This window comes from Nostoc sp. FACHB-888, assembly GCF_014696655.1.
Classification (GTDB): domain Bacteria; phylum Cyanobacteriota; class Cyanobacteriia; order Cyanobacteriales; family Nostocaceae; genus Nostoc.
Map to the genome: position 1 here is coordinate 115,343 of NZ_JACJQM010000001.1, position 115,343 is coordinate 230,685.

General features: G+C 41.4%; 94 protein-coding genes and 5 pseudogenes (2 of these 99 running past the window's edge). 60 read left to right on the forward strand and 39 right to left on the reverse strand.

The window, feature by feature from the left end:
• The 4 genes from H6G26_RS00460 to egtC form a co-directional block, all read right to left on the reverse strand.
• Positions 1–983, reverse strand: the 5' portion of a protein-coding gene (locus tag H6G26_RS00460) for a PAS domain S-box protein (RefSeq protein WP_190727387.1). It extends 187 nt beyond the left edge of the window; only the first 983 of its 1,170 coding nucleotides appear in the window; it begins with the start codon at positions 981–983; the stop codon falls past the left edge of the window.
• Between the two features lie 1,704 nt (positions 984–2,687).
• Complete coding sequence (locus H6G26_RS00465) at positions 2,688–3,023, reverse strand: hypothetical protein (RefSeq protein ID WP_190727388.1); 336 nt, start codon at positions 3,021–3,023, stop codon at positions 2,688–2,690.
• Positions 3,024–3,245: 222 nt separating this feature from the next.
• A complete protein-coding gene (gene egtD / locus H6G26_RS00470; RefSeq protein ID WP_190727389.1) occupies positions 3,246–4,280 on the reverse strand; it encodes an L-histidine N(alpha)-methyltransferase in 1,035 nt (344 codons plus the stop codon).
• Positions 4,281–4,569: 289 nt separating this feature from the next.
• Positions 4,570–5,358 carry an ergothioneine biosynthesis protein EgtC gene (gene egtC / locus H6G26_RS00475; protein WP_190727390.1) on the reverse strand — a complete coding sequence of 263 codons (789 nt, stop codon included), beginning with the start codon at positions 5,356–5,358 and terminating at the stop codon, positions 4,570–4,572.
• Here egtC and H6G26_RS00480 point away from each other — a divergent pair.
• Complete coding sequence (locus tag H6G26_RS00480; RefSeq protein ID WP_199326577.1) at positions 5,357–6,121, forward strand: nucleotidyltransferase domain-containing protein; 765 nt, start codon at positions 5,357–5,359, stop codon at positions 6,119–6,121. The two genes, egtC and H6G26_RS00480, sit on opposite strands and share 2 nt — an antisense overlap.
• A 26-nt stretch (positions 6,122–6,147) precedes the next feature.
• On the opposite strand, the gene H6G26_RS00485 is transcribed toward H6G26_RS00480, so the two are convergent.
• The 5 genes from H6G26_RS00485 to bchM form a co-directional block, all read right to left on the reverse strand.
• A complete protein-coding gene (locus H6G26_RS00485; protein ID WP_190727391.1) occupies positions 6,148–6,645 on the reverse strand; it encodes an ATP-binding protein in 498 nt (165 codons plus the stop codon).
• A 109-nt stretch (positions 6,646–6,754) separates the two neighbouring features.
• Positions 6,755–7,645 carry a phosphate/phosphite/phosphonate ABC transporter substrate-binding protein gene (gene phnD, locus H6G26_RS00490; protein WP_190727392.1) on the reverse strand — a complete coding sequence of 297 codons (891 nt, stop codon included), beginning with the start codon at positions 7,643–7,645 and terminating at the stop codon, positions 6,755–6,757.
• A 322-nt stretch (positions 7,646–7,967) separates the two neighbouring features.
• Positions 7,968–8,348, reverse strand: a complete 381-nt coding sequence (locus H6G26_RS00495) for a DUF423 domain-containing protein (RefSeq protein ID WP_190727393.1) — start codon at positions 8,346–8,348, stop codon at positions 7,968–7,970.
• 99 nt (positions 8,349–8,447) lie between these two features.
• Complete coding sequence (locus H6G26_RS00500) at positions 8,448–8,927, reverse strand: hypothetical protein (protein ID WP_190727394.1); 480 nt, start codon at positions 8,925–8,927, stop codon at positions 8,448–8,450.
• 429 nt (positions 8,928–9,356) lie between these two features.
• On the reverse strand, positions 9,357–10,043 hold the full coding sequence (bchM, locus tag H6G26_RS00505; RefSeq protein WP_190727395.1) for a magnesium protoporphyrin IX methyltransferase: 687 nt from the start codon (positions 10,041–10,043) through the stop codon (positions 9,357–9,359).
• A gap of 414 nt (positions 10,044–10,457) precedes the next feature.
• On the opposite strand from bchM, the gene H6G26_RS00510 reads away from it, so the two are divergent.
• The 4 genes from H6G26_RS00510 (at position 10,458) to gshB (ending at position 15,491) form a co-directional block, all read left to right on the forward strand.
• Positions 10,458–12,539 (forward strand): cation:proton antiporter, encoded by a 2,082-nt coding sequence (locus tag H6G26_RS00510; RefSeq protein WP_190727396.1) that lies wholly within the window; start codon positions 10,458–10,460, stop codon positions 12,537–12,539.
• Positions 12,540–12,940: 401 nt separating this feature from the next.
• Positions 12,941–13,675, forward strand: coding sequence for a PEP-CTERM sorting domain-containing protein (locus H6G26_RS00515; protein WP_190727397.1), 735 nt, complete (start codon positions 12,941–12,943; stop codon positions 13,673–13,675).
• A 323-nt stretch (positions 13,676–13,998) separates the two neighbouring features.
• Positions 13,999–14,262 (forward strand): glutaredoxin 3, encoded by a 264-nt coding sequence (gene grxC, locus H6G26_RS00520; protein WP_190727398.1) that lies wholly within the window; start codon positions 13,999–14,001, stop codon positions 14,260–14,262.
• A gap of 254 nt (positions 14,263–14,516) precedes the next feature.
• Positions 14,517–15,491 carry a glutathione synthase gene (gene gshB, locus H6G26_RS00525; protein WP_190727399.1) on the forward strand — a complete coding sequence of 325 codons (975 nt, stop codon included), beginning with the start codon at positions 14,517–14,519 and terminating at the stop codon, positions 15,489–15,491.
• Positions 15,492–15,934: 443 nt separating this feature from the next.
• Here gshB and ftsZ read toward each other — a convergent pair whose 3' ends face one another.
• The 3 genes from ftsZ to H6G26_RS00540 all read right to left on the reverse strand — a co-directional run bounded on the left by ftsZ (position 15,935) and on the right by H6G26_RS00540 (position 19,278).
• Entirely contained in the window at positions 15,935–17,251 is a 1,317-nt protein-coding gene (ftsZ, locus tag H6G26_RS00530; protein WP_190727400.1) for a cell division protein FtsZ, read from the reverse strand.
• Between the two features lie 54 nt (positions 17,252–17,305).
• Positions 17,306–17,596: a hypothetical protein gene (locus H6G26_RS00535; RefSeq protein ID WP_229561209.1), complete on the reverse strand. Its 291-nt coding sequence runs from the start codon at positions 17,594–17,596 to the stop codon at positions 17,306–17,308.
• Between the two features lie 827 nt (positions 17,597–18,423).
• On the reverse strand, positions 18,424–19,278 hold the full coding sequence (locus H6G26_RS00540) for an FtsQ-type POTRA domain-containing protein (protein ID WP_190727401.1): 855 nt from the start codon (positions 19,276–19,278) through the stop codon (positions 18,424–18,426).
• 690 nt (positions 19,279–19,968) lie between these two features.
• Here H6G26_RS00540 and H6G26_RS00545 point away from each other — a divergent pair.
• From H6G26_RS00545 to H6G26_RS00555, 3 genes and pseudogenes are all read left to right on the forward strand, one after another.
• The gene (locus H6G26_RS00545; RefSeq protein WP_190727540.1) at positions 19,969–21,300 is read left to right on the forward strand and encodes a P-loop NTPase fold protein; all 1,332 of its coding nucleotides are present in this window, start codon (positions 19,969–19,971) and stop codon (positions 21,298–21,300) included.
• Positions 21,301–21,462: 162 nt separating this feature from the next.
• Positions 21,463–23,931 (forward strand): annotated as a pseudogene (locus H6G26_RS00550) (hypothetical protein); the annotation flags it as partial.
• A 134-nt stretch (positions 23,932–24,065) separates the two neighbouring features.
• Positions 24,066–26,240: pseudogene (locus H6G26_RS00555) on the forward strand (WD40 repeat domain-containing protein); the annotation flags it as partial.
• Positions 26,241–26,350: 110 nt separating this feature from the next.
• Here H6G26_RS00555 and H6G26_RS00560 read toward each other — a convergent pair.
• Positions 26,351–26,698, reverse strand: a complete 348-nt coding sequence (locus H6G26_RS00560) for a hypothetical protein (RefSeq protein WP_190727402.1) — start codon at positions 26,696–26,698, stop codon at positions 26,351–26,353.
• An 830-nt stretch (positions 26,699–27,528) separates the two neighbouring features.
• Here H6G26_RS00560 and H6G26_RS00565 point away from each other — a divergent pair.
• The 7 genes from H6G26_RS00565 to H6G26_RS00595 all read left to right on the forward strand — a co-directional run bounded on the left by H6G26_RS00565 (position 27,529) and on the right by H6G26_RS00595 (position 37,181).
• Complete coding sequence (locus H6G26_RS00565; protein WP_190727403.1) at positions 27,529–28,362, forward strand: photosystem II manganese-stabilizing polypeptide; 834 nt, start codon at positions 27,529–27,531, stop codon at positions 28,360–28,362.
• Between the two features lie 789 nt (positions 28,363–29,151).
• Positions 29,152–29,928, forward strand: coding sequence for an RNA polymerase sigma factor SigF (locus tag H6G26_RS00570; RefSeq protein ID WP_190727404.1), 777 nt, complete (start codon positions 29,152–29,154; stop codon positions 29,926–29,928).
• A 166-nt stretch (positions 29,929–30,094) separates the two neighbouring features.
• Positions 30,095–30,946 (forward strand): hypothetical protein, encoded by an 852-nt coding sequence (locus tag H6G26_RS00575; RefSeq protein WP_190727405.1) that lies wholly within the window; start codon positions 30,095–30,097, stop codon positions 30,944–30,946.
• A 2-nt stretch (positions 30,947–30,948) separates the two neighbouring features.
• Positions 30,949–31,200 carry a hypothetical protein gene (locus tag H6G26_RS00580; RefSeq protein ID WP_190727406.1) on the forward strand — a complete coding sequence of 84 codons (252 nt, stop codon included), beginning with the start codon at positions 30,949–30,951 and terminating at the stop codon, positions 31,198–31,200.
• A 169-nt stretch (positions 31,201–31,369) separates the two neighbouring features.
• The gene (locus H6G26_RS00585; RefSeq protein ID WP_190727407.1) at positions 31,370–31,609 is read left to right on the forward strand and encodes a helix-turn-helix transcriptional regulator; all 240 of its coding nucleotides are present in this window, start codon (positions 31,370–31,372) and stop codon (positions 31,607–31,609) included.
• Positions 31,610–31,614: 5 nt separating this feature from the next.
• Positions 31,615–36,165: an ATP-binding protein gene (locus H6G26_RS00590; protein ID WP_190727408.1), complete on the forward strand. Its 4,551-nt coding sequence runs from the start codon at positions 31,615–31,617 to the stop codon at positions 36,163–36,165.
• Between the two features lie 113 nt (positions 36,166–36,278).
• Positions 36,279–37,181, forward strand: a complete 903-nt coding sequence (locus H6G26_RS00595; RefSeq protein ID WP_190727409.1) for an ABC transporter ATP-binding protein — start codon at positions 36,279–36,281, stop codon at positions 37,179–37,181.
• Positions 37,182–37,183: 2 nt separating this feature from the next.
• Here H6G26_RS00595 and H6G26_RS00600 read toward each other — a convergent pair whose 3' ends face one another.
• Entirely contained in the window at positions 37,184–37,864 is a 681-nt protein-coding gene (locus H6G26_RS00600) for a tetratricopeptide repeat protein (protein ID WP_190727410.1), read from the reverse strand.
• A 647-nt stretch (positions 37,865–38,511) separates the two neighbouring features.
• On the opposite strand from H6G26_RS00600, the gene H6G26_RS00605 reads away from it, so the two are divergent.
• The 3 genes from H6G26_RS00605 to H6G26_RS00615 all read left to right on the forward strand — a co-directional run bounded on the left by H6G26_RS00605 (position 38,512) and on the right by H6G26_RS00615 (position 40,323).
• Entirely contained in the window at positions 38,512–38,838 is a 327-nt protein-coding gene (locus H6G26_RS00605) for a YbjQ family protein (RefSeq protein ID WP_190727411.1), read from the forward strand.
• 366 nt (positions 38,839–39,204) lie between these two features.
• Positions 39,205–39,837, forward strand: coding sequence for a hypothetical protein (locus H6G26_RS00610; protein WP_190727412.1), 633 nt, complete (start codon positions 39,205–39,207; stop codon positions 39,835–39,837).
• Between the two features lie 222 nt (positions 39,838–40,059).
• Positions 40,060–40,323, forward strand: coding sequence for a PQ-loop domain-containing transporter (locus H6G26_RS00615; RefSeq protein ID WP_190727413.1), 264 nt, complete (start codon positions 40,060–40,062; stop codon positions 40,321–40,323).
• A gap of 127 nt (positions 40,324–40,450) precedes the next feature.
• Here the strand turns inward: H6G26_RS00615 and H6G26_RS00620 are convergent, their stop codons facing one another.
• Positions 40,451–40,711 (reverse strand): hypothetical protein, encoded by a 261-nt coding sequence (locus tag H6G26_RS00620; protein WP_190727414.1) that lies wholly within the window; start codon positions 40,709–40,711, stop codon positions 40,451–40,453.
• An 82-nt stretch (positions 40,712–40,793) separates the two neighbouring features.
• On the reverse strand, positions 40,794–41,477 hold the full coding sequence (gene sufR / locus H6G26_RS00625) for an iron-sulfur cluster biosynthesis transcriptional regulator SufR (RefSeq protein ID WP_190727415.1): 684 nt from the start codon (positions 41,475–41,477) through the stop codon (positions 40,794–40,796).
• Between the two features lie 254 nt (positions 41,478–41,731).
• Here sufR and sufB point away from each other — a divergent pair, with 254 nt between their 5' ends.
• The 7 genes from sufB to H6G26_RS00655 all read left to right on the forward strand — a co-directional run bounded on the left by sufB (position 41,732) and on the right by H6G26_RS00655 (position 48,208).
• Entirely contained in the window at positions 41,732–43,171 is a 1,440-nt protein-coding gene (gene sufB, locus H6G26_RS00630; protein ID WP_190727416.1) for a Fe-S cluster assembly protein SufB, read from the forward strand.
• Between the two features lie 131 nt (positions 43,172–43,302).
• Complete coding sequence (sufC, locus tag H6G26_RS00635; protein WP_190727417.1) at positions 43,303–44,094, forward strand: Fe-S cluster assembly ATPase SufC; 792 nt, start codon at positions 43,303–43,305, stop codon at positions 44,092–44,094.
• On the forward strand, positions 44,094–45,464 hold the full coding sequence (gene sufD / locus H6G26_RS00640; protein WP_190727418.1) for a Fe-S cluster assembly protein SufD: 1,371 nt from the start codon (positions 44,094–44,096) through the stop codon (positions 45,462–45,464). Before sufC ends, sufD begins: the two co-directional genes overlap by 1 nt.
• A 14-nt stretch (positions 45,465–45,478) precedes the next feature.
• Positions 45,479–46,741: a cysteine desulfurase gene (locus tag H6G26_RS00645; RefSeq protein WP_190727419.1), complete on the forward strand. Its 1,263-nt coding sequence runs from the start codon at positions 45,479–45,481 to the stop codon at positions 46,739–46,741.
• A gap of 103 nt (positions 46,742–46,844) precedes the next feature.
• Positions 46,845–47,165, forward strand: coding sequence for a hypothetical protein (locus H6G26_RS44160; protein WP_347242411.1), 321 nt, complete (start codon positions 46,845–46,847; stop codon positions 47,163–47,165).
• A 102-nt stretch (positions 47,166–47,267) separates the two neighbouring features.
• Complete coding sequence (locus H6G26_RS44165) at positions 47,268–47,474, forward strand: hypothetical protein (RefSeq protein WP_347242412.1); 207 nt, start codon at positions 47,268–47,270, stop codon at positions 47,472–47,474.
• A 101-nt stretch (positions 47,475–47,575) separates the two neighbouring features.
• Positions 47,576–48,208 (forward strand): Uma2 family endonuclease, encoded by a 633-nt coding sequence (locus H6G26_RS00655; protein ID WP_190727420.1) that lies wholly within the window; start codon positions 47,576–47,578, stop codon positions 48,206–48,208.
• Between the two features lie 59 nt (positions 48,209–48,267).
• Here the strand turns inward: H6G26_RS00655 and H6G26_RS42270 are convergent.
• Positions 48,268–48,388, reverse strand: a pseudogene (locus H6G26_RS42270) (helix-turn-helix domain-containing protein); the annotation flags it as partial.
• A 275-nt stretch (positions 48,389–48,663) separates the two neighbouring features.
• Here H6G26_RS42270 and H6G26_RS00665 point away from each other — a divergent pair.
• Positions 48,664–50,139, forward strand: a complete 1,476-nt coding sequence (locus tag H6G26_RS00665; RefSeq protein ID WP_190727421.1) for a pentapeptide repeat-containing protein — start codon at positions 48,664–48,666, stop codon at positions 50,137–50,139.
• Between the two features lie 315 nt (positions 50,140–50,454).
• On the opposite strand, the gene H6G26_RS00670 is transcribed toward H6G26_RS00665, so the two are convergent.
• Positions 50,455–50,943, reverse strand: coding sequence for a hypothetical protein (locus H6G26_RS00670; protein WP_190727422.1), 489 nt, complete (start codon positions 50,941–50,943; stop codon positions 50,455–50,457).
• Between the two features lie 610 nt (positions 50,944–51,553).
• Here H6G26_RS00670 and H6G26_RS00675 point away from each other — a divergent pair.
• From H6G26_RS00675 to H6G26_RS00720, 10 genes are all read left to right on the forward strand, one after another.
• Positions 51,554–51,793: a transcriptional regulator gene (locus H6G26_RS00675; protein WP_190727423.1), complete on the forward strand. Its 240-nt coding sequence runs from the start codon at positions 51,554–51,556 to the stop codon at positions 51,791–51,793.
• 4 nt (positions 51,794–51,797) lie between these two features.
• A complete protein-coding gene (locus tag H6G26_RS00680) occupies positions 51,798–54,908 on the forward strand; it encodes a PAS domain S-box protein (RefSeq protein ID WP_190727424.1) in 3,111 nt (1,036 codons plus the stop codon).
• A complete protein-coding gene (locus H6G26_RS00685) occupies positions 54,895–55,371 on the forward strand; it encodes a response regulator (protein WP_190727425.1) in 477 nt (158 codons plus the stop codon). The genes H6G26_RS00680 and H6G26_RS00685 overlap by 14 nt, the downstream gene beginning before the upstream one ends.
• Positions 55,371–57,335: a response regulator gene (locus H6G26_RS00690; RefSeq protein WP_190727426.1), complete on the forward strand. Its 1,965-nt coding sequence runs from the start codon at positions 55,371–55,373 to the stop codon at positions 57,333–57,335. Before H6G26_RS00685 ends, H6G26_RS00690 begins: the two co-directional genes overlap by 1 nt.
• A gap of 318 nt (positions 57,336–57,653) precedes the next feature.
• On the forward strand, positions 57,654–58,895 hold the full coding sequence (locus H6G26_RS00695; protein WP_190727427.1) for a pentapeptide repeat-containing protein: 1,242 nt from the start codon (positions 57,654–57,656) through the stop codon (positions 58,893–58,895).
• Between the two features lie 761 nt (positions 58,896–59,656).
• Positions 59,657–60,874: an ABC exporter membrane fusion protein gene (locus H6G26_RS00700; RefSeq protein ID WP_190727428.1), complete on the forward strand. Its 1,218-nt coding sequence runs from the start codon at positions 59,657–59,659 to the stop codon at positions 60,872–60,874.
• Positions 60,875–60,979: 105 nt separating this feature from the next.
• The gene (devC, locus tag H6G26_RS00705; protein WP_190727429.1) at positions 60,980–62,152 is read left to right on the forward strand and encodes an ABC transporter permease DevC; all 1,173 of its coding nucleotides are present in this window, start codon (positions 60,980–60,982) and stop codon (positions 62,150–62,152) included.
• Between the two features lie 168 nt (positions 62,153–62,320).
• Positions 62,321–63,013 (forward strand): DevA family ABC transporter ATP-binding protein, encoded by a 693-nt coding sequence (locus H6G26_RS00710; protein WP_190727541.1) that lies wholly within the window; start codon positions 62,321–62,323, stop codon positions 63,011–63,013.
• 665 nt (positions 63,014–63,678) lie between these two features.
• Positions 63,679–64,614, forward strand: coding sequence for a M23 family metallopeptidase (locus H6G26_RS00715; protein ID WP_190727430.1), 936 nt, complete (start codon positions 63,679–63,681; stop codon positions 64,612–64,614).
• Positions 64,615–64,732: 118 nt separating this feature from the next.
• Positions 64,733–65,272: a late competence development ComFB family protein gene (locus H6G26_RS00720; protein WP_190727431.1), complete on the forward strand. Its 540-nt coding sequence runs from the start codon at positions 64,733–64,735 to the stop codon at positions 65,270–65,272.
• Positions 65,273–65,339: 67 nt separating this feature from the next.
• Here the strand turns inward: H6G26_RS00720 and H6G26_RS44170 are convergent, their stop codons facing one another.
• Complete coding sequence (locus H6G26_RS44170; protein ID WP_229561220.1) at positions 65,340–65,969, reverse strand: L,D-transpeptidase; 630 nt, start codon at positions 65,967–65,969, stop codon at positions 65,340–65,342.
• A 699-nt stretch (positions 65,970–66,668) separates the two neighbouring features.
• On the opposite strand from H6G26_RS44170, the gene H6G26_RS00730 reads away from it, so the two are divergent.
• The 3 genes from H6G26_RS00730 to H6G26_RS00740 all read left to right on the forward strand — a co-directional run bounded on the left by H6G26_RS00730 (position 66,669) and on the right by H6G26_RS00740 (position 68,610).
• On the forward strand, positions 66,669–66,818 hold the full coding sequence (locus tag H6G26_RS00730; protein WP_190727432.1) for a hypothetical protein: 150 nt from the start codon (positions 66,669–66,671) through the stop codon (positions 66,816–66,818).
• 367 nt (positions 66,819–67,185) lie between these two features.
• Positions 67,186–67,842 (forward strand): sigma-70 family RNA polymerase sigma factor, encoded by a 657-nt coding sequence (locus tag H6G26_RS00735; protein WP_190727433.1) that lies wholly within the window; start codon positions 67,186–67,188, stop codon positions 67,840–67,842.
• Positions 67,843–67,995: 153 nt separating this feature from the next.
• Positions 67,996–68,610 (forward strand): zf-HC2 domain-containing protein, encoded by a 615-nt coding sequence (locus tag H6G26_RS00740; RefSeq protein WP_190727434.1) that lies wholly within the window; start codon positions 67,996–67,998, stop codon positions 68,608–68,610.
• 13 nt (positions 68,611–68,623) lie between these two features.
• Here H6G26_RS00740 and H6G26_RS00745 read toward each other — a convergent pair whose 3' ends face one another.
• On the reverse strand, positions 68,624–69,079 hold the full coding sequence (locus H6G26_RS00745; RefSeq protein ID WP_190727435.1) for a gamma-glutamylcyclotransferase: 456 nt from the start codon (positions 69,077–69,079) through the stop codon (positions 68,624–68,626).
• 196 nt (positions 69,080–69,275) lie between these two features.
• Here H6G26_RS00745 and leuS point away from each other — a divergent pair, with 196 nt between their 5' ends.
• The 3 genes and pseudogenes from leuS (at position 69,276) to H6G26_RS00760 (ending at position 74,799) form a co-directional block, all read left to right on the forward strand.
• A complete protein-coding gene (leuS, locus tag H6G26_RS00750) occupies positions 69,276–71,900 on the forward strand; it encodes a leucine--tRNA ligase (RefSeq protein WP_190727542.1) in 2,625 nt (874 codons plus the stop codon).
• 173 nt (positions 71,901–72,073) lie between these two features.
• Positions 72,074–72,401, forward strand: a pseudogene (locus H6G26_RS00755) (DUF433 domain-containing protein).
• 1,243 nt (positions 72,402–73,644) lie between these two features.
• The gene (locus H6G26_RS00760; protein ID WP_190727436.1) at positions 73,645–74,799 is read left to right on the forward strand and encodes an alanine--glyoxylate aminotransferase family protein; all 1,155 of its coding nucleotides are present in this window, start codon (positions 73,645–73,647) and stop codon (positions 74,797–74,799) included.
• A 306-nt stretch (positions 74,800–75,105) separates the two neighbouring features.
• On the opposite strand, the gene H6G26_RS00765 is transcribed toward H6G26_RS00760, so the two are convergent.
• The 6 genes from H6G26_RS00765 to H6G26_RS00790 form a co-directional block, all read right to left on the reverse strand.
• Positions 75,106–75,333 (reverse strand): DUF2949 domain-containing protein, encoded by a 228-nt coding sequence (locus H6G26_RS00765; protein ID WP_190727543.1) that lies wholly within the window; start codon positions 75,331–75,333, stop codon positions 75,106–75,108.
• 509 nt (positions 75,334–75,842) lie between these two features.
• Entirely contained in the window at positions 75,843–76,349 is a 507-nt protein-coding gene (locus H6G26_RS00770; RefSeq protein WP_190727437.1) for a DUF192 domain-containing protein, read from the reverse strand.
• Positions 76,350–76,514: 165 nt separating this feature from the next.
• Positions 76,515–77,201 carry a response regulator transcription factor NblR gene (gene nblR, locus H6G26_RS00775; RefSeq protein WP_190727438.1) on the reverse strand — a complete coding sequence of 229 codons (687 nt, stop codon included), beginning with the start codon at positions 77,199–77,201 and terminating at the stop codon, positions 76,515–76,517.
• A gap of 315 nt (positions 77,202–77,516) precedes the next feature.
• Complete coding sequence (locus tag H6G26_RS00780; protein ID WP_190727439.1) at positions 77,517–78,434, reverse strand: NAD(+) kinase; 918 nt, start codon at positions 78,432–78,434, stop codon at positions 77,517–77,519.
• Positions 78,435–78,563: 129 nt separating this feature from the next.
• Positions 78,564–79,562, reverse strand: coding sequence for an SDR family oxidoreductase (locus H6G26_RS00785; protein ID WP_190727440.1), 999 nt, complete (start codon positions 79,560–79,562; stop codon positions 78,564–78,566).
• Between the two features lie 246 nt (positions 79,563–79,808).
• A complete protein-coding gene (locus tag H6G26_RS00790) occupies positions 79,809–79,913 on the reverse strand; it encodes a PetM family cytochrome b6-f complex subunit 7 (RefSeq protein WP_190727441.1) in 105 nt (34 codons plus the stop codon).
• A 206-nt stretch (positions 79,914–80,119) separates the two neighbouring features.
• Here H6G26_RS00790 and pdxA point away from each other — a divergent pair, with 206 nt between their 5' ends.
• Complete coding sequence (gene pdxA / locus H6G26_RS00795; protein ID WP_190727442.1) at positions 80,120–81,211, forward strand: 4-hydroxythreonine-4-phosphate dehydrogenase PdxA; 1,092 nt, start codon at positions 80,120–80,122, stop codon at positions 81,209–81,211.
• Here pdxA and H6G26_RS44175 read toward each other — a convergent pair.
• Entirely contained in the window at positions 81,184–81,711 is a 528-nt protein-coding gene (locus tag H6G26_RS44175) for a protein rep (RefSeq protein ID WP_190727443.1), read from the reverse strand. The genes pdxA and H6G26_RS44175 overlap by 28 nt on opposite strands.
• A 238-nt stretch (positions 81,712–81,949) precedes the next feature.
• On the opposite strand from H6G26_RS44175, the gene H6G26_RS00805 reads away from it, so the two are divergent.
• The 3 genes from H6G26_RS00805 (at position 81,950) to H6G26_RS00815 (ending at position 83,272) form a co-directional block, all read left to right on the forward strand.
• A complete protein-coding gene (locus H6G26_RS00805) occupies positions 81,950–82,486 on the forward strand; it encodes a hypothetical protein (protein WP_190727444.1) in 537 nt (178 codons plus the stop codon).
• A gap of 113 nt (positions 82,487–82,599) precedes the next feature.
• Positions 82,600–82,914, forward strand: a complete 315-nt coding sequence (locus tag H6G26_RS00810; RefSeq protein ID WP_190727445.1) for a hypothetical protein — start codon at positions 82,600–82,602, stop codon at positions 82,912–82,914.
• Complete coding sequence (locus H6G26_RS00815; protein ID WP_190727446.1) at positions 82,904–83,272, forward strand: pentapeptide repeat-containing protein; 369 nt, start codon at positions 82,904–82,906, stop codon at positions 83,270–83,272. The genes H6G26_RS00810 and H6G26_RS00815 overlap by 11 nt, the downstream gene beginning before the upstream one ends.
• A 160-nt stretch (positions 83,273–83,432) precedes the next feature.
• On the opposite strand, the gene H6G26_RS00820 is transcribed toward H6G26_RS00815, so the two are convergent.
• On the reverse strand, positions 83,433–84,416 hold the full coding sequence (locus H6G26_RS00820) for a LysR substrate-binding domain-containing protein (protein WP_190727447.1): 984 nt from the start codon (positions 84,414–84,416) through the stop codon (positions 83,433–83,435).
• A 221-nt stretch (positions 84,417–84,637) separates the two neighbouring features.
• Here H6G26_RS00820 and H6G26_RS00825 point away from each other — a divergent pair, with 221 nt between their 5' ends.
• The 3 genes from H6G26_RS00825 to H6G26_RS00835 all read left to right on the forward strand — a co-directional run bounded on the left by H6G26_RS00825 (position 84,638) and on the right by H6G26_RS00835 (position 86,850).
• Positions 84,638–85,348, forward strand: a complete 711-nt coding sequence (locus H6G26_RS00825; RefSeq protein WP_190727448.1) for a cadmium resistance transporter — start codon at positions 84,638–84,640, stop codon at positions 85,346–85,348.
• 80 nt (positions 85,349–85,428) lie between these two features.
• Positions 85,429–86,094, forward strand: a complete 666-nt coding sequence (locus H6G26_RS00830) for a hypothetical protein (RefSeq protein ID WP_190727449.1) — start codon at positions 85,429–85,431, stop codon at positions 86,092–86,094.
• Between the two features lie 195 nt (positions 86,095–86,289).
• Positions 86,290–86,850 carry a DUF202 domain-containing protein gene (locus H6G26_RS00835; RefSeq protein WP_347242413.1) on the forward strand — a complete coding sequence of 187 codons (561 nt, stop codon included), beginning with the start codon at positions 86,290–86,292 and terminating at the stop codon, positions 86,848–86,850.
• 8 nt (positions 86,851–86,858) lie between these two features.
• Here H6G26_RS00835 and H6G26_RS00840 read toward each other — a convergent pair whose 3' ends face one another.
• The 6 genes and pseudogenes from H6G26_RS00840 to H6G26_RS43665 all read right to left on the reverse strand — a co-directional run bounded on the left by H6G26_RS00840 (position 86,859) and on the right by H6G26_RS43665 (position 93,279).
• Entirely contained in the window at positions 86,859–87,581 is a 723-nt protein-coding gene (locus H6G26_RS00840) for a class I SAM-dependent methyltransferase (protein ID WP_190727450.1), read from the reverse strand.
• Positions 87,582–87,804: 223 nt separating this feature from the next.
• Positions 87,805–88,509 carry a mobilization protein gene (locus H6G26_RS00845; protein WP_190727451.1) on the reverse strand — a complete coding sequence of 235 codons (705 nt, stop codon included), beginning with the start codon at positions 88,507–88,509 and terminating at the stop codon, positions 87,805–87,807.
• A 747-nt stretch (positions 88,510–89,256) separates the two neighbouring features.
• The gene (locus H6G26_RS00850; protein WP_190727452.1) at positions 89,257–89,973 is read right to left on the reverse strand and encodes a pirin family protein; all 717 of its coding nucleotides are present in this window, start codon (positions 89,971–89,973) and stop codon (positions 89,257–89,259) included.
• A gap of 270 nt (positions 89,974–90,243) precedes the next feature.
• Positions 90,244–90,816: a DNA starvation/stationary phase protection protein Dps gene (dps, locus tag H6G26_RS00855; protein ID WP_190727453.1), complete on the reverse strand. Its 573-nt coding sequence runs from the start codon at positions 90,814–90,816 to the stop codon at positions 90,244–90,246.
• Positions 90,817–90,932: 116 nt separating this feature from the next.
• Positions 90,933–91,985: pseudogene (locus H6G26_RS00860) on the reverse strand (aldo/keto reductase).
• Between the two features lie 445 nt (positions 91,986–92,430).
• Positions 92,431–93,279 carry a calcium-binding protein gene (locus tag H6G26_RS43665; protein ID WP_199326580.1) on the reverse strand — a complete coding sequence of 283 codons (849 nt, stop codon included), beginning with the start codon at positions 93,277–93,279 and terminating at the stop codon, positions 92,431–92,433.
• Between the two features lie 731 nt (positions 93,280–94,010).
• Between H6G26_RS43665 and H6G26_RS00870 the strand changes: the two genes are divergently transcribed.
• The 4 genes from H6G26_RS00870 (at position 94,011) to H6G26_RS00885 (ending at position 101,625) form a co-directional block, all read left to right on the forward strand.
• A complete protein-coding gene (locus tag H6G26_RS00870) occupies positions 94,011–94,415 on the forward strand; it encodes a DCC1-like thiol-disulfide oxidoreductase family protein (protein WP_190727454.1) in 405 nt (134 codons plus the stop codon).
• Positions 94,416–94,821: 406 nt separating this feature from the next.
• Positions 94,822–96,669, forward strand: coding sequence for a malto-oligosyltrehalose trehalohydrolase (gene treZ / locus H6G26_RS00875; RefSeq protein ID WP_190727455.1), 1,848 nt, complete (start codon positions 94,822–94,824; stop codon positions 96,667–96,669).
• 516 nt (positions 96,670–97,185) lie between these two features.
• The gene (treY, locus tag H6G26_RS00880) at positions 97,186–99,984 is read left to right on the forward strand and encodes a malto-oligosyltrehalose synthase (protein ID WP_190727456.1); all 2,799 of its coding nucleotides are present in this window, start codon (positions 97,186–97,188) and stop codon (positions 99,982–99,984) included.
• A gap of 123 nt (positions 99,985–100,107) precedes the next feature.
• Positions 100,108–101,625 (forward strand): trehalase family glycosidase, encoded by a 1,518-nt coding sequence (locus H6G26_RS00885; protein WP_190727457.1) that lies wholly within the window; start codon positions 100,108–100,110, stop codon positions 101,623–101,625.
• A gap of 498 nt (positions 101,626–102,123) precedes the next feature.
• On the opposite strand, the gene H6G26_RS00890 is transcribed toward H6G26_RS00885, so the two are convergent.
• A complete protein-coding gene (locus tag H6G26_RS00890) occupies positions 102,124–102,276 on the reverse strand; it encodes a hypothetical protein (protein WP_190727458.1) in 153 nt (50 codons plus the stop codon).
• Positions 102,277–102,722: 446 nt separating this feature from the next.
• Between H6G26_RS00890 and H6G26_RS00895 the strand changes: the two genes are divergently transcribed.
• The 6 genes from H6G26_RS00895 to H6G26_RS00920 all read left to right on the forward strand — a co-directional run bounded on the left by H6G26_RS00895 (position 102,723) and on the right by H6G26_RS00920 (position 111,352).
• Positions 102,723–104,132 (forward strand): nicotinate phosphoribosyltransferase, encoded by a 1,410-nt coding sequence (locus H6G26_RS00895; protein WP_190727459.1) that lies wholly within the window; start codon positions 102,723–102,725, stop codon positions 104,130–104,132.
• Between the two features lie 91 nt (positions 104,133–104,223).
• On the forward strand, positions 104,224–104,823 hold the full coding sequence (locus H6G26_RS00900; RefSeq protein WP_190727460.1) for a nicotinate-nucleotide adenylyltransferase: 600 nt from the start codon (positions 104,224–104,226) through the stop codon (positions 104,821–104,823).
• On the forward strand, positions 104,784–105,530 hold the full coding sequence (locus tag H6G26_RS00905; protein ID WP_190727461.1) for an NUDIX domain-containing protein: 747 nt from the start codon (positions 104,784–104,786) through the stop codon (positions 105,528–105,530). The genes H6G26_RS00900 and H6G26_RS00905 overlap by 40 nt, the downstream gene beginning before the upstream one ends.
• 98 nt (positions 105,531–105,628) lie before the next feature.
• Positions 105,629–107,329: an NAD+ synthase gene (locus tag H6G26_RS00910; protein WP_190727546.1), complete on the forward strand. Its 1,701-nt coding sequence runs from the start codon at positions 105,629–105,631 to the stop codon at positions 107,327–107,329.
• A 184-nt stretch (positions 107,330–107,513) separates the two neighbouring features.
• Positions 107,514–107,717, forward strand: a complete 204-nt coding sequence (locus tag H6G26_RS00915; protein ID WP_190727462.1) for a hypothetical protein — start codon at positions 107,514–107,516, stop codon at positions 107,715–107,717.
• A 542-nt stretch (positions 107,718–108,259) separates the two neighbouring features.
• A complete protein-coding gene (locus H6G26_RS00920) occupies positions 108,260–111,352 on the forward strand; it encodes a bifunctional diguanylate cyclase/phosphodiesterase (RefSeq protein ID WP_190727463.1) in 3,093 nt (1,030 codons plus the stop codon).
• 49 nt (positions 111,353–111,401) lie between these two features.
• Here the strand turns inward: H6G26_RS00920 and H6G26_RS00925 are convergent, their stop codons facing one another.
• Complete coding sequence (locus H6G26_RS00925; protein ID WP_190727464.1) at positions 111,402–111,626, reverse strand: hypothetical protein; 225 nt, start codon at positions 111,624–111,626, stop codon at positions 111,402–111,404.
• Positions 111,627–111,900: 274 nt separating this feature from the next.
• Between H6G26_RS00925 and H6G26_RS00930 the strand changes: the two genes are divergently transcribed.
• Entirely contained in the window at positions 111,901–112,794 is an 894-nt protein-coding gene (locus H6G26_RS00930) for a peptidoglycan-binding protein (protein ID WP_190727465.1), read from the forward strand.
• A gap of 173 nt (positions 112,795–112,967) precedes the next feature.
• On the opposite strand, the gene hemJ is transcribed toward H6G26_RS00930, so the two are convergent.
• The 3 genes from hemJ to H6G26_RS00945 all read right to left on the reverse strand — a co-directional run.
• A complete protein-coding gene (gene hemJ, locus H6G26_RS00935; protein WP_190727466.1) occupies positions 112,968–113,549 on the reverse strand; it encodes a protoporphyrinogen oxidase HemJ in 582 nt (193 codons plus the stop codon).
• A gap of 187 nt (positions 113,550–113,736) precedes the next feature.
• The gene (locus H6G26_RS00940) at positions 113,737–114,588 is read right to left on the reverse strand and encodes an alpha/beta fold hydrolase (protein WP_190727467.1); all 852 of its coding nucleotides are present in this window, start codon (positions 114,586–114,588) and stop codon (positions 113,737–113,739) included.
• Between the two features lie 116 nt (positions 114,589–114,704).
• Positions 114,705–115,343: the 3' portion of an FAD-dependent oxidoreductase gene (locus H6G26_RS00945; protein WP_190727468.1), read on the reverse strand. 474 nt of this gene lie beyond the right edge of the window; only the last 639 of its 1,113 coding nucleotides appear in the window; the start codon falls outside the window, past its right edge; it ends in the stop codon at positions 114,705–114,707.

Genomic DNA, 115,343 nt, shown 5'->3' on the forward strand with positions numbered 1-115,343 from the left:
AAAAGTTGTAATAGATGATGTAAACGCTCTTGTACTCGTCGTCTTCCACAAATGGCTAAAAAAGATTCTGTTTGCCGTAAGCGTTGATTAATTTTTGGTAAAAGGATATGGCTTAGGTTGGGGGAAGCAGCTATCTCTGCTGCGTAAATTGACACTAAATCAACATCAGAGAGGGCTGTGGCTTGGTAAATGTTTAGAGATGTCAAACTAGAGCCAAAAACCATTCCTGCTGTTGCCAATCCTATTAAAACTTCTTCACCCGTTTCACAATAGGTGCTAAGTTTGACCAAACCCTGACAAACATACAAAATTACTAATGGGTTAAGGGGGATAGTTTCTCCTTTAGAATATTTATGTACGGGACGATCATAGGAGAGGTCGCTATCATTTTTGACTACTGCTGATTCTACTCGCTTCCGTTCAGCAATATTGCGTAATACCCAGCGTAGAGAAGTTACCTTACCCTGTGGATTGCGGGCAACTGCCACTGTCAAAGCTGCATCAAAGAACTCACCATGATGCTGTTGCAAACGTATCAATAGCTCTTTAACTCTGTCTGATTGAGATAGTTGGATGAGTTCGCTACGAAGGTGCTGACGTTCTTCTATAGGGACGAAGTTAATCATGGGTTTGCCCACCAGAAATTGCTTTGAAACATTCAGCAATTTAGCTGCGGTGAAGTTAGCTTCTTGAATGATTCCTTCTCTATTAGTCACTAAATAGGCGTCAGGCGCAAACTCGAATAATTCTTTATAATATTGGCGTTCTGTTTCTAAGCAATTCCGTGTTTGTATTAGTTCCTCATTTTGCTGATGGAGTTCTTCTGCTGCTAACTGCACTACTTTTGAGGTGTTATAAATTTCCTTAAAAGCTTGCGGCAGCAGATCCGGTGAAATCCAAGGTAATACGCTAGCAGTTTGGTATAAATCTGCTAAACGATTGTGCAATGTTTCTGAGCGTTGGATAAAATTTTCTATGTTCACCTTAAATTCCTGCTACTTAATTGCAGAGTTTAAGCAAAAAATCTACTAGGTAAATTATTGAATAACAATTACAGCATTTCTTGCATTGCTGAGTTCTAATTTTAACTAATCATATACTATAATTATTCAATAAAACCTATAAGAGCACGTTTATTCTAGGTTTTAGACAATTTATTATGTCTTATAGCGCCATACTTAGTCTAGTTTTGTAATTGACACGTATTGCATTTAACCTAGATGCTCAAAGCAGATTGAATCTAGGGAATTAGAGAGTGTTTATTACACTCAGATGCTTTTGTAGAAAACCTTACGGCATTTTACTAAAAATTACTTCTACCTTTAGTCAGAAGGTTCAGTAAACTCAGATAAATACGAATGTAAAATCCGCTAACCTCAGATTATGCTGATTTGTAACTCAACTTATAAGTCAGTTACAATTATGCCTAACAGAGAAATTAGATAAAACACCACAGCCAGAAAACCCCGGATTTAAAGCTTAAACCCCTATTTTTGTTTAACTTACTTTGTCATTATCCCAATGAATCATTTAGTGTTAATAATTATTGTTTCCATAATTACTTAGAATAACTGATAATCTTTTCCCTAACTTCCATCACAGGCATCAAGCTACTACTACCAAAGATATATAATACCAGTTAAGTTATTTTGTGCTTATAAATACATTTTTCTGTTAACAGAAATATCCCAATTTATTGGAAAAGTCGGGAATCTGAGCTTTTCGATTTCCACAACAAATCCATTAAGTAACTATCTGGCATAAACAAGAGTAAGACTAATGGATATTATAAGTTAAAAGCATTTGTATAGAAAATCACATAATAAGTTAATAATTATTCGCCTCTTTAGTTAGAGGATAAATTATGTAGTAAGCTGTTGTAATTTAAAAATGCGTAACAGCTTATCAACGCGCAAACTATAAGGAGTGATCGGTGAGATGTAAATACTATAGAATCTCATCTCGTCACTTCTTTTTACTTACTTCAGTTTACAGCGCTTTTAAGTAATTGAACTATACAACTCTCTACTCTCCGTTTCAATTGTGGTTTAAATACCTGAAAACTGCTGTATTAACTTAACGGATGCCATTATACTTGCTCATTGAGTGCGTTTATACTGTTTGTTTGCTTACCCTGCGTGAACCATTGATGAATTTGGCTAGCCTGACTCCTTCAAAAAAGCCACTGCATAAAAATCACCTTTCATTAAAACTTTATATAGTGTTGGTTGTAGTTCATTAAATATGCGATTTAGCAGATGATTTACTGAAAATTAGTTTTTTCACAAAGTTCAGTGTAATTCCTCATTTAAGAATAAGACAAATACAACTAAATTATTAATAGTTGTGCTGGCTTAATTGATAAATAAACGTCAATTATTCCAAGTGTATCTATTTGCAGACTCTCTATAATATTGATTCCGTAATTATACAATAACCCTTTTCTTAAAAGAAGAGTAGAGCTTAGCTTCTCCTTACCTTCTAGAAAAGGTAGCTGAAGGAGTTAGCTTTAATAACTGAATCAATCTACTAAGCTGCATTCAAATCCGAAGTATGCGTTACTAGTCTATTCATCTGCAAATCGCTGTAATCAGGTTTTCTTTAACAGCGAGGTGATTTATCTTGGAAAATCAAGATTTTATTTCCAACTGAGAACAAATACAACTTCTTGAAGCTTTAAACATTTATTAATCAATTTGAAAAATTCCCATGCGACAATATATTTTTAATCTGCTCATACTGGCATTAGGAACAAGCTCGGCTTTCATTATTACTCCATCCCAAGCTGAAACTCCGGTAAAATCTAACAGCCAAAATCTTGATAATATTACTTCCATATCTTTAAGTTCACCTACGGCTATCCAATTGAGCGATTTTGCCAATTCTACTAATAGCAAACCACCTATCCTCTCTGAGGCAGCCAATAATTCTTCTGGTGCTAATGCCAATTTAGCTGATAATGCCAATATAACTGCAACTAAGCCGCAGCCACGGGTTCCTATATTCAGCAGAATTTTTCCCACACCTTCGATGCAGCAATAATCACGGGCTAAATATTTAGTTTATTTATTTGCGCTAATTAAAGATGTATATTGACATATAAAATACATCAGTACTTAGTAAAAATACTACCACAGGGAGAGAGAACAATTAGAATCTCTCTCACTGGTGTGGGTTGTTCTTGTTAAGTCTATATTGAACTCAACTGAGAACCTCTATATATATGAAGCATACTTTGATTTGCTTTATGCTTGCAGCTGACAGAGCAATAAACCAAACCATTGATTTGGATCTGTCCATACATGAAGAGGTGATAAACCCTGTGCAGCGAGTTGCTGCTTGAGAATATTGAGGTCAAATTTGCGGGAAATTTCGGTGAGGATAGTCTCACCTAGTGCAAAATTAACCTTGAGATTAAGAGCGCCTAATTCTACAATTTGCGATCGCAGGCTGCGTAAATGCATTTCTATTTGATGCTCACTTTCATTGTAAAACGCCCAGTGTTCAAACTGGGTGGTGTCAAAATTCCCCTCAAATCGTTGATTTAAATGCTCTAGCATATTGAGGTTAAAGGCTGCCGTCACTCCCTGACTGTCGCTATAAGCTGGTTCTAAAATCTGTTTTGGCTTTCGTAAATCTACCCCCAGCAAGAAATACTCACCTACTTGTAGGGCTTCTGTAATTTGAGAGAAGAAAACATCACACTCACTAGGTGTAAGATTACCTAAACTGCTACCAATAAAACAAACCATTCGGCTGGGTAGTTGCGTCGGTAAGAGTTTTGCAAGGGCTAATTCATAGGTTCCCGCTAAAGCATAAACTTGCAGTGAGGGATAATCTCTTAATAACTGCTTGGCGCTACTTTCTAACATACCTGCACATACATCAATTGGTAGGTAGTGCAGGGGATAGCCTAGCTGCTGGTAGGCATCTAGTAAGATGCGGGTTTTGGTAGAACTGCCACTGCCAAGTTCTACTAATTCACAAGCGCCAGTTATCTCGGCAATTTCGCCAGCATACTGCTGTAAAATCGTTGTTTCTGTGCGTGTGAGATAATATTCTGGTAAATCACAGATTTGCTCAAATAGCTCAGAACCACGGTCATCATAAAAGTAACAGGGTGGTAGAGATTTAGATGTTTGAGTTAATCCCTTCACTACATCACTCCCAGTACTAGGTGCAATTATGTGAGTTGCAGCTAGCAAACGCTGTATCTGCAAGCGTTTTTCAACGCTGTTTTGAGAAGTAACGTTCCTATTGGCAGCTTTAGATATCGACATTAAACCTCCGTATGCTTGGCGTAATAGATTACCTGTGATGGGAACCTTTACCCTAATTAGTGAAACATATAGCCATAGCTAATAAAATCATGCTTGAGCCATATTGCTCAAGCTTTAAAGGTATTTTTAGGGATTTCCAGATTCAAATGTCAATATGCCCGAACTGCCAGCCAACAGTGCTAAGTCAGGATAAGGCTAACTATAGAATATGGCTTCGTCCATATCTTAGAATAGTGCAAAACTTTTCGGGCAACATTCATAGAAGATTTGAAAAATAGACTTTTTCATACTAAACTTGCTCAATTTGCATCTCACTGTCCGCTCCCACAGTAATGATGCTATTTTCTGGAAAAGCAATCCAATTACCTATAAATAGTGGTTCGGATGCGATAATTACAGATTTTGAAAAAGCCGGAGCATCTCGTATCCAATAAAGAGATGGAGCTGGAGAGGTAGTAGCAAACCGAGAAGCTATCAGGCGATGTCCGTCACTAAAGATTACATTGATTGAGGCTTCTACTTGATAGCGCTTTGCCATCTCTAAGAGTGTTAATAATGTAGTACGTAAAGCATACTCTAGAGGTCGATGTTTGTTAATTTTACTTTGTGAAAGTAACAATGCAAAAATGTGTTCTGAGTCAGTACTGCCATTAATTTTTTCATAAAAATCTTGAGTTAAAGTGCTGCGGATTTTTCGATGTAATGTTTTGCGGAAATTTTGGATTTTTCCATCATGAATAAATAGCTGTTGTTGATGCTTAAAGGGCTGACAATTAGCAAAATCTACGGCTTGTTCGGATGTAGCACTGCGGACATAAGCAAGTACACACTTTGATTCAATGTAACGGCTGAGACTGGGTAAGTTTATGTCATTCCAAATAGGTAGGGTATTTTTGTAGGTAAAGGGTTCGATATCTTTTTGGTTATGATACCAACCCACGCCAAAACCATCTGCATTTACTACCCCAGAGCGCATTTCACGGGGTTGATAACTCTGAACTATCAATGAGTGCTCTGGTTTATATAGAAGATGCTCTAAAGAAATAGGCAAACCGAGGTAAGCAAGTAAACGGCACATGATGAATATTCCACCTTCAATTAACACAATTATTGGGCAACAGCCTTACCCGCTTTTATTCGCCATCATTAGTGGTTCCCACTTATATGGTTTTCCGTCACCTGATTCTGATTATGACTTGCGTGGGGTGCATATTTTACCAGTTGAAGAAGTGGTGGGATTAGAGACTGGGGATGAAACTATTGAAGTTTCAGAAGTTCGTGAATCTTTGGAAATTGATTTAGTAACTCATGATGTCAAAAAATTCTTTTTAATGCTACTTAAAAAGAACGGTTACGTGTTAGAACAACTATATTCACCTCTAATATTAACAACTTCACCCGAACATGAAGAATTAAAATTTATTGCTAAAGATTGTATTACTCGTCACCATTATTACCATTATATTGGTTTTGCGGCAACACAATGGAAACTTTTTAATAAAGGACAGATGTATCGGATCAAGGTATTACTTTATGTTTATCGAGTTCTCTTAACTGGCATTCATCTGATGCAAAAAGGGGAAGTTGAAGCTAATTTAATTAAGCTGGATGAGGTTTTTAATTTACCATATATTCATGATTTAATCGCTCAAAAGTTAGCAGGTACAGAAAGGTCTATTCTGTCAGATGTTAATGTAGCTTTCCATCAAATAGAATATGAACGTGTGCGTAATAAGTTGCATGAGGCATATGAATCTAGCCCATTACCCGAAACACCTTCAGCGAATGCGGCTTTGCATAATTTGCTAGTACGCCTGAGAGCTAATACTAATTTTATGTGAGGCTGCGCTTTATTCACGCAGTGGCACTAGTTTAGTTGTGTTTTTATTGGTAATAAAATTATAAATTCTGTACCTTGTTCAAATTCTGAGATTACTTCTATTTTACCGTTATGTTTGTCAATTATCTGATAACAAATACTTAAACCTAACCCAGTCCCTTTACCAACTGGTTTAGTTGTAAAAAAAGGATCAAACAGTTTATTTTTAATCTCTGGTCGAATTCCAGAACCGTTATCTATGATACCTACTTTAATGTAAACATCATCTATATTGAATGTATTTATAATAATTTTTTTACTTTTATCTGAATCAGCTTTGTGATCTAGCAAAGCATCTATGGCATTATTTAGAATATTCATAAATACCTGGTTTAGTTGTGCTGGATAACACTCAACTAATGGTAAATGTCTATAGTTTTTAATTACTTCAATCAGAAATTGAAGTTTGTGATTCAGAATTAACAGCGTATTCTCAATTCCTTCATGAATATCTACCTCTTTCATATCCCGCCAGAGTATAGCCATAACTAATTTTTTTAGAGATATCCCAATTATGGCTTAAGTTATTAACTAAGATAAAAATCCTTTTAAAATAGCGTTTTCCATTAGCTATCATTTATTTATTGACTATATTTTATAAAAAACTTCCTTGTCCAATTTTCTGATAAACTTCACGAATCATATTATAATCAGCATCATTTGCTAGAACTAATTTGCCTCCTTTATACTTTTGGTTTGCTTTAGCAGTCACCAAACTTTGAATTAGTTTATCCTGATGGTTCATCATGCGCGATCGCATATCTGCTATAAAGCTAGATGCCAACTGGTTACTAGCAACAAATATATCATTAGGAAGTAATGCTCCTTTAAATATTACAGAAAAATCTTTTTCAAGTAAGCCCTCAGATGCCAAAATATTTTTGTATCTGTCAGATGCAGTTGTCCAAGCGTCTACTTCACCTTTCTTTAAGGCTTGTACTCCTTTATCATCCAACATGACAGTTTTGAAGTCAGTTTTTGGATCTAATCCAGCATCTATCAGTAGCTTTGTGGGAGCAAGATGTCCAGAGGTTGAGCCAATTTTTCGCATGGCAATTGTTTTGCCTTTTAATTGAGATAATAATTTAATTTTGCTATCTGCACGAACTACAATAATCGAATGGTAGTTCGTGCGCTCAATAGCAATTATAGGTATAGCCTTTGCTCTAGAATTTAAAATTAAGTATTCAGAAGGTCCTGCAAATACAATATCCACTTCTCTTGATAATAGTGCTGGTGCTGCTGCTGTGGTATTTTCTACAGGAAAAAACTCAACTTTTATGCCTAGTATTTCTTCTAATGTGGCGCGAAAAAGCCCATAATCTTGTTGTAAGTCTTTAATTCCAATAACATCTGTAACTGCAAATTTGAGATTTTTTGGTGCAGTTATGGTCATCGGTTCTGAATTATTAGTAGTAGAATTTACTCCTGTTGTGCAGCCAGCAGCAAACATGAGCGAATACCAAAACAAGTTACGCCGTTTCATAAGTGTAAATGATATTACAAATGTAAAATTTTTTAACTGCTATTTAGTAATACACTTATGCAGTTTATTGCTTCCTTGTATTAATGACTTCTGTAAAATTACGTAAATAAGTTTTATTTGTAAATCCTGTTTGAAAATATTCTTGTTGCTTTCAAGACTTCCAATTTAAAAAAATATCCAATTTGTAGGATGCTTTTGATAGAAGGGGTAACACATCGCAATACGTGAACTAAAGATGGTGCATTACACTTCATTAATGTACCCTACAAATATCGGATAATTAATTTTTTGGTATTCCTTTAACTATTAATTTCTAACTGTTTTACAACTTCAAAGTCCAAACAGCAAAAGCTAAAGTACCCCAACCAGCAATTAAAGCTGCGCCGCCTAGCGGTGCGATTGCTCCTAAAGATTTAATACCGGTTAAGCTAAGGGCGTACAAGCTACCTGAGAAAATAGCAATGCCAATGAGAAACAACCATCCACTGGCGACAAGAGTAGGTTGAGGAATTTCGGTGCGACTAATTAGTATTGCTACTAGAAAAAGCGCCAGAGCATGATACATTTGGTAACGAGCGCCAGTTTCAAAAATTTCTAATGATCGCTCACTAATTTTTTCCCGCAAGGCATGGGAAGCAAAAGCACCAGCAGCAACTGACAAACCGCCTAAAATGGCAGCTACGCTCAAAAAAATCTGCGTCATTAGACCTAGCCGTAAGTTGATTATCAGTCATTAGTCATTGATCATTAGTTAATAACATAGACGCGCTAGCGGCTTCCCACAGGGTAGGACAAATGACAATTAGACATCAAAATGATATGATACGGCCCCTTCTTCGTTCACCTTAAAGTTTGCATTGAAGTCTTTAGCTTTTTCATCTAAATATTGCCTAGCATGGGCTGCGGGTAATTGTGACTGCATAGCAAAGCCTAATACAGTTATTCGCCCATGATTTTTTTGTAGCATTTCATAAAAAATCGATTGCAGGCGATCGCTAACTTGTTGATTAAGCGCTTTTTTCTCCTGTCGGCTTTGACGGTATAATCCCAATGCTAACCATGTACCCAGTGTTAGGGTAGGAACACCAAAAATTAGACCACCAACAGCAGCATTATCATCTTTATAAGTAGTACTTGGTGCAGTAAAATCATACTCATCTGTAGGTATTATGATGGCTTTACGTGTAGCACATTTTTCAAATACGGCTGTTGCTGATAGAGTTACAAACATAAATCCGAGTGTTAATAGCCAACCGGCAGCCAATTTTTCAGCAGTTTTCATAGTTCCACTTCAGATTTTAACTTTGCTAGCGATTTTAACCTGACTTTCGTAAAGGTTCTAGTATATCAATCTACTACTGGCGATATATTTGTAAGCGTTTTTTCTACGTGCTTCAGTGTTTTCTCGAGAGTAGACAGGCGCTTACGGTTCTCCTACATTCCGCACCTTCACCTATCATAAGGGAAAGCAATGGTAAGCTGTTACGCATTTAACTTGAAGATTTATATGAAGGCTGATGACTGATGACTGATAACCGTCAACAGTTAACAGTTAACGACCGTAAAGAGTGTTTATACAGTTTAGGCGCGCATCAGCTTAGTAAGCTAAGGTTTACGCAAGCGCCAAATGTTAAAAATAAAATTACAATTGCCGTTTTATAAGTAGAATAACTGAGCATTAATAGCCTGTCGGCTATTAATGCTACAATTTTCAATTACGTGTAGCTTCTAGTAGGCGGGAAAAATAAAAACGAGTCTTCGTCATCGCTTTTCGTTGCAATGAAAAGCCATTACTTTCTAAAATTTTCACCACATCAGCTTCACGATGTAAATATGCACGAGTCGCTTTACTTGGCCCGGGAAAGAAACTGCCAATTTTCTTGAGTATACTCAGAGCGCAAGTCTTCGGCGCAAAACTGAGAATTATCCGCGACTGTGCCAAAGAACAGAGATGAGAAATCATCTCATCCGCTTTTTCTTGGGGGTAGTGGATGAGAACATCCAAGCAAATAACGGTATGGTAACTACCACTCAAGGATTCCAAATCCTGCACGGCAAAAGTGGGATTTTCAGAATTTCCCAAGGTTTGCTTTGCTCTATCTTTGCCTTCTTCCACCATTTTTTCAGAGATATCGGTGGCATAGATTTTGGCACCATCTACCGCTAGGGGGATGCTGAGACTACCGACACCACACCCAGCATCGCAGATTGATAGCTCTGGTAAATTATTATCAGCCTTCAGCCAGCCGAGAACTGTATCCACGGTTTGCTGGTGTCCATTGCGGATGTCTAGTTGGACTTTATTGACTTCGCCATCGCCGTAGATTCGCTTCCAACGGTCAAACCCTGTGGAATTGAAATACTCGCGAACAATCGTTTTATCGTCGGCTGCGTTCATAAACTTTGATTTTTAGAAGTTCCCAATGTTTAAAATTATCATTGATAGGAACCCATAAGAGCGGTCTTCCAGATTTTTCTAGATATGGTGCAGAGAACTTAAGGCACACATCTGTGCATCCGTAATTATTTAAACAAGAATTGCTATATTTAATAAATTATTATCGTTTTATGGTTTTTTAAAATAATTTCTTACTCTTTAAAGATCGATTATTTTTATTACTATAAGTTGTATCAATATTTCATACCGTAGATGTATAAAATACTTTCTTAAGGTAGAATCGCAATGCGATCGCAACCTTTATGCTGTTAAAGTTTTTATGGTTTGTAACTAATAAAACTAAAGCAAACAAAAACTTTAAGTAAAATTTCTTCTGCTATCTTTAGATTTCCTATTTAGGCTTAATTATTAAATATGGCACTGAACTCGCTCACAGACAGCCCTATCGTTGCATTTACAATTCTCCTAACAGTAATCTTTACTGTACCCCCTATATTTGAGCGGCTACGGCTACCTGGATTAGTGGGGTTGTTGGTGGCAGGGATATTATTAGGACAGAATGGGCTAAAGTTATTAAATCATGAGTCTGAAACTATTAATCTGCTCTCAGAAATAGGCAAACTTTATTTGATGTTTGTAGCAGGTTTAGAAATTGACTTAGAGCAGTTTCGTAAAACTAGAAATCGTTCAATTGGATTTGGTATTTTAACATTTTTAGTTCCAATGATTGCTGGCATTGCTACAGGACGATTATTCAATTTTAGTTGGAATGCCTCCGTCCTCATTGGTTCTTTACTGGCCTCTCATACCCTCTTGGCATATCCAATTGTGAGTCGTCTGGGAGTAGTAACGAATGAAGCTGTAACCGTTACGATTGGTGCCACAATTTTTACTGACACAGGTGCTTTGCTAGTATTAGCGATTTGTGTTGGAATTCACGGAGGGGAATTCTCCGCCATGAGTTTAGCGATTTTATTGGGTGGATTAGCAATTTACACTGCTGTTGTCCTGTTTGGCTTTGACTGGGCAGGAAAAGAATTTTTTCGCCGCTCTGGGGATGAACAAAGTAACCAGTTTTTGTTTATCTTACTAGCATTATTTTTGGCATCTGTCGGAGCGCAGGTAATTGGAGTTGAAAAAATTGTTGGTGCCTTTTTAGCAGGTTTAGCTGTCAACGACGTTCTGGGACGTAGCCCAGTCAGAGAGAAAATCGAATTTATTGGTAGTGCTTTATTTATCCCTTGTTTCTTTGTGGACATGGGATTATTGATTAATATTCCTGCATTTATCAAAACCCTCAGTTCAATTTGGCTGACTCTGGTAATTGTAATAGCTTTGATTGGCAGCAAATTTATAGCAGCATTCTTAGCCAAATTATTGTATCGCTACAATACGGCAGAATTGCTAACGATGTGGTCATTGTCGCTACCACAGGTGGCAGCCACACTAGCAGCAACCTTGGTTGCTTATCAAACGGTAAATCCTGCTGGTGAGCGCTTAATCAGTGAAGCTGTTTTAAACAGTGTGATTGTGCTTATGCTGGTAACTGCAATTCTGGGTCCCATAATAACAGCACGATTTGCTCCTTCACTACAGCTTTCTCAGACAGATTTTGAAACAGATAGTTTGACAACTTGGTGGCAAGGTAATGAAGATGAGCAAACAGAGAAAAATCAATATCCATTTACTGTACTAGTGCCAATATACAACCCCCAAACCCAGCGCTATTTAATCGAAATGGCAGCACTACTGGTTAGTCATGAATCTGGAAGGATTGTGCCATTAGCTATTACTAAAGCACATATTCAGATGGATGATCCGCAATTAGTTACAGCGCTCAATCAAAGCCGGGAAAGATTGAATTTAGCCAAAGAAATCAGTCAAGAATTTGAGGTGGAAGTATCACCAGCAATTCGGATTGATGATGATGCAGCTTTAGGGATTAGCCGCACCAGCCGAGAACAAAACGCTAGTTTAGTAGTGATGGGTTGGTCGCAGACAACAGGTTTACGTGCCCGTTTATTTGGTAGTGTAATTGATAGCGTTTTCTGGTCTTCTCATTGTCCAGTAGCAGTAACACGCCTCTTAAGTAGTCCTAAGACAATTCAAAGAATTCTTGTACCAGTTGGAGACTTAACGCGGCAAACTATAGGCGCTTTGAGATTTGCCCAGATTTTGGCTGATGTTAATCAGGCAGAAGTAGTGCTGTTACACGTATCCGATCGCAAAACACCACCGGCTCGGGTAGAAAACTTTGTATCTCAATTGTCTGATATTACCTCTAAAGGCCAATTACGGGTGAATACGAATATTCAAACAATCAGGGGTGATGATATTGCTAGAACCATAATTCGGGAAGCTCAGGCATTTGATTTAGCAGTGTTACGTTCCGTTCGTTATCGCACAGCAGGTGGATTAGCCGTCAGCCAAGTGACAACGCAGTTACTTCGAGAATTGACGTGCTCAATCGTCTTGCTTGGAGAACCTAACTCGTGATGTACGAGTCAACACCAGCAAAAAGGGAAAGTAAAAATACTTGCGATCGCTTTTGCGTCAGTGATGGGAATCGACAAGAGCGATTCATGTTCTCTACGAGTTTTACGAAGGTAAATATTGAATACGATTGCTTAATTCTTCAAGATAGGCGGTTTTAGCAATACATAATATGTACTTAAGAACCATAAAACTCAGTAGCAATACTGGGTTTTTTATTATATGAAGCCAAAAATAAAGTCTTTTTGAACTAAGGCTGGTATTATAGACAACTTTATAATTCAGTGTTTAGATTAGTGAAAGGCTTTTCACTGGGAGCATCTGATTTTACATGGATAGCAAACGGTAAATTCCCATCATTAGCGACTGATTCCTACCATTTTGTTTTCCAAGCATTGATTAATATGAAACATCTATTTTCGACTTCAGCAGTAACCTCCTTTTTGGCTGCTACTGCTGTTGTGATATCGTCTTCTGCTTTTGCCCCTGCTAATGCCGCTTCGATGAATTTCACTATTAATGACTTCACCGGTGCGGATACTCAGGTGAAGTTTACATTGGATGACGCAATAGAAGGGCCTGGCAAAGTTCAGTTTAAAGTAGATTATTTATCGACTGGCAACAACAAAATTGCTGACATCCGCGGTGTTTTCTTCAACATTTTGGATGACTCACTCCTTAGTGGTCTCCAAGTAGTGGGTACAGATGTAACAGCTAAAAAATTTGGCCCTGCTGGAACAGTTGACTCTGTGGGCGACAGTAACAACAATCTCAATGGCAATGGTAAGGAGACGAACTTCTTTGATGCTGGGGTACAAATTGGTCAAGAAGGTATAGGTCAAGGAAAAGGCGATATCCAATCTACCATCTTTACCCTATCCCATAGTTCCCAAGCTTTAACATTGACTCAGTTTTCTCAGCAAAACTTTGGAGTGCGCCTAATGAGTATCGGTTCTGGAACCAAGCGTGAAGGAAGTAGCAAACTTAAAGGACAAGCACCTTACTACACTCCCCCGAAACCACCAACTCAAAAAGTACCTGAGCCTACTACAGTAGCTGCCCTTGGCCTATTTGCTCTGGGTGCGCTGAAAGTAACGAAGAAAAAGGCTCTAGTGCCAGCTTCAATTACAGTTTCGTAGAAGCTTTATTGGGACACACCAAATGCACTCTTTAAAAGAATATACGGTTAACTCATATTGTTCTCTATTGGCATTGGGTGTGTCTCCCTTAATCCTATAAAATTTGTTGATTAATCAGAAATTAAAACATAATATAACTGATTTATTGAGAAACTTGGTGCAAATATCATCTAAGTCAAAAGTTCAGATTTCATTGTGAACTAACCTTTATTTATACAAATCTATTTAAGTATTTCAGAAGATAAAGTCAAAACAGCATAAGTCCGTTAGAATCAGTGGCAAAGTTCTAAAATCAAGAAGTATTAAATCAATTTGAGGACGTTATGGCTGCAAAAGTAGAAATTTACACTTGGAGGACTTGCCCATTTTGCATCCGTGCCAAAAGTTTGCTGAAGAACAAGGGAGTTGAATTTATCGAATACAGCATTGATGGAGATGAGGTAGCCAGAAATAAAATGGCTCAAAGAGCAAATGGACGCCGTTCTTTACCGCAAATTTTCATCAATGATGACCATATAGGTGGTTGTGATGATATCCACGCTTTAGATAGTCAAGGCAAGCTGGATGAGCTACTAAGTTCTAACTAATAGCGTCTAGGTTGAGAATGTTTTGCGATCGCTAGCGACAAGCCGCTGCAAATTACACGGCAGTCGCTACAATTCTGGAAGGGAGAGCAATGCGCTGCCTTGTTTACGAACTTCTTCTCACAAAAGCGATATCTGTCCACAAGGCTTTACCCTCCAGTTTTTACTCAGTAGTACACATATACGTCAATTGGTGAGAGCATCAAGAGATAATAATTGAATAACCATTTAATTTCTTGGTGATTGAGGTATAAAGGGTGAAACTGGCTTTTATCATTGATCCCATCCATCTGCTTGACCCGTGTCATGATACCAGTGTTGCCCTGATTGAAGCAGCGCAAATTATGGGACACGAAGTTTGGGTAACTCAGGCAAATCTGCTGAGTGTGGTGGAGAGCAAAGCTTGGGCTGTCCTACAGCGAGTCGAACTTGTACCAGTGCAGTTGGTGGAGGGACGCTGGGTAGCGGCGAATCCTTGGTATAAGTTGAGTGATTCTTCCTTAACTTCTTTAGAGACAATGGACGCCGTATTTATGCGGACAGATCCACCTGTCAATGATTCTTACCTCTATGCCACCTACATTCTGGATTACATTGACCAAAATAAAACCCTACTGATTAACAGTCCTAGCGGCATCCGAGGGGCAAATGAAAAAATGTATGCCCTCCAGTTTATCAAGGCGATTCCAGAAACGATTGTCAGTGCCAATAAAGAGTTTATCCGGAAATTTGTTGAAACAAAGGGATCTGCGGTTCTCAAACCACTGGGTAACAAAGCTGGGGAAGGAATTTTGTTTTTGCAATCAGGCGATCGCAATTTTAACTCTATTGTCGAACTCAGCACCCTCCAAGGTCGAGTGCCAGTAATGGTACAAACTTATTTACCGGAGGCAAAAGAAGGAGATAAGCGAATTATCCTGCTCAATGGGGAACCAATTGGTGCGCTCAATCGCCTCTCTAGCGGAACTGATTTTCGCAATAATATGGCAACTGGTGGTACCGTCGCTCAAACCGAAATTACCCCAAGAGAGTATGAAATCTCTACCCAATTGGCCGAACGTTTACGTCAAGATGGCTTAATTTTCGTGGGTATTGATATTATTGGTGGCTACCTCACTGAAGTTAACGTCACTAGTCCTACCGGAATTCGTGAGATTGATCGCCTAGATGGAACTCACCTTGGTCATCAGGTTATTCAATGGATTGAACAGAAACTCAAAAGCAAAAAATAATTTACGTCTATTTTTTGATTCGTATTCTATTTTCCAGAAAACAGACTTCCTTCGGACGCTTGCGTAGGTAACTCGCCTACGCAACTTACTTTAAGTAAATATATTTATTTATACCGAATATAAACTTAATAGATCGCGGGGGTAGATGTAGCGATGTCATATCTATGACGGGATATTCAGTGTCCCATCTCTAGTCGGGCAGGTTTTCCGGTTTTTTTGTTTCAAAAATACAGCTGGACATATGAGCCAGCAGACTCCTGCCCAAGTTCATTCTATTTCTATAAAGTAGCGTTAACGAGTTTTTTAGCCATTAGCAAAATTGGGGATGGCAATAGATTGCTTACCCCTGCCCTTAGTAGAACCCTGAAACTAGCAGATTTTATCCAGCACTCAGCTTAACTTGAGACTGCTAATTTAATCTAAAATCTCAAATCCAAAATCTTTTAATTCCGTGGTGTTCGTCGGTTTCTCAGGAAATCAGGTATATCCAATCCAGGTTTTTCTTTTGGTTCTGGAATTGGAGTTGGGCTTGGACTTGGAGTCGGAGCTGAGGTTGGGGGATTAACTGTCGGTTGCTGTGTTGTTGGTCGCTTCGAGGTATTAGGTGCTACTCTAACGTTAGCCACGCTTTGTTGTTGCACAGCTTGCACTTCACCTGTAAATCCGGTAGCAATTACAGTAATTCTTACCTCACCTTGAAGCCTATCATCAATTACAGCCCCAAAAATAATATTGGCGTTGGGATCAACTACTTCATAGATTGCTTCTGCGGCTGCATTAACTTCATGCAAAGTCAGGTCAGTACCACCTGTAATATTAAAGACAACCCCTCTCGCACCTTCAATAGAACATTCGAGTAATGGTGAAGAAATAGCTGCGATCGCAGCTTCTCTAGCTCTAGATTTTCCAGAGCTAACGCCAATTCCCATCAATGCTGATCCTGCATCTGCCATTACAGCTCGAACATCAGCAAAGTCAACGTTTACCAAGCCGGGGATCGTGATGATATCAGAAATACCCTGCACCCCTTGACGCAACACATCATCTGCATAGCGAAAAGCTTCTTGCACAGGCGTTTGTTCGGGGATCACTTCCAACAGTTTGTTGTTGGGAATAATGATCAGTGTATCTACTCTACTCTTTAGTCCTTGAATACCTTCTTCCGCTTGGCTGGTGCGGCGGCGTCCCTCAAAAACAAATGGGCGTGTGACTACACCAACAGTAAGAGCGCCCATTTCTTTTGCGACTTCTGCCACAATCGGAGCTGCACCTGTCCCAGTGCCACCACCCATACCAGCAGTGATAAATACTAGGTCTGCACCCTCTAAAGCTGTAGCAATTTCGTCTCGTGATTCCTCAGCTGCCTTTTGACCGATGGCAGGATTACCACCTGCTCCTAAACCCCGGGTTAGCTTCTGTCCAATTTGCAATCTACTGGGAGCGCCAGCTAAGGTAAGAGCTTGGGCATCAGTGTTAATTGACCAAAACTCTACGCCAGAGACATCAGATTCGATCATACGGTTAACGGCATTGCCACCGCCGCCGCCTACACCAATCACTTTGATGTTGGCAACCCGGCCAGGAACAATCTCGCCAATTCGGCTATTTTCCGCAGAAACTTTCTTATTCTCGTGATTTTGTCCGAAGTTTAACCCAGAGTTATTAAAGGGATTAGTCGAGTTAACTGCCAGAGAAAACCCCGGCTGTCCCGTAGATTGGGAATTCTTATAGGTGAGTCCTTGGTTATTATCAAGTGTCATTGGATTTGTGAAAGGGTAGATAAACGACTTTTTCAGGTGTTATTCACCTAAGAGTCAACTATAGTTTGACACTGCCACGATACTATGGCACTGTTCTTTCTTGTTTTCACTACTGCCAAGCCTAACAGAATTGACAGTGCGAAAATTTGCTATGGGATAAGCTTTTAACACAGCCGATCGCACAGCCAATTCCAGAGAAGTATACCTATATTTATCCAAAAGTGACCTGTATAACTTCAACCAGACATTAATCTCTTCATTATTTTCAGCAGAAGGCATAAATTGTAAAGATACACTACAGCGCATCTTATCTGCCTCAATAATATTGTTAATAGATTTCACCATTGGAGATAATTGCAACTTTAGGCACAGAATTTACCTTATACTTACTTATCCTTAAGGTTTAAGTAAGCAAGAAATTACTTGTCAGACTATACCCGATTAATTTGTTGTTTGGGCGGTCTTAATGGACACTTTGTTGCAGCAATAATCTATCTTACGAGAACCTTCGCTAATGTGGTCAACAAATCAAGATTTTCCCATAGGTTTCGTAATCTAATAGGAATTACGGCAGAGAACAGTTCAAATTGATTGCCCAAAAGCAATACTTACGTAACCTCAAACGGTATTTTTAGTTACAGATAAAAACTCCGGTAAACTGTCTTTGGAAGTATCCTCGACAAACCAAAGTTAGAGCATTTTGGCTCTGCACTGGGATAGTAGTGCAAACCTTTTTTATCAATATACTTTGCTCATGAGTCAAATCTTAATAGAAAACTCAAGCATTTTTCTCTTTTTGCACTGGCTTTAGTCAAATAATCTATGCACAGAAGCATTTTTCACGCCATAGACCATCATTAGACTGTCCTACAGCTACCCTACTATTAGTTAGATGTTAGGGTCACAATTGAGAGTGTTTTATTCGCAATGGAGATTTTATGATTGCTCTTCTCATTTTAATTAGAAGTTAATGCCTATTTTCGGGTGGTTTGCGAGAAAACTGAAAATAATAAATATATTTATCAGCATAAAGCTTCTTAATTTACTAGGAGCTATCAATATATTAAACACGCTAGTACCGCACGGCGGAAGTCAAAAGTCAAAAGTCAAAAGTGTTATAGAATAAGCCCTAAAGGGCTTTCCAATGGTCTGATTATTTCCGCCGTGCTGTACTAGATATTTTTGGGAATTTTGGGAGTTAACTTTTGATCTTTTTGGTTCATTTGTACTAATGGAAAATCAGGATTTTTCAGATCAATATACTCTATTTGATCGGAATTGAGTTTTGCTGTTAAATGGCGCATTTGGGCAAGTACCTTTATTTGTTCAGGCAACTCGGGGCCTGGAACACCGAGATGGACATTTCCTAATTCTGTTTTCAAAATTAAATTTGCTGGATTTTGGCAATCAATTTCTATAACTTTTACGGGACTTTGGCTGAGGGCTTGATGAAGTTGAGTCCAGTAGAGACAGTATTGTTTGGGCAATCCAATTACTCTGAGATTGGGTAATTTCTTAGTGGGATTCAGTGATGTGTATTTTTCTAAAGGCATCCAGGCCCCGCTTGCATCTAGTAAGCCAATTGTGACTTTTTTGTTGCCAGTGCCCTGATTTTGACCACTTGCTGTTTGAGTCACTGCGACAGGGACTCGTTCTTGGATTTCAATGTTTAATCCAGGAGGAAAAAGGCGGCGTCTTACGATCGCTTGGGCAATAGTTGGTTGTTTCTTCAAAGAGTTGGCGATCGCTGTCGGTTCAATCCGCCATAAAGATTGCGGGTAAGATAGCACCAACAGTGATTGAGTTGTTTTATCCGACAGTAATTGATTACCCGATTTCATTACTACTTGTTTAGGATTTTTTAGCACCCACACTGGTTGGATTGCGACCCACAGCAATCCACTCGCCAAACCGATAATGGCAAAAGTTCGCCAAATAGCCTGAATAATTCTCATCTGCCGCTGCCGACGTAATTTCTTACGACGTTGGGCTAGAAGCGTGCGGGAAACTGATATGATGCCAGCCATTTAAACCCCTTTCTGATTGCAGTCCAAATTCCTTGATGCCCTCATATCATTATTAATTTCAGTAAACACTGTTAGCATCTGTTAGCCTCTCTCCTCAAGACTTTTTTTATTTTTAGTAACACTTTACAGTAACTACACAAAAATCGTGGCGCTAGCCATTATTCCAATTGAAGTTTCCGGTGTCCATTTTTAACTGAGTGTAGTCTTTTCGACAAGCGATCATCAAAGATTTCTTGCCTAAAGGTTACAAAGTCTTAATTTAGATATTTATGATTTTGTTTTCTTGACAAATAGAATATGAAGTGATAAATAAATATTCCTCAATCTCTGTGTACCTTGCTATAATTAATACCAGTTCTACATCATCAGCTATACGAACTGAGAGCCATGATAATTTCGTAGTTTTTTTTACTGATTTACTAAGTTCTAAAAGTTTGTACTAGGTCAAGTAAAAGCTACAGATTGTCAAAACCTCAATAGCAGGTGTAAAAAGGACAGATATGCTTAAGGTTATTAGGGTCAACTAAATCTCTAGCGTACTACTGACAGTGATCTGTAATAAGTGCTGTCTTTTGCAAGAACTACCAACTTGCGAATTAATCGTATGCTTACATCCCGGCTAGAGATTTTTTGTATAAAAAATACGAATTAACTGCATCTACCTACACATCTACATACACCTCTATATACATGAAAACGACATTAAATCTGTCACGTTTTTATAAAGCGTGTAACCCAAGTTACACGCTTTATATAAGTAACGTGCTAGATCGCCAGTATTACATAGATTTTGCTGATGTCCGTGGTTGCAAGATTGTGGAAGAATTGCAACGGACTATCATTCGGATTTCTCCTGATGAGCCAACCTGCCAGTTATTTACGGGTCACATTGGCTGCGGTAAGTCAACAGAATTGCAGCGTCTGAAGACAGAACTAGAATTGGCGGGATTTCATGTGGTTTATTTTGAGTCCAGTCAAGACTTAGATATGGCAGATATTGATGTCAGCGATATTTTGCTGAGTGTAGCCCGTCAAGTCAGTGCCAGTTTAGAAGCGATTAGCATCAAACTCAAACCTGGTTACTTTACCAATTTGTTTAAAGAAGTAGGCGATTTTTTGCAAAGCCCCATAGAGCTTTCTGGACAAGCAGAGTTGTCCTTGGGTATTGCCAAAATTACTGCCAAAACTAAAGATAGCACCCAGATGCGGAATCAACTGAGACAATATTTGGAGCCACGTACCAATAGTATTTTGCAAGCGATTAACGAAGAAATTTTAGAAAAAGCTGTTGAACAGCTAAAGCTGCGGGGTCAGAAAGGGCTGGTAGTGATTGTAGATAATTTGGATCGAGTCGATATGCGTCCCCTAGCATCGGGGCGATCGCAACCGGAATATCTCTTCATCGACCGAGGCGAACAGTTACGTCGGCTCAAATGCCACCTAGTTTACACCATTCCCCTAACGTTAATTTTCTCCAATGAGTACGAGACACTGAAAAATCGCCTGGGGGGAGGGATTGCGCCAAAAGTACTGCCGATGGTATTAGTGCGCCAAAGAGATGGCAGTGATTACGAACCAGGTATGTCACTAGTCCGCCAGTTAGTCTTAGCAAGAGCTTTTCCAGAAGTTCCTTTGAATGGAAGGCTTTCATTAATTACAGAATTATTCGATCACTCCCAAACCTTGGATCGTCTATGTCGCGTTAGCGGTGGCCACATTCGTAATTTATTGGGTTTACTTTATAGTTGCCTGCAACGACAAGATCCACCTTTTTCTAGGGACTGCTTAGAAGCCGTAATTAAGGACTACCGCGACGATCTGCTATTAGCTATTGATGAATCCCAGTGGGAATTATTGTTTGAAGTAGTGCAGCAGCAGAGAGTTAAAGGTGAGTCTGACTACCAGAGTTTACTACGAAGTATGTATCTGTTTGAATATCGTGATCCTCTAGGGCGGTGGTTCGGCATCAGTCCAGCCTTAGCAGAAACAGAAAAAGTCTTTGCTTGGCAACAAAATAAGTAACAGTGTTGGGTAAGCCATTAGTCATTAGTCCTGTGTCCTCTGCCATTGGATTAATGACCAATGCCCCATCCCCCATGTCCAATACTTCTCTACAAGACGCTACGCGTAGCTTGCTTCGACCTAGGAGTACGCTCAGTACAAGTGCCCAATGCCCTATAAACAATGAATAATCATAAGCAACTAGACTTTTACACCAAAGAAAATCAACATACTCTGCAAAGACTGATTAGAGCGATCGCACTCTCCGAAGGCCAATTTGCCCTAATTTTAGTTCGGTGTAACTATAGGCAATTACGTGAGCAAACTCTAGAAAATATTCGCTCCATCAGCAAAGACATTAATATCAGAGAAATTGTTCTCAATCCATCAATTACTTCTTTACACAGCACAATAGTCTCAGAACTATCTCTCGATAATCCTGCCGTCCTTACAGACACTTTGCCATCTGCTGTTATGGTTTTTGGTATTGAGTCAATTATCGACCTTGAGAACTTACTTACAGGCATCAACCAAGCGCGAGATATCTATGCCGCGACTTTTCCATTTCCAGTGGTGTTGTGGCTACAAGATGAAGTCGCATCATTGCTTTCAAGATTAGCGCCTGATTTCAAAAGCTGGGCTGCAACCACTATTAAATTTGAAATGGCAAAATCAGATTTAATTGCTTTGATCCACCAAGAGGCAGAATCTCTATTTGCTAAAGTTTTAGAAGCAGGTGCTGAAACATTTTTATCTAATGCTTCCTTAGATTTAGATCCTAAGTCACAACATCGCCACGAAATAGAATCAGCCCGTAATGATTTGCTGCGCCTGCATGGCGTTCAATTAACACCAGGATTAGAAGCTAGTTTAGAATTTGTGTTAGGACGAGATAAATATGCCAACGATCAAATTAATGGTGCTTTAGTTAATTATCAAAGAAGCCTAGCGTTGTGGCAGCAGGAAACAAACAGAGTAGCAGGGTGGGAGAGTCCTCACCCTAGCCTTCCCTCATCTTTACTCAAGCAAGCAATAGTACTATTCCATTTGGGGCTGTGTTATCACCGAATGGCAGATTTATACCACAATACTAATAGTAGCTATTGCCAACATGCTCTGTTGTGGTTTAAACAATGCCTAAAAATATTGGAAGAAGTACAAAGAGAAGACTTAGTTGCTAAATTTATTTTGCCTGCTTGTGAAATGTTGCAACGTCTACAAGCCTGGGATGAATTAAAAGAATTAGCTCAAAAGTCATTAAATCTACATAAAAATTATGGAACTCCCGCACAAGTTGCTCAAAATTATGGCTTTTTAGCAAATGTGGCAGCTTCTGAGTCGAATTGGGTACTAGCTCATGAATTAGCGAATACAGCACTTTCTATCTCCGAAGAAGTAATACAAATTTCTCTGCGAGATGCTTTGCAAAGACGACGACAAGAAAGTTGGTATCTCCTCTTGCTAGCACGTACACAGCGGCATCTGGGAGAGTGGGAGGAGGCCATCAATAACTTGGAATGGGCGAGGGTAGTTTGTGAGCCACAACATCAACCATCACTTTACTTAGAGATTTTAGAGGAACTGCGATCGCTTTACTTTTTTGAACGTCATGATTATACAGAAGCCTTTAAGCTGAAGCAAGAAAAAATTAAAATAGAACATCAGTATGGCTTCCGTGCTTTCATCGGTGCAGGCCAATTGCAGCCGCAACGTTCTAGGATTAACCCTGCATTAGAACTTCAAAAAATACCATTTATTCCTGAGGGAGTTGCCCAAGAAATATCTGCTTCTGGACGGCAGCAAGATGTCAATCGCTTAATTGAAAGGATTACCCGCGCTGACTACAAACTTACAGTAATTTATGGGCCATCAGGTGTGGGCAAAAGTTCAATTCTCAAAGCTGGTTTAGTCCCAGCACTTATGGGAAAAGCTATCGGTGAACGCATTCCTATACCTGTTGTTTTGTCTGTTTACACTGATTGGATTACAGTCTTAAGCAGTATTGTAAACCAAGCGCTGACACACACAGGAATATCGGTTAATTTAAATTCTACACCTACGATGCTACTCGAAAAAATTCGATTGGCGGCTGAGTCAAATTATACAATAATTATTATTTTAGATCAGTTTTAAGAATTCTTCTTTGTTAGTAATGCTCCCGCGCAAAGAATAGAATTTTATAAGTTTTTTAGTGAATGTTTAAATATTTCATTTGTCAAGATTATTCTTTCATTAAGAGAAGATTATTTACATTATTTGTTAGAATTTGAACGTTTAAGCCAGAAAAATAGTACTGGAGTCTATGATATAGGAATAATTAATAAAAATATTCTTGATAAAGACATTCGCTACTATTTAGGAAAATTCTCTAGCCAGGATGCTAAAGCCATAATTCACAGTCTTACTCAACGTTCACATTATGAACTAAGTGATGAACTAACTAACCAATTAGTCCAGGATTTAACAGGAGAACTAGACGAAGTACATCCAATTGAATTACAAATAGTCGGCGCTCAACTGCAAATAGAAAATATTACCACACTCGCACAGTATAAGCTTTGCGGCGGCTCGGCAAAATTGGTGGAACGCTGGCTTGAAGAAGTTATCAAAGACTGCGGCCAGGAAAACGAAGAGTTAAGTTGGAAATTATTAGACTTGTTGGGTAATAAGCTCAAAAATCCTTGAAATCTGCTTGTGGCAAGCTTTTTATTGATTTCTGACCAAAATTATTGAAACCCAGACTCCCTAAGCCTTTCAGCGATTTTAGTCACTATTTCCCGACAACTCTATTATTTGAGTTAACTGATGAAAAGGGGACGCGACCATTAAAAACTAAAGCTGATTTAGCGGCTGCATTAGTTAATAATCATGAGCTAGATAAAATATCAGGCTTTGACATAGTTGAGGAACTGATTTTAGAAATATTGGTGGGTTCGGGGTTGGTGTTGCGAGTCAGAGAAGAGTTAGGCGATCGCTACCAACTAGTTCACGATTATTTAGTTGAACCAGTTCGCCAAAAGAATAATTATGGTATGCTCGCCAAATTAGAAAAAATTAAACTTGAAAAAACTAAAGCTGAAGTTGCCCAACAACTTAGCCAAAAGCAACTCAATTTGGTATTGCAACGGCGGTTGCGGGAAGCACGGGTAGCAGGCGCAGTGCTGGCAATCATGGGAGGAACAATAGGAGCATTATGGTGGCAAGCCGACTTGCAAAAAAGAGCAGCAGTCCGCCAAACCCTACGAGCTGAACGCAGCGAAACCAACCTAAAGATTAGTGCGATTACTGCTGCTAGCGAAGCTTTATTTGCCTCTAATAAAGAGTTTGATGCATTATTAGAAGGTTTGCGGGCTTGGAGAGGGCTTAAACAGGCAGAGATTGTGCAACCAGATACCCGAATGCGGGTAGTAACAGCCTTGGAACAGGCAGTTTATAGGGTAACAGAGGTTAACCGCCTGGAAGGGCACACTGATATTGCCTGGGGAGTCACTTTCAGCCCAGATGGTCAAACCCTAGCCTCCGGTAGCCTTGATCGAACGGTGAAAATTTGGCGTCCTGACGGTACCTTACTCCAAACCCTCAAAGGTCACACTGATGCTATCACTTGTCTAAGTTTCAGCCCGGACGGTAAATTTTTGGCGTCAACAGGTCGAGACAAGACAGTAAAACTTTGGCGGCGAGAGAGTAAAAGTACTAAAGACGGTTTTGACTTTCGTCCTTACAAAACTTTACGGGAGCATAACGGTACAGTCTGGAGTTTAAGCTTTAGTTCTGATAGTAAAAGGTTAGCTTCCGCAGGTGAAGACAATACCATAAACCTCTGGAGTATCAGTGGTACTTTACTCAAAACCTTCAAAGGACACAGCGATGATGTTCTCAGCATCGCTTTTAGTCCAAATAACAAATTGCTGGCCTCAGCAAGTTCCTACAAAAGCGTGAAACTATGGAGTTTAGATGCCCCAACACCCTCTATTCTTCAAGGGCATCGTAAGCGAGTTTTGAGCGTTGCTTGGAGTCCGGACGGTCAGATGCTAGCTTCTGGTAGCCGCGATCGCACTGTCAAACTTTGGCGAAAATACACCAATAATGGCGAAGTCAAAACCCGACTTTACAAAACTTTAATAGGGCACACAAGCCAAGTTCCTAGTGTCAGTTTTGACCCCAAAGGTGAAATGCTAGCCTCAGGAAGTTATGACAAAACTGTAAAACTTTGGCGGTTTGACGGTACTTTAATCATGACTCTCTACGGACATACTGATAGTGTAATGAGCGTAAGTTTCAGCCCTGATGGTCAGTTTTTGGCATCAACTAGCAAAGATAAAACAGTGAAACTCTGGAACCGTGAAGGGAAGTTGCTCAAAACCTTAGTGGGGCATCAGGGTTGGGTAAATAGCGTAAATTTCAGCCCTGATAACCAGGTTCTAGCCTCTGCCAGTGATGACCAAACTGTAAAACTATGGAGTCGAGATGGGACTTTGCTCAAGACCTTTTCGCCCCATGATAGTTGGGTGTTAGGTGTCAGCTTTAGCCCTACTGACGAGTTACTGGCTTCTGCTAGCTGGGATAACACCGTAAAACTGTGGCGACGGGATGGTACGTTATTAAAAACCTTATTAAAGGGGTATAGCGATAGCGTTAATGCCGTGACTTTCAGTCCCAATGGTGAATTGCTAGCCGCCGCCAGTTGGGATAGTACAGTGAAACTCTGGAGCCGTGAAGGCAAATTAATTAAAAGTCTCAGTGGGCATCGCAGTGCAGTATTAAGTATCAGTTTTAGCCCAGATGGTCAAACATTAGCATCAGCTAGTGATGACAACACGATAATTCTGTGGAATTTAAATCTTGATGATCTGCTTGTTCGTGGTTGCAACTGGGTGGGCGATTACCTCAAGCACAACCGCAATCTTGAAAAGCGCGATCGCCTTCTTTGTGATAGCATAAGCACTAAAAATCCTCTTTAATTATGAATTACGAATTACCTTGAAGCCTCAATAGACAACCGCTCTTGGTTTAGCGGTTGATGAGGCGATCAGAGTTGTTAATTCAAAGCTAGAAAATTATTTTGAGTTGATCAGCCGCATGAGCGATCGCTCTCCAAAACTTCATAATTATTTTCTGCGGGAGCCTCTTGTGGCAAATTCGCTAAAAAGGCTTGTAGTCTCATGCGCTCAATATAAGGCCAGCCCCCCTCAGACTCAATATCTTTCAATAATGAGTAGAGTTGCCGGCGGTTAACAGGCAAACTCTCTTGAAAAACCCCATCCCGGATCTCTCGGTGTAAATGCTCCAACTGCCTAAGCATTGCCAAAAGAGCCACACTATCGCCTTGACAACCTTGAACTGCATCATACACCACAGTTGCGATCGCTTGCAGTTTACAGGACAACTCCCCTGATTCAAGATTTTTATTATCGTTCATGCCATCCTTTCCGTATAAATGAGGCCAACTCAAATTTACCGGAGATTTTTAATTTTCCCTAGTTTGTCAGTAGTTACTCTAGATAAAGAATAAGGGAAATGAAGCTTCAGTAGCCTTCTAGATAGGTTTTTTCTGGAATTCCCATGTCCCCTATCCCCTGACTCGCGTAAGTAAGGGATGAATATAACTAGATTTGTATCTTTATCAAACGCAATTGCGATCGCTCGTAAAAGAGCGTAGTAACCTTTACCATAGCCTCCACAGCAGCTAGGTGTGATCAGAAGGAGACTTTTTTGATTAAGAGTACTTTGATTTTGAGTTAAAAAAAATCGTATGATCTGGCTGATTTCCCTATCAAACAATGGGCTGTGTGTAGTAGCGTCACATACATGATACAAAAAGACTTGGGCGACGCTGCTTTTGTCTATGGCAAAAGCAAAGTGCGAAGCAGACACCCCTCTTCGCACTCTTTGAGACAAGTACTTATGCCGCTCTGTGTGGGGCTTACTCATCCACCCGCCCAACTCTAACAAATGCCACCAACAGTAAAACTGCTGGTTTTTTGCTCCCCTAATAATACACATCCAAAATGGATGCAGTGTGCTTAGTCTGGGGCTTCTTACACCCCAAGCTCAAGAGAGCGACACGTTTAACTACGTTTAGCAGAGAAAATTTTGAGTGGCGACTTCCAACCTATACGCTTGGACACTTGTTTCAACTCCTGCAATCAGAGCAACGCAGTGTTCGATAAAGGATGGCTTCTCGTCAGAGATCAAAGCTTCGATGCAGTTTTACAACTTAGATATTAATTTTTGAGATTGAGGTTGACCATGAGGTATCGCGCTTTAATTGTTGCATTCTTGGCTTTGTGCCTGGGGCTAATAACTGCTTGTAGTGATGCTCCTGCTACTAGTAGTAGAGATGTACTCACCTACGATCAAATTCGCGGCACTGGCTTGGCTAACAAATGCCCCCAACTAGCAGAAACAAGCCGTGGCTCCATTCCCATTGATTCTAGCCAGTCTTATGCCATCAAAGAACTTTGCTTAGAACCAACTAGCTTCTTTATCAAAGAAGAACCTGCTAATAAACGCCAAGAAGCAGAATTTGTTGCTGGCAAATTGTTGACCAGATACACTTCCACTATTGACCAGGTACAAGGCAACCTAAAAATCAACCCAGATAATAGCTTGACCTTTGTGGAAACTGATGGTCTTGACTTCCAAGCCATCACTGTGCAACTTCCTGGTGGTGAACGAGTACCTTTCCTCTTCACTATCAAAGACTTGGTTGCTCAAACCCAACCCAGTTTGACCAGTATTAACACCTCCACGGACTTTGAAGGCACCTTCAAAGTTCCTTCCTATCGTGGTGCTGCCTTCCTAGATCCTAAAGGTCGTGGTGTCGTTAGTGGCTACGATAATGCCGTGGCTCTTCCTGCTCAAGCGGATGATGAACAACTTACCCGCACTAACGTCAAGCGTGCTGAAAATCTTAATGGTAAGATTTCTTTGCAAATCGCTAAAGTCGATAACTCTAGTGGTGAGATTGCTGGTACTTTCGAGAGCGAACAGCCATCTGATACAGATTTAGGTGCTGGCGAACCTAAAGAAGTCAAGATTCGCGGTCTATTTTTTGCACGAATTGAACCGACTCGTGGCTAAACTCTCTGGAGTTACGTAACTGACTGGCATTCAGAACTACAATTCTGTAATCATCAGTTTTCATAACAAAAGCTAACTTCTCTGCCCCCATTTTCAGGGCTGTTTCATTCCTATAAAAGCATTACAGACACGAAAAGAGACAAGGGTTCAGGGAAATACAACAAGAAAATTCTTGCTTCCCTTATTACCAGCTTTTCAAAAGGTTTTGCAAGAATGAAACAGCCCTGCCTTTTTTTGGGAGGTAGATAGGCTTTTTACTAAAAAACTACGAACTAAAAAAAAGGGCATCTTGCCCTTTTTTTATTTGCTTGCGTAAATTTGCCTACTATTTATAAAAATTACTAGTAATTTTTAATTATTAGATGAAGTTAGGTTGAATAAACACGTAATTCTACTGTAAATCAAACTTTTGCTTATCCAATAAAATTACGACTACTGTTGTTTTGTTTATATAAATTAGCTTCACCATGAATTAATTAAAGTTAAGTACAATCTCGGTTTGATATTTAGTAACTAATTTTATATTTTATTTCTATGTAGTTGTAAAAACAGCTACAGAACATACCAAAGAGCAATAACAAACTAAATACCGATTTTGCCCCTTTAAACTTTGCGCGATTGTCAAGTAATTCTATGGAATTTTTTCTAGAAAAACGTTGTTATTTACCATAGAACTTGCTAGGGCATATAGCACAATATTGTCCTTGATATTGTGCGATCGCCTACGCCATCGCAGCTGAGTTTAAAAGTGAGGAATCGATTGTTAATTTAATCCATAAACACGGTGCTATGCCTACCACAGTCACCAATGAACTAAAACATGAAATTTGGCAGTTGTTGCGAGAATATCAGCAATCTCGGTCAGAAAGGGTTCGCAATAAGCTGGTTAAACTCAATTTTGGACTTGTGAGAAAAGAAGCTCACTACTGGACGAATCAATGTCATGAAACCTACGATGATTTGCTCCAAGTTGGATGTTTGGGTTTAATTAGGGCGATTGAAAAATTTGAAATTTCCAAGGGACATGCCTTTAGTTCCTATGCTCTTCCCTATATTCGGGGTGAAATTCAACACTATCTCCGAGATAAAGGTGTCACCGTGCGAATTCCTCGGAAGTGGTTAGCACTGCAACAGCAAGCAATAGGAGTGTCACGTTCTTGGCGTGAAAAGCATAATCGCCAACCAACAGACTCAGAATTAGCAACAGCACTGGAAATCTCTCCAAATGAATGGCAAGAAATTAAATTAGCATGGGTAAATCGCGCTCCCTTGAGCCTCGATGTGCCAATTCAAGATGGAGAAGAAGGCTCTACCTGTTTGGGAGAATTGGTTCCGGATCTTCACTATCGCAGCTTTCAATTGGCACAAGAAGACCAACTTCGCTTGCAACAAGCATTAGTTCAGCTCGAACAACGCACCCGTGATGTGTTGGAATGTGTGTTTTTGCAGGATTTGACACAAAAACAAGTTGCAGAACATCTGGGAATCAGTGTAGTAACGGTTTCCCGTAGAGTTAAGAAAGGGCTGGATTCGATGAAACAGCTTATGGGTGTAGCAGAAGATTAATTGCAAATAAACACCAAGCCGCAGTTATGCCCAGGAGGCAGTGCTAAAAATAACCCTTAAAATTTAAAAATTTAGGTTATAAAGGGAACATACTTTGCCTTTGATCCAAATTTTAGGCATATTGATTTCCACTTTCCAGTTTTCCAATGGCTTTTGAGAACCGCTCATGGGCAGAAATTCAAAAATTACAATAGCAGCTATTTTAACTTTGGCGATCGCTGGATGTGCTTCTGAAGACACACCACAAGCCATCAATCCTACGCCGATTCCCAAAATAGTAGCAAAGTCGCCAACAGCGGCTCAATCATTTACAAATCCAGTGATACCTGGCAAACAGGTTTCACAAGTTACTCCTGCATCTACTAACTTGATTCAATCCACTAATGCTACAGAGCGAGCACGGTACCTTCAGGTATCAAAAGAGCGAAGTGACCCGTTTACACAACTTTTCGGGCAGACGGTTCCTGGAATGCCTAAAACATCGGGAAGACCTGTTCCCGTATTACCTAAGCTACCTACTCCATCGGTAGCAGTCCGAAAACTTCCAACGCCCAGCATAGCCTTAAATCAGAAGAAAAATAACATTGCTTCTGTACCAAAAAAAGTCAATCCTACTTTGACTTCAGTCTTGCCTAAAGTTTTGCCTCAAGTTGTCCCCAACCCTGCTTTAATATCTGTATTGCCACCACCAGCACAACCTGAGTTAGCAAGGGCAGTTCTTGTAACTGGTGTAGTTCTAATTAGTAAGGAACCACAGGCAATTATCAAAGTACCGGATGAGCCGACAAGTCGCTATGTAGAGGCGGGACAGCGATTAGCAAATGGCGTACTGGTTAAACGTATTGAAATGAATCAGGGCTACAACCCCATTGTGATTCTGGAACAATATGGTATTGAAGTTGCCAAAATGGTAGGGGAAGGGGCTGTCAATTCAACGCCGTCAGCTGCATCTGCTAGCGGCAATCCTATTTCAGTGACAACGCCCCCCTCAAATCCTTTGAATGTTGGAGCTTCATAAAGATGGGGACTAAGGAAAAAATTGAATTCGCTGGTTTGCCTTTAACTGTCTATAGAGAGATAGCAGCTCATTTACATCAAGTCGAAGGGGTAGAAGTGGAGTTAATTCCCCAGTCATCCCAACAGTTTGATTACAATCAAAGTCAAATTGGTGGCTTGTGTATCTCGTGGACAGCAAACTCTGGTTTAGAAAGTCGGCAACGGGTTAACCAAATTTTGGCTTACTATCAAAATCGCTATATGAATCATATTTGATTTGTGAAAATTGAAACCTTAGATTCCCGATTTTTCAAAAAAGTCGGGAATTTTGTTGTTCACGAATGACTAAGTACAGCTATGGTGCTTGACGGCTCTAGTTGCGGATATTCTTGAATTTATCACATCTGTTATAGTCTAGACAGTTTAATTAAGGAAGCCCAACTCGATGGCAGCCTTGGAAGATATAGAAATTGCAGCGTTAATTCGGGAAGCTCGGCAGCTATTGCAACTGTCTCAAGTTGAGTTTGCCAGCAAAGTTGGTGTGTCGTTTCAGAGTGTTAATCGATGGGAGAATGGACGAAACAGACCAATTCCCCTAGCACTCAAGCAGGTTGAAAGATTGTTACATGATATGGGAGAACCAGGTGAAAACCTGTTAACCAAATACTTTAGCAGTCAGGACTAGCAGCGATGGCATCTGAAGAAGAAGGTATAGCTGTTAATAGTGTTTTTATTGAAGGTGGCGAAATTGGCAGCTTGATGCGATCGCTCGATTGGTCGCAGACTTCCTTGGGTTATGTGGCTGATTGGCCCCAGAGTTTACGAAGTGCCATTAGCATCTTGCTGGCTTCTAAAGCTCAGATTTGCCTCTTCTGGGGAAACGAATTAATCACGATTTATAACGATGCCTATCGCCCTGCCCTTGCCTCAAAGCATCCCTGGGCGCTTGGTCACCCTGCTCATGAAGTGTGGAGCGAAGTCTGGAATGTTATAGAACCTTTGCTCAAGGGAGTTGTGACAACAGGAGTTGCATTCTGGGCGCAAGATTATTTATTTTTCCTGAATCGATACGGTTACATTGAGGAAACTTACTTCGATGTCTCCTACGATCCCGTGCGAGATGAGAGCGGGAAAGTTGGCGGAGTCTTTTGCATTGTTAGTGAAACAACAGGACGAGTGCTGGGCGATCGCCGCTTACAAACCCTGAGCTTACTAAGTAGCGAAACAGCTAAAGCAAAGACCGTGGAAGCGGCTTGCCTGTCTGCAATTCAAGCCTTAGCAACCAATTCTCATGACATCCCGTTTGCCATGCTATATCAGGTAGAGGCAGACGGTAACAGTGCAAAGCTGGTTGGAACTACTCCAATCGAGCAAACAGGAGCAACTCCATCGAGAGTGAACTTAACTCAACAAAGCGATGCATGGAAACTCGGACAAGTTTATGAGAAGCGGGAAGCAACGATAGTCGATGATTTGACAACTCGGTTTGGGACTTTGCCCACAGGAGCTTGGGACAAGCCTCCGTGTGCTGCTTGGGTTGTACCGCTGATCCCAGGTGGACAACAACAAATCCTTGGATTGCTGGTATTGGGCATCAATCCCCACCGGGCTTTTGAAGAAGAGTACCAAAAGTTCTTCGATTTGCTGGTAGGCAACATGACGACTGCGATCACTAATGCCCGTGCTTATGAAGAAGAACGCAAGCGACTGGAGGCATTAGCTGAACTGGATCGTGCCAAAACGACCTTCTTCAACAACATCAGCCACGAATTTCGCACTCCCCTAACGCTGATGCTGTCACCACTCAAAGAGACGTTAACCGAATTAAACGGAATTCTTCCAGCCAAAGCCCAAGCACAATTGGAGATGGTGCAGCGCAATGGCACACGGTTGCTGAAGCTAGTCAATACACTGTTAGATTTCTCGCGCATTGAAGCCGGACGCACGACAGCTAGCTATGAGCCAATCGATTTAGCCACGTATACCGCAGAATTGGCAAGTATTTTCCAGTCTGCCGCTGCCTCGGCGGGGCTGCAATTAATTCTGGATTGTCCTCCTCTAGCAGAACCCGTTTACGTAGACCGCGAAATGTGGGAGAAGATTGTGTTAAATCTGCTCTCCAATGCATTGAAGTTTACCTTTGTTGGAGAAATTGCAGTTTCTTTGCGCCCGGTTGGCATGATGGTGTCATTGGTAGTGCGTGATACAGGTACTGGGATTCCGGCAGATGAGGTTCCCCGGTTATTTGAGCGGTTTTATCGAGTTAAAGGTGTCAAAGGTCGCACATTTGAGGGTACGGGCATTGGGCTGTCGCTAGTGCAAGAATTAGTCCAGATGCATGGTGGGACAATCACCGTTGACAGCACCTTCGGTCAAGGCAGTACATTTACTGTTCAATTGCCAACTGGAACGGCTCACTTACCCCTAGATTGCCTCAATACTAGCCAAAGCAGTGTTTCTACTGGTTCTGGAGCAACGTCTTATGTTGAGGAAGCTTTAGGGTGGCTCCCGAAAGAAACTCTTGAAGAGGAAGAATTCTCCCCTATTTCTTCTGCCCGGATTCTGCTGGTGGATGACAACACCGATATGCGGAATTATTTGCGACGCATTCTTAGCGAGTACTACAAAGTGGACGTTGCAATTGAAGGTGAAACCGCTCTAGCTGCCGCATACAACGACCCACCTGATTTGATCCTCAGCGATATCATGATGCCAGGAATGGATGGCATTGAGTTGCTGCGGAAGTTAAGGGCTGATTTAAGAACGCGCGAAATTCCCATTCTGCTACTGTCTGCCCGGGCTGGAGAAGAATCGGCAGTCGAAGGATTGGAATCTGGGGCAGATGATTATTTAGTGAAACCATTCAGCCGACGGGAATTACTGGCACGAGTTGCCGCCAATCTAGAGTTAGGACGAGTGCGCCTTGCTGCGAGTCAGCAACGTTTTCGTTTTCTGGCTGAATCCATTCCCCAAATGGTGTGGACGGCTGATGCAATTGGTCGGGTAGATTATTACAGCCCCCGCTGCCTTGACTACACTGGGTTGACGCTAGAGCAAATCCAGGGGTTCGGTTGGCAGAACCTCATCCACTCAAAAGAACGAGAACATACTATCTCAGTGTGGACTCAAGCCGTTCAAATGGGCACGAACTACGAGGTTGAACATCGCTTGAGACAGGCTGATGGAACCTATCGTTGGCATCTCACCCGTGCTTTACCGATGCTGAATAAAAACAGTCAAATTATTCGCTGGTATGGCACTTGCACAGATATCAGTGAGCGAAAACTTGCAGAATCAGCCTTACGCCGATCTGAGGAACGTTATCGAACGCTGTTTGAGTCTATTGACGAAGGATTCTGCGTGATCGAAATGTTCTTTGATGAAAACGACACACCGAATGATTATCGCTTTTTAGAAATCAATCCGTCCTTTGAGAAACAAACGGGACTCAAAGACGCACAAGGTAAAAGGATACGCGATTTAGCTCCGGATCTGGAAAAGCATTGGTTTGAAATTTACGGCAAAGTCGCCATGACGGGCGAACCCGTTCGTTTTGAGAATCGCGCTGTTGCCCTACAACGTTGGTTCGACGTTTATGCATTCCGCATTGGGCAGCCGCAGCGACAAGTCGCCATCCTTTTCAAGGATATCAGCGAACGCAAACTTGGCGAAGCAGCCCTGCGAGAAAGTGAAGAGTTAAAGCAACAAATTTTGGACAGCAGTCATGATTGTATCAAAGTTTTAACGTTAGATGGGCGGATACTCTACTTGAATCAAGGCGGGCTGCATCTTCTGGAAATTGATGATCCTGCGTCCTTTGTTAACGCCGAGTGGATTAGTCTGTGGCAAGGCGAAGATCAAGAAAATGCAAAAGCGGCGATCGCTACCGCCAAAACAGGTAATGTCGGTCAATTCCAGGGCTATTGCCCGACTACAAAGGGCAAGCCGAAGTGGTGGGATGTGATTGTTACTTGCGTCCGAAATGCGTCAGGAATGATTGCACAACTCTTAGTCGTCTCACGCGATATAACAAAGCAAAAGCAAGTGGAAGTTGAACGCGAACAACTTTTTTTGCGTGAGCAAGCTGCGCGTGAACAAGCTCAGACAGCGAATCGAATTAAAGATGAGTTTTTGGCAGTGCTATCACATGAATTGCGATCGCCCCTCAATCCTATTTTGGGTTGGTCTAAATTGCTTCGCAACGGGACATTAGATGCCGCAAAAACGGCTATTGCTTTGGAAACAATCGAGCGCAATGCCAAACTCCAGGCACAATTAATTGAAGATTTGTTAGATGTCTCTCGCATTTTGTCTGGCAAACTCAATTTGGCAATAGCTCCTGTTAACTTGGTATCGACGATTGAAGCGGCGATTGAAACCGTGCGTTTAGCAGCAGAAGCAAAGTCAATTGAAATTCAGAGAGTATTTGACCCAAATATTGTGCAGGTTTTGGGAGATTCTGCTCGTTTACAGCAAGTGATTTGGAATTTGCTTACTAACGCTGTCAAATTTAGTTCTGCTGGTGGACGGGTTGAAATTCGCTTAGAGTGCAAAGACTTGCAGGCTCAAATTACTGTTAGCGACACGGGTAAAGGTATTAATCCTGACTTTTTACCCTACGTGTTTGAATCCTTTCGTCAGGCGGATGCGACAACAACTAGGAAGTTTGGCGGGCTAGGGTTAGGGCTGGCTATCGTCCGTCATCTAGTTGAACTGCATGGAGGTACTGTTCAAGTAGACAGTCCTGGAGAAGGACAGGGAGCCATCTTTAATGTTAGGTTTCCCTTGATGAAAGCCCAAGTTTCTAGCCAGAAAGTACAAGAGGACTCCTCATTTTTGAATTTTAATACTTCACCTCTGACAGGGATACGGTTACTAATCGTTGATGATGATTTAGATATCCGTGATTTTTTGGGTTTTGTCCTTGAGCAGGCGGGAGCAGAGGTTAGGATTGCGACATCGGGAATAGAAGCACTGCAAGCGGTAGAGCAATCACCACCAGATATTTTGTTAAGTGACATTGGAATGCCAGAGATGGATGGCTATATGCTGATTCGACAAATTCGAGCCATGCCACCCGAACAAGGCGGGCGAATTTTGGCTTTAGCCCTCTCGGCTTATGCTGGAGAAGCTAATCGCCAACAAGCTCTAGCCGCTGGATTTCAGCAGCACGTTGCAAAGCCAATAGACCCAGACGCATTAATTGCAGTCATTTTAGATATTATCGGCAAGGGAAATTGAAAAAGAGGCAAGGGGGCAGTCTGTAGACGCTTCTGCGGCTTCCCACAGGGCGGGTCGGCTTGCGACCATCAAAACTTTGGTGATTTTAAATTTTTAATTGGAGCAAAGTGACTATGACTGCTGCTGTCTTTCTAGAAAATGTCTACAAGTTTTACAATAATGTACCTGTAGTCAATGATCTGTCATTCCAAATTGAAGCGGGGGAGATATTTGCTCTACTTGGCCCGAATGGTGCGGGTAAATCAACCACGATTCGGATGTTGACTACACTAACGAAACCATCCCAAGGACGGATAGAAGTAGGTGGATATGATGTGATGAGCCAATCAATGCTGGCAAAACAGAGTATTGGCGTAGTCTTGCAGCAAACTAGTGTGGATAATGATTTAACCGTTTGGGAAAATATGGAACTGCATGGGAGGCTACATCACATTAGCAATCCACAGCGACAAAAACTAATTAATCAATGGCTAGAGTATGTTGAGTTGGCAGAAAAACGTAATGATTTGGTAAAAACCCTGTCTGGGGGTATGAAACGACGATTGCAGATTGCGAGAGCTTTATTGCATCAACCGCAAATTCTGTTTTTGGATGAACCAACGGTAGGACTAGACCCCCAAACCAGGCGACGCCTCTGGGAAATTATTCGGGATTTGAATAAACAAGGGATGACGATGCTACTGACGACTCATTATATGGATGAGGTCGAATTTTTGTGCGATGCTTTTGGTTCTACCAAGCCAGGACGCATCGGTATTATGGATGGCGGTAGACTGATTTCTTTGGGAACTTTACAACAGCTCCGTTCTGCTCACGGTGAAGGTTTGGTGATGAAGCAATTGGGTGTGTCTGAAGTGGGGAATGATAGCGCCCGTAGTTGGGAATATTTGTTTTTCCCATCCTTGGAAGCAGCAAATGTCTACTTGAATGAACAGCCCGATAAAACCGGAATGATGGTGCGTCCCTCTAACCTGGAAGATATTTTTGTGGAATTAACGGGACGCCAGTTAGATTAACCTCATCCTCCTAACTGTCGCAGCATTGCTTCTACTCTGTTCACCCCTTGTAAGTCATTGCGCTGCTTGTACAAGTTGCGGGCTTTCTGAAGCAAGCTGTTTGCTTGTTTTGTTTGTCGTCGCTGTTTATACATTGAACCCATCAACTCATAAGTCTGGGCGTTGTTCTTGTCTAAGCTAATTGCTTGGTCGTATGCCCAGGTAGCAGCAGTATAGTCTCCCATACGAGATTGCGTCACCGCCAATCCTAAATAGGCGTTAACGTTGTTACGGTTTAGCTGTATGGCACGACGGTAGCCTTCCTTAGCCCCACGGGTGTCGCCCAAATTCGCTTTGATGTAACCTACGGCGTAGTAAAAATCACTATTGTTAGGGTTGATGGCGATCGCTCGACGATAAGCTGTTAATGCCGCCTTGTAATTTCCCTGTTGAGCGTATAAATAGCCAATACCTGAATGAATTTTAGCATTTTTGGCATCTAGCCTAGCTGCGTTCTGATAAACTGCGATCGCACCACCATAATCACCCGTATCAACTAATCTCCGTCCTTCTTCTAGTAGTTGCTTTAACTGTGGGTTTTTGGCTTGCGCCACTAATACCTGAGCCTGAGCTACTGAAGGTATAGTGAAGGCAAAACATCCTAAAAACACCACACTCAGCACAAATGATGTTGACTTGTACACAGTAAATTTCCTGAAATTTTAAAGGGCTTTTTTCTTGTACATTAAAACAAAAATATAGACTTTTGAAAACTGTATTTTTTCGTATTGATTGAGATGTTGATAATTCATGGACTCTTTTCTTTACAATCAGCGCTAAATTTCAGAGTTTTTACTGAATGATCAAGTTACCCTATATATAAATCAGTAATCCAGCAAAATGACACTTTTGGTATCAGTAGTTATACGTGTCATTTATAAAAATGTAACAGGCGTCTAACTTAATTCTAGAGAGGCGATGCGCCAATTTCAAAAGGTTTAAGGTTCATTATTGTTTGTTACTTTATTTAAAATTTTGCTGAATTTGTATCTAATCTTTAGTCTTTTGTACTACGTTTTAGTAAGCTACAATCCAGGCATTTACATCCTTTTTTAGCCATTACACAGTAAGAAAAATTTAACAAGCAAAATTTCCTTTCAAATCCTAATTCTTAGTCGGGTAATCCTACCAATGAGTGCGAATTTGCGGTAGTGCTGTACGCTAGTTGGAAGTGATCATAATCTAAAATTATATGAGAGGATGTTTTTCAAACCTGTATCAACACAAACTGTTTTTGAATGTATATTATGATAATAAATACCAACCTGTATGCCATCTTGGAGGCTAATTTATGATTATAACTACCACTGATGTAATTCAAGGAGCTGTTATTGATTCATATTTAGGAATTGTGACAGCAGAAGTAGTCTATGGCAGCAATTTCTTACGGGATTTTTTGGCTGGTATTCGAGATATTATCGGTGGACGCACTGGTAGCTATGAGCGTCTATTTGAGCAGGGTCAACGCAAGGCATTAGAAGAATTAGAACAACGAGCACAACGTTTAGGAGCAAATGCTGTGATTGGAATTGAAATTGATACTGGCACAATCAATATTGACCAGTCAGGAGTTCTTTTATTGATTACTGCTACAGGCACTGCTGTAAAGATGCGTTAATGTTTTATTAGCTATTTAATGACTTTGTCAGGATTTTTTAATCATGGTTCCAAATTTTTGTATTGAGTTTAGTTTTTCTGACAAATTGAAGTCAGATTATCATAGAAGTTAAAACACAGTTATTAACTTCAAAATTATATATATAAAGTTTATAAAGTTTTGCAAACATTATGAGTTCATCAACAAATACTAAATTATATTAAAATTTGTTCAATCCATTTCTTTAATTATTATTACTAAAGATAGATTGAATAACTATTTCTCCTGATAGATGTAAAAGTATATGATTTAGCTATTTAATATTGAGCATAAACATGAATATACCTTAGATAAAGTTTGCTGAAACAGCACTGGAGAACATAAACTATGTCATACGTAAATCGGACAGGGAATGACGTTATTTCTACTGAACCTGCGGTAGCAGGCCGAGTAGCTGAGTATCATGATCTTGTTCGCTGGGGCCCAATTATTTCTGGTTTATTGGTTGCTTTAGCTACTCAATTAATTTTAAGCGCTATAATTGGTGCTTTTGCGGCAGGCACAATTGAAGGTTCAGGTGCACCCAGAACAAATGCCCCTAACGCTGCTGGTAATGCTGGACTTTGGTCAACTATTGCCTTACTAATTTCTCTATTTACTGGTGGTTGGGTTACAGCCCGTGCTTGTGGGCCGATGAACCGCAATACCGCTCTACTTAACGGCGCAATTCTTTGGGCAACGACTTTGGCTGTTAGCTCATGGCTGTTAGCAAGTGGAGTATCTGGTGCTTTTGGTGTTGCTGCTTCTAACGCTGGGGAAGTCATAAACCAAGTACAACAGCAAGGTGGTGTTAATGTACCACAAGCAAACGTAACTGCCCAACAAACTCGTGAAGCGGCGGCTAATTTACGTTCAGGATTGTGGTGGTTTGTGTTTGGTTCTTTGTTGGGTTTAATAGCCTCAATGATTGGAGCTGTAACTGGCGCTCGTAGTCCTAGAGCTAACAATTACAATTCTTAAAAAATTTTTGGACAAACCAAATGTAATCAATTTGTAAAGCACTTTTCAAAAGGTGCTTTCTGTTTTTTAATTAATACTGCCTGTCTTCCTCTATGCAAAGCTATGTTCTTAATACTGTTGTAGCGACTTTCTAAATATCCTCTTAGCTAGCTGTATTCAAACAACTATACATAATCCACAGTTAAATATATTTTTAATGGTTGAGTATAACATAATAAAAATATGAAAGAAATAGTTACTTTTTTATTTGGCTTGGGTTTTGTATTCAATGCTAGTTTATTTGTCCCCCAAGCTATCAAAATCATCAAAACTAAAAGCGCTAGAAATATTTCTTTAATAACTTTTGTTGGTTTTAATATTATTCAACTTAACGGTGTTCTTTATGGTTATTACTATAAAGACCTAATCTTGATGTATGGTAATTTAATTAGTTTTATTGGCTGTGGAACAGTAACATTATTGGCAATATATTACAGAAAAGGATAATTTATTAACTAATTAAATCCAAAATACTCCTATAAAATTACTATTTATTTTATTTTTAAAATAATAGGGTAAGCTTTACTTACCCTACATTTATTGTATTGAAAAAATTTTCTATTATATCTTTAAATCACCACTTTAGATATGCGGCTTCAATGCCCTGTTCACGTCGGATTTTGCCATCTTTTTCAAACCAGGCAATTATTTGCTGCGCTGTCAAATCTTCTATAGAAACGCTATACTCTTGGGCAATATGCTTCAAAACCTTCAATGATGAAATAGTCAATCTTGTCAAAAACTTTTCTGGGGAAGACAACAATGCCGCATCTACTTTTGCTGACTCTTCCAGAGTTAAAAATTGTGCTGATGGTTGCTGGGGTAGTACATCCATAAATGCTATCTCAAACTTACTTGCTATTCAGCTATTATCCATTACGACGGCTAGATGTAAACCGAGTTTATTGATGAGGATTTTACTGACGAATTTGTACCAAATAGCCACAACGATGTTCGCCATCGATAATCCAGTGGGTGCGCTCTACGTTACAATCTGGTAAGACGGCTGCAAACATTTCTAATTCGTGACCACAGATGCTGGGGAAAGACTCGGCAACATTAGAAATGGCGCAGTTATGCTCCATTAAGATAAAGCGATCGCACTCAAAGGAGTCATTTACATCAACAGGGTGATACTCCGCCATGAAGCCTTCCGCTTTTCTCAACTCTACTAAGTTGGCTACACGTTCTCGCAATGAACCGTTACCGACGCGATCGCGGTATTCTTTGGCTTTGCGCTGCCACTGTTTCTCTAAAATCGATTTAAATTGGTCGTGTCCTACCGTTTCGGCTAAGGTGTCTAGCAACGAAACCGCAAAATTTCCGCTTGCATCACCAAACCGATCGCTCATTGTTCGATGCAAGCGATCGCGTCCTTGACGACTCAGTTGATAAAGGTGCTGGGGACGCCCCATCCCCGTTGCCTGCACTGATGTCGAATACAAAACTAGCTCCTCCGTCTCCAAATCTTTGAGATGGCGACGAATCGCTTGGGGGGTAACGTCTAAAACTTCAGCTAGTTCTAAAGCCGTTGCTTTTTCGTGTTTGTGCAGATATTCTAGGATATCTTGCTTGGTTGAGGACTGGTGGGTAGTCGCCATCTTCATGTAGTGCGAGACGTTCAGCGAACGCCCCAAAAATTAATTTCTTTGAAAATTTGACTTTGACAACATTGTTGTTGTTAATTTAGCGTAAAATGAAGATAGATTAAACAACATAGCTGTTGTTTTACTCTCCACCACTATTCTAGCAGCCGTGTAACCATTCCGTAACGGTAGATGGGAATCGGCTAAAGAAAGCCCATCTCCCATCCTTATAGAGAGATTCAAGTTCCGAACACGAGAGATTATTACTGATGAGTGCCACTGTCAAAACCTTAGTCAACCAACCCTACAAGTACGGCTTTGTCACAGACATTGAGTCCGACACCATACCGCGTGGACTAGACGAGGACGTTGTACGCTTGATCTCCTCCAAGAAGAACGAGCCGCAGTTCATGCTGGACTTTCGCCTCAGAGCTTATCGCCAGTGGCAAAAAATGACGGAACCAACTTGGCCTAATGTCAAGTATCCGCCAATCAATTATCAGGATATCATTTACTACTCAGCGCCGAAACGTAAGAAAGAAAAACTAAACAGCTTGGATGAAGTTGATCCAACCCTTTTAGAAACCTTTGAGAAGTTAGGCATTTCCCTATCTGAACAGAAGCGGCTGGCAAACGTCGCCGTCGATGCAATTTTCGATAGCGTTTCTGTCGCCACTACATTTAAAGAAAAGTTAGCGGAAGATGGCGTTATTTTCTGTTCATTTTCCGAAGCGTTGCAAGAACACCCAGAACTGATTAAAAAATATTTGGGTAGTGTTGTTCCCATCGCTGACAATTATTTTGCCGCCTTGAACGCAGCCGTATTTAGCGACGGTTCTTTTGTCTACATTCCTAAAGGCGTGAAATGCCCAATGGAACTATCTACCTACTTCCGCATCAACTCTGGTGACACGGGACAATTTGAGCGGACTTTGATTGTCGCCGAAGAAGGTAGTTATGTTTCTTACCTGGAAGGTTGCACCGCACCGATGTATGATAGCAACCAGTTGCACGCCGCAGTTGTGGAACTCGTCGCTCTCGACAACGCCGAAATTAAATACTCCACCGTCCAAAACTGGTACGCTGGCGATGCTAACGGTAAAGGCGGTATTTACAACTTTGTCACCAAGCGCGGTTTGTGTCAGGGCGTAAATTCCAAGATTTCCTGGACTCAAGTAGAAACAGGTTCGGCAATTACTTGGAAATATCCTAGCTGTGTGTTGGTGGGTGATAACTCTGTGGGTGAGTTTTACTCGGTGGCGTTAACAAATCACATGCAGCAAGCTGATACGGGTAGTAAGATGATTCACGTAGGTAAGAATACCCGCAGTACAATTATTTCTAAAGGAATCTCCGCAGGTAATTCTAGTAATAGTTACCGGGGTTTAGTGAAAGTTAACCCGACAGCGATTGGGGCGAGAAATTATTCTCAGTGTGACTCAATGCTGATTGGGGATAATGCCCATGCCAACACTTTCCCTTATATTCAGGTGCAAAATAACGGTGCGAAGGTGGAGCATGAAGCTTCTACTTCTAAGATTGGGGAAGATCAGTTATTTTACTTTGCTCAACGGGGTATTTCTTCAGAAGATGCTATTTCGATGATGATTAGCGGCTTCTGTAAGGATGTTTTTAATCAGCTACCAATGGAGTTTGCTGTGGAAGCTGATAAGTTGTTGAGTTTGAAGTTGGAAGGCAGTGTTGGATAAATGGAAGCAAGGATAAACACAGAGACATCGGCGTTCTGTGTTTATCTTTTGGAAGAATAACGTAGACGCAAAGCGGCTTGCCGCAGGCTACCGCAAAGGGGCAGAGAGTTCAGAGAGAGAAGGGAGAGAAGATGATTATTGAAAATAGTGAAGTTGTGCTGTCAGTACGGAATCTGACGGCTAATGTTGATGGGACACCGATTTTGAAAGGTGTGAATCTGGAGGTGCGATCGGGTGAGATTCATGCGATTATGGGGCCGAATGGTTCTGGTAAGAGTACTTTTTCTAAGGTGTTGGCTGGGCATCCGGCGTATGAGGTGACTGGCGGTGAGGTAATTTTTCAGGGGCAAAATCTGCTGGAGTTGGAGCCGGAGGAACGAGCTAGAAGTGGTGTGTTTTTGGCGTTTCAGTATCCGTTAGAAATTCCCGGTGTGAGCAATTTGGATTTCTTGCGGGTGGCGTACAATTCCCGGCGCAAGGCTCAAGGTTTAGAGGAAATAGACGCTTTTGATTTTGACGATTTGATTGAGGAAAAGCTGGATGTGGTGAAGATGAATGCCAGTTTTCTCAGTCGCAGTTTGAATGAAGGGTTTTCTGGTGGTGAGAAGAAGCGCAATGAAATTCTGCAAATGGCGCTGCTAGAACCAAAGTTGGGAATTTTGGATGAGACTGATTCGGGTTTGGATATTGACGCGCTCCGAATTGTGGCGAATGGGGTAAATCAACTGGCAACTCCAGAAAATTCTACAATTTTGATTACTCACTACCAACGATTACTCGATTATATTGTGCCTGATTTTGTGCATGTGATGGCACAAGGGCAGATTATTACGAGTGGTGGTAAAGAACTGGCGCTGGAATTAGAGTCTCGCGGTTATGACTGGGTGCTAGAAGAATTTGCAGCTGCTGAGGTGGGTGTGTAATGAATATTCAAGTATCCCCTAGTCCAATACCTAATTCAAATGCAGTCAGTTTGACATCAATGTTAGATAGAGATGATTATCTGACTGGGTTGTTAAATCAAGTAACAGCAACTAAAACAGAAGGTTGGTTGCAGGAATTACGCCAAAGTGCTGCTAATTGGGTACGCCACTCGATTATCCCGACTACCCGCGAGGAAGAATGGCGATTTACTGATTTGTCGTCTCTACGAAAGGTGCAATTTAATGTAGAGGCGGGAAAGTTTGCGTCTCTAGAATTTGATATTTTGCCAGAGGCGGCTAATAGTCGTTTGGTATTTGTGAATGGCGTTTTTGCGCCGGAGTTATCAGCAGTTTCAGATTTACCATCTGGAATTGTGGTGAGTAATTTGGCTGGTTTGTCTGCGGTTGAGCAGGAAGATGTACGGCAGTATTTAGCTCAAGCTGAGGGAGCGCAGGAAGTTTTTACTGCTCTGAATACGGCTGGGATAACTGATGCTGCTGTGGTATGGGTGAAGAAGAATGTGGTGGTTGAGACACCAATTCATTTGGTGTTTATTTCGGTTGCGGGGAACACTGCGACGATTTCGCAGCCGCGTTGTTTGGTAGTGGCAGAAAGTGGTTCACAAGTGATGTTGGTTGAGGAGTATACGAACCGCAGAGGCGCAGAGAGCGCGGAGAACGGAGTTTATTTAACTAACGCGGTTACGGAAGTTTGGGTGGGTGAGAATGCTGAGGTGATTCACACTAGGGTTGAGTGGGAAGGTGCAGAGGCTTTTCATATTGGGAAGACTGCGATCGCACAAGCTCGTGATAGTCGATATACTTGTCATGCCATAACTTTAGGTGCAAAGTTGTCGCGGCATAATTTAGAGATTTTGCAAACTGGTGAGCAGACACAAACTACTCTCAATGGTTTGACGATAATTTCTGGTAAGCAGTTGTCTGATACTCACAGTGCGATCGCACTCAACTATCCCCACGGTACAAGTGACCAATTGCATAAATGTATTGTAGGCGATCGCGCTCATGCGGTGTTCAATGGTAAAGTTTTTGTACCCAAACTAGCGCAGTTGACAAATGCATCCCAGTTGAATCGCAATTTACTGCTATCGTCTAAAGCTAGAGTTGATACCAAACCCCAATTGGAAATCACTGCCGATAATGTCAAATGCGCTCACGGTGCTACCGTTAGCCAGTTAGAAGATGACGAAATATTCTATCTGCAAAGTCGGGGAATTGATGAAAACGATGCTCGAAAGTTGTTAATTAACGCCTTCGCTGCTGAAGTTATCAACCAAATACCGATTCCCTCTCTGCGAGAAATCCTTTTAAACACAGTGAATAATCTCAAGTCCCTGACTAATGAGTAATAACTAATCTACCAATGACTTTTACTCCTACCAAAACCCTTGCTGATAAAGTTCGCGCTGACTTCCCGATATTGCATCAGGAAGTCAATGAGAAACCCTTGGTTTATCTCGATAACGCTGCGACATCGCAAAAGCCTTTGTTTGTATTAAATGCCCTGCGGGACTATTACGAGCAATATAATGCTAACGTGCATCGAGGTGCCCATTCCCTGAGTGCTAAAGCTACCGATGCTTATGAAGGTGCTAGGGATAAAATTGCCAAATTCATTAATGCTGCATCGCGTCAGGAAATCGTCTACACTCGCAACGCAAGTGAAGCGATTAACCTAGTCGCTTATAGCTGGGGAATGAATAATTTGCAGCCGGGAGATGAAATTATTCTCTCGGTGATGGAACACCATAGTAATATTGTGCCTTGGCAATTGATTGCACAAAAAACGGGTGCAGTACTGAAATTTGTCGAATTAACACCCGAAGAAACTTTTGATTTGGAACAGTTTAAAAAGCTGATTTCTGAGAAAACTAAGCTGGTGTCGGTGGTGCATATTTCTAATACTTTGGGTTGTATTAACCCAGTAGAAGAAATTGGTGCGATCGCTCACAGCTACGGTGCTAAATTATTAGTTGATGCTTGCCAAAGTGTTCCCCACTATCCTGTAGATGTGCAGAAAATAGATTGTGATTGGTTGGTAGCATCTGGTCATAAAATGTGCGCTCCAACTGGGATAGGATTTCTGTATGGCAAGTTAGAATTGCTAGAATCAATGCCACCATTTTTTGGTGGTGGTGAGATGATTGCAGAGGTGTATTTAGACCATTCAACTTATGCAGAATTACCGCATAAATTTGAAGCTGGTACACCTGCAATTGGAGAAGCGATCGCACTTGGTGCTGCGATCGATTATCTTAGCAATATCGGCATGGATAAAATCCACGCCTACGAAGCAGAATTAACAGCTTATTTGTTCCAACAATTAGAGCAAATTCCCCAAATTAGAATTTACGGCCCCAAACCTAATGCTAAAGGTGAAGGGAGAGCTGCTCTTGCGTCGTTCACCGCCGGGGAAGTCCACGCTAACGACTTATCTACATTATTAGATCAAGAAGGCGTTGCTATCCGTTCTGGGCACCACTGCACACAACCATTACACCGTTACTTAGGTCTTGCTGCAACCGCACGAGCAAGTCTATCTTTCTATAACACCCGTGAGGAAATTGATATTTTCATCAAAGCACTGAAAGAAACTCTCGACTTTTTTGCAGGTTTCCTTGCTTAAAGTTACAAAATATTCAGATAGTGATTGTGCCAAATATCAGCAACATATCTTGCTAATAGTTGGCACAATTTAATTATCTGGATTATTTACAAGAGAAACTAAAGTGCTATACAGTGACTTTACTTTAGATAGAGTTAGAAAAACCTTTGGCCTAACTATTTCTGATAAAATTTATATATTTGCATCTGTACATGAGGTAGAGTGCCCACCATTGCTTACAGAAGTATTACGGGAAAATGTACCTTTACCTCTTGCTAGTAATACTGAAAAATCTCGTTTAGAGATGATTATTGCACCAATTTTAATTGCTGTAAGGAAATATCTAAATAATCAAATAAGTTTATTTTTTGGTATCGCTTTTACTGTTGATTCAGCACAAGGTTTAAATGTAAATTGCGATTTTATTATTAGCCGTTCACCATAGTTACTAATTCTAAGCGCACCAGTTGCCACAATTGTAGAATCTAAAAAATAAAATATCAATGCAGGATTAGGTCAGTGTGTAGCAGAGATATTAGTAGCTAAATTGTTTAATGAACGTGAGGGTAATAACATTCAGGCAATTTATGTAACTGTCACCACTGGAACTAACTGGAAGTTTTTGAAACTTATTGGGCAAATCATTGAAATTGACTTGAGCGAATATTATATTAATGACATAGGTAAAATTATCTGGATTTTATCTAACATCCTGATAGAAGAAGTCTTTCAACTAATTCTAGGGATTTCGTAAGTTTTGTGGCAGAGTCAAAATCCCGTTACAAATCTTAATTACCAATTACGTAGCTTGCTTCTCGCCCTTGGCGAGTATTACGAATTACGAATTATTTTAATATGCTTATCAAGTCAACGCCTGCGGAACAAAGAACAGTCCTACACAACGTTAGCTGGGAAACCTTTGAAGCCTTGCTGAGGGATACGGGTGAGCATAGAGGCTCAAGATTTGCTTATGACTGCGGTGTTTTAGAAATCATGACTCCACTTTTTGAACACGAAAATCCTAAAATTCAGTTTGACCGATTGATATTCGCTTTAGCAGTGGAATTAAAAACTAAAATTAGAAGTGCTGGTTCTACAACATTAAAACGTAAAACAATAACAAAGGGAATAGAACCTGATACTTGCTATTATATTCAAAATGAGTCAGCAATTAGAGGTAAGCAAGAATTAGATTTAAAAACAGACCCAGCACCGGATTTAGCAGTTGAAATTGATATTACTAGCAGCTCTGTCAATAAGCTTAATATTTATGCGGCTTTAGGTGTGGCAGAATTATGGAGGTATGACGGTGAAGTTTTAAAATTTTATCAACTAATAGAAAGTGAATATATTGAGATTAAGTTGAGTATAGCTTTTCCTTTAATTTCTGTTAGTGATATGAATAGATTTATCCAGCAAAGTAAAACTATGGATGAAATTGATCTGGTGCAATCCTTCCGTACTTGGGTGCAGGGAAAGATAGGGTAAAGTGTACCTCATCGATAAATATAATTACTGGCTTATTTTTTTAATCTATGCTTGCCATTACTTATAAATCCTAATGAAACATCCAATATCGATTGGATAGCAACATGAGTGTGTCCTTCTAGCAGCATCTTGACTGCGAGTGCCCGTTGAATTTCTCGCAAGTCGAAGGCTATTTTCGATAAACTCTGATAGCGATACCTTTCCTGCGGAACGCTACGCGAACGATGAGCTTCGCTAACGCATCCACATTGATATTCCCCTACAATGGCTACTAATCATACCTTTAACTCTCTTCCGTATTTTTTCACAACCCAGATAGGATTGCTATAGTATATTCAATGTCATTACCTGGTTAAATGAGTGTCTTAACACCTATTATAATTTTCTGCTAAATGCTATACTATTTTTCCTCAACATCTAAGTAATAATTCTAGGTTGTAAGGAAAATCGTTACCATGTCTTCTAAAAAGACAGACGCTCTTTTGAATTGGTTGATAACTATAACAGTTATATTTGGCTGTTCATTGACTGTAATTTTTTTCGCTTTATCCAGTATTAAAGAATTGTCAATTCAGGAAAAAATTCAGTATAGAAACCAAGCTTTAACAACTACTGCAATAGTTTTTCTCGCATCGGCAGCAATGTTTAATACTTATTATGCAGCAAAGCGTGCCCAAGCGATGCATAAAAATGCGATCGCAACTGAGAAAAACCTGGAAATTGGCATTCAAAATGTAAAAGTCAATCAAGACAGATTGATTTCAGAGCGCTTTATGGGAGCAATTGCCCAGCTTGGTCATGAAAAGGTTGAAACCCGGACAGGCGCAATTTATGCATTAGAAAGAGTTGCCCAAGATTTTCCTAAAGAACACTGGACAATCATGGAAATTCTCACTGCCTTTGTGCGAGAAAATGCACCTATCCAGCAGGTGAGAGTAGAGCAACAAAAACTGGAATATTCACCAGCAGCTTACTCAGGTAGGCGTAGAGGTGAGTTGCGTCCGACACAGCAGTTAGAGCAAAATCTCCATGAAGAATTGCCAACAATCCGCACCGATATTCAAGCAGCTTTAGCTGTCATCGGCAGGCGTAATTTACTCGAAGACCCAAAAGATCATAAACTTGATTTACGTAATATCGACATCAGACAAGCAGACCTGCTAGGAGTTAATCTGCAACAAGCAGACTTACGTGGTTCTGACCTAAGTGGAGCTGACCTGCGTGGAGCCGACTTGAGTGAGGCTGACCTGAACGGCGCTAAACTCATTAAGTCTATTCTCTATGAAACCAAATTACTAAAAGCTAGCCTCTGTGGAGCAAACCTGTGTTGGGCTAATCTCAACCGTGCTAATCTCTTTGGGGCTAACCTACGTTCAGCCAACCTCTCTGGAGCAAGTTTGCGTGTAGCTGATTTACAAGGAGCAAACCTTTATAAAGCTAACTTACAACAAGCGACCTTAAAGATGGCCAACCTCTCTGGAGCAAAGCTATTTTTAGCTAACTTGCAAGGAGCAAAACTGGGTAAAGCCAATCTCCAGATGACAGGTTTGATTGGTGCCAACCTCTCAGGGGCTAACTTGAATGGTGCCAATCTTTCTGAGGCTAACTTGAATGCAGCCAAACTCCACCAAACAGAAGTCTATTTTGCCAACCTCTCAGAAGCCAGTTTAACGGAAGCCGACCTATATCAAGCAAACCTCATCGGAGCTAACCTGCATAGAGCAACCTTTTATCAAGCTAACCTGACTCAGGCAAACCTTATGGGAGCGAACTTTTTAGAAGCCGACCTCAGTGATGTCAAACTGGAAGGGACAATTTTAACAGGGGCTAAAAATTTAGAGTTGCACCAGATTAAAAAAGCATTTGGCGATCGCACCACTCGTCTACCTGATTATATAGAAGCACCGACAGATTGGCGACAATCAAGTTGAGTGACCGCAGCATCATTAGTTATTTGGGCGCATTCTACCAGTTTCACTTAGTGCTATAGTTTTTACCAAAAGTCTCCGTAAATATTTGGGAGATGAGGAAGATAAAAGCTATGTCTGATAACAATACAGACATACCGAGAAATTTATTTATAATTCTAATTTTATCGAACAGAATTCAGGAGTCAGAATTCAGTTGGGTATTCTGACCGAAAAACTTGTAGGAGAATATAGAAGAGAACAATCTTACCGGAAAATCTTCAACCACCCAAACATTGGAAAGCTTAAGTTTCACCCTCAGAACCCCAAGTTTGAGGCTCACCCTGAGACTGTAGATGGTTGCCAAGAAATCTCCAATAAACCTGTTAACACCTTTACTATTTCCTTATTCTTAATACTTACGTTTCTATAACGATCCTGCAAATTTTGCAGAATTTTTATTTCCTGTTGAAGGGTAAGCAGATTAGCTAATTTTATGCAAGACAACTGAAAAACTCTACGCAATTGTGCTTGTTCTTGAGAAGAAACATTCATTGCACAGAAAGCATCTCTAAAATTTCCACCTTCTTCTAAGGTAGCTTCAAACTGACTTTGCTGTATAGGAGTAAAAATTTTGTTAATTTGAAAGCGGATCTCATGGTGAAGCTGAACTAAGTGTTCTTCTTGCTGTGGAAATATTTCTGTCCCTACTAGTAAAGGAAATAGATCCGTTAAAGGTTTATAAATATGAGTTTCGATATTAACTGGAGTAGTTGCAAAAGAAGTAACCACTGATTTGGTGACGAGAGAGCTAAATTTAGTTTTCATAAAATATCCTCTTAGTATTTAGTATTGACAAAACAGCCCTATATAAGTTTTTACAAGCATTCAGTTGAAGCACTCTTAGATTGGGCTAGGGCTTATGCAATCCAATGTCCATGTTGACGAGACACCATAGTTAGTTAAAGGCGTTATAGTTTGTGCTTGTACTTAGATGGATATTGAGAAAGTTATCTCTTTAAAGAAAAAGAAATGTTTTTTTACAACCATCACGGGCCATCGGCTGTAAATAGCTCTTATGCACCTTGTGAAAAAAACAGGCTAAGGTAGATAAAATATCTATCTAAAGATAGTTTCATTGAAAAATACCTCTGATGTAACTATCTTTAGATACTTGACAAGAGACAAGATATAACTTTCTTTTTAGCAAAATTAATTTAATTTTTCTCGCTCTAACTTCTAAATGCTGGATACTTAGATTTAGTAGAGAAAGATGATACGGAAGACTTATTTGCTTTCTTGTCACACTGTCAATAAGAGGAAGAGAGGCAGAGAAACCCAGCTTACTGGTATAACCTGAGAAATATTCCCTAAGCAGGAGATAAACAATAAAACACCTGTTTTATCCTAGTCATTGCTATAGGGATAGAAAAAGGAGATGTCTGTTAGAAAGCAGCTGGAGATTTTAGATTTAATTTGGGAGCTTCGGCAGCAACTCAATCTTTTTCAGAAACAGTTTGCTACTAAATTAGAGGTTTCATTAAAAACAGTTAAACGTTGGCAGAATAGGCATACAGTGCCTTCACGGATAGCGCTAAAACTAATAAAAGAAATGTTATGGCAGATGGGTGAACCCGGCAAAAGGCTGCTAAACGAGTATTTTCCAGAAGCAGAGTAGGGTTATGGCTCATAAAGTGAGGGCATCGGAACCTAAAAAGATTTTTACTGGCAGTAGAGAGCAACTGCTGCATTATGGTATTGCTTTGCTATCCTTTGCCTTAGCACTGGGGGCAACTCTGCTGCTCAAAGCATATCTGACGCCAACTCCTGCGGCGCTGTTTTATGTTGCGGTAATGGTGAGTGCCTGGTACGGTGGCTTGGGCCCCGGGTTACTTGCTACCGTTTTGTCTACTTTGGCAATTAACTACTTCTTTTTTAACCCACTCTATTCCCATAACATTACAAATCTAAGTTTAGTACCTCTGGTAGTCTTCATCCTGGCAGCAGGGTTAATTAGTTCGCTTAATGAATCACGGCGCATAGCTCAACGGAAAGCTGAGGCAAGTCTGAAGTCACTACGCGAAAGCGAGGCAAGATTTGGTCGCTTAACAGAGTCCAATATTATTGGGGTAATTGTAGCTGATCTCAACGGCTTAATCATTGAAGCCAATGATGCCTTTCTGCAAATGCTCAATTATACAAGCGAGGATTTGCGCTCTGGTCGAATTCGCTGGGGCGAGATTACTCCACCCGAATACATTGAGGTGAGTGAGCGAGCAATTGAAGAACTTAGAATTACTGGGAGTTGTAAGCCCTTTGAGCAAGAATACATCCGCAAAGATGGCTCTCAAGTTTCCGTCTTAATTGGCTTTGTCAAGCAGGGAGATAAAACAATCATTGGTTTTGTTCTTGACTTGAGCGAACGACAAGCTGCGCTACGTGAACAGCAAGCTGCGCTACGCGATCGCAAACAAGCAGAAGTTTCCCAGAGCATCCTGCAAATGCTCTTAGAATACGTTCCAGAGGGAATTACGATCGCTGGCGGTCCCCCTGATTTCCGAATCATCGCTAATAGCAAACTCGCACAAGAGCTTTTGGGTAGACCTAGTGAATCCCTGGTTGGTATGACTTCTGGCGATTACGTTCAGTCCTACGGTGTGTTCTTAGCTGATGGTGTAACGCGTCCTACCGCAGAACAACTGCCTTTATACCGTGCTACGCGCTACGGTGAAACAATTCGCGATGAAGAATGCATCATTGAACGTCCTGATGGAACCCGAATTACAGCCAGCGCTAATGTAGTACCAGTTCGGGATTTCCAAGGTCAAATTATCGGTGCAATCAATTGCTGGCGCGATATCACCAACCGCAAGCAGATGGAGGAGGCACTGCGGCAACGAGAAACGGAACTTCGCTTAATTACAGATACGCTGCCAGTTCTGATTTCTTTTGTAGATTCAGAACAACGCTACCGCTTCAATAACCGAGCATATCAAGAATGGTTTGGGCATTCGACGGCAGAGGTTTATGGAAAGCATCTTTGGGATGTTATGGGTGAACCCGCCTATGAAGTAGTTCGTCCATACGTGGAACGAGTACTTGCAGGAGAGCAGGTCACTTATGAAAGTCAAGTTCCTTATAAAGATGCTGGCACACGCTACATTAATGCTATTTGTGTTCCCCAGTTTAATCAACAGGGAACTGTTGAAGGGTATGCGGCGTTAATCACTGACATCAGCGAACAGCAGCAGGCAAAAGCAGCATTATGTGAAAGTGAAGCCCGCTTTCGCCACCTTGCAGACACCGCTCCTGTACTAGTCTGGATGTCTGGCACTGACAAACTTTGTAACTACTTTAATAAACCCTGGCTAGCTTTTACCGGGCGGACTCTAGAGCAAGAAATGGGCAATGGGTGGGCTGAAGGTGTTCATCCCGACGATTTTCAGCGTTGCTTAAATACATACACCAATGCCTTTGATGCCCGACAAAATTTCAAAATGGAATATCGCCTCAGACGCAATGATGGCGAATATCGTTGGCTTTTCGATACTGGTGTGCCTCGGTTTGCACCAACAGGAGAATTTCTCGGCTATATCGGCTCCTGTGTTGATATCCACGATCGCAATCTGGCACAAGAAACGCTACGTGATAGCGAGGAGCGATACCGAATTTTAACAGAAGTTTCGCCCCAGGCTATTTGGATGGGCGATAGCCATAGTGGTATTACTTATTGCAATCAATACTGGTTTGATTACAGTGGACTGACAATGGAGCAAACGGCTGGGTATGGCTGGATTGATATCATTCACCCTAATGACTGCGATCGCGTTTTTAAAACTTCGATGCAGGCTGTTGCTAACGCTACAAACTACGAAGCAGAAATTCGCTTCCGTCGAGTTTCTGATGGTAACTATCGTTGGCATCTTGTACGGGGTTTGCCATTTCGAGATGCAGCCGGACAGATTATCAAGTGGGTGGGTGTCGCCACCGATATTCATGATCGCAAAGTTGCCGAAGCCGCCCTGCAACAACTCAACGAAATGCTAGAGCAACGAATTAAAGAGCGCACAGCCCAACTCGAAGCCGCCAACAAAGAACTCGAATCCTTCTCCTATTCAGTCTCTCACGACTTGCGATCGCCCCTTCGCCACATCGCCGGATTTATAGAATTACTTCAAAAGCGGCATAGCTCAACAAGTACATTAGATGAAACAAGTCAGCGTTATTTAAGAATAATTGCAGAAACTAGCAAACAGGCAGGAATACTAATAGATGAGTTGCTCACATTTTCTCGTATGGGGCGCACCGAAATGCGCTACATCAACATTAATATGGAGCAACTAGTCGAAGAAATAAAACGCGATTTGCAAATCCAAATCCCAGGACGCACAATCAATTGGCACATAGAGTCACTGCCAGAAGTGCAAGCTGACCCCTCCATGCTGCGGCTCGTCCTTCGCAACCTCATAGACAATGCCGTAAAATATACGCAGACACGAAACCCAACAGAAATTACTGTTGGCAGTATTGACAATGAAAACGAAGTTGTCTTTTTTGTACAAGATAACGGCGTAGGCTTTAATATGCAATATGTTCACAAGCTATTCGGAGTATTTCAACGCCTGCATAGCGACCCAAAATTTGAAGGCACTGGTGTTGGATTGGCAAACGTGCAACGCATTATTCATCGGCATAATGGTCGAGTCTGGGCAGAGTCTGTAGTTGACAGTGGAGCCACCTTCTATTTTTCACTACCTAAGTTGTCGAAGAAGGAGGGCAATGAAAGAACTTAAGCGAATTCTGCTGATTGAAGACAGTGCCAACGATGCAGAATTAATATTGGCAGCGTTGTCGGAAAATCATCTTGCCAACGAAGTGGTGGTACTGCGTGATGGAGAGGAAGCACTAGATTATCTCTATCGCCGCGGGCTGTTCCGGTTGCGGATGGAAGGGCATCCAGTTGTGGTGCTACTCGATTTAAAACTACCTAAAATCGATGGATTAGAAGTGTTGGCAGAACTCAAATCTGACCCAATAATGCGAGTGATTCCAGTGGTAGTGCTAACTTCTTCTCGTGAGGAGCCAGACTTAGTTCGATGCTATGAGTTAGGCGTTAATGCTTATGTTGTCAAGCCTCTTGATTACCATGAGTTTGCCGATGCTATCAAGGGTGTGGGACTTTTTTGGGCAGTTATTAATCAGCCACCCCTTGGCGCTCTACCTCCAGCACCTCATCGTCAACAGGAGAGGAACTAATGAATCTACTCCGTTTCCTGCTTTTAGAAGATAGTTTGTTAGATGCAGAGCTTGCCCAAGCGACGTTAACTGAAGGCGGAATTAATTGCAAACTAATACGAGTTGAAACTGGCGCTGATTTCCTGACTGCTTTGGAAGCAGAGACTTTCGATTTAATTCTTGCCGATTATGCGCTGCCATCTTTTGATGGAATTTCGGCTTTAGAAATTGCCCGAAATTACTGTCCACAGGTTCCTTTTATCTTTGTTTCTGCCGCGCTGGGTGAAGAATTAGCGATCGAAGCCTTGAAAAATGGCGCAACCGATTATGTATTAAAACAAGGACTAGGGCGGTTAGTTCCCTCAGTGCAACGGGCATTGCGGGAAGCCAAGGAGCGCCGGAAGCGCCAGCAAGCAGAAGAGTCGTTACAGAAGAGTGAAGCCAAGTATCGCAGAATTGTTGATACCTCTTATGAGGGAATCTGGATGATTGACTCTCAATCACGAACAGAGTTTGTGAATCAACGCCTCTGTGAGATGTTGGGCTATCCGGCAGAAGAAATGCTTGGTCGTTCTATGTTTTATTTTATAGATCAGGTTGATGGGGTAGCAGTCCAAGAGAAACTGGAGTGGCACAAGCAAGAAGGTAGCGATCTTAAAGAAGCTCGATTGCGCTGCAAGGATGGTTCCTACATTTGGACGCTGATTTCTGCTAGAGCGATTTTGAATGAACAAAACGATTTCTTGGGCGCGATCGCTATGTTAACTGATATCACCGATCGCAAGCGCACCGAATCAGAACGCGATCGCCTTTTGCAACTTGAGCAAAGAGCTAGGGCAGAAGCAGAGGCTGCTAACCGAATCAAAGATGAGTTTCTAGCAGTACTTTCTCATGAATTGCGATCGCCACTGAATCCGATAATCGGCTGGGCAAAACTGTTGCAGAGCCGTAAATTTGATGAAATATCACTTAAAAAAGCCCTTCAAACTATTGAGCGCAATGCCAAGTTACAAGCTGAACTAATTGAAGATTTACTAGATGTTTCTCGCATCCTCCAGGGCAAACTCAACCTCAACATGATGCCAGTCAATTTGGCATTCACCATTGAAGCCGCAATGGAAACAGTGCGTTTAGCAGCAGAGGCAAAAACCATTCAGATTGAGATGGCGCTTGATCCGATAGGGAAAGTTTTGGGTGATTCAGCCCGTTTACAGCAAGTCTTCTGGAACCTGTTATCAAATGCTGTCAAGTTTACAGAGGTTGGGGGAAAAGTAAATGTGCGATTGGAGTGTATCGACGCTCAAGTGCAGATTACCGTCAGCGATACAGGCAAAGGTATTCACCCTGATTTTCTACCTCATGTGTTTGACTATTTTCGTCAAGGTGACGGTACAACAACTAGAAAGTTTGGTGGGCTAGGATTAGGTTTAGCGATCGCTCGTCACTTGGTCGAAATGCACGGTGGAACGATTTGTGCTGAAAGTCTTGGCGAGGACAAAGGAGCTAGCTTCACAGTTAGGTTACCTCTGCTCAAGGAAAGTGCAACAATTAAGGATGATACGAATTCTGATTCCTCAACAGCCGCTTTTGCTTCTTCTCCCCTGATGGGTTTACAAGTTTTGATTGTAGATGACAATGCTGATACCCGCGACTTTTTCAGCTTTGTGCTGGAGGAATTTGGAGCGATCGTCACCACAGCAGCATCAGGAGATGAAGCATTACAAGCGCTAACACAGTCAAAGCCAGATATCTTACTCAGCGATATCGGAATGCCAGAAATGAACGGCTATATGCTGATAAAACAGGTGCGGACTCTAGAAGCAGAAATAGGGGAAAAACAAATTCCAGCGATCGCTCTGACTGCTTATGCAGGTGAAATAAATCAGCAACAAGCGCTAAAAGCAGGATTTCAACAATACATCGTTAAACCTGTAGCACCAGACGAATTGCTCATGGCGATTTCTAATTTAGTCCAATCTACTTAGGTGTTCGTGATCAACCTGAATAATTAGATAAACCTCGTTAGTGTTACAGATTTTAAACTATTCTTCACAGATAATACAAACGTTTCAATTGCCTGGAATAGCTTCCCTGTAAGCATAACAATGCTGTGTCTCTACCACTAACCACCGCAATTTAGAGAATATTTGAAATCTTTGAAAAATCAAGTTATCAAAAATTTTATAGATAATTTCTATGAAATAGATTTAAGGAGCTATCAAGTAGTTACGTGTTTGTACTCTATCATAACGCTATAGATACTCTTAAAATCAACCTAAATTTACTTCTGAAAGGAGCCAGATATGAAGACTTATGACATATCTCTCATAAAGACAAATGGATTCACGACTTTGTTGGTATTTGTCTCAATTATATTTATTTTCACATTAACTCTAATTTTCTCATTCTTTGAAAATATTCAAGAATTTCCAAATCAAGAAAAAATAGAATATATTAATCAAGCATTAACAACTATTGCCATAATGATTGGAGGATTAGCATTAATAATTAATGCTTACTATACTTCCAGACTCTCTTTTGGTGACAATCAGAGTGCATTAACCAAACTTCTTTTTGGGGCGCTAGGTTGGGACAACAATATCAAAACTGGCGTTAATAACACCCAACAAACTATAGAAGAAATTGTTCCAGAACGTTTTTCTAAAGCAATTGAACAGTTAGGGAATGAAAAGATTGAAACACGGTTTGCCGCAATTTATGCTTTAGAAAGAATTGCCAAGGATTCTCACAAAGACCATTGGACAATTATGGAAATTCTCGCTGCGTTTATCCGCGAGAATGCCCCAGTCAGTCATAAATATGAGGACGATTTACAGGAGTCATCAAAACTTCCTACAGATATTCAAACAGCCTTAACTGTCATTGGACGACGCGATTCACATAAAGATCCGGTAAATCAGAAACTAGATTTACGCAATACAGACCTCAGTAATGCAGACTTAACGGAAGCCAACCTCTCAAAAGCAATCCTTACAGGATCTAACTTGCAATGGATCAATTTTACACGAGCAAATCTCTCGGAGGCAGACTTATCAATAACCTATCTTTGTGGATCAATCTTCTATGAAGCCAACCTCTCCAAAGCAATCCTCCCAGAAGCCAATCTTCAAGGCGTAGTCCTCAGAAAAGCGAACCTCTCGCAGGCAATCCTTTATGATGCTAGTTTGGAAGGGGCAATCCTTTGTGATGCCAAATTAGAAGGAGCAATCCTTTGTGGTGCAAACTTGGAAGGAGCAATCCTTTGTGATGCCAATTTGGAAGGAGCAAACTTTGAGGATAGCAATCTTCAAGATGCAAACCTGATTGGTAGTAACTTGCAAAACGCAAAACTTGCTGGAGCCAACTTAGAAGCTGTATTACTCAGTACAGCTAACCTGCAAGATGCTAACTTCCAAGAAGCTAACCTCTCTAGAGCAAACTTCAGCGGATGTGAAAACTTTGAATTACAGCAGATTGAACAGGCAATTGGCGATCGCACAACAATTTTACCAGAAAACTTTAAAATACCCAAACACTGGAAGTAATAAAAAGCTCAGTTTCAGTCAAATTAAGACCCTTGTTATAATAACCCGCACAGGCGGGTTTTGTTTGTTTAGACGCTTCAAGAAAAGAAATTTTAAGAGTTAAATATATCACTAAAAATTATATAAATACCAAATTGAAAGACATCTTTTAAGAATTGTAATTTATTAGTATTTCATAAAAAAATATTTTTCTGATTGATTTGTCTCTAATTGTTGGCACTGTTACAACCCACATCTTTGAACCCGTTTACTATATCTGAGTACTTTAAAAAAACAAAAGTAGTTCGTTAGGAACATAAATCTCTTAATATTGGAGAATGGTTTGTTATTATTTTAGTCGGCTAAATCGCAGTAAGTTGGTAAATTACAGCAGTTCTCATCTGCATGAAGTATAAAACTCCCGGTTTTCAAAAGAGGCAGGGGAGCAGGGAGCAGGGAGCAGGGGGGGAGGCTGAGACGGAGATTGTAGTACTCCGCCCCAGCCAAGCGTCCTAGAAGGACGGGGATTCATACCCATGTTTCGCAACGCTTGTCGCAGAGGGGAAGGGCTTGCTCCCCCCGCTCCCTGCCCCCTTCCCCTCTGCCTCTTCTTTGAGGCAGGAGGTACAAACTCTTTATGTATGATGCGTGAGTCCAGCATTTTGTAATTCACTTAAAAAGCAAACTGCTGTATCAACAATTTCAATTTTTTATGAACTCTGAATCAAAAAATTAACAATAACTATTTAGTTTTTTCTGCGCCGCTAGTTAAGAGGTAATCTATGGTGCGAAACTCAAAGCTAGGGTACAGAACGTTCCCTAAGCTTATTCTGCGTCCATCCGTTGCTATAGGTATAATTGCATCTTTATTGGTTGGCGGAATAAGTTTTTATATAGTAAAACGCTGGCAAAATTATGCCAATCCAGAGGCACAAGTGCCAGCAACACAATTACCACAGTTAAAAACGGTAACAGCTTTAGGGCGGATTGAACCACAGGGAAAGGTAATTAAACTTTCTGCTGCGGTGTCTGCGGAAGGAAGTCGGGTAGAAAAGTTGTTAATGAAGGAGGGGGATAAGGTAAAAGCAGGACAGGTGATTGCGATTTTGAATAGCCGCGATCGCTTGCAAGCAGAATTAGATGAGGCGCAAGAACAAGTAAAAGTAGCCCAGGCAAACCTAAACCGCACCCAAGCAGGTGCTAAACGCGGTGAAATTGCCGCCCAAAAAGCTGCGATCGCTCGCTTAGAAGCAGAACGCCAAGGCAATATTAATGCCCAAGTAGCAACAGTTGAACGATTTCAAGCCGAAGTGCGTAACGCCCAAGCAGAAGACGAACGCTATCAGCAACTATATCAACAGGGCGCAATTTCCGCTTCCCAACAGGATAGCAAGAGTTTAAACTTGGAAACCGCTCAAAAAAACCTGCAAGAAGCACAAGCACAGTTAAATCGTACCCAATCAACTAGCCAGCAACAGGTAAAAGAAGCCACAGCAAAACTTGATGAAATTGCCGAAGTGCGCGGAGTGGATGTAGAAGCTGCCCAAGCAGAAGTCAATCGGGCCGTAGCAGCCATGAATTTGGCAAAAGTCAATCTAAAACAGGCCGAAGTGCGATCGCCTCAAAATGGACAGATATTCGAGATCCATACCCATCCTGGCGAATTAGTATCAAATGATGGTATCGCTGATATCGGACAAACCAACCAGATGTATGTGATAGCCGAAGTTTACGAAAGCGATATCGGTAAAGTGCATTTAGGGCAGCAAGCACAAGTATTTGGTGATTCCCTCTCGATTGAATTACAGGGAATCGTAGATCGCAAAGGCTTACAGGTGCGGCGGCAAAATGTCATTAACACAGATCCTGCAAACAATATCGATAACAGAGTAGTGGAAGTCCATATCCGACTCGATGAAGCCTCCAGCCGAAAAGCCGCCACCTTAACCAATATGCAAGTTAAGGCAGTAATTGAATTGGGAATAGGGAATAGGAAATAGGGAATTGGACATTGGTTTAAGTTATTCTCCATCTCCCCTGCCCCCTGCCCCCTGCCCCCTGCCCCCTGCCCCCTGCCCCTCACTCCCTACTCCCCACTCCTGATAATGGGATTGATTAAAAAACTACAACGGCGAACTCCTCTCGGATGGCTGCAACTGAATCATGAAAAAAGCCGTCTTTTAGTGGCATTGTCAGGCATTGCCTTTGCGGATCTTCTCATGTTCATGCAACTGGGCTTTCAGACTGCGCTGTATGACAGTAACACTAGACTGCATCGCAGTTTGCAAGCAGACATTGTTTTAACCAGTCCCCAAGCTCGTAACTTGCCAAGCTTGTCTACATTTTCTCGGCGGCGACTTTACCAAGCAATGGATATACCAGGGGTGAAGTCGGCAGAACCAATGTATTTCAACAACACAATCTGGAAAAATCCCCAAACACACCGTGAGACAGGGGTTCTAGTTATCGGGTTCAATCCAGATAAGCCAGCCTTTGACTTACCCGATGTTAACCAGCAATTGCAGACAATCAAGCTGCCAGGTGCTGCCTTGTTTGATCGTGGTGCTAGAGGAGATTATGAAAAAGCGATCGCTCAAATTGATCAAGGTAAAACCCTAACCACCGAAATAGAACGGCGTACAATTACCATTAGTGGCTTATTCCAAGTTGGGGCTTCCTTTGGCGCTGATGGCAATCTGATTACCAGCGATCAAAACTTTTTGCGGCTATTTTCTGGGCGACAGTCCAGCAGTGTTAGTCTAGGTTTGATTAAGGTAAAACCAGGCTATGACCCGAAAAAGGTGGCAGTAACATTGAAAGCCTACCTGAAAGATGATGTCAAAGTTTTAACCCATGCCGAATTTATTGAATTTGAGAACAACTTTTGGAGAACAAATTCTCCAATTGGATTTATTTTCAGCCTGGGTGTCTCAATGGGCTTTGTGGTGGGCGTGATTATCGTCTATCAAGTCCTTTCCACCGATGTTAATGCCCATGTTCGAGAATATGCGACCTTCAAAGCAATGGGATATCGCAATTACTACCTGCTAGGTGTGGTGCTTGAAGAATCGTTGATATTAGCAGCGCTGGGTTTCTTCCCCGGATTGGGAGTGTCTTTAGCACTTTACCAACTGACTCGCAGTGCGACAAATTTGCCTATGTATATGACTGCGATTCGAGCATTGCAAGTACTGGTGCTGACTATCATTATGTGTACAATTTCCGGTGCGATCGCCACCCGCAAACTCCAAGCCGCCGATCCCGCTGATATGTTCTAAAAAATGGGCATGGGTCATAGGGCATGGGGCATCGGTAGCAGGGGAGACAAGGGGACAAGAGGTGAGAACTTGAAACAAGTCTTTCCCTTTGTCCCCTTGTCTCCTTGTCCCCAAGTCCTCTTGCCTAATGCCCCATCCTCCATCCCCAATCCCCAATCTAAAATTGTTATGCTTCCCGTCATCTCCATCCAGAATCTCGACCAGTATTTTGGTCACGCTTCACTCCGTAAGCAAGTTTTATCTAACATCAACTTAGAAATTAACGCAGGTGAAATTATTATCATGACTGGGCCCTCTGGTTCTGGAAAGACAACCTTGCTAACCTTAGTGGGTGGGTTGCGTTCTGCCCAATCTGGTAGTTTGCGGGTGTTGGGACAAGAACTTTGTGGTGCTAGTGCTGAACAACTAGTGCAAGCGCGACGACGTAACGGTTATATTTTCCAAGCACATAACTTACATAGTAGTTTGACGACACTCCAAAACGTCAAAATGGCTTTGGAATTGCACAAAAATCTTGGGTTAAAAAAAATGCTAGCTAGGTCAGCCCAAATGCTAGAACAGGTAGGATTAGGAAATCATTTGCATTACTATCCTGATGAACTGTCTGGCGGACAAAAACAAAGAGTAGCGATCGCTCGTGCTTTAGTTAGTCATCCTCAAATAATCTTAGCGGATGAACCTACCGCCGCCCTTGACAGTCAATCGGGACGAGATATAGTTAATCTCATGCAAAAACTCGCAAAAGAGCAAGCCTGTACCATTTTGATGGTTACTCATGATAATCGCATCCTACACATTGCCGATCGCATTGTTCACATGGAAGATGGCAAACTCAAGTCAAAAGTAAAACTATCAACTTAAAGTTGTTAAGTTCATCCCATCCCCTTTTAGGGGATGAGATAACACGAAAGGCTTTTGACTGTTAACCGTTAACCGTCAACGGCGTTGGGGTGTTTCTCATCCCATTTTTAAAAAAAAGAGTGGGTTTTCCCGATGCTTTTTTATAATTTCACGCCATATATCAATAAAAATTATTGTATGGCAGGCATCTCGCCCGCCCTAGTTGTGCAGATTAAAGTTCCCTCTTCCCTCCAAGGCAACAGACTCGGTGATTTCCTTACACCAACTTTAACTTAACGGTGTAGTTGAGTGTTCAGTTGAACAACTGTCCAGTTGCTTCCAAGATTTCCTTCAAGTACTATTATGTAATGGCTATAACCTTTAGAGTTTCTTTTGTTGCCTGACAAATGATACCTATGGCAGGCCACAAGAGCGTTTTTGTGATCAATCTAGTTAAATTTTAAGATCATTGCCAATGTAGGCTATTAAAATTAATCCCAATTCACTAAATTACAGTTATAAATCATTTCTCCTTGTTTCCTACCCCCTATGCCTGTGCTTATCTATAAGCCTCTAGAGGATTTCCCAACGTTTATGGTTTTCAACAACATCTATTGCGAGCTAGAAACACTAGTAGAAATAAGCTAGTCTATTTTCCAATACAAGCAAGGAATTTTTGTAGCTCTATGATTATTGACAATAGCGCTAGTAGTTCAAACAAGAAGTTGCTCGGTTTTGATGTCAAAAGTTTGACAGCTAATCGACGTGCAATAAATGTGTTAAAGGGAATATTTGCTATTCTTCCTATCACCTTCGCATTGCCTGTAGATGCTTTACAAGTAAAGGTGACTCCAACTAATCCTAAATTAGGGGATACACTCTCGGTGCAGATTAATCGAGATAATCCCGATAATAGTACAAATCCAACAGTAGCTAGTGGTAATAATACATACCCAGCCTTTGAAATTGCTCCTAATCAATATCGAGCTTTGATTCCTACAACTCCACTAGAAAAAGCTGGAACTAGAACACTTCGGGTTACAGGGGATGGTCAAGTACAAAACTTGGCAGTGAATGTACTTAATCGCAAGTTCCCTGTACAACGCATTACTTTACCACCCGGCAAAGCCGGAGTGGGCGCCACAGAGCATGAACTTAAGCGTGTGGCAGCTTTCAAGGCATTGCAAACACCAAAAAAATATTGGAATGGAGTATTCTTAAAGCCAAATACAGGACGAATGAGTACAACCTATGGTGTACGTCGCTACTATAATGGTACATTTGCAAAGGACTACTATCATCGTGGTCTTGACTACGCTGGTGCAGCCGGTTCACCGGTAATTGCCCCGGGCTCTGGGCGAATTGCTTTGGTAGGTAGGGTGTCCCAAGGGTTTAGGGTACACGGTAACGTAGTTGGCATTGACCACGGTCAAGGAGTAACCAGTATTTTCATGCACCTGAGTCGTATTAACGTTAAAGAAGGTGATTTTGTGAAAGCTGGTCAACTAATTGGCGCAGTAGGTTCAACAGGTGCTTCCACGGGGCCACATTTACACTGGGGTCTATATGTAAACGGACAATCTGTTGATCCAACACCTTGGCGAACCAAGGCCGTTAACTAGTAGAGGCATTGATCTCGTCTGTGCATAATTTATGTTTTTTTTGCTGATACTTAGGCAGAATAAATTTGATTGATACCGTCCCTACCTTGCTTGGCTAACATAAATGATGATAAGCATTATGAGTATCGAAAAGATTGTAGAACAAGCTCTCCAGGATGGTTATTTGACGCCAGCAATGGAAGCAGAAGTCGGTAGAATCTGTGACAACGCCTCAGAACTCTCAATAGAAGAGTATATGGCGCTTGATCGGCTGATGGGGGCACTATTGACTAGCGAGGTAGTGGCGGTACCTCGTAAACAATTTATTAACGTTATGGAAGAATTGGTACTGACGGAAGCGATCGCACGAGTCGCAGAAATTGAAGCTACCAGTGAAAGTTCTTTAGATGTCGGCGATATTGCTGCTTACGCCCTCAATCGGCTACCACCTCTATATGCTACTACAGAAGAAGGTGCTAACTTCCAGCGCCAAACGGCTCAGGCACAACTCCAAGACTTAATTTCTCAGCAGATAAGTGAGGCGATTAATCGTTACCTCGATCGACCTAACTTCTTCCCAGAACGACAAGCCTTAGGCAAAAATACTGGCAATGAAGTTGTACGCCAAGTTAGTGCTTTACTCCAAACATACGCACCTAACTTTGAGCAAAAATTATAATTTTTAATAGTCATTAGTCATTAGTCATTAGTCATTAATCTAAAACAAATGACTAATGACTCTATAATTAATCACGTACTAACACTGTTGTCCCTAAACTTACCTGTTCATACAACAATCGAACATCAGAATTACGCATTCTTAAGCAGCCGTGGGATACAGCCGTTCCTACTAGGTCAATTTCAGGTGTGCCATGAAAGCCAATTTCATTCCGTCCATCTGACCAAAAACCAATCCATCTGTCTCCCAAGGGACTATCCGTACCAGCCTCAAATACTTTGCCCGTAATTGGGTGACGCCAGATTGGATAGTGTCGCATATGGAACACCTGAAAAGAACCTGTGGGCGTTTCCCAACCTTTCTTACCTATAGCGATTGGGTAGCTGGCTATTACCTCATCTTCTGCGTATACATAGGTGCGGCGATCGCTTAAATCAACCACTACTTGCGTCTTGGCATCTGCCAGCCTATTAAAAGGTACTTGTTGGGCTGAAGCCTTAGACCATAAAGCTTTTGGCCAACTATCCGCAACTGGATTTTGTTTTTCTGTTTGCGCGACTAGCCGCGTCTTAGTTGTTGGTAGATCGGTTTTAGCTATATTCTTCTTAATGGTTTGGGGTTGAGTTTGAGGCTTAATAGTAGAAGGCTTAAGTGTAGAAGTATTTCGGACAGTTGCTTTAGCTACATTTTTTTTAATTCTTTTCGACTTAGTTTGAGGCTTAATAGTAGAAGGCTTGAGTGTAGAAGTACTTCGGACAGTTGCTTTAACTACATTTTTCTTAATTATTTTTGATTTAGTTTGAGGCTTAATAGCAGAGGACTTTGGTGTAAACGCCCTCTGGGCAGTTGAACCTTCGGTGACTTCACTAGAAGGCACAGATGCACCCAGTGCAATTTCCCCTAAACTTACTTGAGAAAGATTCTTGTAGGCTTCCTCTGGGCGGCTTCCTTTAGGATTGGTTAAAGTCGAATCTCGCCGCATCGAAGTAGATGCAGACTTCTCAAGGTACCCTTTCGCCGTAGTAATGCGCCAATGGACAGCTAAAGATAAAAATGAAAATGCTGTGCCAAAACAGAGCAACATTACCATCCGCCCGATAGATTCGTTTCTTACCATTGCCATTGCCTATTGTTTATCCCTGACATATCCAGCCGAGCAATTGGATGTCTTCATCATCCTATTATCAAAAATTTATCAATACTTATCATTTCCGTTATAAATCTACCAATACCTCTGGGCAAACTAAGACTATGCGAATTGTCCCAGCAGCAAACCTCCAAGTGGCCAACCTCATTCCTCCAAAGTTCTGGGGGTTGTAAGCCAATACTTGGGCTTTCTGATGGAACCTTTGGAATGTAGCAATCAATCATTAGTGCTGTAGGTGCGAGAAAAACCATGTTTGAAAAATTATTGCTAGCAGTCACAATTACATTTTCCCTCAATTTGTTTTTTCAACTTCGCGTACCAGAGCAATATAATGGTGCTACCTACGGGTCACAACCAGAACAACCAGCAACTATTCTAGTAACAAAATCAAAAAAATAAATCACCATTATAATAACCACAACAACCCAACTTCCAGAAATTATTGCCTGAATTTTAAAGCTATCAAGAAGTTAAAATTACAAAATTTTTATCTTCATCCTTATAACCAGATTTAATTATTTTTATCAAGCGTATATACCCAGTTGCTAAAAATACTAAAATGTGCATATTGCTGGAACTTTATTAGTTGATGGTGCAAGGGCAACTATGCCAGCAGTATAAGGAAAAAGTGGCTCTGCTTATTGCTATAAATGTATCCAAAATTGTATGCCTCAGTGTTCCAGTCATAAATCCGTCACCTTAGCATGGAACTTCTGTGCCATTAGCAGGTCTAATAGATAGGGATGATTTAGAGCCAGTACGATCTATGAGTCAGTCGATCTCTGTATCCTGGTCAACGGTTGATGCAAAGTATCCAGAAGCATCAGTGCAAGTTGACAAACTCCCTAACCACGATTTAATTTTGCGCTGTCAAGCGGGACTGCGACCAGATCGTGTTGCGTTTGCAGAATTATTACGCCGCTATCAAAGTCAAGTTGATAGAGTTTTATACCACCTAGCTCCAGATTGGGCTGACAGAGCCGATTTGGCTCAAGAAGTTTGGATTCGAGTTTATCGGAATATTAACCGATTACAAGAGCCTGCTAAATTTCGGGGCTGGTTAAGCCGCATTGCCACCAACTTGTTTTACGATGAGTTGCGGAAACGCAAGCGGGTTATGAGTCCTTTGTCACTGGATGCTCCTCGCTCCTTAGAGGATGGCGAGATGGATTGGGAAATCGCTGGCGATACTCCCGGCCCTGAGGAAGAACTGACAACTAGAGAATTTTACGAGCAACTGCGGGAAGCGATCGCGGATTTACCAGAAGTTTTTCGTACAACTATTGTCCTGAGAGAAATCGAAGGCATGGCATACGAAGAAATTGCCGAAATCACAGGAGTTTCCTTAGGAACTGTAAAGTCAAGAATAGCCAGAGCTAGATCGAGGCTGCAAGCTCACTTGCAGAATTATCTAGATTCCTAATTTACAGTATCTTGCCTCTGCTCAATGGGAGAATTTAAGGATTGATTAAGAATTACCAGGATGTAGATCGCTTGTGCCCTGAGGAGGAAAATTGGCTAATTTCTCCGAATTTCCCGCCCAGTTTACCCGTGTATGAATTGGTATAATGTTAAGATGACTACTGATTCTCAGTTTTACGACCGTTCTCCTTTACAACTTCCTCAAGATTTGTCAGATGGAATGGCCAATCATACCAACGAATCAACGGGTCTTATGGATATGGTGAAGCGCGATCGCTTCGAGTTATTGAGTGCTTACCTTGATGGTGAAGTCACAGCTTCTGAACGCAGGCAAGTAGAAGAATGGCTGGCAAATGATGCCTCAGTTCAATGCTTGTATGCCCGACTGTTAAAGCTGCGCCAAGGCTTGCGGACTCTCCCAGTGCCCACAGCCCAAGAGTCACCAGAAGCAACAGTTCAGCAAGTATTAACAGGTTTACGCCGCCGTTCCCGTTTAAACTGGATGGCGGGAGGTGCAGCCGTTGCTGCTTGTGTAATCGGTGCAGTATCTGGCTTAGTACCTATTGGTTCTAGAGCGCCGCAACTGGCACAAAGACCACAAATGGAACCGATACAAACGTCCTCAGCGTCTATAATTCCACCTTCCCCTCTGATGGTGGGACTAAATAACCCGGTAATCGAAATTCCTAAAGCAGCAGTAGCTTCTCCAGAAAATCCAATCTATCCGGTACAGCCACAACGCCACGACTCCAAACAGGAAATAAACTAATTGCATTAACGGTTCAGAGATAATGGTTGTACTTTGCGGTTAAACCACAGCCACTCCACCAGCCATCAGGTTGGAGGGAGCCTTCTAACTGCTCAACTTGCTCTAGAGCCATTAAATAAACCCAAGCCCAACCCAGAGAGGTCGCCTGTGGCTCATAAACCTCAATAGTTTGGCGATTATAGAGATTTTCTGATGGTTGTCTAGGGGGTTGGTAATTTTCCAGCACATCTAGCTCATTTAAAACCCTTGGGTTAGAAAAAGAGAGTAAATAACCGTAAACTTGGCTATCCCCTAGCGTCATCGCTGGGTAGCCCATTGGCAAAGCAAACAATTTGCCTTGTACAAAGGCTCTTTTGACATTAACTACTTTGCCAGTACAGTATTTTTTATAGTTAGCTTCACCTGGTTTGAGTGTGCCATAGACAAAAACCCGCACCAAATCAGATAATTTTATATTTGATTCAACCATCTAAAACTTTATAAAATAACTCTCGCTATATTGAAACACTAGCAGTTAGGGCGTAATGAGACTGATGCTCAATCGCACTTATCGTAATTATTATTTATTTTATATATAAATCAATATAAATTTGTGAGTAGCCTGTTGACAGGCTATGTTAACATGGTAGGCCAACCAGGCTGACCCCATAGGAGAAGTTTTTTTGGTGGATTCTTCGCGATATAACCCAGCAACGATTGAGGAAAAATGGCAGAAAACATGGTTAGAACTTGGTTTAGATAAGACACCTACAGCTAACAACAAGCCAAAATTCTACGCTTTATCCATGTTTCCTTATCCATCGGGCAGCCTACACATGGGTCACGTCCGTAATTATACGATTACCGACGTAATTGCCCGCCTCAAGCGAATGCAAGGGTATCGGGTAATACACCCAATGGGTTGGGATGCCTTTGGCTTGCCAGCAGAAAATGCCGCCATTGACCGTGGTGTACCGCCAGCAAAGTGGACTTATCAGAATATAGTCCAGATGCGCCAGCAATTGCAGCGTCTTGGTTTATCCATTGATTGGGAATGTGAACTTGCTACCTGTTCACCAGATTATTACAAGTGGACGCAATGGATTTTCTTGCAGTTTTTGCAAGCAGGGTTAGCTTACCAAAAAGAAGCAGCAGTAAACTGGGACCCCATTGACCAAACTGTATTGGCAAATGAACAAGTCGATAACGAAGGACGTTCTTGGCGTAGTGGGGCAATAGTTGAGCGCAAATTGTTGCGGCAGTGGTTTTTTAAGATTACTGACTACGCCGAAGAATTACTCAATGACTTGGATAAGTTAACAGGTTGGCCAGAACGCGTCAAATTGATGCAAGCAAACTGGATTGGCAAATCCACAGGCGCTTACTTAGAATTTCCTATCCTTGGGATAGATGAAAAAATCGCCGTGTATACCACACGCCCAGATACCGTTTATGGTGTTAGCTACTTAGTGTTAGCGCCAGAACATCCCTTAACAAAGCGCGTTACTACAAAAGAACAACAAGCGGCGGTAGAAGTTTTTATTAAAGAGGTTTCCAATCAAAGTGAGTTGGAACGTACCTCTGAAGACAAACCAAAGCGCGGTATCTCCACAGGTGGGGTGGCAATTAACCCATTTACAGAAGAAGAAGTGCCGATTTGGATTGCTGACTATGTACTGTATGAGTATGGTACTGGGGCAGTGATGGGTGTACCAGCACACGATGTCCGGGATTTTAAGTTTGCTAAAAATTACGATTTGCCAATTGATTTTGTTATTGCTTCCCCAGATGATGTTGCAGGTTTTGACTTAACTCCAGCATCAGGGATTGATGAAGTCACACAACTCATCCAAATTGAATATAACCAGGCATACACTGAACCAGGAATTTTAATTAATTCTGGGGCTTTTACTGGTATGACTTCCACAGATGCTAAACAAGCAATAATTGAATACGCCGAACAACAAGGTTTTGGTAAAGTGCGGGTGCAATATCGCTTGCGGGATTGGTTAATTTCGCGGCAGCGTTACTGGGGCGCACCGATACCTGTAATTCACTGTCCCAACTGTGGGATAGTGCCAGTACCTGATAAAGATTTGCCTGTACAGTTACCAGAAGAAGTGGAATTTACTGGACGTGGCGGTTCACCTTTGACTCAGTTGGAAAATTGGGTAAATGTGCCTTGTCCGACTTGTGGCACTCCTGCGAAGCGAGAAACCGACACGATGGATACTTTTATTGATTCCTCATGGTATTTCTTGCGCTTCCCTGACGCTAAAAATGAACAACAGGTTTTCGATTCCAGCAAAATTAACGACTGGATGCCAGTAGACCAGTATGTAGGTGGTATTGAACACGCAATTTTACATTTATTGTATTCGCGCTTCTTTACTAAGGTACTACGCGATCGCGGTTTGTTAAACTTTGATGAACCCTTCCAACGCTTGTTAACTCAAGGTATGGTACAGGGTTTAACTTACCTAAATCCCAACAAAGGCGGCAAAGATAAATGGATTCCTTCTAATCTGGTAAATTCAGCCGACCCCCGCGACCCCCAGACAGGCGAACCACTGCAACGTCTCTACGCCACCATGTCTAAATCAAAGGGCAACGGTGTAGCCCCAGAAGATGTAATTTCCAAATACGGTATAGATACAGCGCGGATGTTCATCTTATTCAAAGCGCCGCCAGAAAAAGACCTGGAATGGGATGAAGCCGATGTGGAAGGACAATTCCGCTTTTTAAATCGGGTTTGGCGTTTGGTGACAGATTATGTTGCAGCTGGGGTATCACGTAAGCAAGCCCAACTCGCTGATTTAACTAAGGCAGAAAAAGAATTGCGGCGGGCGATTCACACGGCTATTCAAGCGGTAACAGAAGACGTTGAGGACGAATATCAATTCAACACAGCTATTTCAGAATTGATGAAGTTAAGTAACGCTCTAACTGATGCCGATGGAAAAAATTCACCAATTTACGCAGAAGGTATCCGGACTTTGGTGGTATTACTAGCACCCTTTGCACCACACATTGCTGATGAATTGTGGCATTTATTGGGTGAAAGTAATTCAGTTCATACTCAAACTTGGCCGTCATTTGACCCGGCTGCTTTAGTAGCTGATGAAATTACTTTAGTAATTCAAATTATGGGTAAAACTCGCGGCTCCATTCAAGTACCAGCACAAGCAGATAAAGCAGCGTTGGAGAAATATGCCCGTGAATCAGAAATTGCCCAACGTTACATCGAAGGTAAGGAGATTAAAAAGGTAATTGTCGTGCCTGGAAAGTTGGTAAATTTTGTAGTTAGCTAAGTACAGCTTTGCATAAAATCTTGGCGAATTGAGGGTTGAAATTTAAACGCAAAGTGGCGCAGAGGGAAGCGCAGAGGTACGCAGACAATTCACTACGAATTAATTAAATGTTGTACTTAGCAATCGATAAAATTGTAAATATAGCCTGGCCAAACATCAGAGGATTTACATCCGTGACACTCAAAGAGTTAGAACAACAACTTCTTGCCCTCAGACAAGCGTGAAAAATTGCAGGCTATACATTTACTTGCTCAAAGTCTCGGCAACCATTGGCAAGGAATTGAAAAAACTCCTAGAGTCTGTGGTGGAGAAGCTTGCATTACTAAAACTCGTATTCCCGTTTGGGTACTTGTGGAAGCTCGCCGTCTTGGATATAGTGATGCTGACCTTTTGACGAGCTATCCAAGCATTAGAGCTACAGATTTAGCTAATGCTTGGGTATATGCAGAAGCTCATCCTGATGAAATCGAATTGGCAATTGAGCGTAATGAGGTTGCCTAGTCGATGGTACGATTTTACCCAGGTGAGCAGTTTCCGTAAGTATGTGTTGCAACAATTTTTATAACAGTAATTTATCTCTCTGGTATATGTGTATTTAAAAACATCTGTATGATCTTCCAGAGAGTTAAACTATTTTATTTATACACGAAAAAACGCTTGAGAGTTTTGCTCACTCAAGCGTTTCCCCGTAAAAGCTTATACCAACTCACTCGTTTGATGCAACATTTGAAATCTGCAACGCCCCCTTATCAGGGAGCATTGCGGGGATAACTTGTGACAAACATGTGGTGAAATGGTATCACTCCTTGCACTAACTAAGAATATCTCTTTTGCAAGAATACCGGGGATCTGGTGAGTGACAGTTTATAAACTGAACACTAGTTAAAAACGACTCATCATGAATAGTAACTAACAAGACTAAGCACGATTGTAGCAATTTTCTAAGTATAGTATAAAAACTTATAGTTCATTAGCTATCGCCTACCACTGAGTACAGTTTCAAAATGTGCAGCAAGTAGCAGCATAATTATCTCAAAATTGGCAGCAAACGAACCGGAAAGCATCAGTAGAAAATCGTCATTGAGTAAGCCAGATAAGCCTTTAATATTGACATCGAAGCGATTTTGAGTGAAATAAATTATCAGAACCTCAATGGATAAAAGTATTCTTTAGAGGATGGCAGTCGAAGAACAAATGCTCGACCCAAGCAAATTGAAAAGTTTAGGTTAGGTATCTTCTATCTCTTAGCAAACGGCGACATCCAACCCTTCCGCATAGTGTAGGCGGTTACCTCCTTCCTTGAAGCAAAACACAACTTTTTCACTGGCGATTTCCGCGATATTCAAAACGATTTCGCGTGTTTATATAAAAACAACTGAGGCGGATTATGGGTAAGATTTAAAAATTTATTATACCTGTGCCTCATCTAGATAGACGTTTCACCTTTGGTTAAAATAGCCGCTCTCCTACGAGCAAACGCCTTAACCTGTTGTCTAGGTGTGTGGTAAGATTGCCTGGAACAGAGGTTTTATTTTATTTGAGTTGGAGTCTGGTATAAATTGCAAAGGTCAAGCTGACCGTTAATTAACTCCCACGATACGATACTTTTCCTATGAATTTGGAAAATATACAACAAGGCTGGTAACGAACTGAGTGGAATTTGTAGATGAATATCTAGAATTTGCTATCAGACCGAACCAACTCTCCACAATTTTGACTTTTATTTGACTTTTAGGATAGAAACATGAACGATAAGCTGATGCTAATGATTCCAGGCCCAACTCCGGTGCCAGAAGCTGCCTTACTGGCATTAGCCAAGCATCCGATTGGACACCGCACCAGTGAATTTAGCAACATATTGGCAGAGGTGACGGAAAACCTCAAGTGGCTACACCAAACTCAAAGTGATGTGCTGACACTGAATGTGAGTGGTACGGGTGCTGTAGAAGCTGGAATAATTAATTTTCTTTCTCCAGGCGATCGCATTTTAGTTGGTTCTAATGGTAAATTTGGCGAACGCTGGGTAGAAGTTGGCCAAGCCTACGGTTTGAATGTAGAAGAAGTTAAGGTGGAATGGGGAAAACCCTTAGACCCCGCAGTATTTGCCGAAAAACTCCAAGCAGATACCCAAAAGCAAATCAAAGCCGTAATCATTACCCATAGCGAAACCTCGACGGGTGTGTTGAATGATTTAGAAACCATCAACCGCCACGTCAAAGAACACGGTGAAGCTTTAATTATCGTTGATGCCGTGACGAGCTTGGGTGCGTTCAATCTACCTGTGGATGCTTGGGGCTTGGATATAGTCGCCTCCGGTTCCCAAAAAGGTTATATGATTCCGCCGGGATTGGGCTTTGTCTCTGTTAGCCCCAAAGCTTGGGAAGCTTACAAAACTGCGAAGTTACCGAAATATTATTTGGACTTAGGCAAATATCGCAAAGCCACAGCCAAAAATACAACTCCATTTACTCCGCCTGTGAACTTGATTGTAGCGCTGCACACCACGTTGCGAATGATGAAAGAGGAAGGCTTGGAGTCAATATTTGCTCGACATGAACGGCTGAAAAATGCTACCCGCGCCGCCATTCAAGGGTTAAATTTACCCCTGTTTGCAGCAGATAGTTCTGCTAGTCCAGCAATTACAGCTGTAGCACCACAGGGAATTGAATCTGATAAGATTCGGTCATTGATGAAAAAACGCTTTGATATTGCCCTAGCAGGTGGTCAAGACCATTTGAGTAATAAGATTTTCCGTATTGGTCACTTAGGCTTTGTGAGCGATCGCGATATCCTTAGCTGTATAGCATCCTTAGAAGTTACCCTAGCAGAACTTGGCTACGAAGACTTCACACCCGGAGCTGGTATAGCGGCAGCAGTTAGAGTGTTTAGTCAGTCTTAAGTAGTTACTATTAAATCAAAAGAGCGAGTTAAATTATTAACTCGCTCTTTTAATTTGTGTATAAATGAGTAGAAACACCAAGAGTCAATAGACCTATATATCAACTTTTGTACAAGGTAGAGTGGATATGACATCCTTCAATTCTCTTAAATGATACCAAGTTGCTCTAAAGACAATCGCACACCATCTTTGATACTAAACAAGACTAACTTTGGTAACTTATGATGATACCAAATTGGCATAAATAATATTAGCCTTATGGTAGAGACTTTTAATCCAAAATCTAAAATCTAAAATTGGTATTATCTATGCCGTCTCCAGCCAATCATAAATTTGGTCTAATTCCTCTAAAGTAATTAACCCATACTGCCAAAGAATCATTGCCAAAGGGCCTGGGTCTTGCTCCCGATGCCGAAGCGCCACCGCCAGTGATGCTGTGGAAATTGCCAAATCTTCTTGCAAAAAATGAATCAGTCGAGAATATTTTGATGGTGACATTTGTATCTCACCTCCTTGTGTAGAATGTATTGTCATATATTTATTCACCATTGCTCGGTAGCCAGTAGCCAGTATTTTATCTGTCACTGTGCCGTTCTCGGCTATACATCCCAGCACAGTGTTTTTGATTTGCCTTCATAAAGAGACTTCTCACAGAAGGTCTAAGAATATAGAAATTTTTGTACAAATTATCTGCTCAATTTTCAAGCAGTATTTTTACTTAGTTAAATTGGCTCCATCTTGTTTACTGTTGTGCGTTATTTAATTACATATGTAGTAACAAAGATTCCATAGCCTATACTCTCTTATTGGCGACTATTTACACTTACGCCCAAGGGAATATTTTTGCCAAACCTTAAGACCGCAATTTCAGGTTGGAGACAGGAAAATTTTACATTATTACCACAGTTTTTAAATAGTAGCGTTACAGATGACTTTTTCACCACAAGACGTGACATTTTTTACAAAAAAAACATAATTCCCGATAGTATAGGCTTTGGGTAGAGCAACTATCCAAATCTTTATCTTTGCGAAGCACCGAAGTCTCAAAACTCAATTTTGACGGTATCGCCGACTTTTAACTTCAATTCGGCAGCTCTTCCAGAGCGGAGTTCAATCACCTTATCGATTGGTGTCTTGGGCCCATAGGTAGGACAAGGCTCACTTGTACAAGGAGGGGCAGAAGCCTGGATATACTTAACTACACCGTTTTGTAAAAATACCATATCCAAGGGCACAGGTACATTTTTCATCCAGAAACTAACTGGTTGTGGTGAAGGGAATCCAAATAGCATCCCCCGGTCATCTGGCAAAGCTGGCCGATACATCAAGCCCATCGCTTGCTGTTGTGGTGTCTTTGCCACTTCTAGCTGAATCGTTGTGCCATTAGGAAGGATGGCTTTAGCAGAAATCGGTAGTGTTTGACCTAAGCTCTCTGATGCTGGAGTTTGAGAACCAAACGTGGGGATGGGAGGTTTAGCTGTTGTTGGCACAGAACAGCCCATCAAAAAAATACTCAGCAAAATTGAGAGCAAACTTAGTCGATGACTCATAATTATTTCTGCTTTTGTAATTTAGATTTCAATTTTACAGAATTTAAGCTAGAAAACCCACGGCTTTTATTTGTCCTGTAATCCACAGACGTTTTTAACCTCAATTAACAAGACTTGGGGCGAAATCCCTTTATTAAAGGTAGGCAAACTTTCGCTACAGTTGTACTAAGATTCTCTTAAAACGTACCCTACGCCTCGCACCGTTTGAATGAGGCGCTTTTGACCTTCATCTTCAATTTTTAGGCGCAAGTAGCGGATGTACACTTCAATTACATTCGACTCACCCAGAAAGTCATAACCCCAAACGTTTTCTAAAATTTGTTCGCGGGTTAACACCTCACGGGGATGTTCCATTAAGAATTTTAATAGTTCAAATTCTTTCATTGTTAAGTCTATTGCCCGTCCGCCATGTATAGCACGGCGAGTTGCGATATCTAAAATTAGCTCCCCAAAGCGTAACTGCTCTGTGGTATCCACATCAGGTTTTAAGTAGAGCCGAATCAACTTCAAAAAGTCTTCTGAGCGGTAAGGCTTGAGGATGTAATCATCCGCTCCAGCTTCTAGACAAGCTACCCGATCATCGACTGTATCCCTTGCCATTAAAATCAATACAGGCGATCGCATACCAGTGCTTCTCAGATTTTTACACAATGAGAGTCCTGATTCTCCTGCTAGCATCCGGTCTAAAACAATTAAAGCAGGCTGGCGATCGCGACAGTGTTGTAAACCACTGGTTGCATCATGAGCCAAAATTGATTCATAGCCGGCTTCTTGCAAATCGCAAGAAAGCTGATTTGCAAGGCTCTCATCGGTTTCAATCACCAAAACACAGGGACTTGGAGCAACTGTCATAACAATTTGGGATATTGGATTTGGAATTGTAAAGATATTCCAGAGAAAATCTTTACATCAGTTAAAGTGCAATTACAAGTTTTTAGTGATGGAGCAATCCTGATTTGACACGCTGCTAAGAATCTTTTAGCACGTTCAGGTGTCAGCCATCGAATTCTCCGATGCAATCTTAATAACTAACTCCAAATACCATTCCTACACCAGTAATTCTGGAAGGAAATCAGTAAGTTGGGGAGTGGGGAGTGGGGGATGAGGGAGAAATCAATTCAAAATTCAAAAACTTCTGCCTTTTGCCTCCTGCCTCCTGCCCAATCCCTAAGGCAATTCTACCGAAGTTGGTTTAGCAATATGTGGTAAACCCCAACCTAATTTTTCTCGCAAAATTCGGAAAAACTCAGGCGGTTGCAGGCGAATAAATCGGACACTATATTGCGATCGCTCCATATATACTCTATCTTCTGGTAGTACATAGCACCCTCCATTCCCATCTACCACCATCACCAGCCGAGGAATGTTGACTGGGTAAATGTTGACCGATTCAGTATCTGGAAATACTAATGCTCTAGAAGCTAGGGAATGGGGACAAATGGGTACTAGCTGTAAAGCAGGTACGCCAGGGGTGACAACTGGGCCACCAGCACTTAACGAGTAAGCTGTAGAACCAGTAGGCGTAGAAACAATTACACCATCTGCTGCAATATCTACTGGCGCATGACGCCCTATGGCAATTTCAAAATGGCACATAGAGGTCAAAGGTTCGCGGTGCAGAACCATTTCATTCAAACACAGGGCTTCCCACAGCACAGAATCTCCCCGAAACACTTTGACGGTGAGCATGGCTCGTTCTTCAATTTCATACTCACCCCCCATTGCCTGTTCTAGTGCTTGGGGCAGTTGATTCAGGAAGGTTTCCGTTAAAAATCCCATGTGGCCAGTATTCACTGTTAGCAGTGGAATACCAGAGGGGGCTACCTGACGAGACGCTGCTAAAACAGTGCCGTCTCCCCCTAACACCACTGCAAATTCCATATCTGAGTCAAAACCAGGGGGTGTCAGACCGTCAATGGGGGTATGGCATACAGGACTATCTGGGTTAGAGTAGCCCAATATTCCACCGATACTCGATGTGATACACACATCCCAACCGGCAGTGGTTAGCTTGTCTTTCAACTCGATAGCGACACGGCCCGCTATCGGTTTAACGTCATTGTAGATAATGCCTGCTTTCGGCACACTCAAATATCCAAGTTTAGGCGGTGCTCTTTATTATGTAATCCTTACACATTTTGGTCATGTAGTCATTAATTTAGAGCCAAATATCCAGAGTCTAAAGTTTAACGACTAATGTCTGTTTTGTAATGATTATTGACTATTGGCTTTTGAAGACTGTTTAAAAGGAGTTTTTTTAGGTTTCTGCTTTTTATTTTTATTTTTCTGGTAGTCTACCTCTTTAAGCTTCTTCATAATTCGGCTGAAGTACTCTTGTAGATAGCTTTCTAAAGTTGTGGTTTGTTGCTGATCTAAACCAAAGACTGTGTATACTTCATCCATTGAGGCATTTAGCGGTTTACCACTAGCCAATACTTCTGTAAACGCTAGCCTGTCTGCTACGTTCCATCCCCACTGAAAGAACCGCATTAAGCCCCGCACAGCGCGCAGTAAGGTTATTGGCATCCGTGTTACCCTGGCGTCTTTTCCAGATAAGCGTTCGCACAGGTTGATGATTTCTTCTGCACTCCATGCACGAGTCCCGACTACAGGAAAAGCTTGGTTTTCGGTTTCAGGCACACTCAATGCTCGAATAGCAAACTTAGCAATGTCTTGAGTGTCCATATAGGCGATGGGAGAAGAATTACCAGTTACCCAAACTGGCTGTCCTTCCAAAATGGGAATCCCATACTGACCAATTAACCCTTGCATAAAGCCAGCTAGCCGCAAGATGGTATAATTCAATCCACACTCAGCCAAGTATAGTTCTGTACACCGCTTAATTTCCATTAGCGGCACTTCTGGATATTTATCGGCATCTAAAATCGAAAAGAAAATAAAACGCTCTACACCCGCTGCAATTGCTGCTTGAATCAATGCTACTTTACCTTCCCAGTCCACTTGTTTGATACTCAGTGAATCTGTAGGACGAGATGTTGACGCATCAATAACTTGGGTTACACCAACTAATGCTTCGGCTAGGGTATCGGGGTAACGCAAATTTCCCGGTACGAGTTCTGCACCCCATTCTTTGAGAAAAGCTGCTTTTTTACTGCTCCGAACTAGACAGCGTACTTTATATCCCTCATCGATTGCCCGACGAGCCACTTGTCTTCCTAAGGTGCCAGTGGCACCAACGATTAATAATGTCATGAGGGTTGTAATAAATTTTAATGTTTTATTAAAAGAATGTTATCAGAATAACCTATGCAAACAAAAGTTTACATCTTTTCTCAGAAAATCGTTTGTTATGGACAGACTCATGAGAAAATAGCTGTCCGATAAACGGACAAGCTTTTTTCCCAGTTAGCGAGAAGTATGAACGCCAGCTTGGGGCGAACAGAATTTTTCAAAGCAGAGGAAAACCTCTTCCCTCTCAATAGCCAATTACCGGAAGGATTATTCTTCTGTGCCTTGAATTTTCAGTAACAATGCGCCTAAACCCCAGCCCACAAAGATTAAACCGAAGGACAATATAGCTGCATTCAAAATTTCGCCGCCCATTGGTGTGATTCTCCTTATGCAAATAGTATGTGTAAACTAGGTCTAACAGAAGCTCTTGAATTGTTGCTGTAGGATTAGACCTGTGTAAATAATTTTAAACTAGTTTAGCAAGTAATCCCTACTCGCTTGGGGGGCAATCCTTACTGTAGAGCGCAAGATGAGGGGGATGGAGAAAAAATTAATGATAATAATTATGAATAAATTTTATGTATGAAAATAATCAAAGTAATTTAGTGAATTTTAGCAAAAAGAGTCGCCCACGTTTGGTGCTGACGCTCGGAGATCCGGCGGGGATTGGCCCGGAAGTGATTTTAAAAGCTTTAGCAGAACAGGAAATTAGTAAAAAATACGACATTACGGTGGTGGGTAACCGAGATTTGTTAGTAAAGGCTTATCACAAACTGAATTTAATCGAGAATTTAGCACCTTTGGCAAATCCAGACGAGTTGTCAGTGATTGATGTGCAGTTGGATGGGGAAATTAAAGATCAAATTATCGCCAGAACAGGTAATGCAGCCAGTGGTGCGGCTAGTTTTGCCTATATGGAATGTGCGATCGCTCAAACACTCGCTGGTAAATTTGATGCTATTGTCACAGGACCGATCGCTAAATCTGCCTGGAAAGCCGCAGGATATAATTATCCAGGGCAAACGGAACTTTTGGCGCAAAAGTCAGGTGTTGACCGTTTTGGGATGTTATTTGTAGCGCGATCGCCCCATACTAATTGGACACTCCGCGCTTTACTAGCCACCACACATATTCCCCTACGTCAAGTAGCTGATACATTGACACCGCAGTTGCTGACACAGAAACTGGATTTACTGGTGGAGTGCTTAGAGAAAGATTTTGGTATATATAGAGGGAGAATTGCGATCGCAGGTTTGAATCCCCACAGTGGCGAACAGGGACAACTTGGACATGAAGAACAAGATTGGTTAATTCCGTGGTTGGAGCAAGAGCGGCAAAACAGACCACACTTGCAGCTAGATGGGCCAATACCGCCAGATACGATGTGGGTTAAACCTGGCCAAGCTTGGTATGGAAATTCTTCAGTACAAAATCCTGCTGATGCTTACTTGGCACTTTACCACGACCAAGGCTTAATTCCTGTGAAGCTGATGGCGTTTGATCGGGCAGTTAATACTTCTATAGGTCTTCCTTTCGTTCGGACTTCACCGGATCATGGAACAGCGTTTGATATTGCGGGTAAGGGAATTGCTGATGCTACAAGTATGAAAGCAGCTATACATTTAGCGGCTGAGTTGGTTAGTCAAAAGTTAGCGGCGAGAAAACTATGAATTATTTCATGATTTATAACTAAACTTGTCCACAGAATCATGGAAGTGCTGAGTTCCTTAATTTGGCAATTTTTTACAGTCAAGGTAACAAATAGCCAACGGTGCTTGGGGTAATCAGTGACAACCTGTGGGAGAATTTTGTAAGCCCTTGCTTTCCACATGAGCGATCGCCGCCACTGACAAACCGGACAATGACGAACTCTACAGAATCGGGCATCTGATAGCTTTAACTTGAGAATACTTTCAGATTCGTCTGGTACTAATTGAAATTCCAGCAACTCGGAACATATTTTCATGCGCCAAGCATACTGCTGAAAATAATGTTCGTCTGCTTTAGCGTCATAGTGCAAGACTTTATCAGTATTAGCTCTATGCTTGTCCCAAATTTTACCTATGGGCGAAACTTCGGATAAGCTCTCTACATTTTGATTTTGTTGAAACTGATCTTGAGACGATATATTAAAAGCAATAAAGTTATTGTCTGAGGCTTGAGCAGACACGAAATCACCAAATTAGTTTGTATCAACGCCCCAAACTAACGCAAGTTATACGATCAAGCCTCAGTAAAAGTATTTAGGAAAATATGAAGGTGGTACCATTGCCAAAATATGTAAGCGACTTCAATGTGGCAATTACTAAAAGCAATTTCGTCTTTGTCCTACCACAGGTAACGTTGACCCGGAAAATATGTCAGATTACTTGAATAAGTACCAAAAGTCTGACAGGAAAACCATACTAATGAGAATTTGGGCTACTACTGCTGTGCTAGCTTCTTCTTGGCTAATATCTGGGGTGATAGGTTCTGAGCCAATCAACGCTACTTCTGTTTTGGTACAAAATGCCATACCATTTCCTACGCCAACAAATACAAAACAGATTACTGTTAGTAACACCGAGTTCGGGCTGAAGAGAGTTGACTCCAAAGGAAACGTTACTATTTTACGGACAACAAAAGTGCCACTTCAGGAAGGAAACGCCTACGGATGGCGGATTAAACTCAAAGACTACCAAGGTGAAGTGAAATGGCGCGAAGTCTTGCGTTTACCAAAACCTCCAGTAACTTGGGGTACAGATAAGGGTGAAGATTTCTCAATGTCAGCAGACGGCATGACATCTGTAACACAGCGTACACAGTCGCCTCCAGATGGTGTGATTGAGAATTTTTGGACGATCACTCCTGGCGATCCGCTTGGTAAGCATAGAATAGAGGTTTATATTGATAACCGTTTGATCAGTACTTTCGAGTTTGAAATTATTCCAGTAAAGCAGATATGAAAGGGACTGGGCATTGGTTATTTCTCCCCCTGCTCCCTGCCCTCTTCTCTCCTTAACCTTAAGCTGAAGAGTATCTTAGAGATAGAAGTTTGATTTTTGTTAGGTAGTGATCAATGAATACAGAGGAATTCCTGCGATTGATCGAAAAGCAGCACTCATGTCCTCAGACACTGCCAAAAGGGCTGCAAGCAATGTGGTATGACAAGAAAGATGATTGGAGCAAAGCTCATGAAATAGTTACAAATGCCAGCGATGTCGATAGTGCCTGGGTTCATGCTTATCTGCACCGCAAAGAAGGCGATTTGAACAATGCCCATTTCTGGTATCAACGTAGTGGTCAGCCAGAGTTTCAAGGAGAACTAAGCCAGGAATGGGAAGAAATAACTTCTGTATTACTAAGGAAGGTGAACGCAACGCATGAATGCTGAGGAATTAAAGCGGCGTTTTGCCGCAGGAGAAAGATATTTTCCAGGAATCAACTTGAGTAGCTACAAGCTAATTGGAGCCTATTTACCTGGAATCAATTTATGGGGATCTGACTTGAGTGGAGCTAACCTAGCAAAAGCTAAACTCTGGGGAGCAGATTTAAGTAGAGCCAATTTAGCCAAAGCGAACTTGACTAGAGCTAATTTAAGCGGTGTCAAACTAAATGAAGCAAATCTCCGAGGAGCGAAACTTAACTATGCCAAGTTGTATGGAGCGAATTTGACTGGCGCTTACTACGATGAAAGTACAAGGTTTTCTAGAGGTTTTGACCCAATTAGTAGAAATATGCGGAAGGTATAAGCTTCACAAACCTCTCCCTGCCTTGAACTTTCGTTCAAGTCTGTCCCTCTCCGAGTCGGAGAGGGACGGTTTTGGGTAGTAAAATTTCTAAGAGGTTCCTTTATTAAACTAATTAGGTGGTTACTAGATGAGCCGTCAAACTCACGTTACTTTAAATAACTTATTTTGATACATGTTGATATGAGCCATCTAACATAGACGATATCAACATTTGTTCAAAGACTTTGGAAAGAGCAGTTTGAAAACGCTGACGATGCTTGAGTTTGAAAAAAGGTCGAACTATTTCTGCGTAGGCGTAGCCCGCCGTAGGCATCGCACCGTTGCTCTCTCTATTATCAATCACTCGAATTGCCCGCAGAGTTCCCAATTGTATTTCTTTTTTCACCATCAACTCAGAAATTCCAATTGCACCGACACCATGTTCGATCGCTGCTTTTGTCATCTCTCCACTATTGAATACTAAAATTACATTCAATTCACTGAGATTGATTCCCCAACTTTGTAGAGCTTCTTCAAACCTTTGCTGGGTTCCAGAACCTGGTTCTCGCATCACCCATAGGGTTTTAGTCAATTGGTTTAAGTCAATTTCTCCCGACTCAAACCAAGGGTGTTTTTGACCTACTACAATTTGCAAGCGATCGCTCCCTATTATTTCATAGTCTAGAGTACTCTGGAGCGCTGGTTTAATATCTCCTTCCACCAAGCCCAAATCAAACTGTCCTGTTGCTGTTCCAACACAAATCTCTTCTGTATTGGCTAGGCTACAGTCAATCTGAATACCGGGATATCTGCTCTTAAACTCACTAATCTTACTTGGTAGCCAGTAATTACCAATTGTTAGACTCGACCCTAATCTCAACTCACCCTGTTGCAGATTATTCAATTCTCGCAATCCCCTTTCAGTCAAGGAGACTTGATCGAGAATTTTTTGCGCTTCCACTTGCAATAATTTACCAGCCTCAGCAATCTCAATATGGCGACCAATCCGATGGAACAGTTTCACACCGTATTCTTGCTCTAAGTTGTGGATTGCTGCGCTGACGGCAGGTTGTGTAATATAAAGCTCCTCTGCTGCGCGAGTAAAGTGTAAGTGCTGCGCCACAGCCAGAAAGATTTTTAGCTGCTCAAACGTCATTCCTGCCATTTATGGTATCCCTACAAGCTTGGTGTCAGAATTTTAATCACTTCCGTTTATCATTTTGACAAACAAAAGCATTTGATTCTATCGGTTAGTTTGACTAAAGTATAAACCAAGGCTTCTGCACGGTCTTAAATATCCAAGCAGAGAGCAAAAGAAGCAGAGGAGTAATCAATGCCCCATGCCCAACTTCTAATTTCCAAGCATGAAAATAAGGACTTTCACAAATGAGCGGTTTAGTAACTGCAATTACCACAGGGATTACGGCATTCAGCGCTACCAACATCGATGATATTGTCATTCTGACGTTGCTTTTTTCACAAATCAATAAGACGTTTCGCAGTCGCCACATCGTTGCTGGTCAGTATCTCGGTTTTGCTGTATTGATCCTTGCTAGCCTTCCCGGTTTCTTGGGTGGACTAATTATACCGCAAGACTGGATTAGACTACTTGGTTTAATGCCAATAATCATTGGTGTAAATAGTTTACTAAAACGCGAAGAGGATTCACCAGAGGAAGCCGAAGAAGAAACCGAACCGTCTTGTCCCTCTATAATTGCCAGCTTTCTCTCTCCGCAAACATACAATGTAGCTGCGATCGCCTTTGCCAATGGTAGTGATAATATCAGCGTCTACGTGCCACTATTTGCCAACTCTGAATTAGATAGTCTGCTGGTAATACTAAGTGTATTCTTTTCATTAGTAGGTGTATGGTGTTATACCGCTTATAAATTAACCTACTTGCCTGCGATCGCTCAATTTTTAACAGAGAATGGCAATACTTTTGTGCCTTGTATATTGATAGGACTAGGTATATTTATTGTTACAGAAAATGTTACTTGGACTCTTTTATCTGTAGTTTCTAGTTATATATTTTCATTGATTTTAGGGTTCAATACTCAGCCGTCGAATGAAGATAAAGAAAAAATAAGTATCTAAAGTGGAGGTGCATCATGAATTTTCTGGTCAAATTTAATTCAAAACTGCAAAAAATATTATCCATCAATAGGAATCAAAACATGAAAATCTGGAAATCTCTGCTAATTGTCTTGATAGTTGTTGCTAATCTAGCCTTGGCTCAACCTTCTTTTGCTGATAGACCAAAATTTAGCAAAAACCCTGACTATATCGAAGTAACTAAAGCTCTGAACGAACTATCTCAGACAAAAGATGCTCAAACTCAATTTGAAGGTCTTACACGAGAAGAAATTCAAAAGAGAATCGATGAATTAACACTGCAAAAATATGCTTTAGAGGCAGGAAATACCTGGGGGCAATGTCGTAACGAAACAAGTAAAACTCTAGGGGTCTACGGCAAAAACCCAAAAGCTGACGATGACGATGAAAAATCCTCATACGATAATGAGCTTTATTTTTTAGCGCCTAGTCAAACTACTCAAAATAAATGGGATTGTGATGGCATCTATCTACCGAATGATGTCAACGTAGCAAATTTCACTTCTAGTCCAAATGGGCAAGGACAAGAATTGACAGGGCCGGCTGCTATCAAGATACTTGATGGAACTCAATTGGTAATTAAGACGAATCCAGATACTGCTGCAATTGAATTGAATGTTCCTACTGTGAAACTTATTAACAGCAATGCAGCTAACTGGTTTATCCCAAATATATCGCAGGCTCTCATAGATACACGAGTTCCTAATGCGCCCAGCAATCAGTCTTGAAATAAAACGGTATAGTCTATTTTTGAATGATTGTTCTGAATTTAAATAGATTAACAGCCAAAATCAGAGGAGAAACCTGGCTGCACTGGAAAAAATCTCTCTGATCTTGGCTGTTTTCTTGAATTTATTTATCCTCAATCTCAGGCTTGTTTTATTTAGATATCTGCATTAAAATAAATTTTGAATTTAAAAAAAATGTACAATCACAATAAATATATTTCATTAGCGCAACTATTGCGCTGGGTGCAAGTCATCTGGAAGAAGATTTTCTATTCTTATTTACACACTTTTTTGATACAAGCAGCTTTGGGGATACGGGTATTATTGATGCAGTTAAAATTGAAATCTACAGAAGAAGATAAAGATAAAAAAAAGCCAGGACGACTGAATCCGTCCCGAATCCGAGATCACTTGGCAAATGAGCGTACCTACCTCGCTTGGATGCGGACAGGGATTGCTCTTTTAGGTTTTGGTGTCGTCATCGTGCGTTTGCGTGCCTTCCAAGTACCCTTGATACCTCGTCCTGGCAACGGCTGGAAGCTAGGTTTAGTCTTCTCGCTGGTGGGTTTAATCACGGTGTGGCTTTCAACAGGGCATTATTTTGCAGTCCGTCGTGATATCGAAGAAGATACTTATGAACCAACAGACCGTTGGGTGTTGCTGTTCAGTCTCGCAATTATGATTCTCGGATCTGGGGTAATCTATTTTGTTTTTACAAGTTCTTTAGATCCATCGAGTTTACTTATCCCTGAGTAATAATCTTTTTAAAACCGCACCTTATACAACTCGAATAATTCCCCTGATTTCTGGGCTACTATTTTACCACCAGCTGCTTTAATCATTTTTTCCCATTTAGCCAAAGGCTCTAAAAACACCTCAGCCCCTAAATAGGTTTCCAGAACTGCCCAATCTTCTGCTAAGGGCTGTTCTGGGTTGAGAACGTCAAACACAAAATGCCCACCTGGTTTTGATACCCGCTTAACTTCTGTCAGTACAGCATTCCAGTATTCGAGTGGAAAATAACAGCTAAATCCTGTTGCGATCGCTAGATCAAACTGTTCTGATGAGTAGTTTAACTGATGGGCTGCTCCCAGCTCAACACCTTTGAACAGCTTGGAATTCAACTGTGGACCACGGGAATTAAGGGTATCCCGTGCCACATTACTGATTTCTTGCCCATGAAAAAATGCTTGCCAATCCCGCCAAGGATAGATTAAAAAGCTGATACCACAGCCGACATCCAAACAGTGCTGGTTTTTTTGAGGTTTAGCAATTTCCCAGAAAGGGGAAGCAATTCTCCCTGAGAAACTACCTCCAATCCACTCGCCAAATATCGGCATTGCCTGTACTTCGGCTGGGAGTTCAAAATCTTCACCTTGATATTCTCGGTTAAAGCGATAGGCTATTTGGGCTGATCTTTCGTCCCAGTTGGTTGATTTGGGCGAAGTAAAGAGATTTTGGAACTGCGAATCGGACTTTTTAGACATTAGGTTTTTGCTACTCTTTCTAAGAATTGTAGTCAAATTAGCTTTGCGATGTCTGTTAATAAGCCACTTCTCTACGTTCCCTGCGGGATGCTACGCAAACGCGCAGCGTGTCGCAGACAGACGCTCCACGTGTCTACGCACCCCTAGCCAATCTCCTTACTGCGGTTTGTCCAAAGTCATTGGTATTAATCACTAATGACCAATGACCAATGACTAATGACTGCTATTCAACTTTTTCATACCAGATACCTACTTTCTCAAGAGCACCATAAGCAAGCTTGAGAAAATTAATTACTCTCTGTCTCCCAATTATCCCAAATTCTTTATACTCTCTAGCCTCTGCAAACGTCAGGCGATGCTGGTCAATTATGTTTCTTTCTCTATATGTTAACTTCGGAAAATCTATAACTTTTATCTGATTTTTATTTACCATGATCTGGAAGTTAGAGTCGGACTCTATATGCTCCCAATCATCACACAGCCCTAAATTTCTCACCAGAATATGACGAATTCTCTCACCGTAGGTATTCACTGACTGAGTAAACAGGTTGATGCTGTCGTATCCTCCTGTCGATACAAACCATTTGCAAAACATCACTCCTTGGGAATTCCCTAGTTCAATTAATTGATTAGAGTCAATCCACCCTTGTACTGCTCTATGCGATTGTGCGGCTAAATTCACAATTACTGGCTTCTCTATCGCCCACTCAAATATTCTATCTGCCTTGTTTGCCTGTCGTTCATTCTCACTAAACACAGCATACTTACATATCTCCTTATATACCCCTGCGACATCTGGATTCGATCTATCTGTCTCCACTGGTACAAACGGGATTTTCTTATCCAGACAATACTGAATCATTGTTCTGGTAAAGAGAGACTTTCCTACTCCACCTTTTTCACCATCCACAAAATGAATCGTCGGCATTACAGCGACCTCTAAGAATTATTAAAGTCTGATACAGCTTTCTTAGGCTAAGAGGATGTTTTAAAAGTCATGTTGTAAGTATCAAAACGCCCTAGATCCTCCTAAGTCCCTTTTTTTAAGGGGGACTTTGATTCCGGTTCTCCCTTTTGAAGGGGAGCCAGCGCGGTCTTCTCCCAAGTGGAGCGACTGGCGTAGGTTAGGGGGGGAGGTAAATAAGTGCTTTAAATCACGGACAAATACTTTTCAAACATCCTCTAAGAACTTTTTGGCGGTTGCCGCCTAGTTGTTTTGCTAGTTTTAACGTCAGTTCGGGTTAAGAAGATTTATTCAGCGTTAGTTGACTGAAACGACGCAAACAGGTTGACATATCTCAGAATCAAGCAACGGTGTAATAAGGGTTTCAGCTTATCCCGAAACTCAGGTTAGTTTTATGAGAAAGTATAACCTTTCTTCTGAGCGGATTGAAGCTGAATCTTGCAGAAACTAAACGCTCTCTCGCAGTGATAGTTCTTTTTGGTCCAGTGTTTTATTACTAATACTACAGTTTGTATTACACTATTTTGGCATTTTATCCAAACTGTAAGCAAAAAATTTTGTTATGAAATTCTTAATTAAAAAATTTTCAATCCACTTAAGTAGACATACACTATCAGCCAGAGATTTAAATCTCTGGCTGATGAGTAAGTAAATACTTATTTATGAGTAAAAGGCTCATTGAGACGAGCCTTTTAGCAAATAAATGCGATATTAGCCTAAATCAAAAAGCAAGATTTCGCCGCCGATGTTGGTGCTAATTTCTAGCTGTTCTTCGCCATTGATTTGCACACCATCACCAGCTCTGAGTTCTTCGCCATTCAAGTTAACTATGCCTTTAGCTATTTGTAACCAGGCATAACGACCAGGTTTGACTTGATAATTAACAACATCACCTGACTCTAAAACGGATGTGTATAAATCAACATCTTGGTGAATTGTTACAGCACCATCACGCCCATCTTTTGCAGCAATTAAGCGTAATTTGCCGCGCTTTTCTTCTAGAGGAAAAGCTTTTTGTTCATATCTTGGTGTCAACCTTTCTTGATCGGGAAGAATCCAGATTTGTAACAAGTGCAGTGGTTCAGTTGGTGAAGGATTAAATTCACTGTGGCTGATTCCAGTTCCAGCGCTCATAATTTGAGCATCACCGGGGCGAATTACCGATCCAGTACCTAAGCTGTCTTTATGCTCTACAGCACCTTCTAAGACATAAGTGAGGATTTCCATATCACGATGACTGTGGGTAGGAAATCCTGCACCAGGAGCGATGCGATCGTCGTTAATCACTCGCAGAGAGCGAAATCCCATGCGGTTGGGATCGTAAAAACTACCGAAGGAAAATGTGTGATAGCTATCAAGCCAGCCCATTTTAGCGTGACCACGGGCATTGCGATCGTGAATTAGGTGGCTAATTGTATTTTGAGACATAGATTCACCTCGTTGTTAATGAATATTTAATTAGGAGTTAAGAATTAGAATTGAAGTAGCATACCTTTCCAGTGATCTAATAAATTATTCAAGTTGAAGTATAAATTTTGATCTATCACTTGCAAAGATATTTTTGAATTTTTCGACCTACTTTTGAACTATTTCAATAGTAAAGGATATACATATAAAAGAAAAGTACGCACTTAAAAGTGACGTACTTACCAAAAAGATACTATTAGATTTACGAAAGACTACTTTTATCAGAAGTGCTTACTTTACACCAGCAGGGATCTTTTGAGTTTGAGTAGTAGCCGCTTTGCCATTCTCTGCCTTAATTTCTGCTACTTGCAGATGAGCTTCTAAGAACCAGAGTCGTTTGTCAATGGTGCGGGAAATTTCGGTGTAAAGATCGGCGGTATCGAGGTCGCCTAATTCATCAGTTTTATCGATCGCTTCGCGGAGATGTTTAGCATAGAATGCATAACGATCTGATAAGGCTGTTACATGATCTTTACCATCCAAAATATCTAAGGGATATTCTGGCAAAATTGAATTACTAGCTGCGGCGCGGGCTGTTCCAAAAGCGTATCCGCCTAAAGCTGTAACGCGTTCAGCGACCATATCGATGTATCCTTCCAATTCCCCAGCAAGTTCATCAAATAATAGGTGTAACTGGTAAAAGTCAGTACCTTTAACATTCCAGTGCGCTTGCTTTGCTTGGGTTTTCAAATCAGAAGTAGCTGCCAAAGTTTTGTTGAGAAGTACTACGATTTGCACTCGTGCTTCGGCAGGAATATCAATGCGAGTGGGGTACAAACGTGATGAAATGTTGTTGTCGCTCATGATTCTACGTTGTTAATGCCTTTTAAATCTAACTTTACAGAATTGGTTGTTTGCGCGAAACTCTCTGACGACCGATTATATTAATGCCTGAATGTGTTAATATTTATGACAATTAGTTAAATACGGTGGTTTCTTATAGTATTAAATGTGCCACCGAAAAGCCGATCGTGAATTACATCACTCTGCAAAAAGTCGTGGGGAAAACCTAGTTCAATTTGACTCACTTGATTTAAACGTTGCAAATGTTCTGGCGAAAGAGTGATGTTTAAAGAAGCTAAGTTATCTTGAAACTGCGTTAATTTACGTGCCCCAATTATCGGAATAATCACACCATTTTGAGCGTGTAACCAAGCTAATGCTACTTGTGAAGGTGTGTGTCCAATTTCGGTTGCAACTTCACTAACAACTTGAGCGATCGCTAAATTCCGTTCTGAAATAGTTCCATACGCTGGATTTACTAATCTTCCTTGTTCGCTACTCTCTTGAGGAGGCTGATTATATTTACCTGTCAACACGCCACCACCCAAAGGCGACCACGGTGTTACTGCTAAATCTAAAGCTTTAGCCATCGGTAACAAGTCTCGTTCTGGTGTTCGTTGAATTAAACTATACTCAATTTGTAGAGCGACAAACTGCGTCTATCCTTGATATTGGGCAATGGTATTTGCTTGGGAAACGATCCAAGCGGGTGTGTCAGAAATGCCGATATAGAGTACTTTACCTTGACGGACTACATCATCAAGCGATCGCAAGACTTCTTCAATAGGTGTTGTGAAATCCCAAGCGTGTAACCAGAATAAATCAATGTAATCGGTATTGAGTCGTTTCAGGCTACCTTCTAAAGACTGGATTAAGTTCTTGCGATGATTTCCACTGGCGTTAGGGTCGCCTTTTTTGTCATTCATCCGCAAGGGAAAAGAATATTTTGTCGCAACTACAAAGCGTTCTCGTTCTTTAGCAATCAACTCACCGACAATTTTTTCACTGCTACCATCGGTATAACCGTTGGCGGTGTCAATGAAATTTCCTCCTGCTTCTGCATAGCTATCGAAGATTTTACGACTTTCGTCAACAGATGCGCCCCAAGCCCAATCTTCACCAAAGGTCATGGTTCCCAAGGAGAGTTCAGAGACTCTTAACCCGCTTTTGCCCAAGAGTTTGTATCTCATGAATATTTTCTCATTAATGAAAAAACTAAGCAAATACCATTCCAAAGGCATGATAACTGGAAAGCGGGGGCAATGTTTGAGGATAAGCCGTTTAATATTTGTGTTGTCGTGCTATTTAAATGCAACGGCCGCTTTGTTAATCCACACTATTCTTTTTTGCCACCCCCATTTATTGAAAGGATACATAAAAGTTACAGTTAAAAAGGCGTTGCTGATTCCATGTATGAAAATGATTTTGCATAATACCAAAATCCTTGTAGAGACGTAGCACTGCTACGTCTCTACATCTAGATTCATACTTCAATTCAGCAACGCCAATATTTTTATATAACTAGATTTTTCAATTTAATAAACTCGGTTTCTGAGTTTTTTGATGTCTGCCAATGGTGCCGTAGCTAAATAAAGTACGGCACCCTACAATCTAGAATCTCAAATCCATAATCTTCTAGGCAATTACTTCGATAACTTGAGGGCCGTTAACGCCGTTGATTCTAGCAATTTCGACAGAGCCAAATTGCGAACCGCTACCATCTCTGTCGAAGAATAGAATTGAGCCATTGGTGTCAAATCTAAAGCGTTGAGTAGTATTGGTGAAAGCACTACCAAGAGTGAATTGAGTAGGTTGTAATTGCCCTACTACAAGTCCACCTCCGAATCCAGATGCGGAAACTTGGACTTTATCACCTTGAGATGCGTTTAGGTCATTGATAATATCGCCACCCTCTGAAGCACTGTTGTAACGGAAGAAATCAGCTCCTCCTCCACCAGCTAAAATATCTCTACCCAATCCGCCAATCAGAATATCATTACCATCTCTGCCATCAAGGTTGTCATCACCCGAACCACCGTTCAGGACATTGGCTCCAGCATTCCCAGTTAAGCGGTCATTTCCATTACCTCCGAAAACATTATCAAAGTTCACAACTCGGAAATTTAAAGAACCGAAATTGGGAATATTGCTGATGTTGACTTGTTCAGCAGATAAATCAGCAATTAGCTGTACATTGCTTCCAGAAGAGTCTATCGTATCTATCGCAGTTGCTGAACCAATAATTTTTTCAATCCTAATAAGTTGGTCTGTACCACCACCACTTTTTTGAACTGTACCTGTTGGTAATACTCTAACACCACCACTTTGGCTGTAATCTACGGTGTCTTGTCCATCCCCGCCATTAATAGTGTCGTTACCAGCACTAGCAAAAATTAAGTCATCTCCATTTAATGCAAGGATTATATCGTTCTCGGGTGTACCGTTAAGAATATTGTTTAGAGGAGTTCCAGTGATATCAGCCATATTTATTTATGAGGTAATTGGTGTTTGAAGTTACAAGGTCTGAAAATTAAAGATATACTTACGCGTCGCAAGCAATCAGTATTTTCTTGTACCCATGTTGTGTATCATAAAAGACTATTTTGTAAAAAATGATAAATATATAATGTTTTTTCTGTTAAGGAATAATAATAAGATAATGAAGGCTAATTATTTTTTTAGTAATGAGAGTAATTTGCTATACAAATATTTGCTGTTCTTTGTTTGGAAACTATGATTTTAAGATTTAGGCACTGTACAAATGCATAGTGATGTGCATTAACAAAAATAGATTGTTTCAGCTTTTCTTAATTATCCTCTGCTCGTAACTAGACCATGCTGTAGGCACACAGCAATACTTTGTCCTTAGGAAAAATGTGGTTTTTTAACTTATTTATATTCGATGTTTTTTGTCAATGGTTAAATCCTAGATTTTAGCTCTTTTAAGGTGGTGAAATTTAGAACGAGAATAGGTTATTTCAACGTTCAAAAAGTCCAAGCTCCGAGCGGAGCATTCAAGATGGTAGCACAGAAACAACCAACATATCTTCGTTCGCCACCTTGAAAGGGCTAGTCCTAACAAATTAAATTTTGTTTTGGCTGAGGTGAACCGAATTATTTAGTACTACGTTACTTAGGCAAGAGCGATCGCTACGATTTTCTAAGCTAAAATACCAAAGTTGTATTTAAACACATCTGACAAGTCAATTATTTTTATGAATTACTACGTAATGTACGATGGGAATTGTAATCTCTGCGTTACCTTAGTACGATCGCTAGAAACCTTAGACCAAGGAAAGCTGTTTCGCTACAGTCCTATGCAAGATGAGCAGACACTTTTACGGTGGGGAATTACAGCTCAAGACTGTGAACAGGGGATGATTTTAATTGATGGCAATGATCCTCAAAGACGTTGGCAAGGTAGTAACGCTGCTGAAGAAATTGGGCGTTTATTGCCAGCAGGAAGTATATTTGTAGACGCTTATCGAGCCTTACCAGGGATGAAATGGGCAGGCGATCGCTTTTACGAACAAATCCGCGATAATCGCTACACCATATTTGGTAAGCGTTCTAATACATATCAATCGTCATACTGTGTAGATGGTAGCTGCAAGCCGTAGGTAGTAAAGCCAGTCTGAGGCAGGGAGCAGGGAGCAGGGGGATGAGGGGAAACCCCATAAATAAATGTATTGGCTCTGAGACAAATACGCATTATTTATCGTCGCAGTTTTCGCTTAAAATAAATATTTTTTCCTTAAGCATAAATACATTTATTAGCTCGTAACCCTATACTGCTGGGGAATTCCAGCATCTTTCTCCCCCTGCCCCCTGCCCCCTGCTCCCCTGCATCTTTGGTCATTAGACTGAATTTGTTCTGATCAAAAATCCGCCTCCAGGTGCTAGCAAAAACTCTGCTAGACCAACCATTATGCTATCTGGCGTGTTTGTAAATATTTTGCAATCAATGACATTTGCCATCGCGCCACGATTCGGCACAACAAACTGGAACTGATGGGAGGATACTGCGTGAGAATAGGTGCTAACTACTTGGGTAACGGAGAGTGTGAATTTACAGTTTGGTCTCCGCTATTAGAGAGCGTCACTGTACAAATTTTGACGCCAGAACAGCAGTTAATTCCACTCAAGCCTCAGTCTGAGGGATACTGGCAAACGAAAGTCAACGATGTGTATCCAGGCACGCTTTATCGGTATGTCTTAAATGGGCAAGACGCTTTTGCCGATCCTGCGTCGCAGTATCAACCAGAAGGGGTACATGGGCCGTCTCAAATTGTCGATCAACATTTTGAGTGGACAGATGAAGGGTGGACTGGCATTCCTGTGGAGTCGATGATTTTTTATGAAGTTCATGTTGGGACATTCACGCCTGAAGGAACTTTCACCGCTATTATTTCCCGCTTACCGGAACTGAGAGAACTGGGCATTAACGCCATTGAAATTATGCCCATCTCCCAGTTTCCGGGAGATACTCATATTGAAGCAACTCTTGCATACCGCAACTGGGGTTATGACGGCGTTTACCCTTACGCTGTCCAAAATTCTTACGGTAGCCCAGCCGATCTCAAGCAACTGGTAAATGCTTGCCACCAACACGGAATTGCCGTAGTGCTGGATGTGGTGTATAACCACTTTGGGCCAGAAGGCAACTATATGAGTCAGTTCGCGCCCTACTTTACTAAAACCTATAAAACACCTTGGGGCGAAGCGCTGAATTTCGACGATGCCCATAGTCAGGGTGTGCGAAATTATTTTATCGAAAATGCGCTTTACTGGTTGCGCGAGTTCCACATAGATGCATTGCGCCTGGATGCTATTCAAGCAATTTACGACTTGGGGGCGAAGCATTTTCTGTGGGAACTAGCGGAAGCAGTTCATCATTTCTCAAAACAAGGGCAAAAATGGAAACGCCATCTAATTGCCGAAAGTGACCTGAATAATCCGCGAATAATTCGTCCAGCAGAATTGGGTGGATATGGTCTTGATGCCCAGTGGAGTGATGATTTTCACCATTCATTGCACGCACTGTTGACAGGCGATCGCCAAGGATATTATCAAGATTTTGGGCAAGTGGCTCAGTTGGCAAAAGCTTATGAAGATACTTTTGTCTACGATTGGAAGTATGCCCCACACCGCAAGAGATTTCATGGCGTATCTTGCCGCGATCGCCCCTTATCACAATTTACAATCTGTATTCAGAATCACGATCAAATCGGCAACCAAATGAAAGGAGAACGCCTCAGCCAGAAGATATCTTTTGAAGGATTGAAGTTAGCTGCTGGGGCTGTGCTGCTGTCGCCCAACTTACCCCTGTTGTTCATGGGAGAGGAATACGGCGAAACCGCACCCTTCATTTACTTTGTCAGCCACTCCGATCCAGATTTAATTCAAGCAGTTCGAGCCGGACGCAAAGAAGAATTTGAAGCATTTCACTTCGCAGATGATCCCCCAGATCCAGAATCGACAGAAACTTTCCTAAAGTCTAAGCTCAACTGGGAATTACGCAATGAAGGAAAGCACAAAGTTCTGTGGAATTGGTATCGTCAGTTAATTAATTTACGCAAGACGCATCCAGCCCTTTTGAATCAAGACCGCAATTTCATCCAAGCGACTAGCGATGAAAAAAAGGAGTTGGTTATCGTGCGTCGTTGGTGCGAATCAAGTGAACTAATATTTGTGATGAATTTCAATTCGTCTCCAGTGACAGTGGCTCTGCCGTTTGAGCAAAACGCTAATAAATTGTTAGACTCTTCTGATACCTCGTGGTCTGGGCATGGTTCTGAAGCTGCTGAACATCTGTCTGTGGGACAAGAAGTGAAATTGCAACCTACTAGTTTAGTACTCTATGAAAAAGGATAAGGGGGAGGGTTAGAAATTAAAGTTTCAGCCTTATAACTTCAATATTCAAGCTAAAAGGCTTAATGTTTGAGCTAGAAGACTTAACGTTCGAGCTAGAAGACTTAACGTTCAAGCAATAAGGCTTAAGGTTTGAGCTAGAAGACTTAATGTTTGAGCTAGAAGACTTAATGTTTGAGCTAGAAGACTTAAGGTTCAAGCAACAAGGCTTAAGGTTCGAGCAATAAGGCTTAAGGTTCGAGCAATAAGGCTTAAGGTTCGAGCTAAAAGATTGTTTTAAAAATGGTTAGCTGTGATGTTAGGTACTTATTGATCCCCCCTAACCCCCCTTAAGAAGGGGGGAACTGAAATCAAAGTCCCCCTTCTTAAGGGGGATTTAGGGGGATCTAGAACGTTTCACTGGCGAGAAGAGGACTTTTCAAACATCCTCTAAAAGGCTCAACGTTCAAACTCAAATTCCCCCATCTCCCTCATCTCCCTCATCTCCCTTATCCCCCTTATTCCCCACTCAAAAAAACTATGCGAATTCCTACCGCAACTTATCGAATTCAGTTTACACCTCAGTTTGGCTTTGACAACGCCAAAGCGATCGCAGCTTATCTTGCAGATTTAGGTATTTCTGATTTATATGCTTCCCCCATTTTTAAAGCCAGATCCGGGAGTACGCACGGCTACGATATAGTAGATGCCACCCAACTTAACCCAGAACTGGGAACTAATGAATCCTTTGATGCATTAGCAAGCGAAATCCAATCCCTTGGTATGGGCTGGTTACAAGATATTGTGCCCAACCACATGGCCTATAGCAGCGAAAACGATTACTTGATGGACGTATTGGAACACGGCCCAGATTCCAGCTATACTGACTACTTCGACCTTTCTTGGAATGCTCCCTTTGGCGATCGCCAAGAGCGAATTCTCGCGCCGTTGCTGGGAGATTTCTATGGTGCATCCTTAGAAAACGGACACATTCAACTGCAATACGAAGAAAACGGTTTAACCGTCAACTATTACAGCTTAAAACTGCCGTTGCGGTTAGAATCTTACACAAAATTTATCACCCATAATCTGGGTAAACTCACCCGCACACTGGGACGCAATCATCCCGATTTTATTAAACTATTGGGGATTCTCTACATTCTTAGAAGTGTGCCCTCAGAAGTTGCGGGAAAACAGCGACAAGACCAAATCGCATTTATTAAAGGATTGGTTTGGGAACTCTACACCACAAACGATGCCATCCGTGAGTTCATTGACGAAAATATTCAAACTTTCAACGGAGAACCAGGTAATTCAGAAAGTTTTAACTTGCTAGATGAATTACTTAATGACCAGTTTTACCGCCTCGCCTTCTGGAAAGTTGGCGCGGAAGAAATGAACTACCGCCGTTTCTTTACTGTCAATGAACTAATTTCCGTTAAAGTTGAAGAAGTGCGGGTTTTTAATAATACCCACAGTTTAATTCAAAGGTTGGTTGAGGAAGGTAAATTTACTGGTTTACGCATTGATCATATTGATGGGCTTTATAACCCAATCCAGTATCTCGAAAGGCTACGAGAAAAAACGGGAGATGTTTATATTACGGTCGAGAAGATTTTAGAACTCACCGAAGAATTGCCGGAAAACTGGAAAATTGAAGGAACATCGGGTTATGACTTCTTGAATTATGTAAATGGCGTATTTTGTCAAACTGAAAATGAATCATCCTTTGATAAAATCTACCAAAACTTTATCGGCTCAAGAGTAGATTATGCATCGGTGGTGAAGGATAAAAAGCACCTGATTTTGGAAAAGAATTTAGCAGGTGATATTGACAATTTGGCTCTTTTATTAAAGAACGTCTCTAGCAAATATCGCTATGGCAATGATTTTACACTGAATGGCTTGAAAAGAGCGATCGCCGAAGTTTTGACACTGTTCCCGATTTACCGCACCTATATTACACCCGATGGAATTGGAGAAAGCGATCGCGCTACCATTCAAGAAGTAATTCGCCAAGCCAAAGAACAAGCGCCCCTGTTGCAGAACGAACTGACTTTTATTGAAAAGTTAATGCTGCTAGAGTTTGATACATCTCTGACTCAAACAGAACGCGAACAGTGGATATATTTTGTCTTGCGGATGCAGCAATACAGCGGCCCGCTAATGGCAAAAGGCGTAGAAGACACCACACTATATGTTTATAATCGGTTGCTGTCGCTGAATGAAGTCGGGGGAAATCCCGGACATTTTGGCATCGACTTAGCCAAATTTCATGCCTTTAACAAACAGCACCAAGCAATCTGGCCTCATACGATGAACACCACAGCTACCCACGACACCAAGCGCGGCGAAGACGTGCGAACTAGGTTAAATGTTCTCTCAGAACTCCCCGATGAGTGGGAGCAGCAGGTAAATACTTGGAGCGCCATGAATCGGGTACATCGCAGCTATCGCCACGGGTTTGCTATGCCTGATCGCAACGACGAGTATTTCCTCTATCAAACCTTGGTAGGGGCGTTTCCCTTTGCGGAACATGAACACGCATCCTTTGTGGAACGGGTAAAAGACTATATAATTAAGGCAATTCGAGAAGCGAAAGTTCATACAGCATGGTTGCGACCTGATAGCGAGTATGAAGAAGCTTGTACCTCCTTTATTGAGAAGGTACTCGACCCTTCCCTCTCTAGAGAATTTCTAGAAGCCTTTCGCCCCTTTCAACAGAGAATTGCAGAGTATGGTATCTTCAATTCCCTTTCCCAAACTCTACTGAAGATTACCGTCCCCGGCGTACCCGATATATACCAAGGAACAGAACTTTGGGAACTCAGCCTAGTTGATCCAGACAATCGCCGCCCGGTAGATTTTGAACAGCGACGCACTTACTTAAGCACTATCCGCGAACAGGTGAAAACCGACATTCTGGGTTTAATTCAAGAGTTGCTGAGTGATAAAACCGACGGCAGAATCAAACTGTTTCTAACGGCTCAATTACTGCAAGCTAGAACCAACTATGTTTCATTATTCCAGGACGGCGACTATCTGCCGTTAGAAGTTCAGGGAACCTACGCCAATCATATAATTGCCTTTGCGCGGCGAGAAGGGAATCAAACAGCGATCGCGATCGCACCTCGCTTTTTAACAAGCCTCATCCAGCCTGGAGACAACCCCAACGGCTTGTCAGTTTGGAAAGATACGCACCTGCAACTCCCCCCTGGAACTTCCCCCACCTGGAAAAACGTCCTTACTCAGCAACCCTTAGAGGTTACAGAAACATTATCTATCGGATCTGCCCTCGCTGATTTTCCAGTTGCTTTATTGGTTAGTAGTGCCGAGTAGAAACATAAGTCTATCTCACGCAGAGAAATGCCGAAAAACCTCTGCATATCTCTGCGATTCCCTTAGCGTCCCTCTGCGTAAAAAAAATAATTCCAAACTCCTCAACACTTGTCAAATTTAATTATGATCACTTCACCAACACTTACCATCACGCAGATTGACATCCTGCGGGGCCATATCAAAAAAACCTGGAAAACCTTAACGCGATCGCACGAACACTTATTACAATCTGCCAAAGATACCAAACTAGACCATAAAAGTGATACTCCTTGGATCGTCTACATTTCACCCTCAGAAGATTGTCCCAACATTCAAACTGTGTTGGAGCGATCGCTATCTTCCAAGGATATGCAACAGTTGCAAATTCGCACTTTGCCAACTGAAGCGGAAGCGATTAAAGAGCATGGGTTACTATACCTACCAGGCCCTTATGTTGTACCCGGTGGGCGCTTTAACGAAATGTATGGCTGGGATAGCTACTTTATATTACTGGGACTTTTGCACGATGAAGAATGGGAGCTAGCACAAAGCCAAGTTGATCAGTTGTTGTACCAGGTGCAGCATTACGGCACTGTTCTGAATTCCAACCGGACTTATATGCTGTCGCGATCGCAGCCCCCCGTCCTCAGCATGATGGTTTTGGCGCTATTCCAGCACACCCAGGATGAAGAGTGGTTAAAATCAACCATACCGATCTTAGAACAGTTTTATTATTACTGGGTAGTACCGCCTCACCTGAATCCGGCAACAGGCTTATCCCGATTCTATGCTTTTGGGGAAGGCCCTGCGCCAGAAGTTTTGTTTTCTGAGCGGGATGATGAGGGAAAAAGTCACTATGATCGCGTCAAGGAGTACTATAAAACTTTTGAGGTTGAAGATTATGACGTTAGTCTTTACTACAACCGGGAAAAAGACGAACTGACGCACCTATTTTACAAGGGCGATCGCACCATGCGCGAGTCCGGTTTTGATATCACCAACCGCTTTGGCCCTTTCAGTGCTGATATCCTCCATTATGCTCCTGTGTGTCTCAACAGTTTGCTGTATCAGGTAGAACAAGACTTGGGGCAAATCCACAATATTTTTGGGAACGCAGAACTGCAAAAACAATGGTGCGATCGTGCAGATATCCGCCGCGATCGTATTGATCGCTGTCTCTGGGATGAAGAACAGGGGCTTTATTTGGATTACCACTTCCAGAGTGGAAAACGCCGTTGCTACGAATTTGCCACCACATTCTATCCCCTATGGCTAGGAATTGCTTCTCAAGCCCAAGCCCAGCGCGTCGTGGAAAACCTCTCTTTGTTTGAAGCCCCAGGCGGAATTCTTACCAGTACTCGTGTCACCGGAAACCAGTGGGATGCTCCCTTCGGTTGGGCACCACTGACGTTTATTGCTGTCCAAGGACTTCACCGTTATGGGTTTCATACAGAAGGCGATCGCATTGCCAACAAATTCCTGGCTATGGTAATTAAAGAATTCGAGCGTCACAATACCCTAGTTGAGAAATACGATGTTGAACGCTGTTCTGCCAACGTTTCCTACGAAATCTCCTTTGGATATAGTTCTAACGAAGTTGGTTTCGGCTGGACAAATGGAGTCATTCTGGAACTCTTAGCAGGCGGTGGAAAAAAAGTTTAAATAAAAAGGCGTGAGTTTTTTCCTCACGCTTTTATCTTATTTATTACACTTGACTCTATATGGATTATGTATAGTTGAATGGAATTTGAATGGGACAAAAATAAAAGCCAACAAAATATCCCTGATACAGGTATTGTAGGGTGTGTTAGACGGAACGTTGTAACGCACCAAATCCTTATAATTGATGCCGTACTTTCGTCTAACACACCCTATATGTCTTTTCACAAATCAAATAGTAACCCTATATATCAGTCACAACTCTGATTGCTATATGAGTTTTGCAAGATATCTATTCATCAGGAGCCAGAATGCAGAAGGAATTGGAAGAGTGACATATTGCAATACACCACTACTTTTGAATAATAGCGTTTAAGTACGGACCCAAATCTACAAATTAGTGATTTTCAATTTTATGGTTTGCCTGAATCCGCCGATAATTGTCCTCGCCTGAATTCTGAATTTTAACTCCTGTATTATTTACCAATGTTGTTTTAGCACCTACCAATTATCATCTGTACGTTTATCGTAAGGCTCACCTGTAAAAGGTTGTACCCCAATAACAGGATAAGCATCATCAGTAGGGCCAAAAATCCGCATTGCAGCTTCAGAAATATACTGAGTTACCTTCGCAATGATTTGGGAAATAGCCATAATATTAGACTCCTTTTTTCGAGCCACTTTAATTGTGCTACCTATACTCTAATACTGATATTCAAAGCTTGCTCATATTCTCAATATATTGAGAATATATGCAATGTTTATTCAGATAACTTCGCAATACTTTAGCTTGTGATAAAACAAACTTTTCCCTTTGATTCTAATTGTAACATAGTTGTTTCTCCAACCCCAGTTGGGAAAATAGCAAAACAAACTTTCTCCGACAGAATATTATTTCCCTTCATTAGCCACCTTATTTGATTAGCATTATTGCTAGCTTTTACTATTAAAAAACATTAAGTATTTTATGAAGTTAGTATTAATTTACCTATAAATCTACTGTTATACAGCAATCTCAGAAAATATACTTGCCGGGAGTTGACATTATTTATGGTAAATATTACCATAAATGAAGAAGCATCTTGTAAGGAAGCTCTTGCATGACAACTTTGTCAGATTTGGACTATGTATATAAACAGCAGAGCCAGCAGAACCAGGAACTAAACCTTTCTGCGGATGATTACAGCTTGCTGACCGACCTTTACCAGCTGACGATGGCAGCTTGTTACACAGGCGAAGGTATAGAACAACGACGGGCAAGCTTTGAATTGACTGTCAGACGATTGCCAGAGGGTTTTGGTTATTTAATTGCAATGGGGCTGACGCAGGCATTGGAATATTTAGCCAAAATCCGCTTTAGTTCCTCGCAAATTGCGGCATTACAGGCAACAGGAATTTTTGCTTATGCAGGCGATCGCTTTTGGTCACTTTTAGCTGAGGGAAAGTTTACGGGTGATGTTTGGGCAGTACCAGAAGGGACAGCCGTCTTTGCCAATCAACCACTGTTGCGGGTGGAAGCACCACTTTGGCAAGCGCAACTAGTGGAAACTTACCTTCTGAATACGATTAATTACCAGACTTTGATTGCCACAAAAGCAGCACGGTTGCGGGATGTAGCGGGAGAGCAAGCAACACTTTTAGAATTTGGCACAAGACGAGCATTTAGTCCACAAGGGTCTTTGTGGGCAGCACGGGCGGCGTTGGCGGGTGGGTTAGATTCCACTTCCAATGTGTTAGCAGCGCTACAACTGGGAGAAAAGCCAAGTGGTACGATGGCACACGCCCTGGTGATGGCGTTGTCAGCAATAGAAGGCACTGAAGAACAAGCTTTTAGTGCATTTCATCGATATTTTCCGGGTGCGCCGTTGCTGATTGATACTTACGATACCGTTGCTGCTGCCGGGCGCTTGGCCCAAAAAGTAAATTCCGGGGAAATGCAATTAACAGGAGTGAGATTGGACTCAGGAGATTTAGTTACCTTATCAAAACAGGTGCGATCGCTCCTTCCTGGTGTGCCAATTTTTGCCAGTGGCGACTTGGACGAATGGGAAATTGCCAGATTAAAAGCAGCTGGGGCCGAAATTGATGGTTACGGACTGGGAACGCGACTAGTTACAGGTTCGCCCGTAAATGGAGTTTATAAACTTGTAGACATTGATGGTATCCCAGTGATGAAACACTCAAGTGGTAAAGTTACTTATCCAGGGCGCAAGCAGATTTTTCGCTCGTTTACGGGAGGTAAGGTAAAAGCAGACAGGTTGGGACTTTTAGATGAAATTCCTTTGGATGAAGAACCTTTGTTGCAGTTGGTAGTACAGGAAGGTCAACGCTTGCAACCGTTAGAGTCTTTGGCAACAATTCGTCAACGTACCGTCGCCTCAGTTGCCAGTTTGCCACAACAAACACGGCGTTTGGATCATCCTGTAGCTGTAGAAGTGGAGATTTCTGAGGGGTTACGGGTGTTGACTGAAGAAACTAAGAAACGTAGACGCGCCAGCGGCTTGCCGTAGGCTACCACAGAGGCGCACAGTTCACAGAGGTAATAATTACTCTTTCGGTATGTCTTAATTACGAACTACGAACTGCGAATTACGAATTATTATGAGAGTTGCTTTGTTTGGTACTAGTGCTGATCCACCAACTGCGGGACATCAAAAAATTTTGAGTTGGTTATCTGAGCGTTATGATTGGGTAGCGGTTTGGGCGGCAGATAATCCATTTAAGTCCCATCAAACGCCCTTGGAACACCGGGCGGCAATGCTGCAACTGTTGATTGCGAATATAGACGCGCCACGGCACAACATTGCTTTGGAACAAGAATTGAGTAGCTTCAGAACACTAGAAACAGTGCAAAAAGCAAAGCTTACTTGGGGTGAAGATGCTGAATTGACGTTGATTATTGGTTCAGATTTACTGACTCAGCTACCACGTTGGTATCGCATTGAAGATTTGTTACAGCAAGTGCAACTACTGATTGTACCGCGACCCGGATATGCAATAGATGAGTCTAGTTCAGAGGTAGTGCAAAAGCTGGGAGGGAAGATTGCGATCGCTAGTCTGACCGGTCTAGATGTTTCCTCAACAGCGTACCGCGAACATGGAGATCCCCAAGCCCTCACAGCCCCTGTAGTTGCCTATATTAATCGAGAGCATTTGTACGAATGCCAGGACGTTCACAAAAAAAGATACCAACTCCGTTAAACCAACAACCTTTGGCCGATTTCAAGGTTGGTGTAGATAATGTAATTTTTTCTGTAGATACTGCACAAAATCGGCTGTTAGTTTTATTAGTAATGCGACAGCAGGAACCATTTGTAAATCATTGGAGCCTTCCTGGTACTTTAGTGCGTCCAGGAGAGTCTTTAGAAGATGCCGCCTATCGCATTATGGCGGAGAAAATTAAGGTAAACAATCTCTACTTAGAACAACTCTATACATTTGGCGGGCCGAATCGCGATCCACGGGAAGCAATTGATAGTTATGGTGTACGTTATCTATCAGTTAGTTACTTTGCCCTAGTGCGATTTGAGGAAGCCGAATTGATTGCCGATCGCATGACTGGCATAGCTTGGTATCCAGTAAAACAAGTGCCACAATTAGCTTTTGACCATAATGAAATTCTGGCTTATGGGCATCGGCGGTTGCGTAATAAATTAGAGTATAGCCCGGTGGCTTTTGAAGTTTTGCCAGAAATGTTTACGTTGAATGATTTATATCAGTTATACGCCACAGTTTTAGGTGATAACTTTTCCGATTATTCTAATTTTCGGGCGCGTCTACTCAAGTTAGGTTTTTTATGCGATACCGGAATTAAAGTATCACGGGGTGCTGGCCGTCCGGCTAGTTTGTATAAGTTTGATGCCGAAGCTTTTGCTCCCTTAAAAGATAAGCCTTTGGTGTTTATTTAACCAATCTCTAGCTAAAGTCCAGAGTTAAAAGTCTTAAGTTCAGAGTAACTTCTGACTCTTGACAAATGACAAATGACCAAAGACTAATCACAAATAATATGAAAATTGCGATCGCTCAAATTAATCCGACAATTGGTGATTTACTTTTGAATTCCCAAAAGATCCTGGAGGCGGCACAACGCGCCGCATCTAGCGGTGTGCGTTTGTTGCTAACACCAGAACTTTCATTGTGTGGCTATCCACCAAGAGATTTATTACTAAATCCAAGTTTTATGGAAGCGATGGGCATCACTTTACAAAACTTGGCTCAAGATTTACCACCAAATTTAGCTGTGTTGGTAGGAACTGTTGAACAAAACCTCAATGCATATATTAGTGGTGGCAAAACTTTATTTAACAGCATGGGTTTGTTAGAGAATGGCAAAATTAAGCAAGTTTTTCACAAGCGACTTTTGCCTACTTATGATGTATTTGACGAACGTCGCTATTTTGAACCAGGGTTACAAGCTAATTATTTCACCCTAGATAATATCCATATTGGCGTAACTATTTGCGAAGATTTATGGAATGATGAGGAATTTTGGGGCAAACGTAGTTATGCTGTGAATCCGATTGCTGACTTAGCAATTCTGGGTGTAGATTTGATTGTAAATTTATCTGCTTCCCCCTACACCGTCGGCAAGCAACAGTTTCGAGAAACAATGCTTAGGCATAGTGCAGTACGTTTTCAACAACCGATTATTTATGCTAATCAGGTTGGCGGAAATGATGACCTAATTTTTGATGGGCGTAGTTTTGCTTTGAATCGTCAAGGTGAAATTATGTGTCGTGCGCGTGGCTTTGACACCGATTTAGTCGTAGTTGAATTTGACGAGGCGCAACGGGATTTTCAATTAGGTTCTGTAGCACCTGCTTATGAATCGGAAGATGAAGAAATTTGGCAAGCTTTGGTTTTGGGAGTGCGAGATTATGCTCGTAAGTGTCGCTTTTCTAAAGTAGTGTTGGGTTTAAGTGGCGGCATTGACTCTGCGATAGTAGCTGCGATCGCAACTGCGGCACTCGGTAAAGAAAATGTCCTTGGTGTTCTCATGCCTTCCCCTTATAGTTCCGAGCATTCCATCAGTGATGCTGTGGCATTAGCCGAAAATTTGGGGATTAAAACTAATCTTTTACCAATTGGCGAGTTAATGCAAGGCTTCGATCAAACTTTAGGTGATTTATTTGCGGGTACTGAGTTTGGACTAGCTGAGGAGAATATACAGTCCCGAATTCGGGGTAATTTATTAATGGCGATCGCTAATAAATTTGGCTATCTTCTTTTATCTACTGGTAACAAGTCAGAAATGGCAGTTGGTTACTGTACTCTCTACGGCGATATGAATGGCGGGTTAGCGGTGATTGCAGATGTCCCCAAAACTCGTGTGTATTCACTTTGTCATTGGTTAAATCGCAATAATGAAATCATCCCGCAAAACGTCTTGACTAAAGCACCAAGCGCCGAACTCAAACCAGGCCAAGTTGATCAAGACTCTCTACCGCCTTACGAAATTTTGGACGATATTTTGCAACGCCTGGTTCACAATCACCAATCAGCAGCGCAAATTGTTGCAGTCGGTCACGATCCGGTAATTGTAGACAGAGTAATTCAAATGGTAGCGCGGGCTGAATTTAAACGGCGACAAGCACCCCCCGGCTTAAAAATCACCGATCGCGCTTTTGGAACTGGTTGGCGAATGCCAATTGCCAGTAACTGGGTTGGTGTCAAAAATGCTTACCAGACTATAGCGGTTTGCAGTTGAGTCCAATACAGACCTAACCCAACCCCTTCCCTGCATTCGCGCAGCGTCTCGTTGGCGCAGCCTCTCGTAGAGAAGAGAGGGAATGGGAGTAAGATTCAAAGCCTCTCTTCTCTTAAAAGAGAAGAATGGAAGTGAGGTCAAAACTTGTACTACACCCAAATGATAACCGCTATAAAAGCATAGCTTGGGGATTGCGCTCTACGATCAAGGAAAGTTGGAAGATGCGATCGCAGAACTAGAAATAGCTGTTCACCTCGATCTTAGTAACACTGTGATTCGTAACAACTTAGAGATTTATAGAAATAAAAAGAAGGGTTTTGGGGGCGTTTATTTGGTTAGGATCGCGCTTTCGTCTGCTACTTCTTCCCTCGCAGAGATGTCGGTATAGGCAACTTTATCGTCTTGGGCGCAATGCTAATTTTTCGTTGCTTCTTTTCTACTAGCACATCTTGGCAGATGTCGTCAAACGCACACAAGTACTTATTTTTACTAAACTGTATTTAGGGATTTTACTTAGAATTGAAATATATCCATGTGTATATCATTCTCAGTACAAAGAGAGATAAAAGAAAGACGATTTAGTGCGATGCTATTTCAAAGAATCAGGTTATTCGATATAGACGCACCCATAATTAAATATCTTAAGAAGCGGCGACGTTGGACTAAGTAATATATTTTGAATATATAGGAATACAATTTGATAGCATGAAAAAATCTAAGTAACTGTAGTGCGGGGAATGCTTACCGGATAATGGTTTTTGTGCGTATTACCAACCCTACGTATATTTCAACAATCAAATACGATTCCTATTCCTATATTATAGGCAATCATAGCCTTTGTTGTTAGTGAAAACTAGGAGATTTTATATCTACAGGAGTTGAAGATGGCAGCCTGATATCTGTTATTTTCTAAAAAATCTATTAGTACTTATGAACCATTCTACCTTAGATCAACATCTAATTAATGTACTAAAAGTCATCTCAAAGTTTATAAGTGTATTTGTTACTTTAGTAGGTTTTGTTGTACTGATAGGCTGGTATTTTGATATTCAAGTGCTTAAAAGCATTTTGCCAGAGTCGGTATCGATGAAACCTAATACCGCTATAGGTTTTGTCATATCAGGTTTGGCGTTAAATTTTCTCCACTCAACACAAAAATTAAAGCGTCGAATATCTCAGGGGTTGGCTTTGGCAATAGCACTTTTAGGATTGTTGACTATGAGTCAATACTTCTTAGGGTGGGATTTGGGAATTGATCAACTGCTATTTACAGATAAATCAGCAGCAATCACTACCTCTAACCCTGGACGAATGTCACCGATATCAGCCTTAAACTTTAGTCTAATGGGTTCTGCTTTATGGCTTTGTGCTGACCGAAGCATCCGTTATCGACAAGTACAAATAATTGCACTTATTACCGCCCTCACATCGCTACAGGTTTTGATTGGCTATATTTACGGAATCAAACCATTATTTGGATTGTCATTATTGACTCACACTGCCATCCACACTGGTATTACGTTTCTCTTACTCTCGGTTGGTACTTTGTTAGTAGCTCCCTCTGAGGGTTTGATGGGCTTGATAATCAGCAATAGTGCAGGTGGAATAACGGCTAGAGTGCTACTCCCAGCAGCGATCATTATTCCCTTTACCTTAGGGGGGCTGCGAGTGTTTGGGGAAAAAGTGGGGTTGTTCGATAATGCTTTTGGCTTGAGCCTCCATGTAATTGGCAATGTAACCGCCTTTACGGGATTAATTTGGTACTGTGCAAAAGGGCTATATCGCTTAGATATCAAACGCCAACGGGCAGAAGAGGCATTGAGAACTGCTTATGCTGAACTAGAAGTCAGGGTAGAGAAACGCACAGGAGAACTATCTCAGGCAAACCAAGTTCTAGAGCAAGAAATTGCCGAGCGGTTGCGAACAGAAGCGGCTTTGCAACAATCCCTTAGACAAATGGCAGATATGAAGTTTGCCCTGGATCAATCCTCTATTATGGCGATCACAGATGCTAGAGGTATCATCACCGAAGTTAACGATAAATTCTGTGAGCTTTCTGGATATTCCACAGAAGAATTAATTGGGCAAAACCATCGTATTATCAATTCTGGCTATCATTCAAAAACCTTCTTTGAGCAAATGTGGGCAACCATTTCTCAGGGACAAGTTTGGCAAGGAGAGATTAAAAATCACGCCAAAGATGGTACATACTACTGGGTGGCAACTACCATCGTACCGTTCCTAGATGACACGGGCAAGCCGTATCAATACATTGCCATTCGCTTCGATATTACCAACCTCAAGGAAACGCAAGAAGCTTTACGCCAGAGTGAAGAGCGCTTTCGACGTGCCATTCTCGATGCTCCCATGCCCATCATGCTGCACACAGAAGATGGTGAAATCTTGCAACTCAATCATGCATGGATAGAGATTACAGGTTACAGCATCGAAGATATCCCCACGATTGCGGACTGGACAAAAAGAGCCTATGGCAGTCGTCAAGAACAGGTACAATCTCAGATTAATTCTTTATATCGTCTTAATAGCCGAATTGCGGAAGGTGAATACACAATTGCAACCAGCACAGGTGAAACACGCATCTGGGATTTTTACTCGGCACCGCTTGGGCATCTAACCGATGGCAGAAGTTTGGTAATTAGTACAGGGTTTGATGTGACAGAACGCAAGCAAGCAGAATCACAATTGCGGCGGAATGCTTTTTACGATGGGCTGACAGGTTTAGCAAACCGAGCTTTATTCATGGAACACTTAAAACACGCGCTCCAACAAACTAAACGGCAAAAAGATTATTTATTTGCTGTATTATTTCTCGACTTAGATCGGTTTAAGGTCATCAATGATAGTCTTGGACACCTAAAAGGAGATCAATTTCTAATTACTATCGCCCACATTTTAACAGCCTGCATCCGTTCTACAGATATAGCTGCACGACTTGGGGGAGACGAATTCGCCATCCAACTGGAAGGAATTCAAGATGTCTCAGATGCCATTAAAGTGGCAGAGCGAATTCAACAAGAACTAAGATCACCTTTGAAGCTTGATGAGCAAGAAGTGTTTACAAGTGCAAGTATCGGCATTGCTTTAAGTTCTACTATAGACTACGACCAACCAGAACAGCTGCTCAGGGATGCTGACACGGCGATGTACCAAGCTAAGGCTTTAGGCAAATCGCGCTATGTCTTATTTAACCCAGATATGTATGCTAATGCGTTGGCAAGATTGCAGTTAGAGGCTGATTTGCGTCGAGCAATTGAACGTCTTGAGTTTCAAGTTTATTACCAACCGATTGTTTCGCTCACTAATGGCTCTATTTTAGGTTTTGAGGCACTCTTGCGCTGGCAGCATCCAGAGCGTGGTTTGCTTAATCCTGGAGATTTTATCCCCCTGGCGGAAGAAACTGGACTAATTGTTGAGATTGGCTACTGGGTGCTGTATGAAGCGTGTCGTCAAATGCGAGCTTGGCAGATGAGCTATCCTCACCATTCACTAAAGAAAATGAGTGTCAATCTCTCGGTCAAGCAATTTTGCCAGCCAAATTTAATTGAGCAGATTCGACACATTTTGGATTCAACAGGTCTTGATGCTAATAGTTTAGCGCTAGAAATTACCGAAAGTGTCATTGTAGAAAACGGTGATGAAGCAACTGCTATACTCTTACAACTGCGAGAATTGGGTATTGAGATATCACTTGATGATTTTGGAACTGGTTACTCTTCATTAGGTCGTCTTTATAGCTTTCCAATTAGTGTGTTAAAGATTGACCGTTCTTTTGTTAACCCAATGACTACTGATAACCGAAATCTGGAAATTATTGATATTATTGTCGCGCTGGCACATAAACTAGGTATGACAGTGATTGCTGAGGGTGTCGAGACACAAGAACAAGTACCAATTTTAAAAAATTTACACTGTGAATCTGCCCAAGGATACTTTTTCTCTAGTCCATTGCATAGCTCAGGGGCAGTAGCGTTAATTGCTACTAATCCTGAATGGTGTTGGTAAACATAAACAAGTCTTGCTTAGTCAATAGGAAATAGATTATACCAATTCTTTACACCCGAATTGGTGGAAAAACATGATGAGGAACGCTAAAGAGTTTGTGTGAAATATAACCTTTATCACTGAACAGTTTATTTAGAATATCTTGTGTCATATCTGGAAACTGTTTGCACAAGTCGTCAAGGTCACAAAATATTTGTGTCATATCCAAATGAGACTGTAGATCCACTATGACCATAATCTGTACCCGATCGCCTACTTCCTGAATCGACCCCAAAACCTGCTATTACAGCCAATTCGCCGCATCTAACTCATGTGGCTACATCCGTTAATCGTTATTGGCAATCAGTACCGGAGTGGGCTGGACTTTGCCTGGCACGCAGACAACGAATCATTGATGGGGTTTGAGCTAGCGATCGCAACCCTATTGATCTATAAACAAACTTGTTCTGAATTTATACTTTTGTTTGCTTAAGAGTATTGTTTAAAACAAAATCAATCGTGAAAATGATGTTTATACTTAGAAATAAGTAAATTAAGGTAGGTGCATAATGAAACTACAAGATTTCTTGGGAAAAGATGAGAAATGGGCATTTGACGCGATCGCTGAAGATGCAGAATTGGCTCGTCAGATTCAGATACTATTAATCGGCTTAGGTTTGTTAGAACCTCCAGCCGATGGTAAATTTGGCCCTGTTTCTGTGATATCTCTCAAAAAATTTCAAGAATTAACCAAGACTGAAGAGAGTGGCTTTTTAGGAGCAGTCACAGCTAAGAAACTAATTGAAACCAAAATAGATGATCTTCCTAAACCCCCTTTAAAACTAGGCAATGACATCCCTAGTAAGATTGTGAAATATATGCTATCCAAAGGTTATCAGGTATTTACCAATCCAAAAGAATACAACATTGTTTATGTAGAAGGTATAGATGCAAACTGGAATCTCAACAGTGATACACCCAATCAATTTAACGATCGACGGATTGTTATTGAAGTAGTAAATGGCGTTCCCAAAATCGTAGATCACTGGGAAGCTACTACAGAACCAGGGAAGTACTACACTTATAATCCGATGAATCCCAAAGGAGCAGCTAGGATTCAGTTTGGACAATACAAAGCTTGGGCTGTTGGCACTCACGGCACAGCAGAGCCTCACGAAGCATTAGTCCAAGTTGGAGATATAACTGTTTGTAGAGATTTCAATAAAGATTTTAAACGGACTGGGGACAAACTTGATACAGGCAATAATTTTTATGTGAATCAACACTACGGCTTTGATTTTCCTCGAAATGATATTCGCCTTGCTAGTGCGGGTTGTTTAGTGGGACGTACTCGTGAGGGACATAGAGAGTTTATGGCGCTTATTAAACAAGACCGCCGTTATGTCGCTAATCGCAAATATACTTTTTACACTACCGTGATTCCTGGGGATGATTTACTGTAAATGTTTCCAAGATGAGGTAATGGTTAATGGGTAAGATTTGTTGTTGTGATGCAACTTTTGGTAGGTAGCACAGCTTTTGTAAGTGTCAACTTAACGTGAAACACAAAACTTTTCCCTCTCCGAGTCGGAGAGGGACAGACTTGAACTAAAGTTCAAGGCAGGGAGAGGTTTGTCTAACTTTGTTGTTGTGGTTGCCCTATTTGTGCCGTCAATTTCTCTTTATCTTGCCTGCGTTTTTTGGCGTAAAGTTGAATAGTGACTGCCATCAAAATAATCATGGCGAAAATAGCCCAAGCAGCGATATCTGTAGGTAGATTATTTTTAAACACAGCCAGCAAGACAATTGCTACTAACATAACTGTGGGTGCTTCATTTAAGGCACGTAATTGCTGACCATTCCAGCCACATTCATCTACTGCTAACTTTTTCATCAGCCGAGCGCAGTAATGATGATAGCCAATTAAAATGGCAACAAACAGCAGTTTTATATGCAACCAACCCTCTTTTAAAACGTCCGGTTCGGTACTTACTAAACCGATAGCCATTGCAATCGTCACAAACATTCCTGGGTTGGTGATGATAGAGTAGAGACGCTTTTCCATAATTTGATACTGATTTTTCAGTATCGTTCGCGCGGGTTCAGGCTCTTGGTTCGCTTCAACGTGATAGATAAAAAGACGTACTAAGTAAAACAAACCAGCGAACCAAACTACAAATCCGACGATATGAAAGGCTTTAAACCATGAATAAGCCATGAATTCTAATCTCCTTTACTTATGGTTGTGATTCATTTTTAATGTAATAAAAAGTTCACAAATGTAGCCTGAAATAACATTATAAGTCTGGCAACAATCCAGAATTTATTTCTTTACCACAGATAAATTATTGGTGTTTATCTGTAGTTTCATTTTTATAATATCGATTTTTGCCAAAAGTATATTGTCAATGAGCATCTTTACGACGCACAAAGGGTAAAAGGTCTTCTAAAATCGCTTCGTGGTAATGTTCTTGAGGATAATGTCCAACGTTATTAAGTTTTATTAATTCAGTATTTGGTACGGACTTGGCAAAATTTTCGGCAATGTCTACGGCTAGCCAAGGGTCAATTATACCCCATTGAATCAGAATCGGCTGTTGCCATTCTTTAAAGCCAGATTCGATTTCTTTCATTGCTGAATCAAGCTGTAAATTGCGAATACTTGATAAGAGACTCCGCCCAGATGAAGAACTTTTTAAAAATGGTTTTCGATAAATATCTAATTCCTTATCCCCTATCCGATAACGGCTTCCACCTTCTAGCGTTCGATCAACCAAAAGCGGGTCTTGGGTCATTACTTCACCTGCCAAAGGTAAACCCATTTGTTTAATTTTCCAGGGTAATTTAGCAGCAGTTGAAATTGGTGTATTTAAAATAGCTATATTGGCAATTTGTTCTGGATGACGCAAGGCATATTGTAGCCCTACAGAACCTAAAAATCCTTGGACAACTAAAGAAAAATGTTCAAGTTCTAAAGCTTTAATAAATCCTTCTAAAGCTGTTATAAAAGCATCGGGAGTGTAAGCAAAATCTCGTTTTTCTGGTTTTGCCGAAAAGCCGTAACCAATCCAATCTGGAGCGATCGCTCTTGTACCCTGACTAGCCAAAGCAGGCATAATATGACGCCAGCTATAACTTTGTGAAACTAAGCCATGTAGCAACAACACAGGCGCTAAGTCACTTCTGCCGATTGGTAAAGATTCTCGATAAAACCATTCCAGTGAATCTACATTGATTGTATGTTCTGTTATTGACACGCTATTTTCCTATATTGGGCATCCCTTTGGCTTCGCTCAGGGCAAGCGAGAATTGGGAATTGGGCATTAGGCATTGAGGATTAGTTATTCTTTCTTCCTTTGCTTCCCCTGCTCCCTCATCCCCCCATTCCCTGAGAAATAATCATCTCACGAATCGCATAAGCTGTAGCGGGTGCTAGTAAAACGCCGTTGCGATAGTGTCCGGTAGCTAGAAGGACATTACTAAACCCTGGTAACTTACCAATAACTGGAGCTGGGCGACCTTCAGGGCGGGGACGTAAACCCGACCAGGTGCGGAGAATGGTTGCTGTGGCTAATTCTGGACAAAATGCGATCGCTTGTTCTCTAACGGATTCCAGCAGTTCTTGATTTGGCGGTATCTCATCGCCATTGTTGGGAAATTCCACTGTTGCACCCACCCAATAATCTCCACCACCCACAGGAACAATATGCACATCGTTACCCGTAATGGCTGGCTGGAAGTCGGGATTTCCTAATGGATGCCCCATACGCATTTGCAAGGCTTGCCCAAGTACAGGGCGGATATCAATTATTTGATTTAATTTTGCTGTCAGTGGTGTTGAACCTAGCCCGGCTGCAACTACAAACCAATCTGCGGCTATTTTTCCTTCTGTAGTTTCAAGTTGATTGCAATATTGGGGAGAAGAATCAGGTGGTGAGGTATGGACATCCAAAACAGCCACACCAAATTTGAAGGTTACACCGTTTTGCTGGGCAGCCTCAACTAAAGCTAA

Coding starts and splice junctions, on each gene's coding strand:
- devC (WP_190727429.1), top strand. CDS start 60,980: ATGGGATTGATTAAAAAACTACAACGGCGAACTCCTCTCGGATGGCTG.
- H6G26_RS00715 (WP_190727430.1), top strand. CDS start 63,679: ATGATTATTGACAATAGCGCTAGTAGTTCAAACAAGAAGTTGCTCGGT.
- H6G26_RS00720 (WP_190727431.1), top strand. CDS start 64,733: ATGAGTATCGAAAAGATTGTAGAACAAGCTCTCCAGGATGGTTATTTG.
- H6G26_RS00765 (WP_190727543.1), bottom strand. CDS start 75,333: ATGACAATACATTCTACACAAGGAGGTGAGATACAAATGTCACCATCA.
- H6G26_RS00690 (WP_190727426.1), top strand. CDS start 55,371: ATGAATCTACTCCGTTTCCTGCTTTTAGAAGATAGTTTGTTAGATGCA.
- H6G26_RS00675 (WP_190727423.1), top strand. CDS start 51,554: ATGTCTGTTAGAAAGCAGCTGGAGATTTTAGATTTAATTTGGGAGCTT.
- H6G26_RS00680 (WP_190727424.1), top strand. CDS start 51,798: ATGGCTCATAAAGTGAGGGCATCGGAACCTAAAAAGATTTTTACTGGC.
- H6G26_RS00495 (WP_190727393.1), bottom strand. CDS start 8,348: ATGACGCAGATTTTTTTGAGCGTAGCTGCCATTTTAGGCGGTTTGTCA.
- egtC (WP_190727390.1), bottom strand. CDS start 5,358: ATGTGCCGTTTACTTGCTTACCTCGGTTTGCCTATTTCTTTAGAGCAT.
- H6G26_RS00895 (WP_190727459.1), top strand. CDS start 102,723: ATGACAACTTTGTCAGATTTGGACTATGTATATAAACAGCAGAGCCAG.
- H6G26_RS00615 (WP_190727413.1), top strand. CDS start 40,060: ATGAAAGAAATAGTTACTTTTTTATTTGGCTTGGGTTTTGTATTCAAT.
- H6G26_RS00805 (WP_190727444.1), top strand. CDS start 81,950: ATGAGAATTTGGGCTACTACTGCTGTGCTAGCTTCTTCTTGGCTAATA.
- H6G26_RS00585 (WP_190727407.1), top strand. CDS start 31,370: ATGGCAGCCTTGGAAGATATAGAAATTGCAGCGTTAATTCGGGAAGCT.
- H6G26_RS00845 (WP_190727451.1), bottom strand. CDS start 88,509: ATGCCGACGATTCATTTTGTGGATGGTGAAAAAGGTGGAGTAGGAAAG.
- bchM (WP_190727395.1), bottom strand. CDS start 10,043: ATGAACGCAGCCGACGATAAAACGATTGTTCGCGAGTATTTCAATTCC.
- H6G26_RS00905 (WP_190727461.1), top strand. CDS start 104,784: ATGCCAGGACGTTCACAAAAAAAGATACCAACTCCGTTAAACCAACAA.
- H6G26_RS00595 (WP_190727409.1), top strand. CDS start 36,279: ATGACTGCTGCTGTCTTTCTAGAAAATGTCTACAAGTTTTACAATAAT.
- dps (WP_190727453.1), bottom strand. CDS start 90,816: ATGAGCGACAACAACATTTCATCACGTTTGTACCCCACTCGCATTGAT.
- H6G26_RS00620 (WP_190727414.1), bottom strand. CDS start 40,711: ATGGATGTACTACCCCAGCAACCATCAGCACAATTTTTAACTCTGGAA.
- H6G26_RS00740 (WP_190727434.1), top strand. CDS start 67,996: ATGACTACTGATTCTCAGTTTTACGACCGTTCTCCTTTACAACTTCCT.
- H6G26_RS00760 (WP_190727436.1), top strand. CDS start 73,645: ATGAACGATAAGCTGATGCTAATGATTCCAGGCCCAACTCCGGTGCCA.
- H6G26_RS00695 (WP_190727427.1), top strand. CDS start 57,654: ATGAAGACTTATGACATATCTCTCATAAAGACAAATGGATTCACGACT.
- sufC (WP_190727417.1), top strand. CDS start 43,303: ATGATTATTGAAAATAGTGAAGTTGTGCTGTCAGTACGGAATCTGACG.
- H6G26_RS00480 (WP_199326577.1), top strand. CDS start 5,357: ATGATGAATATTCCACCTTCAATTAACACAATTATTGGGCAACAGCCT.
- H6G26_RS00910 (WP_190727546.1), top strand. CDS start 105,629: ATGAAAATTGCGATCGCTCAAATTAATCCGACAATTGGTGATTTACTT.
- H6G26_RS00670 (WP_190727422.1), bottom strand. CDS start 50,943: ATGAAAACTAAATTTAGCTCTCTCGTCACCAAATCAGTGGTTACTTCT.
- H6G26_RS00815 (WP_190727446.1), top strand. CDS start 82,904: ATGAATGCTGAGGAATTAAAGCGGCGTTTTGCCGCAGGAGAAAGATAT.
- H6G26_RS00700 (WP_190727428.1), top strand. CDS start 59,657: ATGGTGCGAAACTCAAAGCTAGGGTACAGAACGTTCCCTAAGCTTATT.
- H6G26_RS00685 (WP_190727425.1), top strand. CDS start 54,895: ATGAAAGAACTTAAGCGAATTCTGCTGATTGAAGACAGTGCCAACGAT.
- H6G26_RS00850 (WP_190727452.1), bottom strand. CDS start 89,973: ATGTCTCAAAATACAATTAGCCACCTAATTCACGATCGCAATGCCCGT.
- H6G26_RS00545 (WP_190727540.1), top strand. CDS start 19,969: ATGAAAACGACATTAAATCTGTCACGTTTTTATAAAGCGTGTAACCCA.
- H6G26_RS00485 (WP_190727391.1), bottom strand. CDS start 6,645: ATGGCTATACTCTGGCGGGATATGAAAGAGGTAGATATTCATGAAGGA.
- H6G26_RS00785 (WP_190727440.1), bottom strand. CDS start 79,562: ATGACATTATTAATCGTTGGTGCCACTGGCACCTTAGGAAGACAAGTG.
- H6G26_RS00920 (WP_190727463.1), top strand. CDS start 108,260: ATGAACCATTCTACCTTAGATCAACATCTAATTAATGTACTAAAAGTC.
- H6G26_RS00890 (WP_190727458.1), bottom strand. CDS start 102,276: ATGGCTATTTCCCAAATCATTGCGAAGGTAACTCAGTATATTTCTGAA.
- H6G26_RS00655 (WP_190727420.1), top strand. CDS start 47,576: ATGCTTATCAAGTCAACGCCTGCGGAACAAAGAACAGTCCTACACAAC.
- H6G26_RS00730 (WP_190727432.1), top strand. CDS start 66,669: ATGTTTGAAAAATTATTGCTAGCAGTCACAATTACATTTTCCCTCAAT.
- H6G26_RS00745 (WP_190727435.1), bottom strand. CDS start 69,079: ATGGTTGAATCAAATATAAAATTATCTGATTTGGTGCGGGTTTTTGTC.
- H6G26_RS00830 (WP_190727449.1), top strand. CDS start 85,429: ATGAAAATCTGGAAATCTCTGCTAATTGTCTTGATAGTTGTTGCTAAT.
- H6G26_RS00605 (WP_190727411.1), top strand. CDS start 38,512: ATGATTATAACTACCACTGATGTAATTCAAGGAGCTGTTATTGATTCA.
- H6G26_RS00665 (WP_190727421.1), top strand. CDS start 48,664: ATGTCTTCTAAAAAGACAGACGCTCTTTTGAATTGGTTGATAACTATA.
- H6G26_RS00790 (WP_190727441.1), bottom strand. CDS start 79,913: ATGGGCGGCGAAATTTTGAATGCAGCTATATTGTCCTTCGGTTTAATC.
- H6G26_RS00570 (WP_190727404.1), top strand. CDS start 29,152: ATGCCTACCACAGTCACCAATGAACTAAAACATGAAATTTGGCAGTTG.
- H6G26_RS00500 (WP_190727394.1), bottom strand. CDS start 8,927: ATGAAAACTGCTGAAAAATTGGCTGCCGGTTGGCTATTAACACTCGGA.
- hemJ (WP_190727466.1), bottom strand. CDS start 113,549: ATGGCTTATTCATGGTTTAAAGCCTTTCATATCGTCGGATTTGTAGTT.
- ftsZ (WP_190727400.1), bottom strand. CDS start 17,251: ATGACACTTGATAATAACCAAGGACTCACCTATAAGAATTCCCAATCT.
- treY (WP_190727456.1), top strand. CDS start 97,186: ATGCGAATTCCTACCGCAACTTATCGAATTCAGTTTACACCTCAGTTT.
- nblR (WP_190727438.1), bottom strand. CDS start 77,201: ATGACAGTTGCTCCAAGTCCCTGTGTTTTGGTGATTGAAACCGATGAG.
- H6G26_RS00735 (WP_190727433.1), top strand. CDS start 67,186: ATGAGTCAGTCGATCTCTGTATCCTGGTCAACGGTTGATGCAAAGTAT.
- H6G26_RS00610 (WP_190727412.1), top strand. CDS start 39,205: ATGTCATACGTAAATCGGACAGGGAATGACGTTATTTCTACTGAACCT.
- H6G26_RS00810 (WP_190727445.1), top strand. CDS start 82,600: ATGAATACAGAGGAATTCCTGCGATTGATCGAAAAGCAGCACTCATGT.
- H6G26_RS00770 (WP_190727437.1), bottom strand. CDS start 76,349: ATGAGTCATCGACTAAGTTTGCTCTCAATTTTGCTGAGTATTTTTTTG.
- H6G26_RS00540 (WP_190727401.1), bottom strand. CDS start 19,278: ATGGCTGGCATCATATCAGTTTCCCGCACGCTTCTAGCCCAACGTCGT.
- pdxA (WP_190727442.1), top strand. CDS start 80,120: ATGTATGAAAATAATCAAAGTAATTTAGTGAATTTTAGCAAAAAGAGT.
- H6G26_RS00580 (WP_190727406.1), top strand. CDS start 30,949: ATGGGGACTAAGGAAAAAATTGAATTCGCTGGTTTGCCTTTAACTGTC.
- sufR (WP_190727415.1), bottom strand. CDS start 41,477: ATGGCGACTACCCACCAGTCCTCAACCAAGCAAGATATCCTAGAATAT.
- sufD (WP_190727418.1), top strand. CDS start 44,094: ATGAATATTCAAGTATCCCCTAGTCCAATACCTAATTCAAATGCAGTC.
- H6G26_RS00820 (WP_190727447.1), bottom strand. CDS start 84,416: ATGGCAGGAATGACGTTTGAGCAGCTAAAAATCTTTCTGGCTGTGGCG.
- H6G26_RS00565 (WP_190727403.1), top strand. CDS start 27,529: ATGAGGTATCGCGCTTTAATTGTTGCATTCTTGGCTTTGTGCCTGGGG.
- H6G26_RS00515 (WP_190727397.1), top strand. CDS start 12,941: ATGAAACATCTATTTTCGACTTCAGCAGTAACCTCCTTTTTGGCTGCT.
- H6G26_RS00840 (WP_190727450.1), bottom strand. CDS start 87,581: ATGTCTAAAAAGTCCGATTCGCAGTTCCAAAATCTCTTTACTTCGCCC.
- H6G26_RS00710 (WP_190727541.1), top strand. CDS start 62,321: ATGCTTCCCGTCATCTCCATCCAGAATCTCGACCAGTATTTTGGTCAC.
- H6G26_RS00870 (WP_190727454.1), top strand. CDS start 94,011: ATGAATTACTACGTAATGTACGATGGGAATTGTAATCTCTGCGTTACC.
- H6G26_RS00510 (WP_190727396.1), top strand. CDS start 10,458: ATGGCACTGAACTCGCTCACAGACAGCCCTATCGTTGCATTTACAATT.
- H6G26_RS00535 (WP_229561209.1), bottom strand. CDS start 17,596: ATGGTGAAATCTATTAACAATATTATTGAGGCAGATAAGATGCGCTGT.
- sufB (WP_190727416.1), top strand. CDS start 41,732: ATGAGTGCCACTGTCAAAACCTTAGTCAACCAACCCTACAAGTACGGC.
- phnD (WP_190727392.1), bottom strand. CDS start 7,645: ATGAAACGGCGTAACTTGTTTTGGTATTCGCTCATGTTTGCTGCTGGC.
- H6G26_RS43665 (WP_199326580.1), bottom strand. CDS start 93,279: ATGGCTGATATCACTGGAACTCCTCTAAACAATATTCTTAACGGTACA.
- H6G26_RS00825 (WP_190727448.1), top strand. CDS start 84,638: ATGAGCGGTTTAGTAACTGCAATTACCACAGGGATTACGGCATTCAGC.
- grxC (WP_190727398.1), top strand. CDS start 13,999: ATGGCTGCAAAAGTAGAAATTTACACTTGGAGGACTTGCCCATTTTGC.
- H6G26_RS00575 (WP_190727405.1), top strand. CDS start 30,095: ATGGGCAGAAATTCAAAAATTACAATAGCAGCTATTTTAACTTTGGCG.
- H6G26_RS00590 (WP_190727408.1), top strand. CDS start 31,615: ATGGCATCTGAAGAAGAAGGTATAGCTGTTAATAGTGTTTTTATTGAA.
- H6G26_RS00885 (WP_190727457.1), top strand. CDS start 100,108: ATGATCACTTCACCAACACTTACCATCACGCAGATTGACATCCTGCGG.
- H6G26_RS00835 (WP_347242413.1), top strand. CDS start 86,290: ATGTACAATCACAATAAATATATTTCATTAGCGCAACTATTGCGCTGG.
- H6G26_RS00645 (WP_190727419.1), top strand. CDS start 45,479: ATGACTTTTACTCCTACCAAAACCCTTGCTGATAAAGTTCGCGCTGAC.
- H6G26_RS00560 (WP_190727402.1), bottom strand. CDS start 26,698: ATGAACGATAATAAAAATCTTGAATCAGGGGAGTTGTCCTGTAAACTG.
- egtD (WP_190727389.1), bottom strand. CDS start 4,280: ATGTCGATATCTAAAGCTGCCAATAGGAACGTTACTTCTCAAAACAGC.
- H6G26_RS00900 (WP_190727460.1), top strand. CDS start 104,224: ATGAGAGTTGCTTTGTTTGGTACTAGTGCTGATCCACCAACTGCGGGA.
- H6G26_RS00930 (WP_190727465.1), top strand. CDS start 111,901: ATGAAACTACAAGATTTCTTGGGAAAAGATGAGAAATGGGCATTTGAC.